Here is a 115,343-nt window from a genome sequence, read left to right on the forward strand (position 1 = left end):
AGGAATCGTTTCCAAAGTCAGAGGATGGTATCCTGTAAGTGGTTCATACAAACTAGTGAAGATCCTTGCAGTAGTTGTAAACTGGTCCAAATAATAATTCAAAGATTTCGGGAACTGATGGGAATAAACTCGAATCCTTCCCCCTTTTTTGGCCTTAGGATCAGCCACAGGATTTTTCATACGAAGGGCATTGGGAACAGAAGCCATATCCCCTTCCCAAGGAAGGTCATTTACCTTGGACATGGACTCTTTTGTTTCTTCTTCAGAACAATGGAGGAGGAAAGCCATTGTTAAAAGTCCTGTCAGACTAAACAAAACTATCTTGCGTAATGAGGAACTGTATTTGAACATTTGAACTTTGTTATGAAACATCACTTCCATCAAATCCGTTTGTACGAGATTGGCTCAAGGCTTTTTTGTACAAAAATGAAGGAACCTCTCGAATCTGCTTTCCCTTCCTTAAAGAATTCCCTTCCTTTTTTATGGGCTGATGAAATTTGGCTTATGGGAGTTTGGAAAAATAGCCCCAAATCTCAGTCCATTGCCCGTTCTATGCCACAACTCCAACCAGGATTCCAAACCGTAAAATACCCGCTCCTTGCTGAAGATGTCTATGGTTCACCATACGCTATTTATTCTTACACACCTGACCCTTTAGTGTCTTCCAAAGACAACCTAACAAATGTATACAAGCAAATCCATGAATGGAATAAAAAACTAATCTTAGACTTTGTTCCAAACCATATGGCCATTGATTCCCCACTCATTGATTCGAATCCCCATTTATTTCTTATCGCAAATGAATCGGTCTCAGAAAAAAATTCATTTTTACATCCGAATGGGTACCGTTATGTTCATGGCCGCGACCCTTATTTTGATGGATGGACAGATACAGTTCAATGGGATTTTTCAAATCCCGATGTGGAACAAAAGCACATTCAAATTTTAAAGGAAATCGCAAAAGTCTCTGATGGTGTTCGCTGTGATATGGCAATGTTACTTATTCCTGATGTATTTGAAAAAACCCATGAAAAAAAATCTGTATATGATTGGAAACGAGTCATTGATACTGTAAGACAAGACTATCCAAATTTCAAATTTTATGCGGAAGCCTATTGGGGAACCGAAGATAGGTTACTCGGATTAGGTTTTGATTCCACATATGATAAATCTATTTACGATGCTCTGAAAGAGAATCGATTCTACTTTGTCTCTCAAAGTTTAAAAGAAAATGCAATGAAAATCAAAATACGTTTTCTAGAAAATCATGATGAAGAAAGAGCAAAACACCAGTTTGGTGAAAATTCGCACGCTTACTTTAGTTTACTTTCTTTCTCCGAATGTATATTATTATTTCATGAAGGGCAAAATCTGGGTTTGAACAAAAAAATCCCCGTCCAAATGATTCAAACAGATCCAGAACAATCAAATCCAACGACAGAAGCTTTTTACAATCGTGCACTTGAAACCATTTCTAAAAGAAATTCGAGTAGCCTGTCCTACCAACCAAATTACAAAGAATTTAATGGTTCTCCTATTTTTATCAGGTCCATTGAAACAGGAAATCAGACAGAACTAATCTTATGGAATGAATCCAACAGGGAAGTCTCAGGTTGGATTCCCTTCCAAGAAGGAATCCAATTTCAAAAAAGCCTAACTGATCTAGTGGCAGGTGTCGAATACCCACAAACAAAATCAGAGGAAGGAATTTATTTCAAATTAAAACCCAACCAGGTGCAATGGTTTATTTTTTAACTCTTTCTGCAAAAACTACACCTTGGATCATTCGTAAATTTTCCAAAATTTCCTTGAGTTGATCCAAGTGATCTACTTCTAACATAAATTTGGCAGTAAGAGTTCCATTCGGATGCGAAGAAGCCCCTGCTTCTAAAATATTTGTTTCAGTACTAGAAATTGACTCTACCATAGATAAGTAGATACCTTGTACGTCTTTTGCACGCACTTCGATTTGAATTGGAATGGGTTCCCCAGGACCTTCCCAACGAACCGGGATTGTTTTCATCCACTCGAGTTGTTTACTTGCAGTTGTACAATCTTTTTTATGAACACTCACACCCCGACCTCTTGTAATAAAACCAATGATTTCATCTCCAGGGATGGGCGTACAACAAGATGCTACTCGAACTGGCACATCATTCCAACCCGCAACAGAAATTCCGAATTCTTTGGAATCTTCTTGGTGTGGGTTTGTTTTATGTGGCTTTTTAATCTTAACTTTTTTGATTTCTTTAATTGTGTTTTCATCAATAGCAGGTGTCTGCGCTTCCAAAACAGAACCAATGGTTTCTCTTTGTGAATCTTCTTGTAATTTTCGAAAATAAGCACGTAACTTCTGTCTGGCGCCAGAAGTTTTCACAATTCTTAACCAAATAGGAGATGGTTTCGAATTTTTTTCAGTGATGATTTCTACTTGATCCCCAGACTTTAATTCCGTACGAAGTGTAACCATCCTTCCATTGACCTTGCCGCCTCTTGCGTGTAATCCAACATCCGTATGAATGCGGAAAGCATAATCTAATACTGTAGCACCTTTTGGCATCTCAATAATTTCACCTTTAGGAGTAAAAACAAAGACTTCATCTTCATGGAGGTCATATTGAAGTTCCTCCATAAATTCTTTGGAATCAAGACTTGGGTCTTGCCAAGATTTCAAAATTTCCAACCATTTCATACGGAAGGCATTTTCTACACCATTCTGTAAGATAACGGATGTTCTCGAAAGATTGGTAGATTCTTTATATGCCCAGTGAGCTGCTACTCCATTTTCAGCAATGGCATTCATATCCTTGGTTCGAATTTGCACTTCCATTGGACGACCATCAGGACCAAATACTGTTGTGTGTAAAGATTGGTATAGGTTCGTTTTCGGAGTGGCGATATAATCTTTGAACCTCCCAGGAATAGGTGTCCATAAAGTATGTACAATTCCAAGAACACCATAACAATCTTTAATTTCATTGGTGATGATCCGAACGGCACGTAGATCAAAAATCTCAGAGAATGATTTTTCCTTAGTCACCATCTTTCGGTAGATCGAATAAAAGTGTTTTGCCCTACCTTCGATTCTTGCATCAATACTAATCTCAGCTAATCTTTGTTTGAGAATGATTTTTATCTTTTCAATATATTCATCACGTTCTGATTTTTTTGCAGAGACTCGTTTTTTAATTTCTTGGTATTCTTCTGGATGTAAAGATTGAAATGCTAAATCTTCTAATTCAAACTTTACTTTATAAACGCCCAAACGGCCAGCAATTGGAGCATAAAGAGACAGGACTTCTTTCGCGATTCTTTTTTGTTTTTCTTCTGGTTGGAACTTAAGAGTACGAACATTATGAGTTTTATCAGCAAGTTTGATGAGCATCACTCGCACATCTTTAATGGTTGCCAGTAACATCTTTCGTATATTTTCAGCTGCTTCTGTTTCTTTTGATTGGGATTTAATCTCCGAAATTTTAGTTACACCTTCCACAAGGGCAGCGATATCCTCACCAAACTCACGAGCCATATCCTCTTTTGTGTAACTTGTGTCTTCCACAACATCGTGCAAAAGGCCCGCTGCAATGGCCCTCTCATCTAAACCTAATTCATCTAAAACGGACGCAACGTTCATGGGATGAATGATATAAGGTTCCCCCGACAAACGTTTTTGTCCTTCGTGCATTTTATCGGCGATATGGTATGCTTTTTCAATTAATACAGCTTTCTCTGGCCCAAGCCTTTTCCCTACTGCGTCAAATAACTCCTGTTTATCTTTGATATCTTGGTATAATCCCATTATTTAATGTCCAAACTTATATCTAAAAATTTTACAGTATGAGTTAAATAACCCATACTCACACCAATATCTTCAAACTTAGATAGAAATTTTAATTTTCCAGGAGTTATCCCACCAGAACATTCAATGCGAATCTTAGGTGATTTCTCTTTAATGAGTGAAATAGCTTTTTCGGTATCGGAATCGGAAAAATTATCTAACAAAATGATATCAGGCTTTGAATCAATAGCTTCATTAAGTTGAGACAGGCCATCGATTTCCAGTTCTATTTTTTTCCCTGGATTAGCATTTCGAACAATTTGTACAGCCGATTGGATGGATCCGGCTTTTGCAACGTGATTGTCTTTTAACATTGCCATTTCGGATAAATTCAATCGGTGGTTTGCTCCCCCACCAGTATATACTGCATACTTAGCAAGTTTTCTGTAACCTGGTAAAGTTTTTCTTGTATCTAAAATTAGAAGATTGGGGAACTCACGTGCCACCTTACTTGCGTTTGTCGCAATTCCAGATAGGTATTGTATAAAATTTAATAGAATTCTTTCCATCTTAAGCACGTCCACAAGAGAGCCTTCTAAAGTGCCAATGACAGTTCCTTTAGAAAGATCCGCGCCATCGGAAAGTGTTTGGTTCCATTTTACATTTGAATTGGTTTTCCTAGTGAGACAAGGTATTACGGCAAGCCCGCACAATACTCCCTCTTCTTTTGCCAGTAACTCCGCCTTACATTTTTCATTAGATTTAAATAAGGAATCTGTGGTGATGTCACCCGCAGGCAAATCCTCTTCTAGGGCAAGGGTTACCAATGCCTCAAAGTCTTTTTCTGAAATTTCCGTAACTGGTTTTGTGTATCCTCGAGTCATATCATCCTACCATTTAGACAAAAAAAAAGCTGCCTTTACGACAGCTTTTTTTCCTTTCACCTAAACCTTGTTTATTGTTTAGGAGCTTTTCCAATTTTCCCTGTTTTAGGAGGGATATTCAATTTTTGTTTTGGATAAATTAAGTTTTTGTTACGAATCGACTTACGATTTGCTTCAAATATTCTTGGCCAAAGTTTAGCATCATTATAGATATCTTCCCTATCAGCAATTCTCCAAAGGCAATCAGCAGGATTTGATTTCTCTACAGTGTAACGTTTCCATCCGCCAGTCAGTTCTTCAATCTGTGACGAAGAAGCTTTCTCTGTTGTTTCATCGGTAGTTGTTGCAGTAGTGGTAGTATCTGTTTCCACTGTTTTACGATCTTTTTTCGTTACTGCAGTTTTCCCTTTTAAAGTTTCGATTTGGTCAATCGAGATTTCGGCCAAACGAATGGCTTCTTCGGACTGAGCAATTGAATCGTCGTATTTTTCTTGCTCTAAAAGATTTTCAGAAGCTTTAAGAGACTCGTTAGAAGCTCCTAAGTTCTCTTGTGTACTTGCATAAGATTCTTTTGCATTTGATTTAAGGTAAGTTTCTGCGTTTAACTCACTAAACCGAGCATTCGCATCTTCCACCACTTCACGTGCTTGTAAGTTACGATTTTTAGCGTGATCTTTCACGGCATCTGCCAATAGGGAGGCGGAAGCTAAACGAGCCGATTTAATTTTCTCATCAGCAGTTTTTAATCGACCAGCTTCAATGTCTTCACGTGCAGAAGCCACTTTTGCTTTTTCTTCATCAATAGCAGCAGGATTTCCGCCTTTGGAATAAGTATAAGCTTTTTCTAATAGAGCATCTACTTCGTCAGCAGACCCACGAATAGATCCAGACCTGTCGAGAGCCACTTTTTTTGCGTCTAAACTAATCTTTGTAGCTTCCACAAAACTATTATGAGCATCTTCATATTCCTGTAAGGCAACCGTGCGTTTTAATTCTTTTGCAGTTTCGTCTTTGTCTTCACGAAGGTAAGAAGCAAGACTTGCATCCGCTTGTGCTAATTTTGTTTCCCCAGCATCACGAGCAGAAACCGCTTTTTTAAACTCTTCAGGAGAGAATTCGGTAGCATAAGCTTCGTCTGCTGCATCAATGGCAGCCACTGCTTCTTCACGAGATTTAGCAGCAAGTTTTGGTAACGTTTTTTCTAAAGCATCATAAGCTTTTGATATGGCATAGTCCGCACTTTTTTTAGAATCAGATGCCTTCTCTTCTGCGGCAAATTCATTGGCAGATGCCAAACTTTTTTTGGCTTCAGAATATTCTTCTGGTGCAAATTCCTCTGCTGAAAGTCTTTCCGCTCTTTCTACTTGCGATTTTGCAAGGGCTAGTTCTTTTAGAGGCAATTCTTGAGCGCAATTAACGAATCCAATAGAAAACAATACCAATCCAGAGAGAAAGACCGCTGTCTTTTTCTTTCTTAACATAACAAACTCCTTAATGTTCTTCGGGGGGATTTTGTAAGAGAGAAGCGCAAAATACGCTTCCCCTGTTACTTAAAAGCTGTGACGGCTTCGTCTTCGCTGTCGAAAATTTCAAAAAATGAAGTCAACTTGGTGAGTTCAAATACCTTACGAACAGAACCTGCTACGTTGATAATTTTAAGCCCACCTTGGTATTTCTTCAAGTTGGACAAACTTGAAATTAAAGCTCCAATTCCGGAAGAGTCGATGTAGGATACCTTCTCGAGATTGATGACGATGCAATACTTTTGTTCTTCGATCAATTTAGCGATTACATCCTTGATCTCAGGCGCGTTATAAAGGTCGATTTCCCCGTTAATATCGAGGACTACGATTTTATCTTTTTCCCTTCTGGTAATTTCCATGTGTGTCTAGAGACTCCTCAATGAAGCTACAATCTATGTAGAAATGACGGTACAATTGCATTCAAAAAAAAGAGATACGTCAACCTAATAATTTTAGCTACCAAACAAATTTTTCCAATGGTCATAAAAACTCTGAAATTTGCCTATTTCTATGGACTTTCGCATCTTTTCCATGAAGCTTTGCATAAAATATAAGTTGTGATACGTTGAGAGCGAAAAGGCAGAGAGTTCCTTCACCTTATGTAAGTGCCGAATATAGCCAAGGCTATATGTTGTGCATACCTTACAACCGCACTCAGGATCAATAGGGCTCTCAGAGAATCGATGTGATTCATTTCTCAAATTGATTTTGCCTTGAGAGGTGAATACTTGGCCATTTCTCGCATTTCTTGTCGGCAGGACACAATCAAACATGTCGATCCCGTTCTTTACTCCTTCTAAAATATCGACAACGGTCCCTACACCCATTAGATAACGTGGGCGAGCCTTGTCGAAAAACGGTGCCATACATTCTAAAATTCGAATATATTCCGGTCTCGGTTCCCCTACACTGAGGCCCCCAATGGCAATTCCTGGAAAATTTATATTTTGTAATGTATCTAAACTTTTTTTTCTTAAAGATTCGTTCACACCGCCTTGGACAATCGGAAATACATTTTGTCCACCCGGGTTTTCCATCCAATAGTTGTATGATTCCTTAGCCCAGCGGTGAGTTCGATCCAAGGCCAATTCCAATCGTTTCAGGTCACTACCAAAAGGCGCACAATCATCAAGTACCATCATGATATCGGAGCCAATGGATCGTTGCATATCAATGACAGAAGAAGGTGTGAACCTGTGATGGCTTCCATCAATATGAGATTGAAACCGAACTCCGTCTTCTTCAAATTTAAAAAGACTGGCAAGACTAAAGACCTGGAATCCACCTGAATCGGTGAGTAATGCCCTTTTGTAAGACATGAAGTTTTTTAGGCCATGAAAATGATCTAAAACCTCTTTCCCAGGTTTTAAATACAAATGATAGGTGTTAGCAAGAATTAAATTGTAACCGAGTTCATCGATGTCAGAGGAAGAAAGCGACTTGATACTTCCCCTTGTTCCCACTGGCATAAAAATGGGAGTCTCTATTTGAACCCCGTTAAGTATAAGCGTTCCAGTTCTTGCGTAAGATCCAGGGTCTTTTGATTTTTCTGTAAAAATAGAAGACACTATTTTTTAATTTTATGTTCGCAAGTGGCAAAGTTCAAACAATTACCAAAAATATTCAAACTATGCCCAGTAATGGTAAATCCATTTTCTGAAGCTGCTTTGTTCTGTAGTTCCTCAATTCGTTCGTCGATAAACTCTACAATACGGCCACATTGCATACAGATAATGTGGTCATGATGTTCATGACCAATGATATGTTCGTAGTATTTGTAATCCTTACCAAAATCGTGTTCTTCGAGTAATCCGGCTTCTACCATAATGGCAAGAATTCGGTAAATTGTGGCCTTGGAAATTCTATCCTTATTGTCTTTTAGTTCGTCCAAAAGACCTTCAGCGGTAAAATGATTGTGGGATGAAAAAATCTTCTGCGCAACTAACAAACGTTGGTTGGTTATTTTTAGTCCTTTTTCTTTCAAATACTCTTCAAAGGCGAGCATTTCTTTTTTTGTGTCGTCGTTGGAAATCGGATCGTTTTGCAAGGTTTATCTCCTAATGATTCAACTTAATTCAAATTTCCAGAAAGAGAATAATACCAGGCTCTTTCTGATTCTTCAGCGATTCGAAGTGCCATCACCCTAAGCAGGCGATTCTGAGCTTCCAATTCTGATTCCCGAAATCCAATCTGAGTAGAAAAATGAACCCGTCCAGGAATTTCACTGCGTTCCATCGGGATTTTGTTGCCCGTCTCTGCCTCAATGATTTCCACCCGAGTGACTACAAACAGTTCCGAGGTAATTTGTCTGTCTGCAAGATCCATAAGATCTCCGACTTGTTGGTAGTGAACAATCTCTGCATACAACCGGTATTTCGCGAGAGTTTTTTCTCTGGTTGTGATAAACCTTCCTCGTCTGTCAATTTCTTCCATAATCATTTGGGTGAGGCGCGTATGCATTCCTGGTGAGTAGGTATTGTTTCTCACGTTTTGAATGTAGATCATCCTTTTGGAATCAGGGACGGGAACCCCATCGATTTTGGGAGGTCTTCCCGGCTCCTTGGATAGAAAGGCACAACCAGAAAAGGCGAAGATAAGTAAGGATAAAATGCCTTGTTTCATAGAGAAATGTTCCCTGTCATCCTAAGTCTCAAGTCTAGTTTGTCAAGGGAATCGACATGAGGGGAAATTCATTAGATTTCAGGAAAGACATGACAAAGGAAGTAGGAGGATTCTCATTCTACCATGAGGATTTTTCGTTTGCGTTGTCTCATTTTTTTATTTTGTTTTTCTCCTTTGGCAATTGGAAGCCAAACAAAAATTCCAGAGATTCCCCCAAGTGAAGTAGGTTTTCCTCTCCCTTATTACTCTCCTGTATCTGGAACTTTTGCCGAAATCCGAAATCACAATTTACACTTAGGTTCCGATTTTAAATCCTACGGTCTCAATGGTCATAGCATATTAGCTACGTTCGATGGTTATATTGAAGAAATCAGTTATTCTAAAACAGGTTATGGCCTTTCTCTAAATCTTTACAGTCCTAAATACAAACTCAAATCCAAATACGCCCACTTACATTCCTTTGGTGGTAATTTGTATGATTTAGAATTACTTCGCCGGGCCTTACTTCTAATGGGAGACCCGACAGGATTCCAACTCAAACTTCCACCGGGAATGTTTTCTGCAAAAAAAGGAACCGCCCTCGGCAAAACAGGTGAATCTGGATCGGGAATTTCCCACCTACATCTGGAATTTCGATCAGAAAAAGGAATTATTAATCCCCTTTACTTTCCTGAAATCCACCAAAAAGATACAACTCCCCCCACGATTTTATCTCTATATTTAGAAGGAGATCATTTAGAAAAACCCATCTTACTCAATGCAAAAGAAAAAACAAAAGGTATGTATGATTTATATACAGATACGGGAGAAATATTTGAGTCCATTCCCCTTACCGGAAAGGTTCGTTTTCGAATGAGTGGGTATGATTTCATTCGTTCCAGAAACAAAAACAATGTTTATGGAATGGATGTATCTGTAAATGGGTCACATATCTTTAGTCGAAGTTTTGATTTTTTGTCTTACGAAGATGGCTCCAAAAAACACCAGTTTTACGATATCAATAGATCATCGCTTGCCCCACCTGTTTATTTTTATCATATGTATGAACAGTCAAAAAACTTTAAGGAAGAAGGATATTCTTTAGATTTAGAGGGATACAAACCCAATGAAACATTACAACTTGAATTATCTCTACGAGATGCTACAGGGAACAAATCATCCGTATTTTTTAAAGTAATTCATAAAAAAAACGAAACGGAAACAAACCGTTTATCCCAAAACAAAAAAACGGGAAACAAATACAGTTCAAATGATGGGAAAATTAATTTGGATTTAACCAAAACAGAAGTATCTGGTGAAGGAACTTTAGTTATAACGGAGATTAACGAAAAAGAGATTCCCTTTAATATCCCAGTAGGTTTGCCACTTAAAGGAAAAATTTACCAAATCGATACAAAAAAAATGAGTTGGAAGGGAGAAGGACTCGGAGAATGGAATATTGGTTATATGCCTACAAACAAAGAATCACTTTATTTCTATGATTCATCCATAGGCAAATTCCAATCCATCACACAAAAGAAAAAAACAAACGGGTTTAGTTTTAAACTTACTAAACTTGGCTATATTATGGTTTTAAGTGACGAAACACCACCCACGATTTTTCCTATGACTTCGCTTGCACGTTATATTGAACTACCAGAAGTAAGAAATCATTGTTTTGAAGATCGGTATTATGTACTAGGGGATACCGGGAGCGGATTTAGAACCAGTGTAGAGCTTACAATGGATGGCCAACCTTACCCTTATGAATATGACCCTGATAGGCGTGCCATTCGAGTCACCATTCCCAAAAGTTTACAAAAAGAAAGGCCTTATCTTCTTTTGGAAGCTAAGGCCTTTGACTTCGCCGGAAATGTTTCCGAACCGTTTGTGGATTTAATCTCTACTCACGGTTGGGGAGAGGAACTTCAGGCCTCTTGTCCTGTCATGGAATAACGAGCGATATCTAATACTTCGTAAACCGTTTCGGTTGAACCGAATACGAGAGTTGCTTCGTTTCCAGTGTGTTTTCCAAGAAGTGATTTTGCAAGTGGAGACTGGTAAGAAATGATATTCTTTTCCGTGTCTGCATCCCAAGCTCCGAGAATTGAGTAAGTTACCACTTCTCCGGTTTGTTTGTTTTTCAAACGCACGGTAGTTCCGATTCCCACTTTGTCAGTTTTGACATCGCTTAAGTCAAGGATCCTTGCACTCTTAAGTTCTGCTTCCAAACGTTTGATGGCCGCTTGTAATTGAGCTTGTTTTTCCATCGCGGCTTTGTATTCTGCGTTTTCTCTTAAGTCCCCTTTTTCTTGGGCCTCACCGATATCACGAGAGTTTTCTGCCATCTCAACGTTTACAAGATGTTCAAATTCAAGTTTTTTCGCATTAAAAGCACGACGAGTCACAAGAACTACATCTGTTGGAAGATTTGCTAAAGGATCATCATCTGCATCTTCTTCTGAATCATACTCATCCCAAACAATGTTTGGTTTTAGTTCGTTGATAAGAGCATAAAGTTGGTCTTTTTCTAAATCAGTGACATAAGGAACTTCTTTAAATAGAGCAAATAGTTTACGAACATACTCGTCGTCTGCGTTTGTTAGGATGTCACGAAGAAGGCTATTGTCTTTACCAAACAAAATATCCATTGCTTGGTTTTTAAGTTTAGTTCCTTTGTCTTCGATTTTGGCAAGTGGCTTCAAAATTCGGAACACTCGCAAAACCAAATCTTCTTCACTTACCTTCAACCAATCAAACTTCCATGTATGGGAGAGAATGGATTTTGCCACCCAGAGGAAAACTTCAGGGTTTTCTTTGGATTTGTTACAAACAGTCTCAACAAACAAATTGAGTTCGGCAAACTTTTCATCTGAGACTAAGTTTTGGAAAACCGATCGGTTTACCTTGACTGGAACTTCAAAAAGAAGTCCAATCAGAATGTTGATTGCTTCTGGGTGATGAGCACGAATCAGATCTTTAAATCCCTTTTTGATATCAGTGTTTTCCAAGGCTTTGGAAATTTTCAATGCGTCTTCTTTCGAAAGAGACTGGATCAGAGAAGCAAGTTCTTGTTCGCGAATCTTATGCGAGAATTCTTCTGTTGGCCATGCTTTTCCAGCTTCCTCTAAGTAAAGATAAGCAGAAAGTTTACGAACGGAATCTCTTGCCGCTTCTTCTTCAATATAATGGGAAATGAAAAAATCAGCAGCTTCTGCGGCTTCCTCAGCATCACGAACCGCTTCCATAGCAATTTCTAATTTTTTATTAGCATCAGTGGTAGCTTGGAATTTTTGAGTCAAAGTTTCGGCATGAGTGATTGGTTTTTCATGATAAACCACTTCATCCTTTTTCTTTGGATTCATTCCGATATTCGCTTCTTTTTTAAGAACCGATTTTACCTTTGCCCACCATTTCGACCATTCATCAGCTTTTAAGAAAGTACCAATGAGTTCGTTCTTCATGTCTCCAATGATCATTCGGTTGTCATAGGACTTTAGAAGTTGTTTTAAAAATTCAGGTAAATTTTCAGCAAACATCGTATTGATACTTTGTTTGTCTTCGTAATGTTGCACCCAAATATGATCTTTCTTCAGGGGTTTTAGTGAAGTGATCGCCATTTGGATCGATAGTTTATGATCCTTTTTCTCTTCAAAATCAACAAAGATAGAATCACCGGTTTGGGAGATAGAAGTGATTTTACCAACACCCCAATTTCTATGCATTACATAGTTACCAGTATCAAAAACGATATTTCTTTCGAAGTTAGTGATACAAAGTTTTACCGGTTTACGGTTGTTACCAAGTTCACTCATTTTAAGGAAATCTTCTAGAAGTGAATGTGCTACGTATTTTTGTTTGTAAGCACGAATGAGTTCGTTTCTTGCTTTTTGAGAGGCTGGTTCGTGTTCTAAGATTTTCTTTAGGAAGTAGATCACATGGTCCCAATCTTCCATCGCCTTAAAAGGTTCAACGATTGGATATAGGAGACCAACTAATCTAGTTTTTTCTCTTTGTCCAAGAAGGATACGTTCCATTTTGTCGAAGAAAGCTACGTCTTCATAATTGTTTTGAACGATGGTAGGCCAAATTTCTTCCATCGGAACGTATTCTTTATTTTTGGCATACATCTCAACGGCAAGTTTGAGATAGGAGATCGCTTTTGGTTTGTCCTCTTCCATAATGGAAAAACCATATTTTTTTGCGATCTCTGGGTTTTTGCGATCTTGTTTTGCTAATTTTTCAAGAACGGTTTTTAGTTCTTTGTTTTTCTTGAGTTTATCAAGTGCCTCTGCTTTCACACGAAGTGCTAGTCTATGATCACCAAATCGCAAAATAGAATCAGTAATATATTCAATGATAGTCCATTTAGCGTGAGCTTTGAAAGAATCCAAAATATTCTTCACCAAATTGGCATCTCCCATAGAATCTTCCATGAAAGAAATAATCATTAACATGTATTTGGCGGAGATTGACTCAGGATGTTCTTTGAAATGATCTTCAATTTTTTGTTTAGCTTCCGCTAAACGATTTTCTGCCTTATATGCATCAATGACATCGTCAAAGATTTTGAATTTAGAAACGGGAACCGTTCCTGCGTCAGCACGCACATAAATTTCCTCATTAAAAAGAGGGGTAAGTTTGTCGTTGTCGGCGATTTTGTTTGATTTGTCTTCGGTAATAGTATCAGGCATGAAAAGAATCTCCCTCTTCGTATTTCCAATAAAGGGTGTTCAAAGTTCCTATAAAGTTGTTACGGTAAATTTAGCGATGAATCCGCGAAAAGAACAGTCCTAGAGTTCATTTTTTAGGTCCATTCGATTCTGTAAAGCCAAAAAACCCAGCCGAATGGCTGGGTTTTCCTGGTCCCAAAGGCAGTCCCTTGGAGTGAATAAGGAAACTACTTATTTTGGGAAGACCCGTTACTTCCACCACAATCGCGAATTTTCGCACCTGTGGAGATCGCACCAGACTTCTGAAGCATTTGCTCCATTTTGACCTTGGTTTTACAATCTTCTTCATCAAAGTCTAAGTTTGCCCCATCAAAGTGAACTTCGAATGTATCCGCAAGGACTCGGAGTTCATCAAAGAAAAGGTAAACCGTTTCAGGACCTGTATTGAGTCTTGAACGAATCTTAAACTGTTTAAAAATTAAGTTTCTGGTTGCTGGGAAGGCATTTGCCTCTTGTGGAATTCCTGGAGGGATAGTGATATGAAGCGGTCTCCAACCCACAAAGTCCAAAGATCCAAAAGGAAAAATATGGCTATTGCCATTATAATCTTCGATCCAACCTTCTAAGTCATATTCATTGCCACGACCGAGAACCCAAACAGAAATGGCTTTTACGTTTCCGGGAGCTTCAATCCCATAAACTTTTTCCAATTTCTTTTTGTTGTCCGCATCGATATAAGGTCTTGCACGAGTGATTTCATATTCTGGGGAACGTGGTGGACGAACTGTCACTACGTTATTTCCAGGAAAAGTAAACTGAAACTTCACCGCCAAAACTTTTGCATTTCCTGCATCTACGTTTTTCACGTCGCCTGGTTTACCAGGAACTAGTTTCACTTCTCTCATCACAAGAGGAGACTTCACCGGGTCATTGAGAACTGGAGAATATTTGTTGTTCTCATCATATTTCATGTCGCCCGTGCCATCTTTATTCACACCATCTTTGTCAGTGAATACTTCCCAACCGTAAGGCGCAGAAGAAACGGGAGAGTCCCATGATTCGATAGTGATGGCTTTGAGTTCCATTGCTGCAATATCGTTTCCGATTGGAGTTGCGACCCCATTTGAAACCTTATATTGTGCTTGGGCAAAACCAATTAGCGCGACGGACGATAGAGCAAGTAATGTTAGGATTTTTGATTTTTTGTTTTCCATTGTTCCCTTCTCCCGCTTACCAATTGTCCTTAATTTCAGATCCAGGGTATTTTGCTTCAGATCTGTCGGTTCTCACTTGGAGGTCATCTACATAAAAGTAAAAGTCCCCTGCTACTTCGTGAACATCAGATGTCACAAAAAGAGAAACGAAGTGAAGGTTTTTATCTAAAAGTGCAAATCTTGTACTTTGTGGGATAAAACCTGGAATGGTCGCAGTCAGTTTTCTCCATCCGAAGAAATCCAGACGACCCAAACGGATATTATGTGTTACGTCTTTATAATCTCTAAATTTTGCGAATAAAGTATGTCTATACTTTCTTCCAAGAACCCAAACGGAAATTTGTCTTACTTTCCCTTTGATGATGTATTCATGAGGAGGATATAATTCCACACGATCCAAACCTTTAGCAGCAAAATGTGTTTTGACTCCTAAAATATGGTTTTTTTCGACTTTATCACCACCATCTTCTGGAACGGTTTTTTCATCGAATACATCTTTGATGAGCCCGCGTTGAACGAGTTTCAAAGTTCTTGTTTCTCCGAGTGGAGTGGTAGCTTTGACTCTCCAATCCTCAGCCTCTTCAAAATCATCTAAAACGATTTTTCGAAGAGGGCTATCCTCATCATTTGCAGTGTTAGCTGTATTTTGTCCGCCAGTATCTGCCTGTGCGTACAACATTCCTATTGAAAGGAAGAGGCCTAACAACAGTTTGGTCATTCCTAATTTCCCCATGAAACTCACTCCTAAAAGGCTCCTAACTCCGGGTCTTTCGTATTCTCATTATCGGATATCCGGCTTTTAAATTGATTCAAGATTTCGATCATTCGATCGATTCCTTCTGCCGGAAGAAAGATCGAGGATTTTTTGCTATTCGACCACTCCGATACTTTCAGGTAGAATCCAGCCTGGTTTTTCTTCAAATCCACCAAGAAGGTCTTATTTTGTGTTACGATCTTCTCGGTTAGGATTTCGGGGTCCACCATGCATTCCTTCTCCCTGCCTACGTAAATAGTATCGGAATCCAAAACCCATTCCTTAGCTGTATTAAGTAGAAACTGAGGAATGGAAAAGGTTTTTTCGATAGTAGTCGATAAAAAATCTCGATTTATCCCGGTTTTTCCAATCTCTTAGCTTTGGCAGGTCTCTTATGCGAAACGTTTCCTAAGTTCCCGGGCGTATGCCAGGTCATGGGTTAACTTTCGGAGTCTGCGAATATAATAATGGGTCACTTCCTTATAGAATTTGAGCTCCATTTCTTTGTTTTTGGAAAACATATCTTGCAGATCAGCGTAGCGAAGTTCATAAAGTTCGGAATTTTCTTTGGCTTCTACTTTTGCAGATCGTTTTTCATCATCAAAAAAAGGCAATTCCCCAAAGTGGTCCCCTTCTCCGAGAGTGATGAGGTTTACGTCGTCCCCGTGGCTTGTGGCAGTGGAAATTTGCAAAGTTCCGTACTTCACAATGTACATGGACTCTGCCTCTTCTCCCATATCGTACAAAACATTTCTAGGAGGTAGGTGGACTTCCCGGATTTTTTCGGCAATGTGTAACAGTTCGTCTTGGTTTAACTTTTGGAAGAGATATATTTTTTTGAGACTCTCTACTTTAGTATTCATTCATACTCCTAGGATTTCTCTGAAAATGGGGGAATTTAGCGAATTTGCAAGAGAAAATTAAGTAGATAGACCCACGATTTTTTCTGGACAAACGGAACGGAATAGTACTAATATTTTCAATTCTCCTCGTCTACTAGGGAGAAACGCTAGGGACAAAATGGTTCCTAGTTCCATAAAAAGGGAAATTTATGACACCTAAAAAAAAGGTATTACTGGTCGAAGACCACGCAGTCACACGCGTCGGCGTAAAACATGTTGTGAACTCTTCGGCTGATTTTGAAGTCGTAGGTGAGGCAGAACATTCATCTCAAATTGCCCCTCTCTTAAACGATACTAGGCCCGACTTTGTTCTCCTAGATTTACGAATCCCAGGCGAGAACGTGCTCAATATGGTGAAAGATTGGAAAAAGGAACATCCTCATTTGAAAGTGGTTACACTCACCATGCTCGATGAACAACCGATTGTTCATTCAGCCATAGAAGCAGGTGTCGATGGTTATCTTTTAAAAAGTGATGATTTGAGTAGTCTCACCAAAAACCTAAATGAAATTGCTTCCGGAAAAACAGTTTATTCCAAAAACTTAAAACTCAGTTTCAACCGCAAACCCCAAGACGGTAAAGTGGCAAACAAAAAGGAAAAACAAATTTTGACCCTTCTTGGCCACGGGAAAACCTACCAAGAAATTGGAACAGAAATTGGTCTTTCCAAACGAACTGTAGAGTACCATGTCGGTCGACTGAAAGATAGGTTCAACGCCAAAACGGTAGCAGAACTCATCGGTCGAGCCAAAGAACAAATGTTAATCTAGGTTTATAGATCTAATAATTTTTTTACAAGTTCTACCAACTTCTCATCAGGAGATGTTTTTGTTAAAAAAGCATCTCCGCCGATTTCAATGACAGTTGTTTCTAACTTATAACCAGTATTAGGATCAGTATGCGAACTGGAAACTAGTAGAGAACGAATTTCTTCCATTTCTGAGTTCGAATACAAATCACGTAAAAAATCGAGTCCAGTTTTTTCCGGCATGGAATAATCTACAATGATTAGATCAGGTTTCAATCGCCCAACAGAAAGAAGAGCATGGTCTGGATATTCCTCTTCCCAAAGGATACAAGGCAGGTCCTTTAAAACCTTTCGTATTTGTTTTCTATACCCAGGGTTGTCATCTAGAACAAGGACTATCTTTTCAAAGTTAGGTAGTAATAACTCAAACGAAGATCCTTTCTCTTCTTCAGACTTAACGATGAGTTCAGCGCCATGCCGTTCTGCCACTTCTTTACAAAAAGCAAGACCAACGCCTGCACCCATCTCATCAGCTGTTCCCTTCCTTACAAAAAGAAATCCCTCATCCAGAATATGGTCGGCCCAATACGGAGGCATACCAATCCCTGTATCGATCACTTTGAAACTCCAATACCGATTGGATTCTGTTAAGGATATCTCTACAGTGCCTGATTCTTTTGTAAATTTCACCGCATTGGTGAGCAAATTCCAGATCAAATGTTCAATTAAGTTTGGATCCCCAATTCCAATAGAAGACTCTTCCATATGAGTGATGATGGAGATATTTTTAGGTTTTGCCATCTCTTGGACCCTCTCAATCAATTGGTCCGTTATTTGGCGAAAATCGAAGAGTTGGTAATCGGGAAAAACAGATGCGTTCTGGAACCTTGAGTATTTAATTAACTCCTCAACCATACTAAGAATGTTTTTTAGTCCAGTGGAAGCCTCTCCTAATACTTGTTTGGCCCTTTCTGGCGAAAGAGAAGGAGGAGATTCTGTAAGTAAATTAAAAACAGAAGAAATTCCGAATAGTGGAGAACGAATGTCATGAGAAACGATGGAGATAAACTTATCTTTAAGTTCTCCTGTCTTCTCCGCTTTTTCTTTTTCTTTCCTTAGTTCTATGGTTTTCCATTCCACTTCTTTTCGCAAATTCAGTGTTAAATATTCGGCAGTTTCCCAAGTATGAGCGTTTTGTTTGGAAATCACAATAGCAAGGCACATACAAAAAATGGCAAAACCGAGTTCTGTGAGCATGGGTAAGTCCCATCTTGTAAAAAATACGATGGAATCGTAAATGGTAGCAGAAAGAATCACGACTGTCCCAAAAAGAATAATACTTCCAATGTATCTTGTTTCTCTTTGCAAACAGGAGCGGATAGCGGCAATCATTGCTATGACAAGAATGAAAGCCATATAAGTTTGGCTAAAGATCAGAAGCTTTGTGTAAATAGCATAAGGTGTAGTAGCAATGATGATAAACTCAATAAAAATGGGCACCAAAAGGTATCTTCGATATTTTTCCGGAAAAAAGTTCTTTTGGTTTTGGAAAAAAAATAAAAGACTAAAGACCTGAATACCACAAAAAGCAACGTATTCCAATCGAATCTGTAACATCTCTAGCCAATCAGAGGCAACAAACCAATCCCTTGACACTCGATCAAAAAGTAAAATGCGAATGAGCCATGAAATACAGAGTAAGGAAAACCAAAGTGGGGACTTGTCTTTTCTTCGATGGATAAAAAGAAACAAATGAGAAATGGCTAAAACAAAAAATGCGGCAAAGAAAAATGCCTTTTTTCTTTCTTTGAATCTTAAGTATAATAATGTTTTGCCCACTTCACCGAGTATGGGAGAATAATATGGACCACCGCGAGAATAGAGATAGTTAGAGATTTGTAGATATATGACAGTGGAAGGTGTGGCACGAAACGATCTTGCCGTTTCTAAATAATAACCTATGGATCCTTCTTTGGTTTTAGAAACCTTCCCCGCTGAGCCAAGTAAAACGAGTCCCCTTTCCGCATTATGATAATAGGCCTTGTAGGCCGAGGAAGTTTCTCTAAGATAAAACATTAAGTTGATTGGTTCGTTTACTTTCAGTTTTAAACGATAAGTGACAAACCCGTGTGCCGGTAAATTTTGATTCACCCAATAGGCTGGAACCACAAGCCTTAGCGGTTCTTTCTTTTCGAGAGCGAGGAACTCTTCTTCTGTTTCTGGCAGTTCCCCTGGGAAGGCATCCCATTCACCTGCTAATGGGAATGGATCCAAGGTTTTGGGTTCTTCCAAAGATAGATCCAAAACACCCGCAACGATGGTCTTTGCCGGAGCCAAAGTGGGAATGGTGCGGTTACAATGGATGAAAATAAAAAGAAATAAATGGAAAATCAAAAGTTTTTGGAGGGAAAAAAAGGAAAAACGTACCACATCCAAATCTTAAAAAGAATTTCGAAAAACTCAAATCATATTAGTACGTGTACGAGAAATTTATTCTTTCTGTCCTGATTTTTTGGATAGGTCACCCCATCAAGATATTGTCATAGAAAACATTGACGAGGGATTCAAAACTGAAAGGAATAGAGGATTCGAGGGAAGTAATGGCTAAAAAATCAGATGTATTTGTTTCAAAAATTAAAGAAGGGTATCCAACAAAAGGATCACTTTACTTAGGTGCAGGAGTCTTCGATGGAGAAACATTTAAGGAAGCAAGTGTTTCTATCCCGCTGTCAACTCTCAACAGACATGGACTCATCGCTGGTGCGACGGGAACTGGTAAAACAAAAACCCTACAACTTTTGACCGAAGCATTATCAGAGGCGGGAGTTCCTGTAGTCCTTATGGACATCAAAGGAGACCTCTCTGGCCTGGCAGAATCCGGTGAAGAGAATGATAAAATCAAAGAAAGAACGAAGGCCCTTGGAATTGATTGGAAACCTTCCTCCTATCCAGTAGAATTTTTGTCCTTATCCAAAGAACCTGGGGTCCGCCTCCGTGCGACCATTGCCGAATTTGGACCAGTCCTCATCGCTCGCATTTTAGAATTGAATGATACGCAAAGCAGTGTGGTTTCCCTTGTTTTCAAATACTGTGATGATTTAGGCCTTCCGATCCTCGATACAAAAGATTTCAAAAAAGCTCTCCAATACATCAACGATGCAGGAAAAGAAGAATTGGAAAAAGAATATGGAACTGTTTCTTCTCAAAGTATCTCCATCATTTTACGAAAACTAATCGAACTCGAAGGCCAAGGGGGAGAAGATTTTTTTGGAGAACCATCCTTTGATGTGAACGATCTTATGCTTTCTGAATCTAAAAAAGGAAATGTATCTATCATTCGCCTAACAGATATTCAAACCAAACCTCGCCTTTTTTCTACCTTTATGTTATCACTCCTAACAGAAATATATGCGACCTTTCCTGAGGAAGGAGATTTAGATAAACCAAAGCTAGTTTTATTCATTGATGAAGCGCATTTAGTGTTTGATGAAGCATCAAGTGACTTACTCAAACAATTAGAAACAATGGTGCGACTCATTCGTTCGAAAGGTGTTGGGATTATTTTTTGTACCCAATCTCCCACAGACCTCCCTAAAGAAATTTTAGGTCAACTTGGTTTAAAAATCCAACATGCACTCCGAGCGTTTACAGCAAACGACCGCAAGGCGATTAAAACCGCTTCGGAAAACTACCCGGAAACAGAATTTTATGACACGAAGGAAGTGATCACTACACTCGGAATTGGTGAGGCTTTCATCACAGCTCTTAGTCCCAAAGGAACCCCCACTCCCCTAGTCCATACTTTGCTTGCTCCACCGGCTTCGCGAATGGGAACTTTGCAACCAAACGAATTAGAAGCAAAAATTAAAAAATCGCATTTAGTAAAAAAATACGAAACCACTCTCGATCGGGAAAGTGCCCACGAAATGCTTTCCAAAAAAATGGAAACCATTGCGGATGAAACCGAAGCCGCCGAAGAAGAGTCAGGCGAGAAAAAAACCAAATCCAAACGTGCCAAAGAAAAAGAAGATCCAAGTTTTGTAGAGACCCTTTCCAAAAATCCACTCGCAAGGGAAGTGGGCCGCACCGTTGCCAAAGAGGTCACAAGAGGGCTTCTAGGAATGCTCGGGGTCACACCCAAACGAGGCTCCAAACGCAAGAAAACCGGTCTTTTCGGCTTCTAAATCCAAATTAGCACTCTTTGACTGAAAGTGCTTGACGGTTCTTTCGACCAATCATTTTATGGTTCTTGGGTTTAGCACTCTTTTTGAATTGGTGCTAAACTCGGAATCATCAACAGATTGCATACAAGGAGTTACTCATGGCATCAATCAAACCTTTAGGCGACCGAGTGGTCGTAGAGCCAAAGAATGAGTCGGAAGAAAAAATCGGATCCATCATCGTACCAGACACTGCGAAAGAAAAACCACAAGAAGGGAAAGTCATCGCTGTAGGACAAGGTCGTTATGAAGACGGAAAACTCGTTCCTTTAGAAGTAAAGGTAGGAGATACAGTTCTCTACGGAAAATATTCTGGAACAGAGATCAAACAAGGCGGACGTGATTTACTCATCATCCGTGAAAGCGACATCCTCGGTGTTGTTACAAATTAATAATAGAAGGAAATAATCAATCATGGCTAAAACAATTGAATTTGATGAAACAGCTCGTAGAAAACTTCTTAGCGGAGTGAACAAACTTGCTAACGCAGTAAAAGTAACTCTTGGACCAAAAGGTCGTAACGTTGTTATCGATAAAAAATTTGGTGCACCTACGATCACTAAAGACGGTGTGACTGTTGCAAAAGAAATCGAACTAGAAGACGCAATCGAAAACATGGGCGCACAGATGGTGAAGGAAGTTTCTACAAAAACTAACGACATCGCAGGGGACGGAACAACAACTGCAACCATCCTCGCACAAGCAATCATCAATGAAGGTTTGAAAAACGTTACTGCGGGTGCAAACCCAATGGCACTCAAACACGGAATTGATAAAGCAGTTCTTTCTGCTGTAGAAGAAATCAAAAAACACGCTATCAAAATCAATAGCAAAGCAGAATACGCAAACGTTGCAACTATCTCTGCAAACAATGATCCAGAAATCGGTAACCTAATTGCTCAAGCCTTTGACAAAGTAGGTAAAGAAGGTGTGATCACTGTTGATGAAGCAAAATCAATTGAAACCACTCTTGATATCGTAGAAGGGATGCAATTTGATCGTGGATACGTATCACCTTATATGGTGACTGATCCAGAAGCAATGATCGCAACTTTTAACGATCCGTTCATCTTAATTTATGACAAAAAAATTGCGTCTATGAAAGACCTTCTTCCTGTGCTCGAAAAAATTGCACAAGCAGGAAGACCTCTTGTTATCATCGCAGAAGAAGTGGAAGGGGAAGCTCTTGCAACAATCGTTGTAAACACTCTTCGTAAAACAATTCAGTGTGTGGCTGTAAAAGCTCCTGGTTTTGGTGATAGAAGAAAAGCAATGCTTGAAGACATCGCTATCTTAACTGGTGGACAAGTGATTTCTGAAGACCTCGGAATGAAATTGGAAAACGCTGATGTGAAGATGCTTGGTCGTGCAAAAAAAGTGGTAGTGGACAAAGAAAACACAACCATCATTGAAGGTGCTGGTGCTTCTAAAGACATCCAAGGCCGCGTGAACCAAATTAAAAAACAAATCGAAGACACAACTTCTGATTACGATCGTGAAAAACTCCAAGAACGCCTTGCAAAACTTGCAGGTGGTGTGGCAGTGATTCACGTGGGTGCTGCTACTGAAGTAGAAATGAAAGAGAAAAAAGCTCGTGTGGAAGATGCTCTTTCTGCAACTCGCGCTGCTGTGGAAGAAGGAATTGTTCCTGGTGGTGGACTCACACTACTTCGTGCACAAGATGCTGTAAAAGCTCTTAAACTCAGTGGTGACGAACAAACTGGTGCCAACATCATCTTACGCGCATTAGAAGAGCCAATTCGCATGATCACTTCCAATGCAGGTCTTGAAGGATCTGTGATCGTAGAACAAGCACGTGCTCGCAAAGGAAACGAAGGATTCAATGCACTCACTATGGTTTGGGAAGACCTAATCAAAGCTGGTGTAGTTGACCCTGCGAAAGTGGTACGTTCTGCCCTTCAAAATGCTGCTTCCATTGGAGCCATGATCCTCACCACTGAAGTGACCATTACAGACAAACCGGAGCCAAAAGACGCTGCCGGTGCTGGAATGGGCGGCATGGGAGGAATGGGTGGTATGGGAGGAATGGGCGGCATGATGTAAATCATCCGCACATTTTTCTTCGATAGATTGGTTTGTCCAAACGATCGAATGCCCCCAAAGGCCTTGGAGTATAAACCCAAGGCCTTTTTTATTCCTTCACGTGTAAATAAATAATTGTGATGTCATCATGAGGAGCTTGAGAAAGTCCCGTAAAATAATGAAAGTCTGCTAGAATATTTGCCATAGAATCGAGGGATTGTTTGGCGATCGTTTCTAAAAAGGATTTAGCAAGTCGTTTTTCACCATACTCCAACCGGTCTGCATTTTCTTCCTCGGTTAACCCATCCGTATAAAATAAAAATTGGTCTCCCTTTTGAAATGTATATTCTTCTTCAACGTATGTAAGACCAGGTAATATACCAAGAGGCTTTCCTTTGGGTTTGATCTCCACAAGTTCTTTTGCCTCTGCTTTCCAATGAAAAAAAGACGGGTGACCGGCACTTGAAACTATAAATTTATGAGATTCGAAATCGATAAAAAAGTAGGTCGCCGTTGTGAATCGTCCGAAAGATTTTTTCACCAAATACTCGTTCATTGCAGAAAGTAAAAAAGAAGGATTTGCCCAATGCCTGTATGCTTGAAAAAAAGCAAATTTGGATAATGAAGCAATAATGGAAGCACCAAGTCCATGCCCCACCACATCAGCAATTAAAACTCCAAATCTCTTACTTCCTAATGCTTGAAAGTCGTAAAAGTCACCTCCTACTTCATGAGAAGGTTGGTAATGAACAGAAATTTCCATTTGTTCCCAGTTGGGAACGGAAGGAGGTAGAATGGCACTTTGAATTCTTGCGGCGGTAACTATTTCTTTTTGTAAAGTCCCGTATTTTACTTCGGAATTACGAAATAAATTTTCTCCATAAAGTGTGAGGCATACTACAAAAATAAAAAAACCCCAGTGCGATTCTCTTGGAACAGAATGCAAAAACCCAAGGGATGACAAAATATCGTGTGCATTTAGGACAAATAATGCGGATGTACCAATCACAAGTAAAATGGCTTTCGGTTTTCTTGCAACTACTTGCCCCCAGGCCACAATGATCTGTATGACAAGGGTTGGCAAACACAACCAAACAAAAGTTAAAATTGCCAAAGACATGGAAATAGTTTCTATAAATGCCAAACCAAGAATCACAACAGAAAACAGAACATGAAACTGCCACAACATCCTTATGAAATTCCATCTTCCTCCGCCAACCAATTGTTCAAAAAAATACAAACAACTAATCGGAATTAAAAACAAAGTAAGGATAAAAATGATAAAACTAGGAAAGATCGAATCATAATAAAATAATCCGAAAAATCCAGACTGTGATAAAAAGTGTATTCCCGATATAGAAGAAAACCAAGTAAAAGCAAGTAGCTGTTTTTTCTTTCGTCTTTCAAAAAGATAAAAAGAAAATAAACCGAGGACCAAAAAGAAAAATCCTAGAGAGGCAAAAGACTGACTTCTATTGGCGATGGCTTTGTGGTGTTCGGTTGGATCCCCGAGAAGAGGTGGTTCAGAAAAACCAATAGGCAGAATTCCTTCTGAAAAAAATACGATATACACATAGTTACCTAAACATTCTTTAGGGAGGAAAATGATTGGCACAAAACTTCGATTATAATTAATTTTTAATTTTTGATTTGAATGACCAGTATCATTCACGGAGTAAAAAAACTGCGATTGTAACTTCTGTTCTCCACAGTAAACATCAAAAAAATTAATAAGCCCATGTAACAATAAGGATGGCTCCTTATATCCCATAGATTCACGAAAACGGATTCGAGCTGATAAATATTTGGGACCAGTTTTTTCTAAACTCACATAAGGTATAGAATACGGCTCGTATTCTAAAGAAAGGTCTTCTATCCCTGGACTAAAATGAACTAACTCTTCTTCCGTGAGGAAGCGGTATTCCCATCCGAGGGCCCATTTAACAGATTGATAAGGAAGAAGTGAATCAAAACAAGATACAAAACAGAAAGGAAAAAAAAGAACAATGAAAATAGTTGTTACATAGGTCCGTTCCATTCCTTTTTATCTATCTCCAACTTCTTCTTCAAAGATTTACGATACTTATCTTGTTTTTTCTTTCGCAGTTTCTTTAAGTTGGAGTTGGTTTTAGAAGGATCCATTTCTTTTTCCAATTCCAAACATAATAAATCTCTCGCTTTATAACGATTGAGACCTTGAGTACGATAAATAGAACATTTGATTTGTTTTCCCGAAGGTTTATGAACCAAATGCACTGCAGTAGAAACCTTATTTACGTTTTGGCCGCCTTTGCCGCTAGCTTTTACAAATTGTTCATAAAGATCTGCTTCAGTAATTCCTAGTACTTCCATCCGTCTCTGTAGCGATAAATTCTTTTCAACAGAAACGGGAAAGGTTAAGGGCATTTGAGGATAGAGGTTAGATAGAATTGGTCAAGAAATTTTTTTCCTAAGAATCAATGAGCAGATGATTCAATTTCCAAAATGCGTCTACGCAAATCGGAAGCTGTTTCATAATTTTCAATTTGAATTGCATTAAACTTTTGAATGTATAGTCCAATGAGTTCATCACCCACTTTTCCTGGAACAGAAAGAGCTTTTTTAAAATTATCAATATCAAGGGTAGGATGGTTGTTATGGAAGTAATCTACAATACGTTCCATCTTAAGCCTAGTAGCTTCCCTAGCAATTCCAGAAGTATTCCTAAATTCTAGAGAAAGGCTTGCCAATGTTTCCAATGGTTCACTCACCTGTTCTAGATGTTCGGTTAGGCTTGTTGTTTGTGTTTTTTTCTCTTTGGCCTTACAAAACTCAACGTACCGCATTACCATTGAATTGAATTGCTCCATTCTCTCTTGTATGTACTGGTTTGCTGATTCTTTATTCTCAGGCATTTGAAAATCAGGGAGTTGTACTACATCGTAAAGATGAATATTGTCAGAGAGAATCTTCATGAGCTCTTCTTTGGAAGGAAGTGCCACGGGTGGAAAGGTAACCACTGGGTAGTTGTCCCCAATTTTTAAGAAACTAACCACCACGTTGGATGCTATGATTTTACCACCGGGCGCAATCGGGTTTTCTCCGAATACATGGCAGTATGCGATTAAATTACCTGTAGGATTTGGTTTGGAACCGCGTTCAAAATTCATAGTATATCCTTTAGACTAAGAAATATGGAAGAAGAAACAAGTGATTTTTAATCTTCCCACTGAGCAATTTGGTCTTCCAAATTTTTTGCAATGCGAAAATACGCCTCTTTTAAGGGAGATTCTTTTGCGTCAAGTAAGGCCGGTTTGCCAGATTCACCGGAACTCATAACATCCAAAGTCAAGGGAACCGATCCGAGTTCCGGCACGCCCACCTGCTTAGAGAGTTTTTCCCCTCCGCCCTTTGAGAAAACATCTGTTACATGGCCGCATTTAGGACAAGCAAATCCAGACATATTTTCTACAATTCCAAGAATTGGTACCTTTACTTGTTTAAACATGGCTGCTGCTCGTCCTGCATCAAGAACTGCCACTTCTTGCGGAGTTGTCACAATCACCGCACCATCCAAATCAATGAGTTGGGCCAGTGAAAGTTGGACATCTCCTGTTCCTGGAGGTAAATCAATAAAAAGATAATCTAATTCCCCCCAGACAACATCATATAAGAACTGTTCAATGGCTTTTCCGAGCATGGGTCCACGCCAAACGACGGGTTGGTCTTCTGTTACAAGAAAAGAAAAAGATATGAGTTTGATTCCATGTTTTTCGATGGGATAAATTTTATCTTCTTCGGATTTTAATGCAACGCGGCCGTTGATTCCAAACATTTTTCCAAGAGATGGTCCGTAAATATCCGCATCAAGAATTCCCACCTTCTTTCCGTTACGTGCAAGGGTAGAAGCAAGGTTGGCAGTGACAGTTGATTTTCCTACTCCACCTTTTCCTGATCCAACAGCGATCACCTTTTTAACACCGATGATACGATTTCCATCTTCCATCTTTAGGTTTTGGTCTACTTCAAATTTGATTTTGACCTTACCTGCACCTTCGATTTTAGAAATGAGCTGTCTTGTTTGTGCTTCGAGTCCGATTTGTAATCGTCTATCTGCATTGGGAGTTTTGATTAAAATTTCGATTCCATCATCTGTAGGAGTTACAGATGCAACCATCCCCAAACTTACGATGTCTTTTTTTAACTCAGGATGTTTCACCTGCATGAGTTGTCGTTGGATCGTTGTTAAGTCGATTTTTGAATTTGCCATAGTTTGTCCTTTTAGATAACCCCTTCCGACTCTTCGTAAAAAATCGGACTAGTCTCAATGAATTTGTCTTCGGAATAAATAAAACGACGGTAATGTGTAGATTTTTGTATCTCAATCAGGTGAAACCCACATTCATGGTTTCCGTCAGAGAGTCTCGTACTGGAAGCAGAATTCACAATTGGAAATCTAGTCTCAGGTCCCGGAAGTTTGACCCAATTGGTATGTGTGTGACCATGTAAATACAACTCAGGTGGATTGGTTTTTAACTTCTCGACCACCTCAGCTCTGTTAGTCATACGGTGCGTTTTGGATTCAATTTCGCTCGAAGGATTCCAAAGTGGATGATGGCATACTAAGATATAAGGTTCTGTAACAAGGCGAAGAGTTTTATCAATCACTTCTGGAGACACGTAACCATTGGCCGTGATCCGAGGGATGGCATAATTCGAATCCCAACCAACAAAAAGTTTCCCGCCAATTTTTTTGGATCGAATGTATGATTTTGGATCAAGAGGGTTCCCAAGCCACTCACTAAATGTTTTTTCAAATAAGGGGTTTGGTCCAAGTGCTCGTTTGTGGTAACGATCGTGGTTTCCTGGAATGATAAATGTTTTTTCCGTAAGCAAAGGACGTAAAATTTCTTTTGCATTTTCAAACTCACCTGGATGAGAAACATTTGTCAAATCACCAGAGATGATGAGTGCATCATATTCTAATTTACTAATAGCATCCACCATAGCAGAAATCAATACAAGTGGATGTTTTGATTTTCGTCTCAACCGATAGCTGAGGTATCCGACAATGGCTTTTCCACGAAGAGAAAACAAAGGAAGTTTCTTCGGGAAATGTAAGTCAGAAATATGCAGGATTTTCATTCGTTAATATCCATGATTCCGAGGATATCTCCTTTTTTCACTACCGATCCTTCTTTTATGATGATTTTTTTTAGGATTCCTGAATAGGGTGATTCCACGGGGAAAGCGGCTTTGTCGGTGACAAGTTCGACCATTTCGTCTCCTTGGGAAACAGAATCACCAACATTTCGGAGCCAACGAACCAATTCGATCTTTTCTGTATCGCCCAAATCTGGAGTTTTTAAAAGGAATTCTTTCATGGACACAATCCTTTGTCACGGAAATGAAAACTGGTTTACAAAACCCTGTTTTCCCGTTTTTTTAACATAAAAGTTTAGCGAACCTCAATGGGAAACGAGAAAATCAAATATAAAGGCACCGAAATCATCGAAAACTTGGACGAGTTGATTCAAAAGGACTATTTCCATTTTGAACTAAAAGGGCTCACCAAGTCTACAAGGGATATCGTCAATGAAGTAGTTCAAGGAATATTAAACCGAGTTGGCGCAAATCCACTCACTTCATTTCATTTGTTTAGCGGTCTAATGGAGGCCCTCTTAAATGCTGTAAAAGCAAACACACGTTTTGTGATTTTTCAAGATGAACTTTTGAATAAACTCACAGCACAGGGGCAAACTCCAGAAGAAGAAGCAGAAGAATTACTCGACATTATTTTAGAAACAGAACCACTTCGAGATGCAATGCAACGTTACATTGTTCCTGATAAAATCAAAAAAGTGGTTCAAAAAATTCTAACTTTATCAGACAAAAAAAGATCAAAAAAACACAACCTCTCCATCGACGAAAAAGAATTCTTAAACATAGTTAGAGAAAAAGTAAAAAAGTATGATCTAAAAATTTCAATGAAAATTGAAATCAGACCAACCTCTGTCTACATTCGAATCAGAAATGATTCCCCCATTATGGGGATGGATTTAAATCGAATTCGCAAAAGTAGAGAAAGACATGCGGAGCTTGCCAAACAGGGAAACTCTGCAGAATTTTTCAGGCCTGACTTTTTGGATGAAAAAGAAAGTGCTGGGTTTGGGATTGCGATGATTGATGAAGGTTTTTATAACTTAGGACTTGATCCATTAGAATGTTTCGATATCCAAACTAGTAAAAAAACAACGACGGTTTACCTCAACTATCCGTTAGAGGCTCTCCAAAAGATGGAGTTTTGATACAAGTTTCAGAAGTTACTTGGGAATCTTTTGAGAATGAATACCGTGATATTGGCGGATTTCTCTGGGAAGATTCCAACTCAGAACCAGGTTATACCCTTTGCGATTGGTATTTTGATTTACAAGAGGAAGTAGAAATCCTCTACGCAAAGACAGAACCAGTCGCAGAAACAATAGAAAACAACTTATCCAAGTTAGACGATCTTAGAGAAAAAGGTTTTTATCCATGTGGTGCCTTTTTTTTCGAACTTGGATACTTTTTTATCGAAGGTTTGGATCTAAACCATTCTCCTCTTCCAGAAGGGACACCTCTCCTCCAGTATTCCATTTATAAAAGGAAAAAAAGGATTAAGTATCCCAATCCGTCATCTCTCCACTTTGGGAAAATGGAATTAAAAAATAGTTCTGTCTTATGGAATAAAGAAACTTATCTGGAACGTTTTGAAAAAACAAAGCAGGCTCTTTTACTTGGCGAAAGTTACGAATTAAACTTATGTTTTCCCGTTTCGCTTTCAATCGAAGGGGATATGTTTTTATACTACCAATCCCTAAAAACAAAACAAAAAACAAAATACTCTGTCTATTATCCTTTTTCAGAAACAAGAACTCTATCTCTATCACCAGAATTATTTTTTGAAGTCCAAGGAGAAAAAATCCAAACAGAACCCATGAAAGGAACAATCCTTCGCGGTTTCACATCCAAACAAGATAAAGATTACAAAATAAAACTCCAATCCTCTGACAAAGAAAGAGCAGAAAATGTAATGATCACTGATTTGTATCGAAACGATTTAGGTAGGATCGCCAAACAAGGAACAGTTCAAGTGACAGATCTTTTTTTAGTGAAAGGTCTAGAAACAGTTTGGCAGATGGTTTCCAAGGTAGAAGCCAAATTAAGAAATGCTTTTGCCTGGTATCCCATCCTAATGGCGCTTTTTCCTTCTGGTTCTGTGATTGGAGCTCCGAAAAAAAGATCCTTTGAAATTTTACGAGAATTGGAAAATACAAATAGAGGATTGTATACAGGATCATTATTCGTCTCAGAAATGTTAGATGGTGTCCCTTGGATTCGATCCAATGTTTCCATAAGGACCTTATATCTAAAAAAAGATGAGAATTTATGGAAAGGAAACTATGGAGTGGGAAGTGGAATTACCGTTCTTTCCGATGCCGAGGCAGAATATTTGGAATGCCTATCAAAATTAAAATTCATCACAAACCCAATTCCTTCCAGTTTTGAGATATTGGAAACAATACGATTCAGAAAGGGGCATTATTTTTTAAAAGAACTTCACTTAGAAAGGATGGAACAAACGGCAAATCGTCTTGGTTTTCCCTTTTCTAAACAAAAAGCAGAAGCCACTTTAAAAACTCTCACCGATGGTTCCCATGACACGACCTTACGTCTTCGTTTGTTACTCGGAGAAAGGGGAGAATTTCGTGGAGAGAAATTTAATTTTTCGAAACCAAAGAAACGCCCCACCATTCGATTGGGACTTGCTAGTCGCCCCGTCGATTCAAAGGATTTATTTTTATACCACAAAACAACAAACAGATCCTTTTATAATGAGATACTAGAAGAATGTAAAACCAAATCTATTGACGATTGTATTTTGTTTGATCAGGAAAACCGAATTCTAGAAACGAACATTAGAAATTTATTTCTTAGAAAAGGGAAGTTTTGGTATACCCCCTCACTCGAAACAGGAGGTCTTCCCGGTGTGTTTCGAGAAGCACTCATCCGAAAGGGATGGGTAAAAGAAACCCTACTTTTCCAATCAGATTTGTTAGAAGCGGATGAAATCCTGGTGGGGAATTCCCTTCGTGGCTTTGAAAGAGTGGATCTGGTTTTTTAACAAGTAAAAGTTAAAGACAATTTAAAGAGGCAAATTGTGAACTTGCCCCTCATTTGACTTATAGAATAAACCGACTTAAGTCCTTATCTTCGATGATTCCTTTTAGTTTAGAAGACACATAACTTTCGTTAATAACTACTTGTTTTTGTCCTTCTGGTAAATCAGGTGCATCAAAACTCGTATCTTCCAAAAGTTTTTCCATGATAGTATTGAGCCTTCTAGCACCAATGTTCTCATTTTTTTCATTCATTTGAAACGCTAGTTTTGCAATTTCCGCAATACCATCAGTTGTATATTCAATGTTCACGCCTTCCGTGGCAAGAAGAGCTTCATATTGTTTGGTGAGAGAAGATTTGGGAGTGGTAAGGATTTTGATAAAATCGGACTCGGTGAGAGTTTCCAGTTCCACTCGAATCGGAAATCTACCCTGAAGTTCAGGAATAAGGTCGGAAGGTTTTGTCATATGAAAGGCACCTGCCGCAATAAAAAGAATATGATCTGTTTTGATGGGACCAATCTTTGTATTCACAGTGGATCCTTCAACGATTGGCAGTAAGTCTCTTTGTACTCCTTCACGGGATACATCGGCCCCTTGCCTTCCTTCGCGGCCTGCAATTTTATCAATTTCATCTAAAAAAATAATGCCCATCTCTTCGACTCGACGCACAGCTTCTGATTGGATTTTATCGGCATCGATTAGTTTTTCTGCTTCCGATTCGGTAAGTAGTTTCCCAGCATCAATAACCTTTACCTTTCGTTTGCCAGTTTTTTTCGGCATCAAATCGCCGAGTAAACTTTGCAGCTGATTGTCCATGTCTTCCATATTACCGGCACCAAACACTTGCAACATGGGAATTCCAGTTGTTTGAGTGGGTTTAGGAATATCTATTTCAATTTCTTGTTCGTTTAAGATTCCTTTACGAAGTTTTTCCCTAAACTTTTCTCTGGATTCTTTATAACTAGTTTGTCTTTCTTTTTCTTCTGGATTTAGATCTTCTTCTTTTTTATGGAAGATGGGAGGTAAAATGGCATCGAGAATTATTTCTTCTGCCTTTTCGATTGCTTTATCTTTTACGCGTTCACGAAATTCGGCTTTTACCAAATTTAATGCACCCATAGCCAAATCACGGATCATCGATTCAACATCACGACCAACATAACCCACTTCAGTATACTTTGTGGCCTCTACTTTTAAAAAAGGAGCACCACATAACTTAGACAGGCGACGAGCAATTTCGGTTTTTCCTACGCCTGTTGGTCCTATCATAATGATATTTTTTGGATAAATTTCTTCTCTAAGTGACTCGTCGAGTTTACGACGTCTGGAACGATTTCTAAGGGCCACAGCAACAGCTCGCTTTGCTTTTGTTTGCCCAATGATATGTTCATCTAACTTTTCTACAATTTGACGAGGAGTTAATTCCTCAGCAGGGTTTGGAGATCCCGCAACTTCAGCAAGAATGGTAGGGTATGTCATTTTATAATTCCTCAATCACCAAATTATGGTTTGTGTAAATACAAATATCAGCAGTGATTTGCATTGCTTTTGTAATGATGTCTTTTGGGTCCATATCCGTGTTTTGCACAAGAGCACGAGCTGCCGATAAAGCAAAATTCCCACCAGAACCAATGGCAAGCACTCCATCATCAGGTGAGATCACATCCCCCGTTCCTGAAATTAAAAAGGATTCGTTGGCATCACAGACGATGAGAAGTGCTTCCAGCCTTCGAAGCATTCGGTCCATCCTCCACTCACGAGCAAGCTCCACAGCGGCACGAGAGACAGATCCACCATGTTCGATTAATTTTTTTTCAAAGAGTTCAAAAAGAGTAAAAGCATCGGCAGCACTTCCAGCAAACCCCGCAATCACCTTACCGTTGTAAAGTCTTCTGACTTTTTTGGCGGTATGTTTCATCACGGTATTTCCCATAGATACCTGACCGTCTCCCCCTACAGCAATTTTGCCATTTTTACGAACAGAAAGGATGGTCGTTGCGTGAATTGTTTCCATAAGGATAAAATTCCAAAATGGTGAAGGTTGTCGAGAAAAATGGAGGTTACTTTCTTTTGATAAGAACCATTTGGTTCCCTACTTCAAAAGATTGGTCGAGAAAATAATAGTCAGTAAGTTCTTTAATCATAAAAAGTCCAATCCCATGTTCACGGTAGTCGCTGAGATCAAAACTACGAAGTTCTCCCGGTTCCACTTTTTTTCCATAATCTCTCAATCGAATTTCTACGCGGTCTTTATCAAATTGGAATTCGATAAAAATGGGTTTTCCCGTGTTTCCAGAATAGGCATGTCGGATGATATTCACTATGGCTTCTCCAATCACTAGTTTCAGATCGAGAGAATCAAACAAAGAAAATCCATGTTCTAAACAAAGATTAAAAAAATAATTACGGGTGTGTGATACAAAACGAGGGTTGGAAGGAATTTGGATACGGACTACTTTTGCGTAGTCCGTGGGTTTCTTTTGGTTCGACATTATCCTCTCGGATGGAATTTCTTATGAACTTCCTTCAGAGTTTTATTTGCCATGTGAGTGTAAATTTGGGTAGTCGAAATATCGATATGACCCAAAAGTTCCTGAACCGATTTGAGATCTGCATGGTTCTCAAGTAGGTGAGTAGCAAAAGAGTGGCGAAGGGTATGTGGAGTTACTTTTTTCTTTATTTTTGTGCGTTTGATATAATGGTTTAAAAGGCGCCAAACCGACTTACGGTTGATATACGATCCTTTTTTAGAAACAAATACAAATTCACAAGTTCTTTTCTTCAAAATTTCTGTCCGACTTTCCGTCAGATATTTTTTCAATATTTCTAAAGACTTTTCACCGAACGGAACGAGACGTTGGCGTCCCCCTTTTCCTTCTACTGTAATCGTCATGTTTTCCATGTCGATGTCAGTCATTTTTAAATTACAAGCTTCTGAAATACGAAGACCAGAAGAATATAAAAGTTCAAAGATACATTTGTCACGAAGTTCGTATAAATTGTCCTCTTTGATATTACGAAAAAGTTCATCAATTTCAGTTTGAGTTAAATAATCTGGGATGGTTCTTGCAACTTCAGGAGTTTCAATTTTTTCGGTTGGGTTGGAATCTAACCTTTTTTCGTCTCGAAGATACTTATAAAACTGTCTGATTGCCACTACTTCGCGAGCCAGTGTTTTTGCAGAGATTTTGCGTTCTCTTTCTTCTTCGAGAAAACGCATGATGTCGTTTGCTTTTACTTCTAAGAAGTTGATATGTTCCTTTTCCAAGAAGATCGCAAACTTATTGAGATCGTATCCGTAGGAATATATCGAATTATCGCTCAGTCCTTTTTCTACGGACAAGTATTCTTGAAATGTTTGTAAAAGCTGATTTTGAGAAACTGGCAATTTGGAACCCATCTTTACTCTCTTATGTTACTTAAAGAGTCGGACAAAAAGCTTAAAGAGACTTATTATTTTTTTTGCCACAAATGGCTATGTCAGGAAAAAAGGAGATGTGGTTCATAGAAACTCCCTTATTTTTTTACTCACGTTTGCCAGTCTGTTAGTCGTTAATTGCGGCCGAAAGGAAAGATCCCTATTTGAAGAAGGTAAAAAATGGGAAATGGTAGGAGAAAAAACAAAAGCCCTCTATTACTACGAACTTTCGCTCCGTGAAAACCCTGATTACGATCCTGTTCTGAAACGAATGGGACTACTTCTCGCAGAAAGTAACCAGTCCATCGCCACTGCCATTTTTTATTTGGAAAAGTATCACAAACAAAAAAAAGATGATACTGAAGTGCAGAGGGAACTCTTTCGGCTTTATCTTACCACAGGATACGAAAAAGAAGCATTGGAAATTTTGGAAGAAATTCGGTTCCAGGGAAAAAAAGAAACTTTGGAATTTTTCGAAACCACGTACCTTTGTCTTACCAGAGGATTTAAACAAAAGGAATACCTTCTGGCCCTAGAAAAAAGCCCTCTCGCAGGGGATCCTTATTATGCCCCTTGGGTCCGGGCTTGCGAAACAAAATAAACAGGAACCCGCAGAGATCCTGTCTAAACAATAAAGAACAAGATACAGAATAGGAGAAATTATGAACCATAAAGTTGTCATCATCGGATCCGGTCCCGCAGGACATACCGCAGCCATTTACGCCGCAAGAGCCAATCTAAACCCGGTGATGTATGAAGGATTTATGGCAGGAGGAGTCGCGGCCGGAGGACAGCTCACCACAACAACAGAAGTAGAAAACTTTCCCGGTTTCCCAGAAGGAATCGATGGAACCAAACTCACTCAACTTTTCCGGGAACAATCCTCTAAATACGGAACCACCATCCATACCCAAACCATCACCAAAGTGGATTTTTCCAAACGTCCTTTTACCATTTGGTCAGATGATGAAGAAATCAAAGCAGAAGCGGTCATCATTGCAACCGGTGCCACAGCAAAACGGATGCATGTTCCCGGTGAAGAAACTTTTTGGCAAAGAGGGATTTCTGCCTGTGCAGTTTGTGATGGTGCCCTCCCCATTTACCGTAACAAAGCACTTGCCGTTGTGGGTGGAGGTGACTCCGCAGTGGAAGAAGCAAACCACCTCACCAAGTTTGCATCCAAAGTGTATTTAGTGGTCAGACGTGACCAACTCCGTGCCTCCCAAATCATGCAAAAAAGAGCAATGGAACATCCAAAAATCGAAATCCTTTGGAACCAAACTGTAGTAGAGGCCAAAGGTGGAGCGGGCGGACTTACCTCCATTGTTCTCGAAAGTACAAAAGACAAATCCCAAAAAGATTTAGAGGTGGGTGGTCTTTTTTATGCGATTGGACATGTTCCTAACACTCAAGTTTTCCAAGGACAATTGGATTTAGATGAAACAGGGTATATCATCACAAAACCAGGAACCACACAAACCAATGTGGCTGGAGTATTTGCGGCAGGCGATGTTCAGGACAAAGTGTACCGCCAAGCAATCACAGCAGCAGGTAGCGGTTGTATGGCGGCTCTTGAAGCCGAACGTTGGTTAGAAGGTCACTAAGGAGTGACCTGTTTACCATTAATATCCAAATAGGATTTTGATTCCAAATTAAAAAATATCACCGAATCTCCTTTCGGTGATATGTATTGTTTTTTCCCGTCTTCCCACTCGATAAGCGTATAACCTGAACCTCTAAAAAGAATTTGGTTACCAGGGAAAACATTTGCTTCAAAGGAATCTCCATACCAGCGGTAATTTCCTTTTTTCCAGAGATAAAAGTAACTAGAACCAGGACCAAGAAAATCTCCTTCCAATTTTCCTGAATAAGTTTCCACAGAGGCAGGAAAAATTTTTCTTAAGTTGGGTAGATCTGTGTAAGTTTTGATATCCATTGCCGACTCAGGTAAGGAAAAACCTTTATCTAAAAAGTTTTTATATTCATTCGGGAATTTCGAGTTCATGGTAGTATAACCAGCTAACTGAAGTTTTTTTCCATTCCGAAGGATAGAATCCTTATTTTTTTCAAATGAAGACAAACTATCTTTCAGGATTTGGTCGGGAGACACTCCAGTTGCATTTTGTAAAGCAAGGATCGGCGATATCCCTACACAAGTATCTTTTTGATAAGAAATGATGGCTTCTTTTCCATAGGTTTCATGGATATGTTTGATAAGAAGTGGTCCAATGGAATAAGGAAGTAAATCTTTATATTTAGCATCTAACAAGGCTTTGAAGGATTTAGGAACCTTGTTTTCTCGAATTAACTTTTCTGCGTCATTATAAATATGGAATTGTTTTCTTTCATAAAATTTCGCCTCCAAATAATTGGCTAGTCCCTCTTCAAACCAAGGATCCAAAATATCAGTTTGTGGAAACTTACCGGTCTCTGTTTGGATTTTTAGACAAGAGACTTGTTCTATGTTGTGAACTGCTTCGTGGTAAAAAGTCCCAAAATGAACGCGTCTCAGTGCATCGGAATCAAACTCCAATACCCCCGTAGGTTGCGGCATTTTTTCACCACAACACAAAGTGATAGAATCCCTTCCTCCAAACCCTCCCTCTTCGGAACCACCAGGAATTTCTGCACCAATATAACTCTTAATCTCCTCATATTGGTCGAATAACAAAACAGGAATTTTCCCTCGGTTTTCCAATTGAAACTCAGATTTTAAATAGGATAAAAAAGGTTTCATCTTGAAATTATCACCAAACACACGTAAATACTCAGACCATTTTTCAGATCCGTAAAATACGTAGTTCCCTAATTCTAACCTTGGTTTTCCATATTTAGATTCGCTTACGAGAAGATAGTTTTCAAATGCAATAGGTTTTTGTCGAATGTAGTCATATTCTTTTCGATGTGCCATCCAGTATTTGGTGATTTTAGTTAAATCAGGATAATTCCAAATGAGAGTCGGTAAACATCCGTTACATGATGCAGGGGCAGATATAAAACCCGTACCGGATGGAAAATCTAATTTAAAAGTGCCGTTCGCCCATTCTGTGTATACACTTCCATCCGCACGTTTCCATTGGTAATGGTTTTTGGCCCATTGGTATACTTCTCCCCCATCTGGGCCTTGGTAGTATCCGGGAGCCGGTTCTAAAAATCCTAAATGTAAATCTTCTAGTTTGGGTTCTTGGAGTCTTTCTACACCAAGATAAGAACTGGGAGCGGTTTCTCCAAAATCGAAATACAATACATCGGAGCCTGGTCCCCTTTTCAGAGAGACTTTGGATCTTTCGACTTCAGAGTAAATAACGGAAGTTAGGAGGACAAGTGTGAAGGTTATAATCTTACGAATCATGGGGCGGTGTAGCACTCACTTTAACGCCCCAATATTCTCTGAAAATTAGAACCCTGTCAAGTGGATTCTAAACTGCATTTTGGTTGCGATATGCGATCGCAATTTGCCCAGTGCGCGAAATTTCGCGGATCCCAAATGGTTTGATAACTGAGATGATATTGCTAACCTGTCTTGAGTTTCCTGAAAACTCAATTAAAAGCGAGTCTTCTGTCATTTCCAAAATTTTAACATCAAATCCATTACAAATCGTAAGAGCTTCACTTCTATTGGTTTCGTTAATTGAAAAAGAAATAAGAACCAGTTCTCTTTGTACAGAACTCGCATATGCCATGTCCTGCACTCGCAAAACATCGGGTAATTTGAGAAGCTGGTTTTTCACCTGCCCTACTATAAAATCATCACCATTCAAAACAATGGTCATGGACGAAACATCCACATTGTCTGTCACACCGACAGCAATCGAATCAATATTGTATCCGCGACGTGTAAAGAGACCAGAGACATGACTCATGACACCGGGATGGTTATTTACTAAAATACTTAGAGTGTGCTTCATTTTTTCAATTTCCCCAAGTCTTTAAATTCGATTAGGTCTTGTTGCGACTTTCCTGCAGGGATCATTGGAAAAACTTTTTCTTCTGCAGGGATCATAACTTCTATCAGAGCAGAACCCTTATCTTTTAAGAAAAATTCTACACCTTTATCAATCTCTGATTTGTGTTCGATTCTCATGGCTGGAATCCCATATGCATCAGCTAGTTTGACAAAATTAGGATTGTAGGTCCATTGTGACTCACTAAATCTCTCTTCATAAAATAGTTCCTGCCATTGACGAACCATTCCAAGAAAATTATTGTTAAAAAGCAAAATTTTCACACCTAACTGAGATTGCGCGATTGTTGCCAGTTCCTGAATACACATTTGAAAGGAACCATCTCCCGTTACACAGATAACTGTTTTGTCTGGGTTACCGAATTTAGCTCCAATTGCCGCAGGGAGTCCATAACCCATAGTGCCAAGTCCACCTGAAGTTAGCCAAGTATTTGGTTTATCAAATAAATAATATTGTGCCGCCCACATTTGGTGTTGGCCCACATCTGTTGAAACAATGGCTTCGCCTTTTGTTTTGGCATATACTTTTTGTAAGAAGTCTTGTGGTTTGATACTATCGCCACTATTGTCAAAATCGAGAGGATGATTTTTCTTTAGGTTTTGAATGTTTTCAATCCAAGAAGTGCGGTCTCCACCTTTTACAAATGGCAGGATTTCTCGAATGGCATCCTTGAGATCTCCATGTAGGTTATGATCTACATTGACACGTTTGTTAAACTCTGCCGCATCAATGTCTATATGGGCGCGAACGGCATTCGGCGCAAAGTCTTGGTATTTAGCAACTCGGTCATCAAATCTTGCACCTAAATTTAGTATATAATCACATTCTAACACTGCTTTGTTGGCATAAGCAGTTCCATGCATTCCAAGCATTCCTACAGATAAAGGATGAGTTCCAGGAAAAGCACCTAATCCCATAAGAGTGGTAGTGACTGGTGCATTTGCCTTTTCTGCCAATGCTTTGATTTCTGCAGAAGCAAAGGAATTGATTGCACCACCTCCAACATAGAGTAACGGGCGTTTGGCTTGATTTAATGCTTCTGCAAATTCTTGAGGATCACCTTTGATTTTTGGTCTTTCGTAATGATGGGGAGCAATTTTTAAAGACGAAGCTTTTCTGATAGTCGTTTTTCCCAATTGAACATCTTTTGGAAAATCCAAAAGCACTGGACCAGGTCTTCCTCCCATCGCAATTTTAATCGCCTCTTCAAAATGACGAGCAAGATCATCAGCCTTTTTAATAAGAGCATTGTATTTCGTAATTGGTATGGTAATTCCAAAAATATCAGCCTCTTGGAAGGCATCGGTTCCAATAGCATCCGTGGATACTTGGCCAGTGATGGCAAGGATGGGAATAGAATCCAATTTGGCGTCAGTAAGGCCTGTGATTAAATTGGTAGCACCTGGACCGGAAGTGGCAATACAAACACCTAACTTACCTGTGGACCTAGCATAACCCTCTGCCATATGAATGGCACCTTGTTCGTGACGAACCAGGATATGTTTGATCTTTTTACTATGATAGAGTTCGTCGTAGAAAGGGAGGATGGCGCCACCAGGATATCCAAAGACGATCTCCACACCCGCTTCTTCCAGTAATTCGACCATCAGTCGGCCGCCAGTAATTGCTTCGGTTGTAGATGACATACGTTCCCCCCTCATTGTCATTTCTTCAAAAAAGAGCCTGTTGTCAATGTTCTCACGTTTTTGAGTCGATTTTTACTGTCTAAAAAAGAATGCTGAAAATTGGACAGGGATATGGAAAATACAGATATCGAAAAGCCACAAGAAGATGAAAAGTTCACTAAAATAAAATCTCTCGCAAAAGAGGCTTATCGTTTTCTGGATCAGGGTCGTTTTAAGGAAGCGAAGGAACGATTAGACATATTACTGGATGAAGATCCAGCAAATACATATGGCCTTGTTGGTCTCGGTGATTATTACGCCAAAACAAAACAACCAGAACAAGCCATTCAATATTACCGCAAATGTTTGGTTGGAGATACAACCAATAAGTTCTCACTCATGGGACTAATGAATGCTTACAGAGACTTAAATAGTCTAAAACGTATTATTGAAGTCGCAGAAGAATTTCACCATATAACAATCACAGATGCAAGTATCCTTTCAAGAGTAGCTGACGCACATAGAAAACTAAAAAACTTCAAAGAATCAGAAGTGTATTATATGGAAGCACTTCAGATCAATCCAAACGATCAGTATGTGATTGTGGGACTTGGCCATTTATACTTTGCCTGCCAAAGGTATGTGGATGCCATCCATTGGTGGGAAAAATTACTTTCGAGCCAACCAAACAATATCAAGATATTAACAGAGATCGGAAATAGTTATCGCAAAATTAAAGACTTCGATAAAGCCATTCTTTATTACGACCGTGCCAAAGAACTCGACCCAAAAAACTTCTTTGCCCTCTATGGTCTTGCCGAATCCTATCGCGGTAAAAAAGATTTTAAAACGGCCATCACTTACTGGGAAAAAATTCTTGAATCCGATCCCGATAACAAACTCATCATTAACCGTTATGCCGATTCTCTTAGAGGACTTGGAAACTACGACAAAGCTTTAGAATGTTTTAATAAAATTCTTGCCAGTGGTGATGACTACTTTGCTCTTCTTGGAAAAGCGGCGGCTTTGCGTTTGATTGGGGATTTAGAGAAAGCCGAAGAAATATATTTAGGACTTCTGAGTAAATCTCCAAGTGACCCAAGGCCTGCTCTAGAACTTTCCGATCTTTGGGACATTATGGGAAAAAAATCACAAGCGGTCAAACTACTGGAAGATCTGGCCAAAAAAAATCCATCTAACGAAGCCATCCGAGAAAGGATAGAATATTTAAAGGATTAAACTTCAGTTTCTTCGGTTATTTTTACTTTAAGAAAGTAAAGAATAACAAAAACTGCGACAACTCCAGTGACAATAAAAGTAACTGGAGCTCCAAAAAGAAACCATAACCAGCCCGCCACCAAACTGGCAAAAAACGCAGAAATACTTTGCATGCCAGCATATAGACCGATGGCTGTTGCAGTTTCGTTACTCGGTGTAACATTACTAATCCATGCCTTGGAAATCCCTTCTGTTGCAGCCGCATAAACACCGTATAAAAAGAAAGCGAGTAAAATTAAAACTGGATTTTGGACAAGGCCCATAAGAAAGTAGACACCGGCATAAATTCCAAGACCACATAGTAACATTTTTTTTAGTCCAATTTTATCGGCAAAAACTCCGAGTGGGTAAGAAAAGACTGCATAAACCAAATTATAAAAAATATAAATCCCAATCACTTGGTAGTCATTTAAACCTGCTTCTTTCGATCTTAATATCAAAAAAACATCTGAACTATTCCAAAAGGCAAATACAAGTAACCCAACAACTAACTTTTTATAGTTGGGGCTTGCAGTTTTCCAATAATTAATTAATGATATAAACTTATTACTTTTTTGATTATTTAAACTTGTTTGTTTGGATTGAGCTAATTTTTCCTTCAAAAAGAAGGTAAACCCAATCGCTATGATTCCAGGCAAAAAAGCCAAATAGAATAAAAATATATAATCTTTGGGATAAAAATACAGGTATACTAAAGCGAAGCTTGGACCAAGGACTGCACCCAATGTATCCATAGAACGATGAAATCCAAATACTCTTGCCTTGGTTTTATTGGTAGCTTCAGAGGATAAAATCGCATCCCGTGCTCCTGTTCGGACTCCTTTTCCAATTCGATCCAATATGCGGGAGAATAAAACAACAAATGGAACTTGGCCAATACTTAATAAGGGTTTTGCAATAGCACTTAAAGCGTAGCCTAGTCGCACAAAAGGAACTCGTTTCCCGGTATCATCCGATAGTTGGCCAAAGTATCCCTTTCCATAACCCGCGACTACTTCCGTGATTCCTTCTAATATACCAATAAAGAGAATGGAGTATCCAATCGATTTGAGATAAATTGGTAAAATGGGATAGAGCATTTCGCTTGCGATGTCTGTAAAAAGACTCACAAGCGATAATACCCCAACTGTTTTTGATATATATTTCAAAAACGAATGGAACCACCCTCCTTACGGAGCGATGGTTTTGAGTAGGCTTAAGTCTTCTTTTTTAAATACCTTAATGGTAGTTTTATCACCTTCTTTTGGTTTGCCGGTCACATAAATTTTATCCCCGAAAAAGGTGAGTTCGGAGTTTTCTTCCACAGGTTCTTCTGTTCTTTTTTCAAACGTTAAGTCCGATTTAAAACGAGAAACATGGTATTTGTCTTTTACCTTTTCGATCACGTAAATTTTGTCTTCGCGATTGATCATCGGAGTTCGCCAGAAAATATCTGCAGACTCGCTTGTTTTTTTCACACCGAGTTTGTCTGGGTCCAGTAACACAAGTTTGTGTTTTCTATTTTCGACCTTTTCTCCGTCATAACCGAGAACTAAGACTCCTTGGTTGGCGATTTCTTTAAATTCCTTAGAACAAATATTGTTGTATGGACTTTTAAAAAGAGCATCATCTTTTGCAGGATCAATGGCCCAAAGTTCATTCGAATAGTGACCATCTGTATCATATTTGATAAACTTCATAAAAAGGATTTTGTTGTTCACAACATTGTCACTTTGTTCTTCTTTTTTCTTCAGTTCTTCTTTGGTTTGTGCAAGTTCTGATTTTAGTTCTTCAACCTTAGCTTCTACCTTTTGAACGGTATCGTCTTTTTTTGCTGAGTCGCCTGAAGTGGTTCCTGTGCGTGCTTCTTCTTTTTTAGCGATTTGTTCTTCTTTTTTACTGAGTTCCTCTTTTTTAGCTTCTACCGCTTCCGACTTTTTCTCAGTGTCTTTTTTCTCTTGTTCGATTTGTTTGACCTCTTCGGTTTTCTTTTCAATTTCTGCTTTGTTTTTAACCGGGTCTTTTTTTAACTCATTGAGGCTTGCAATCGTTTCCTGTTCTTTCTTCTTTAGTGCCTCTTTTTTGTCTTGGAGGTCTTTTTGTTCGTTTGCTACTTCTTGTTTTTTATCTTGCAAAACCTTTTTTTCTTCTTTGATTTTATCGGTTTGCAACTTGTCCATTTTTTTGGCTTCGTCTTCCATTTTCTGTTTGGTAGCGGGATCTTTTTCTTTATCCTTCACCATTTTGTTGACGTCTTTTTCTAACTCATCTGTGGTTAAATCCTTCCCACTATCTTTTAAGATATTTCCTTCAATAGGAATGATGATTTGAGTTTTTCCTGGCCAATTTTTATAAACTGTATCGATCCCTAATTTGTCAGGAGAAGTAGCGGCGATGACTCCTTCTGTATATTTTTTACTAAAAAACTTTGAGTCTTTTCGGTGCGTTGCGTTGTAATAAAGAATGTATTGAGCCAGAGTTTCGGAATTTCCGGCTTTATATTGGAAAGATTTTTCTACATAAGAAGCAATGATCCGTGCAATGGAATTGACATGGTCAAAACTTTGTGATTCAGAAAGAATTAGGATATCAGCTCCCAATTTTCCATCAGCACCAGGTAGAACTCTTTGGATTTTAACTCCATCTACTGTGGCAGAATTTTCTTTGGCCAAGGTTTCAGCCAGTTTACGACCAATTTCAGTATTTTCCTGGATGATCTCATCGGAAGCCTTACGTAAGGAACGGTTGATGAATTCGATTTTTTTGGAACCCTTAATTTCGGACTCACCGAGAGGGGCTTTGGATTGTGCTGTCAGAGAAAGACTGACAAAAGTTAGGCAGATGATGATGGAACGAGAAATTCTCATTGTTTCCTCACGAAAATTGGGGTAAAGATGCCCACAAGAATAACAACCTTTGTGATTCTGCAAAGCAAGTTTTAGAATAAAAATCTATTTACCGGGGGGTGGATCTTCAAAATTCTGTGGGAGAATGCCTACATTTACGCACAGAGTCTTCAATTTTAATGCCGGCCCTGCCATGTTGCCCACAGAAGTCATGGAGGAAGCAAAGGATGAGTTCCTAAATTACAAGGGTACTGGAATGTCTGTAATGGAAATGAGCCACAGGGGAAATGTTTTCCAAAATATTTTGGATGAATCTCTCCGTGACCTTAGGGAATTACTGGATCTACCCTCCCGTTATGCTGCGGTTTATTTTCCGGGTGGTGCCACTTTACAATTTTCGGCCATTCCTTTTAATTATTTAAAGACGGGAGAGTCTGCTGATTTTGCTGTTACAGGTGTTTGGGCCAAAAAAGCCTATGAAGAAGCAAAGAAATTTTATCCAAACGTAAAATCCATATTTAATGGGGCTGATTCAAAATATATGGAACTTCCCACGATCACAGATGAGATGGTGAATGAGGGAGCCAAATATGTTTATATCACTTCTAACAATACCATTTATGGAACGCGTTATAAAATTTTCCCTAAATTAAAAAAGGCTCCCCTTTTTGCTGATATGACAAGTGAGCTCTTAAGTCGAAAACTTCCCATAGAAGATTTTTCTGTCATTTTTGCAGGAGCACAAAAAAACATTGGGCCTTCTGGACTCACACTTGTCATTTATGACAAAGAAAAATTGCCAACACTCGATCATCCCGTTCCGAACCTAATGAACTTTGCTCTTATGGAAAAAAATGGATCTTTGTACAACACACCTCCCACTTATTCCATATACATTGCCGGCCTCGTGTTTAAATACCTAAAAAGAAAAGGTGGCCTTGCAGTGATGGAAGCTGCAAATGAAAGGAAAGCAAAAAAATTGTATGAGACAATCGATGCCTCAAACTTATTTTATGCACCGGTTCCAGAAGAGTTTCGTTCTGCTATGAATGTTGTTTTTCGTGGCCATAACGATAGTTTGGATTCTAAATTTTTAGCCCTTGCCGAAGAACAAGGCTTTGCTGGACTCAAAGGATACCGTGACGTAGGTGGGTTTCGCGCGAGTATTTACAATGCAATGCCCGAAGAAGGTGTGGATGCGCTGATTTCCTTTATCAAAGAATTTGAAAGGACTCATGGGTAATTTTTTTAGAACTTACCAACTCCTTTTCTTTATTTTTGTTGGATCGTTATCTGCTCATTCCCTATGGATTCCAGAAGGAAATTTAGGATGGGAAGCAGCTAAAGATTGTTATATACCTTTAAAAAAAGAAATTCCTCCTGGTGCGATTAGTCCAAGTCTCATCAATTTGGACCGTACTCGGATGGAAGAATATGCGAGAGAATCTGCCGAACTCCGTCTGGCTTCCCTAAACTGCTTTCGTGACCAGGTTTCCAAAAACCTTCCTGAGGAGGAACCTCTTACCTCTGATTTAGGTGAGTATTTCAAAGCCTCTTTACTCTCCGGTAAGGAAAAGGAAGAAATGTATTTTTCCTATGAGTGGCGAATCCTACTTTCTGATAGTCGCCCTTACCCACTGACTCCTGGTGAAGTCAATTTCGCCAAACAATGGTTTGAAGCGCATACAGAAGTTAAAGAGGAAATCACAAACCTATCTATCGAATACCTTTCTGAAAAAAATCCACAAACAAAATACAATAGGTATTTAGATCTTTTTACTGGATATTACGGAACCTTACTCCGCGAAAGAGATAAGTTTTTACTCTCTCTTTCGCTAGAATCCTTGAAGTCTTATACAGATGCCCTGAAACAACGAAAGGAAAAACCTGAATGAAAGAAAAAATTGGAATTGCTTCTGACCACGGAGGATTTGCTCTCAAAGAATTCCTCAGGAAAAGTCTCGAGGAAACGTATGAAATTGTCGATTACGGTACTAAGAGCGAAGAGTCCGTTGACTACCCCACCATCATTGGAGAAGCCTGCCGAAAGGTTCTTTCTGGTGAAGTTCCAAGACTCATCGCCCTTTGCGGAACAGGCATTGGAGCCTCCATTGCTGCCAACCGTTTCAAAGGCATTCGAGCGGCCCTTTGCCATGATGAGTTTACGGCGGAGATGTCCAAACGCCATAACAATGCCAATGTTTTGGTTTTAGGGGGAAGGGTTCTCGGAACAGATTTAGCACAGAGAATCGTAAAAAAATGGATAGAAACAGAATTCGAAGGTGGAAGGCACCAAAAACGATTGGGACTGATCGAAGAGCAATCGTAGTTATATTCTTAATTTTGGGTCTACCTATCTTTGGATGGGAAGTCCCCAAAAAAGAGAATTTAGACCTAGGCCTGTGGAAAAAAATCGGTGTGGTTCAAAATTCAGAACCAGGCAAAAAAAACTTCCTTAAACCAAAAGAGAATACACCCAAACATGGCGAACTTTTCTTCGATTTTGAAGGAGAGGTATCCGAACCACAGATCTCAGAAACCGGCATTCCATATCAATCAAAGTCCATATCTGTCGTATCTTCTTCTTATTTAGTTGATGACCAAACCTATTTTTTTGGCCGAAAATCTGCATATTTTTCCGGTCGGAGAAACCAGATCCACCTTTCTGTTTCAGGCAATTCTCTTTTTGGAACCCATCCTGATGCATTTACCATTACCATACCCATTCGTTTGGGAGAACAAGGTGCAGGCTCTGTCATTTTAGATCGAACAGTCTTTGTGAAGGGTAAAAAATATGGCATCTCACTGGAGTTAAATGAAAGTAAGCCAACCCTCTATGTGAATAACCTTCTCCAAAAATCAGATGGTAGGACTACCAGTTTCATTTTAGAATCACCAGTAAAACTCAAAAGAAAAACTTGGGAAGTGATATCCATTTATTTTGATACATTAGATCATAAATACACAATGTACCAAAATGGAATCGAAACGGCTGAATATGAAAATAAACAACCGGATACTGTAGGATTTGGATTTCCTGAAAATGATTCCACTCCTCTTGTTCTCGGGAAATCATTTTATGGAAACCTGGATGGATTTCATATCCATAAAGGCGAGCCAGAAATTGAATATACTAAGTTTGAAAAAGTACGTTATGATGATGAAACCAAAATTGGTTTTATGGAAGGAAGTACAGCTATATCTCCAGTTTTAGAAACTAAATATAGTAACTCTAACTTAACTCGCGTTCACTGGAGTATCGAACAACCAAAAGATACAATGCTCGAATTGTATTTTAGAGGTTCCAATCAAAAGTTTGTGGATTCCAACGTCAAACTTCCTTGGACAAGGATACAATCTTTAGATCGCGATCTTCCTAAAAATAAATTCAAATACTACCAATGGAAATTATGGTTCAGGCCTGATCCAATGGGAAAATCCGTTCCTAATGTCATATCCTTATCGTTTGAGTATATGGAACAAACTCCTCCCGATGTGCCGACCAGGTTTCGATTGGAATCTAATCCTATGCCAGGGAAACCACTTTGTTTTTTATGGAACTCCAACCACGAAAAGGAAGTGCAAAATGGCGGCGGTTATATGATCCATTATGGTCTCACTCCCCAACGAATGTTAGGTTCTGTCTTTGTTAAAAAAGATAAAAACGGTAACTTAGCAAAAATTGACGGTAACGATGATGAAAGAGGATTCCAGAACAAAAGATTCTGTCTTACTGAAGACACTTTAATAAATAATATTTATATTCCAGAAGGAGAACTTACTTCCGAAGATTTCAGACCTCTTGCAGATCAAGTGGATGTATCTAGAAAAGAAAAAAGAGGACTACTTTTCCAACCTGGTTTAACTTATTACTTTAGAATCTCAGCTTACAATCGTTACTTAAACGAATGGGATTCAAAAGACCAAAGAAGTCCACTTTCTGCTCCCATTTCATTTAGTTTCCCAAAAGAAATTTCTAACTAAAAGCAAAGGAAGAGAGGTGATCTCTCTTTCTAAATCCACTAAAACAGTATCCATCCCTTCTTTTATAGCTATTGCCATTTCTATATCACATGTCTCTGACATAAAAATTTGTGTTCTCAAACCTTCTGTATCCAAATCAAAAATAGAATCAGTAAGATCTTCGAGGTATCGAAGGATTTGTTTTTTTTTCTCAACTTCTATATCTCCCAATAGTTGAAATAATAAAAAAACAGAAAGTGACGATGTGTAAAATCTGTCGTGATTATCTAAAGATTCCAACAATAGTTTTTGAATTATAGTTTTCCTAGAAGAGCTTAATAAGGCAAAAATAACGGAAGAGGTTAAATAAATCTTCAATCGAGTAACTCCGATAAAGCTACTACAGCTTGTCTTTTCAAAAGTTCCGACTTTTGAATGATTTCATTTTTTAAAGCCATACGAACCAACTCTCCTTGCGAGACTCCTCTTCTTTTGGCCTCGTTTTTTAAAAGAATTTGCTCTTCTTCCGATAGTAGAATCTGGAATCGTTTATCTATTTTTGCCATTAATCTTCTTCTTCTAGTTCTTTTTCTGCCTTTTCAAATTTGCGCCAATACAAACTGGCATCCTGCCATTGCCCTAATGATTCGTAAAGAGAGGCAATATTATAATAAGATTCTGTCAGTCGATAGTCTAACTTTACAGCCTTTTGGAATAACTTAATCGACTTCTCTTTGTTATCTGAAAACCATTCGCTGAAAGCCCAAAGATAATACCATCGTCCTAGGTTTGGATCCCTGGGTCGTACTTTTTCTAAATGTAATACATTCTCTTGAAAAAGTTTCGAAGACAGATTGTAGTTTTTTTGAATTACTTTTGCTTTATTGATTCGGTCTTCTGCAGGTTCATCTGGCCTTGGAACGGATAAATCGTTTCGATAAAGCAAAGCTTTTGCGTATAATAAATTAAAATATAATTCATTTTTGCTGAGATCAAGGTAACGTTCCAAATAAGGTATGGAGGAAGTTTCTTCATCTACTTTGTGCAAGTTGTAAATTTGTTTTTTTAGGGCAGAGGTTTCTTCTTTTTTTTTGCTACCACCGGCCCATATACTATGGATGGAAAAGAGAAAAATACAGATTATTTTAAAAGTATAAGTAGAAGTTCTGTCCATCATCAGGGAATTTCATCGATTTGATTTCATGGCGAAAAGGTAATTCCTCTAGTTTCTGAATTACAGAAAGGTATATATCCTTTGCTGTTACAATTAACATAGAATTTGGTGATGTTTCAATTAATCGATCTTTGCTTTCTAAATAAGTTTGAATGGAATCGATAAAATGTCTTTTAGAACGTTCCCAGTCAGGAGTTGGATTGTATTCGGGCCACTGGATGCGAAGTACGGAAGTAGTTCGTTTCCCACCGAAGGTGGCTTGCATAAAGGAACGAATCATCCAAGATAAACTATCTTTTAAAAACTCAGGTTTTCTCTCCTCCTTTTCCACAAGAACATGTAGGGCGGGAATTACCTGGCGAAGTTTCTCCTGGATCATACGTTTTTGAGAATCTAAAAACTTTGCCCTTTCTTCCTTATTTAAAAGCACTAAAAAGATACCGGGAAAACCTAAAGATTCCATATGAAATGCGATGATGGCTTCTGTCTGTAATAGTATCTCCCAGGAAAACTTCTTAGCAATAAATCGGTCAAGTCTGACAGTATCGTCTACATCGAACATTGCAAAACCAGATTCATCAAAAGGTAAGTAAGGGTCATGATGTAAAAAAATTAAATTAGAACGAGTGTTATAGTCTAATCCGGAAGAAATTTGATTATGGAAAGAACCTAAAGAATCATTCAAAAATAAATAAGAAAACCTGGGAGAACCAAGTCTTGAAATAAAGTTTTTTGTATAACCAACAATCCCATCATAAGAAATTTCATTTTCGCGATAAATTTTATCGAGTAAACTATACTCCACACGTTTTTCTTCAGGAACTAATGTCAGAAAATTTTCAAAGATAGGTTTCGATATGGATTGTTCCTGTGTTTCTTCTCTTTTGGTCACTGAATGAACCAACTTCTCCAACTCAGGATTAAAAATAGTTTCTCGTTTTTTTTGTACTGCATCTAAGATGGCGACTCGTCTCCAAGTAGCAGGAGGTAAAATTTTAAAACTCGTTTTTTTCACAGGATTTGTATTCTTTATAACGGACTCCATTTTTGTTTCAATTCCTTCTTGATTAGGAGTCGATTTTTTTATCTCTACTTCTTTCTCAAATGACTCTTCACTCACCAAAGGGGATTCCCCTAACTTAACATGGTGATCCCATTTCCTTTTGATAGAAGCCCATAATACAAAGAAAATCCAAGGTCCGATGAACAAATATCCAAAACTAAATAAATAAGGAGGAAAGGAAGAATAACGATACACGGACAAACCTGATAAAAAACCTGGTTTTCCATGTTCTTTGGCAATATAATAAGAATGAAATTTATGATGTAAAAAACCTACAGACTGCTTTTTCGATTCTAAGTGAACAAACCTAGAAGTATCTTCTAATTTCCAGGTTCTTGGGTTAAACAAAACTTGCTCCTTACTTTTGTTATCTGAAAGTTTTGCAGAAACTAAGGGGAAATAGAACTCGTCTCTGTCTTTTTCCTTTTTTGCTTGTAGAAGATTAGAATCAAGAACCGCAATTAAAATAGATATCGAAGCATCTTCAAGATTCCTTTTGGGAATTAAATATACCAAATCAATTTCTGATTCCACCAATATCGTAATCGGATGTTTTTGTATCCTTTGAAATAATCCAAAAATTTCGATTCCAAATCGATTTTGTATGGTTTTATTTTCTTTAGATCCCTCTTTCCAAAGGTAAATTTCAGAAACAATTCTTTCTGTTTCGCCTTGTCCCCCACCTTCACCAAGACCTTCGCGAAGCAAATTTTTTTCAAGAACCGAAAGGGTTTCTTCAAATTGAATCAATCGATGTTTTGTCCAAGGTTTGTAATACCTGTAGTCAGGAAAAAGTTCAAAACTTTTCTGATAGAACAAAAGTAAAATAAGATAAACAATTACAGGCAAAAGAATTCTTCTTTTGAATTGAAAACCATGTGTATGAATGACAATCCAAATAAAACGTATATAAAAAAGACCAGTAAAGGTAAAAAGAAAAAGTATAAAACATCCGAATCGAATCTCATCTGCTTCCGAGTCAGATTGGCGAAGTAAATAAACAGAAAAATTTTCGGTTTTTTCTAAAAGAAGTTTTGCATCTTCACCATCTAACTGCCAGCTAATGGTTTGTCCTTCCTTTCCAGAAAACAAACCTAACAATTGATTAACCTCTCTATCCCCTGACAAAATTGATTCATCATTGGTATAAAGAATCTTTTGTGACTTGGGATCAAAGGCCCAGTATAAATAACCGTATTCTAAGTTAGCATTTTGAATTTGTTTTGGTAAAGAAGGACCCGGTGGAAATACCACAAAGAATTTACCAGATAAATCTCTATATACAAAATCTCCGTTTGCTAAGGTTCGAAGTTTTCCTTCTAATAAACCTGATGGATCTTGTCTGAGTTCTTGTTGAAAAATTTCGTTTGTTTCAATTGTACTATGAATCAATCGAAGAGAATCATCATACAATCGCACATAACTTAGACCTAACGTTTGTTTGATTCTTTTGGTCACCAAAGAGGCCCGATAAGGTAAGGCCGATTCACGAAAAAAGAACTCAAGGGTATTTAAATACTCTTTTGTCCGGTCTTCATCATAACGTTTTAAGGCAGAAACTAAATTGGATTTCAACTGGTAAGGCCGAATCCATTCAAAATATCCAAACAAAACGGAGGTGACAAGCAGGGAAACGACTAAGTATCCAAAAAGAATAGACAAGTTTCCGAAATTCCGTTTCATCATTCTAATTATCGGGTTGTCATTGGCAAAAACCAATCAGTCCAAGGAAAGGAATGATTTTTTATGTATTTTTGGACGGTGTGGGAATCGCAAATTACGACCCCAAATCCAATCCATTCAGTAGATTTGCCAAAGGTTTTTTAGCTCCCGTGGGAGGAATTCCGAAGTCCGATGCAGACTTGCCGGTTTTGCCATCAAAATTGCACTATATCAAAACGGATGCCCACATGGGGGTTCCGGGCCTTCCACAATCTGCCACAGGCCAAACAGCACTTTGGACGGGAATTCCTGGCCCGAAGGTGTTAGAACGCCATGTTAGCGGATTTCCAACGGTTACCCTTCGTAAAATCATAGCAAAATATTCTCTCATAAAAGTTCTAAACGAAAACGGATTCTTAAGTGATTTTTTAAATTGTTTTTCACCGCCCTACCTTAAACACGTCGAAGAAAAACCAAAACTCGTATCCGCCTCCACCTTAGTCCAGTTAGCTAGTGGGCGCCCCTTAAAGAACTTTGATGATCTAGCGAATGGTAGAGGTCTCTATATGGATTTAACACATGAAATCATGGGCACTCTTGGGATTGATATGTTAAAACCTGGAGATCCACTTCTCGAAAAACGAGACCCCTATCAATTAGGAAAAGAATCTTTCATTAGGTTTGGAAATTACAAGTTGGCTTTGTATGAGTATTTTCTCACCGACAAAGTAGGACATGCAATGGATTGGGAAAAGGCAGAACATGTTATCAAAAACTTAGAAGTTTTTTTTCGAGGTTTATTGGAAAGTTTAGATCCCGAAAACGATTTACTGATTGTTTCCAGTGACCACGGTAACATGGAAGACTTAAGTCAAAAAAACCATACGGAAAACCCGGCGGCCACCATCCTCTATGGTAAGGATGCTGACCGCTTCGCTGAAAATATACATTCGCTTGCAGACATTGTTCCTGAAATTTATAAAACTTTCGGAATGGAGGAAGCTCTCCAGAATACAAAATCGAATGAATTTCTAATGAAAGCCGACTAAAACTCCAAATCATTCCCTGAATCTGGTTTTGTGGAAACCGAACCTGGTTTGGATGAATAGGAATCAGACGATACATCTGAACCATCTAGATCATTGTGGTCGGTAAACTGATCGAGTGATTCTTTTTTCCATGCAATCGCCTTGTCGGTAATCTGGTTTTTAGGGTATTTATCTACAATCGTTTGAAAGATACCTGCTGCTTTTTCAAATTTGCCTTGTCTGAAATAAATAGTGCCTTTTTTGTATAACGCTGCTTGATCGAGAGAATAATCACTATTATTCAAAACCTTATTGATATAAGTTAGTGATTCGGTTTGTTTTCCCATCGCATCAAAAGACAAAGCGATGTAATACAAAGCTTCCTCTTCTTTTTTAGGAGTAGGATTTACACTGAGCACTTTTTGGAATAACTCAACAGCCTTAGTGTATTGTTTTTTTGTATAATTTTCTTTTGCATCTTTTAAGACAGAGTCTTTGTATTCACCTACTACTTTTTCATCAGCACCTGCTAACTGATCAGCTGTTTCAATATATTCATCGAATACATCAAACGAAGCCCAATCTTTTCCTAGTTTACGCAGTGATCTTCCCCAGCCAATTCTTGATTCTGTATTGTTTGGATCTTCTTGTAAGGCAAGAGTATAATTTTTACGGGCAGTTTCAAAATTTCCGGTTCGGTAATAGTAATCAGCAAGAGAAAGAAATGATTTAGATCTGAGTTTATTTTCAGAACTTGTTTGCAGAACAGATTCTAAATGCACTTTTCCTTCAGATTCATTTCCAATCTTTAGAAGTAAGTTCCCAAGTGAATAACTCAATCGCTCTTTATCTTCTGGTTTAAGATTTGGATTCTTTTTTAAATCCTTATAAATATCAAGGGCAGGATAAAAATCAGAGTTTTTCTCTAAGGCTCTTGCTTGGTTGTATTTGATCTGGAATTCATACTTTTCCGTACCTCGTTTACCAGCTAACTCAGAAAAAATCGCTATTGCCTTTTCCTTACTTTGCGGGTTCGATTGTTTTAGATACTCTTCCCCTTCTGCAATTCTTTCCAAAATCGCTTGCGACTGGTCTTCCTTTGCAGAAATATTTGTTTGGTAGTAGGCAGTGGAAAGCCCTGCAACAATAAACAAAAAACCAGCTAAAGTTACTATAATTCGATTCATAAATTCCCTCTACCCGCTTGACCCAGGGTTTGATTCGTCCAAAATTCTACTCGAGATGGTGAATAAGATTTAGTTTCCCTTTTCAAAAAACATTTTAAGGCTTTTTTTGTATCACCAGTTTTTAACGCACTCACTCCTAGAAAAAACATTGCCTTTCCTCTCAAGTAAGTGTTAGATTCATTTTTTAAATATTCTTCTAACCGATAAACTGCTACTTCATATTTTTTACGAAGAACCGTTTCTTTGATAATTTGATTCAAATCCGTTTGACCTAAATCATAATTAACAGTTGCCGAAGTTTCTTCCTTAAAATCATTTGCCTGCTCTGCATTTTCTCTAGGAGGCAAACTCTCTGTTGGTGTTACAGCATGTTCATTTTTATAGACTTCTGTTTTTTCTGGCTCTTTTTTAGGACGAGACTCCGCCACTACATTCGGTTCTTCCTTGGGAGCAATGTCCTTTGAAAAATCATACTTAAAGTAAGAAACATTTTCTTTTAAATTATAATCTTCTGGAATTCCGTTGGATTTTGCGGTTACACCAAAATAAAGTTCATCTATTTCTTTTAACTCTTTGATGAAAAAATTTGTTTTTGGATGAACTACCGTGGCAACTTTTACCACAGAACCTTGTCCAAAGGAAGCAGACCCTTGGTTTAGTGGTTTTACAGAAGCATACAAACTATATATAGTAGATTCGTCGGCCGCTTCAGGGCTAATCCAACTGATCACGGCACCTTTCCCTACACGCTCATAACCGAGTCCACGAACGTGCATTACTCCACCTAAATCAGCATGTGTATCATTTGATGCAACTTCCTGTTTTGGTTTTACGGGTGTCTCTTCCACAATGACTTCTGCATTGTTTTTCTGAGTCTGTTTTACATAAAACACACGTAAGGTAGATTTTTTATCTTCTAAGGGAAGTGTTTCTTCGCCTCCAACTTGTTTTACAGAAACTCCATAATACAATGTTTGTGATTTATCCAAATCTTGGTCTAAAAAAGTATTTACGGGATGTGTGAGTTCTGCCAATTTTTCTGCCTTTTGCATCAGAGGTAAACTTGTCAGTGGGGTATTTGACCTGTAAACTGTGTATAAAGTTCTTCCCGCAGTAGCACCGTTTGGTGGTGTCCAATTCAACCGAATGTATTTTTTTTCAATATTTGCAGTAATTCCAGAAACCCCACCTACCATTGAATGAATTCCAGCATCTGCAGGAAAGGCCGGAAAATCTGGATTTTGACCAACAACTGGTGTGCCATTTTCTTCTGCTATATGTATAGGTGTTACGGAGTAGTTTTGGTTGGCAAAAAGTTTCACCTCTCTTCGCCTAACATCAGACACCATAACAATCGCATAATAATAAGTTCCCGGTTTTAAATTATAATCAAAATAAACACGAGTAGGATTTGAAGTAGAGGTTTTATACCTCCCAAGAGAATCTGCAATGTACAATTTGTCTGGACTATCGATCAAAACTGAAGACCTTGCCACAATGATTTCGCCTTCCTGTTTAGGTGGATCCCAATCTAAACGAATCGATTTTTTATCTGGCAGGAGGCTAACATGAATTGCCTTCGCTATGGTAGGATAACGACTTTCCTCAAATCCAGAGTCCGCAGAAACCGGAACAAGTGAAAAGAACAGCGCAACCATCCAGAGCTGAATCGAGAACTTCATACTTAGATTTTCGGTGTTATCAGTCTCCTAATTGAATTTTTCGTTTGTACTTTCCCAGCTTTTCTGTAAGAATTGTCATTATGTCCGAAACGGAATACTACCGTTCCCAAAATTACCAAGAATACTTACTCTCTAGCCACAGGAGAGAGGTCTGCCCACCAGAGGATGTATACGCATTTTTCAATTGGAAGGGATTAAACAACCTTGTGGACTTTGGAAGTGGGCTCGGATTTTACTTCACTGAATTTCGAAAGTGGTTTCCCCATGTTTGGATTTGGGCCGCAGAATGCCAACAAGAGATCATCGATATGATTTTACGTCGCAAACTAATGGAAGGAATTGAACAACTTACCCCTTTTCATTTGGACCAATCCGACCACCCACTACTTCCAGAATGGGTTCCTGTTCCAGAAATCATTTTTGCCTCCCTATCCCTTTCTACATTCCCTAACCCAGGTTTGGCGATGGATGGACTCATTCGTTCTATGAAAGCCGGTGGGAGACTTTTTATTGTAGATTGGTCAAAAACGGAATCTGGCTTCGGACCAAAAATCAATGAAAAGATATCGATGGATAAAATGAAATTTTTGGCAGAAGAATACAAATTAGAAGTCACAAAATCAGGAAGAATTTCAGAACATTTTTACGGAATGGAAGTGAAAGCTAGTTCCAATTTTATATATGGATATTACGATCTCAAAGAAGAGGAAGATGAAGACACAGCCGTTTTCAAACAATAGCCAAATAAACTAGAACCAAAACTATTTTTTCTTCGCTAACTTATTTATGTGGAGTGAAGAACAAAAATCCATCATAAAATCGGAACATCTCATTAAACAAGTGATTGCTGGTGCCGGTTCTGGAAAAACGGCAACGATGGTTGGACTTTTGGAAGAAAGAGAAAAACAAAACTCCATTCTACCAGAAAACACTCTTGTCGTTACCTTTACAAAAAAAGCAACTCACGAATTCAAAGAAAGGTGCCAAAAAAAAGGTCTTTCTTCTAGGTATCATATCTCTACCTTTCACGCGTTTTGTTACTATGCTCTCAAACATTTTGACAATTCTAAAAATTGGTCAAAATTTAAATTACTCAGCCAATCTAAAAAATGGAAAATAACAAAAGAACTCTTAAATTCAATTCAATTTGAAATTGGAGGTGTTCCTTTTCCGATTTTATTTAAGAATGATGCTAAACATTTTAAAGAAATCTCTCTCGAAAAGTATCATACTTTTAGTAGGTCTTTTCAATGGTGGAAGGATAAAAATAATTATTTTGAATTCGATGACTTAATCTTTGATTTCCTAAAATTTTTAGATTCAGAATCTTCAAACACTGTAAAAAATAGATGGAAGGCCCTCATCATAGATGAGTTCCAAGATACAGATGAAGTTCAACTGCAAATCATAAAAAAAATGAATTTTAAATCCATTACAGTAGTCGGCGATGATTGGCAGGCTATCTACGGATTTCGCGGGGCAACCCCCAAACCTTTTTTAGAATTTCCCAATCACTTTCCAAACGTAGTCCAATTTTTTTTATCCACTAACTATCGTTCCAATAAATCCATCATCGAATCTTCCTTACTTCCTTTAAAAAAGAATAAGGAAAAAATTACAAAACAGGTAAAAACCTTTCGTACTGAAAAAGGGATTTTTCAAGTTGAACGAATTAAAGATACCCAAGAAGACCCAATGAAAATTTGGAATGAATGGTACAAGAAAGATTCCTCATCTATAATCCTCACTCGAAGTAATTTTAGAAAACACGAATGGATCGAAAACGGAGTACCTGCTTTGCAAGTCATGACCATCCATAGTGCCAAAGGATTAGAATTCAGAACGGTCCTGTTAGATCTGGTGTTAGGGTGGAGTGAGGACATAGAAGATATAGATGAAGCGGAAGAAAGAAGGATTCTCTATGTCGGCCTTTCCCGAGCCAAAGACAATTTGGTACTTTTAATTCCTGATCTGACCAAACCGAAACGATTAGCAGACAGGATGAGCGAGGATTTTTCCATCCGGAACCGATTTCGAAATCGTACTTTACGGTGGGCTCGGCTCTGGTGAAGTGGTTTTACCTTGGGGGATTAGCTCAGTTGGTTAGAGCGCTACCTTGACATGGTAGAGGTCACTGGTTCGAACCCAGTATCTCCCAAGTATCAGTCATTTTCGCATTTTCATTTTTTCGTCTCAATTAACCTCAGTTTCGACTTGCATCCTATCCATTCCTCCTTAAACTTCGAAGCGATGAAACCTAAGTTCCTAGCAGAAGAATTCCTTTTAGCATTGTATTTTTTGGTATTTAGTATTGTTTCCGGATTTGTTCTGTATTGGGGACAAAGTTCGGCCGGGATCAAACTAGCTTCTCTCACCTTATTATTTCATGTCAGTTTTGCGGCCTTAAGTTTGTTACTACGTTGGCATACTCCATTTCGTATTTGGAAATTTTTAGTCCCTTTATCCATTTTTATGATATTTCCTGATTGGTTTCTTTCCAGCGCCTTACAAATCCTAGTTTTCCCAGAAGATGGTTTTTTGAAAATTGGAACTGTTTCTGGTTATATGGCAGGACTTTGGGCCATCCCACTTTTTATCTGCGTATATACGGGAATCAAACTGGAAGAGATGTCCGTTTCTATTGTTGGAACCTGCCTTTGGGTTGGTATCGTAGCCTTAGCTATTTTTGGAACTTCGGAAGCTACCATGTGGATTTTAGGATCTTGGTATCCGCAAAATGTTAAAATGTGGGGAAAGGTCGCCTATTATGTATTAGTTCCAGAGATGATATTAGGAATTACAACTTATCTCGCTTACCAAGGATTTTCTTATTCCGCTTATATCTTTCAAATTGCAATGGGTTTTTTAGTGATGCTTCTTTATATGGGAAACCTTTCTTTCTTTTATCTTCTCATTGAAAAAATACTATAAGTTTATTCTCTTTTTAAAGCTAACACCCCTCCTAATTGTTCTAATTGGGGAGGGTATTTTTAGATTTCTCTCTAAAACAGATCCAGATGAAATTCGGTATAAACAAATCCATTGTTTATACGACTTCTCCGAAATTCGTCTATGTCCAAATCGAAACGAAAGTTTTATCCGCAAAGATGGAAAAATTTGGGACATCCAAACCAATGATTTTGGAGAAAGAATCCTTTCGAACAACATAGAATCCACCAATTTATGGTTAATCGGAGATTCTATGGCGATGGGGTATGGTTTACCAACAAACGAAACACCTTCTTTTTATTTAAAATCCAAATATAAGATAGATGTTCGATTACTTGCCGTCGATGCGATCGGAACGAATGGAATTTTAAGAATCCTTAAAGATTCTCTGAAATTCCAAAAATCAGAAAAACATCCAGAAAAGATTTATTGGATCTGGAATCCTTCTGACTTCATTGATGATGAAAGAGAAAAAGTGGGAATCAAACGCTATCTTTATCCCATCCATTACCTTCTCGTAAGAAATTCCTATTTCTATCGGTTCCTACTCCCCACACCACCGGCAAATAAGTACACTTCGTACGGGAATCCCATCCTCTATCCAAAAAGTCATATCACTTATTCTAACTTGAGAAAATTTTTTAGCGACCCCTTGGTTCCGAAAGAAAAGCTAACAATTCTTTTCAGTTGGGGAATGGCAGGAGATGGACACCCCGACACCAAAGACCTGAATTACGAAATGGCAAAAGAGTTCTTTAAAGAACAGGATGTGAAAACGATTGATCTCCGAACCAAAACTTTGGAATTGTATAGAAAGAAAAAACCGGTTTATATCCCAAGTGATGGTCATCCAGGGCCCGCCCTAGCAGAACTTTTTGCCGATGCCATAGCCAAGCACTTCCTAAATTTACCTTAGAAATGCTTGATTCCCAGCCTGAATTCTAAAGTTTAGAGGGATATGATTCAAAACTGGAAACGATGGGGAGCCATTGTCCTATTTTTCCCGTTGGCGTTACTTTCATTGGAGTTGATTTTAAGGGCTTCCAATCCGCCTGCTTTACGTTATTACCGCGATGTAAAACTTCTACATGCCTACCATCCCGAATATGGAGTCACTTTAGAACCAAACGAAAGTCTCTTCGTACGTCATTATGCCGATTTATGGCAAGGCCAATTCACCACGAATTCACTTGGTCTTCGAGGACGAGAAGAGCCCATTTCTGGAAAACCAAAACTTATTTGTTTAGGGGATAGTTTGGTTATGGGATTTGGTGTCTCAGATGAAGATACTTTTTGTTCTAAACTTGGAAGTTACGAAGAAAATGGAATCTCTTTCCAAAGTCTCAATTTAGGTGTAGATGCTTATGGATCACTTGGTTCTTACAAACGCCTAAAAGATATGTCTACAAAGATTGACAATATCAAAACAGTATTGTTTTTTATTTCACCGAACGATTTTACAATGCCTGAGGAATTACGTGCACAAGGTATCCTTCCTGATGATGAAAACGATGCCATACATGAAAATGATCCTATATGGAAAAAGAACTTTCGGCTTCAATTTGAACTCACTAGAATTTCTTATCTTTTGCAAGCTCTAAAACTTGCTTATGAACAAACAAAAGTTAAGTTGGCACAAACTAAATACTTAGTGAAAACTGATACACTATTACTTTCGACATCTCCTTTCGTTTATTTGCGAGAGACATTTATACTACCCATCAAACAACAGAAATGCGCGGAAAATAAGGACTTTGTTTGCCCGGCACCTCTTCAAAATTTAAATGTTATATGTTCCGATACTCCGGTAGATCCCAATTCTCTTGAACCTCTTCCCGAAACTACAACAAGGGCCTATGACTTAATGATAGCACTATCTAAAGAAAAAGGATATAAGTTTGTTCCTGTTATCCTTCCGATGCAAATCGAAGAAGTGTATTGTCGACAAATGGGAAAGTACAATACACTTGGTGGTTATGCCATCCGCGCTAAAAAGTATTTAGACTCCAAAGGAATCCAAACTCTTGATATCCTTCCCTATACGGACAAAATGTGCGGGCGTGAGTTTACCTTACGTGGACAAACAAAAAAAGCAGGAATTCAAGATTATTATATCCCTGGTGATGGCCATCTTACCAAACTAGGCAATCTTTGGGCTGCAGAATCTATTAAAGAAGCACTAAAGGAAATCAAATAATATGCTTTTTAATTCAGTTCACTATTTGATCTTTGCTCCCGTTGTTATCCTTGTATATTTTTTGATTCCAAAACGATTCCAAGGTCTTTGGTTATTTATTGTTAGCTTGTATTTTTATGCAATCTTTCGTATCCCTTTCCTAATCTTACTCGTTTTTTCCTTCGTTATTACTAAACTTGCTGTCGATTACATGGAATTTGCCTCCTCTAAAGGGAAAAAACTCTTTTGGTTGAACGTTGCTGTTTGGAGTAACTTAAGTTTACTTTTTGTATTTAAATATCTGGATTTTTCCATCACAGTTTGGAACCAAACTTTTTCTCTGACTCCTTGTGATCCAGAATTTGTACAAAAATCAGGAATCCTACTTCCTATGGGAATCAGCTTTTTCACCTTACAAGCTGTATCTTATGCCGTTGATGTTTACAAAGGTGTTGTTGAAAGAGCAAAATCCATTTTTCACTTCGGACTCTTTCTTGCATTTTTTCCACAACTTGTCGCAGGTCCCATTTTACGTGCAAGCGACGTTCTCCACCAGTTTTTAGATTCAAAAGACTTTTCCAGAGAAAACTTAAAACAAGGTCTCAAACAACTTTTCTGGGGAATCTTTAAAAAGACCTTCATTGCAGATCCTATTTCCTATGTGATTGATCCTATATATGGTAGCCCAACAGAATACAATTGGATTGCGATGTGGATTGCTGCCTCTCTTTTTGCAGTTCAAATCTATTGTGATTTTTCCGGATATTCTGACATCGCCATAGGAACCGCAAGGATACTAGGCTTTCATATTCCAAAAAACTTTGATCGGCCCTTTTTATCGGGCACACTCAGTGAACTATGGAGACGTTGGCATATATCCTTTAGCTCCTGGTTACGTGACTATGTTTACATCACTCTTGGTGGGAATAGACGTGGTGAGATTATGGCCTATGTTAATTTATTCATCACAACCTTTGTTTCTGGAATTTGGCATGGGGCCGATTGGACCTTTGTATTTTGGGGAACACTCCATTCCACGATGATGGTTGTGGAAAAATTCGTTTTCAAATTTGAATCCATGCGTAACGCCTGGAACCGAGTCCCTCGTTCCATCCAACCAATTTATCCCGTTGGCATTTTTGTTTTATCTTGTTTTTTCTTTCGAGCAAAAGCTACTCCCGAAGTTTCCACTGGAATGGGTATCGCCAATATTATGTTAGAACGTGCGTTTACTGGTGCTTCAGGAATGTTTCCTCAAATGAGTATAAGTCTTGTGATCCTAGTTGGATTTTTGTTTTTAGTAGATATATTACAAGATAGAGATGAAGACAGATTTAAATTTATAACAGATAATTTGTATTTTTTGATTCCATCTTGTATCTTACTTTATATAGTTTCTTTCATTATTTATAGTGTGACTGTATCAAGCCCTTTCCTCTACTTCCAGTTTTAAACAAAAAAGCCGGCATATTTGCCGGCTTCGTATTATAAACTTAGGATCAATTGCTTCACTTTATATTTGTGTTACACTAAGTTGGATTCCCATTTTTAAAATCAAATGAAATTTATATTCCATTTTTACTTGAGAATTAGAATTCTACTTTTGGTGCATTCTCAATTGCTTTTTGGTCTTCCACTGTGAAAGTTGCTTTTGCGTCATAACCAAAGGCTTTCGCAGTTAGGACCGCAGGGAACTGACGAATGTAAACATTGTATTCTTTAGTAGCTTTGATAAAACGGTTTCTTGCTACAGTAATTCTATTTTCTGTTCCTTCCAACTGTGCCATCAAATCAGAAAAATGTTGGTCAGATTTTAATTGAGGATAGTTTTCTTGGATCATAAGAAGTCTAGACAATGCAGATCCCAATTGACCTTGTGCTTGGTCAAATTGTTTTAAACTTTCGGGATTGTTAACCAGTTCAGGAGTAGCTTGGATAGATCCAATTTTTGCTCTTGCATCGGCAATTCCTTTCATGATGTCTTTTTCTTGGTTGGCAAACCCTTTGACCGCTGAAACCAAATTGGGTACTAAGTCAGATCTTCGTTTGTATTGGTTGAGAACTTCTGCCCAAGAAGCAGTCACTTCTTCATCCAACTCTTGGATACGATTATAACCGCAGTTGGTAAGCAGTGTTGCCATAAGGGAAACTAGAAAAATGGTTCGAAACATTCTTGTCATGGTGATTGTATACCTACGCTTTAGTCGGTCGGCAACACCAATTTGTTAAAAAAATTAGTATCGAAACGGTTTTATGACCTTTGCCCAAAGACTTTCTGTATCCTGCAAATAGTTTTCTAGATCAGAATCAGAGAGTTTGCCGCTTAAATAGTCCAAAAGCGTAGAATCACCTGCGAGAAGCTCAATGGCGGGGCGATCAGAACGAAATTCATACACTCCTTTTAAATACGCAAAATCGTAGGGGAATAACTCACTTACTTGTTTCAAAAAGTATAATATAAAATAAAGAGAATGGAACAACTTTGGTTTTAAAACCATGAGTTGGTAACCTTCACAAATGGATGCGGTATACTTATGAAATGTAGGTAAAAATCGCAAATTACGTAAAATAAAATTTCCTGGTTGGTGGAAAGCCATCCTTCTGTCCAATTCCTCTTTTGCCTTTCCCATCAAATAGGGAGCACCAAATGTTTCAAAAGGTTTAGTTGTCCCTCTTCCCTCCGATAAATTGGTTCCTTCCAAAAGGCACATACCAGGATAGACCAAACAAGTATTTTGCGTCGGAATATTTGGAGAAGGAGGAACCCATTCCAAGTTAGATACTGATTTTGGATGGATGACACCAACTGGCACAACAATCACATCAACCTTTAAGTGAAAGGTTTCATTATAATAGGATAATAACCCGCCCGGGGTTAGACCGTGCCTATGGAGAACAGAAGTGACACCTACAAAGGATTCAAATTCTTTTTGGAGAGGACTACCCTCTATTTTTTTGCCAATGGGATTTGGAGAATCGATTACTAAAAAAAGAGGAGCTTTCCCAGTTTCTTGTTTTAAACGAGAAACTTCACACAAAATATAATACGCAGTTGTTAAAAAAGTATAATACCTCGAACCAACATCTTTGATATCAATGATGATCACATCTACATTTGTTAAACTTTCTCTTGGTGGTATAAGGCTTGACTCTTCCTTTCCATAGAGATTGACGATTTGCATATCTCCAAAAAGATACTTTAGCTCATCCCCGCTCACCTGATCTTGTAACTCGGCAAACAGTCCATGTTCTGGCAAAAATATTGTCTTTAAATCGAAAATCTCAGAATAAGTTTGGTAATGATATTTCCCGCGAAATCCGAATGCACTTTGGTTCGTGAGAATGGCAGCCTTGCAGCCACTCAATTTATTTAGATTTTTTAAAAACTTCATTTTGATTTTCGAATTTCTTCTTTATTTGACAATGCCAACTCCCAAAGGCTACGCATTTTGTTTTCGTCAAATGGTTGATCTGATTTCAATAAATTACGGAATTCTGTTAGTTGTAAAATAAAATCATCGATCGCCTCACTTAAAAATTCTTTATTTTCTTTAAAAATAGAAATCCACATTTCAGGATTTGATCCGGCAATCCTTGACATATCCCGAAACCCACCACCAGTAATCGGCTTTGAAATCGCTGTTACTTCTTTCATGGTTCTAAAGTTGGCACCTGCTACGTTCACAAGGATAGTAGATACCACATGAGGTAGATGCGAAAGGTAAGCCAATGTTTCATCGTGTGATTTTGAATCCATCTCGATAGTCCAGGACCCAATTTTTTCCCAAAAATTTCGCACCCATTCAAAACTAGAATCTGATGCGGAGTTTGGTTTAGTTAGGATACAAAGTTTGTCCACATATAGATTTTCAATCGCGGCATCAGGGCCCGCTTGTTCAGACCCACACATTGGGTGGGTAGAAATATAATGATGGGTTTCCTTTCCGTAATAAGATTCGACTGCTGTAACAGTCGTTTCTTTGGTAGATCCTAAGTCGATAAAGATGGTATTTCCCGATTTAGGAAGAATTGGAATGATTTTCAAAATAGACTCAACAGGTGTACTAAAAACCACCAAATCATAGTTAGACCAATTAGGTGTAAGAAATTCTTTCTGCAAAAAAACAAAATTCGCCAGTTGTTTGTTCAAAATCGTGGATTTACTTTTTTCAGAACGAACGACCGCTGTTATTTCTGCTTCAGGAAATTTTCTACGAATCGAGAGGGCAAGAGATCCACCCATAAGGCCCATTCCATAAATCAAAACTTTAGATAGATTCATGTAGGAAAAGATCCAGCAGTTGGATAGGAACCTAATAGTTTAAACAAAGTACATTGTGATTTTACTTTTTCTAAAAGCTCAGCAATTTTTGGATCTTCTTTATGTCCAATAAAATCTACGAAAAAATGATACTCCCACAAATTTCTCTTTAAAGGTCTTGATTCTATCTTTGTTAGGTTGACCGAGGCATCATTAAAAGTTTTTAAAACAGCAAATAAAGATCCGGTTTGGTTCGGAATTGAAAACACAATGGAAGTTTTATCTTCTTTTGTTCTAGGTGATTCTGTTTTACCGATCACAAGAAACCGAGTGGTGTTTCCCGAATAATCTTCAATCCCTTCCTCAATCACATTTAATTGGTAAATTTCACCCGCAATTTTAGATGCAATCGCAAGGCCGTCTTTTCTTTCAGAAACTAACTTTGCAGCCATAGCCGTAGAAGAAGTATCTACGACTTCTACTCCTGGAAGGTTGGCGGAAATCCAATTACGACATTGTTCGTTTCCAATCCGAATCCCGTAGATTTTTTTTACAAGAGAAAGGTCTGTTTCAAAACCGAGAAGTGAAAAAGAAATTCTTTGGTATAACTCAGAATAAACGGAAAGATCCGTTTCCAAAAACATATCCAAAGTGGAACTCACTTGGCCTTCTGTGGAGTTTTCAACAGGTACCACTCCATAATCCAACTTCCCCTCTTCCACCATGCGGAATACATCAGGAATCGATGTTTGAGGAATTGCTTCAATAGATGTTCCAAATTTGGAACGCATGGCTGCGTGAGAAAAACTTCCTTCGGGCCCTAAGAATCCAATCTTTAACGGATGTTCTAAGGCGATGGTTCCTGACATCATTTCACGATAAATGGCTCGAATCACAGAAGCAGGAAGTGGCCCACCGGATAGTTTCGTTACTTTTTCATATACGTCTTTTTCGCGATCAGGACGGTAGATTGGGCCACCCGATTCTTTTTTGACACGACCAATTTCTTGTGCGAAACCAGCCCGCTTTTGTATGAGTGATATAATTTCGGTGTCTAATGAATCGATACCAGCACGGAGTTTTTTTAATTCTTCTTCTGCGCTGCTCATTTAAGACCCTTCTTGTAATTCTTCCGGTAGTGTGCTTGTATCAAAATCAGGATTCATTTCTGTTTCATCAGTCACAATGATAGACTCAGGTGTGAATTCATCAAATTTAAGTTCCTTCACTTCTACAGGTGTAGGAAGGTCCGTTAGTTTACTGAGACCAAAGTGTAACAAAAATTCGTTAGTTGTTCCATACAAAGTAGGTCTTCCCGGAACTTCCTTTTGCCCAACGGCTTTCACCAATTTCTTGGACATAAGACTTGCTACCATAGCACGAGAAGAAACACCTCGAATTTCATCCAATTCTGTCAATGTAATAGGTTGTTTGTAAGCAATGATAGCAAGTGTATCCAATGTCCCGCGAGAGAGGGTTTCTCTTTTTTTATCTTTAAAGATATGCGCTAATATTTCGCTGTATTTCTGATTGGTGATAAACTGATAACCACCGGCGATTTCTCTTAGTAAAAATCCACCTTCTTTTTCTTGGTAGTCTAAGATCAGTTCGTCGAGGAGCTCCCGGGCTTCTGTTTTTTCGATCCCGCAAGACTTGGCAAGTGCAGACAATTTGATTGGATCTGAAGATAAAAAAAGAAGCGCCTCAAGAAGGCCCTTAGTATAAGTTCTTTCTTCCAAATGAATCTAAACCTTGACTATTTTGATTTCACCGAAAACTGCATGTTGGATGACTTTGCAAACTCGGATTTTAACAACTTCTAATACGGCAAGGAAGGCAGCGACGATTTCTTTTTTTTCTGGTTTTTCTGTTTCGAACAAATCCATAAAGTGGATTTCCTCGGTTTTTTCTAAAAGACCCTGTAAATAGGCCATTTTGTCCTCTACAGAGTATTGGCTTACTCCTTCGTAGATTGGCACGAGGTCTTCCATTTCATTGGAACTCTCTTGTTCCAAAATCGAATTGAAAGCGGAGATCAAATCCACAAGGCTTACATCCAACCAAACTTCCGTTTCATCCAAAACCTGGTTGGTCTCCCGGGTAAACATACCTGCGGTAAGTCTGTCTAGTTCTGCCAAACGTTGTCCGGCCATTTGAAACTTTTTATGTTCGAGTAATTTATCGACGAGTTCTTTAGGAAGGGGAGGATCATAATCTTCTTCCTCAAAACCAGGATCTGGTAATAAGGCTTTGGATTTTAAATACACCAAATGAGATGCCATCACGGCAAACTCAGAAGTAAGTTCAATCGATAAGGACTGACTGGTTCTCAAAAATTGAATGAAATCAGATGTGATACGCGAAAGGGAGACTTCAAAAATATCCACCTTATAACTATCAATCAGAGACCATAAAACCGTTAAAGGTCCTTCTGTCAGTCCTCCGTCCTGGTTTTGCCACCGGACGATAAACTCCGGGGTTTGGGACACGATTTATAAACCTAGTGCTTTTGCTGCAGCTTGTTGCAATCTTTCTGGAGGGAAAGGTTTCACAACAAAATCCTTTACACCCATCTTGATTGCTTTTGCCAGTAGGTCTTCCTGACCTAGAGCTGTTACCATTATGATTTTTGCAGAAGCATCAAATTTAATGATTTCCTTCGTTGCTTCGATTCCATCTTTTTCACGCATGGTGATGTCCATAGTTACTAAATCTGGTTTTAGATTTTTGTATTGTTCTACCGCAATGTTACCGTTCTCAGCTTCACCAACGATCTCGTGACCCGCGCCAACTAACGCATCTTTTACGAGCGTTCTCATGAATTTTGCATCATCTACAACCAAAATTCTTGCCATGTTAATTCCCTCTCGACTTTAATAATTCAATCATTTTTGGTACTAAATCTTCCACCGGCAGGACAAAATCTATCCCACCTAGTTCTACAGCAACGCGGTTCATTCCGTACACTACGGATGTTGCTTCATTCTGCGCCAAAGTAATACCACCTTTGGCGTGAATGTTGGTTATGGCCTGTGATCCGTCTTTTCCCATACCTGTCATGATCATGGATAAAAGATGGTCCCCCCCGTAAGCCTCAACCAAACTATCAAACAATACTTCAATGGATGGTCTATGCCCATTGACCTGACCTGTATGGTTCAGCTCAATGTAATGATCCTTTCCTTTCGCAATTACTTTCATTTGGTAATCGCCTGGAGCTATATAGGCAGTTCCTGGTTGCACCAAATCACCATCTTCCGCCTCTTTCACATGTATCTTAGACAAGGAATTCAATCTGTCCGCAAATGCCTTAGTAAACCCAGCCGGCATATGTTGCACCACAAAGATCGGTTTCGTAAAGTCTTCCGGAATACTTGCAAATACTGTCTGCAAAGCTTTCGGTCCTCCTGTGGAGGTCCCAATTCCGATAGCCTCTACTTTGATTGGTTTTTGAAAACTTTTATTTAATTGGCGTTCGGTCCTCTCAGGCCTTAGTAGAACTTCGATGCTCGGCTGTCTTGAATCGGAAAACCCTTTGATTTTTGCGGACAATACCGCAGCAATGTCTTCTGGAGAAAACTGATTACCACTGGATGGTTTAGGAATGAAATCAACTGCACCAAGTTCCAAAGCTTTGAAAGTTGCTTCAGCCCCATGTTGTGTTAAAACCGAAAGCATGATCACATGACTAGGTAGTTTTAATTTTTTAATTTCAGCCAAAGCCGTAAGCCCATCCATGATTGGCATTTCAATATCTAAGACTATAAAATCTGGTTTTAACTTATCTGCTAGGTCAATACAATCCATCCCGGTTTTCCCGGTAGCAATGACCTGCACTTCATCCTTTTTGGTTAGGGCATCACTTAAGATATTCCTGACAAGGAGTGAATCATCAATAATGACAACTGTTGGTTTTTTATTCATGATTTATGAATTAAATCTACTAGTTCATCAAAATCAGGCAAGAATACTAAAACACCGATTAAATTACTACCTTGGTGATTAAATTCCGTGTGCATGGACAAAAACTTTGTTCGTTCAGGTTTTACAATGTCTATCACATCCATAAAACTTCCCGTAATCATTTCTGGAACTGAAGGAAGAATTTCCTTTTTCAATTTATTGGAAAGGGAGTTCATCACACTAGAACAAACAATATTAGATATTTCCGATAGTACAGACACCATATCTTCTGATAATTTGTGGTGATTTCCTTCTGCATACTTAGCATCTTCAGATCCCAGAAGTTCTTTCGCAATTTCAGATCCATTTTCTTCCGAGAACATCATAAGAAGGTTTCCATTGAGGTCTCCAGTCATACGAATCTTCATGCCAAAAAACTGATCCATCGAGTATCTGAATTCTTTTGCCAATCCTTCTCTATCAGTGAGTTTGATCTCAGGAATAAAAAGTTCCACCTCTTTACCAACTAACTGAGACAAAACGACGCCAGCATTCATCATACCAGTATTCACGATATTCTCTAGTTTTTTGATATCTTTCGAAGACATGATCTCATTGATTGCATCCGAATTTAAGGCTGCTACTTGATTTAGTCTTTCTTCCTTTTGTTCTACAAAACCTTTTATTATTTCTGCGGCTTGTTCCCTTTCTGTTAACTTAACATTTTCGATCTTTGCGATATCAGCCAAACGATGGATTTCGTCAGTTTTATGATCAATCACAAGTGTAGCTGTTGCCGATTTGGATGATTCACCGGAATCTCCATTCACTGCAGATTCCGTTTTGACCACTTCTGTAGTGATTTTTAGATTAGTAACTGGTTCTTCCGCAAACACTTCTTCTTTTGGAACAATGATATGTTTTTCTACTTTATGTTTGTCTTTTTTGATTCTTGATTTATCTTTAGCACGTAATTCAATCAACTTCGCATTATAACGGTTTGTTGGATGGTTAGACTTAAACATAAACTCAGAATCTGACATTTCCAATGAACGGATGGTGGAAGCTCTCTTCATCATTTCACCAGCTACCAACTGATCAGACCAGTCCACTTTATCAGCTGCAATTTCCACAAGACCAGGAATGTCTAAAACAAGTATGATAGTTCCATCTCCCATAATGGTAGCACCTGTAAGACCTTGGATGTCTTTGAAGTTTTTACCTAGGGATTTAATTACCGTTTCATGTTTTCCAATCAAATCATCGACCATAAATCCAAGTTTTCTTGTTTTATAGTTCACGATGACCACAGGCACTTCCACCATCTCTTGTTTGTCGGCAAGCCCAAGGATTCGGTTCAACCGATATATCGGTAATACCTCACCTCGTAAGTTGATGATCTCGTGTCCTTCGAGAGTTGTGATTTGATCCAAGTTGACTTTAATCGTTTCAGAAACTTCCGAAAGTGGGAAAGCATACACTTCTTCTTCCATAATCACAAGGATGGATGGAATGATGGCAAGTGCTTGTGGGAATGATAAGGTAAAGGATGAACCTTTTCCTTCTTCGGAATGGATGAGAATTTTGCCTTTAAACTCCTCAATGAGTTTATTGACTACGTTCATTCCTACACCACGACCAGATATATCGGAAATTTTATCCGCTGTAGAAAAACCCGGTGCAAAGATAAATTGAAAGATATCGGATTCTGCTAAATTCTGAGCATCCGATTCGTTCACAAGCCCACGTTCGATCGCTTTTTTCAAAATTTTATCTTTGTTTAATCCTTTTCCATCGTCTCGAATTTCTACGAGGATATTGGACCCACCTTGGTAAGCATTGAGTTCCACAGTTCCTTCTTCTGGTTTCCCCGCTGCTCTTCTTTCGGCTGGAGATTCAATTCCATGATCTACGGAATTACGAATGAGATGGATGAGTGGCTCCCCGATGGCATCGATTACTTTTTTATCGAGTTCTGTATTTTCGCCGCGAAGGACTAGGTTTACTTGTTTTCCGGTTTCTAAAGAAAGATCTCGAATGAGCCTTGTGAATCTGTTGAACACAGATCCAATCGGAACCATACGGATGTTCATAATTCCAGTTTGTAAGTCCTTGGAAATTCGATTGATTTGGTCAATTTTACCTTTTAGTTCATTGAATAATGAATCTTCACCAAACTGTGCCACCAAATCATCATAGATTTTTTGAAACCCAGAATTGGTAATGACAAGTTCCCCCACGTTATTCATGAGTTGGTCTAGTTTGTCAGAAGATACCTTGATGGTTCTCATCACTACTTTAGAATCGGTGACAGCCTTATCAAAGTTAGTAGAACTTTTTGCCACATGTTTATCTTCTGAATCAAGATTACTTGTGGATTGGTTTACAGGAGTAGACAGAGGAGAATTATCAGTTCTTTTTTCAAGAGCTTCCATTTCTGTTTCAGGAAGTTTTAATTCCTCAACAGAAAGAGTATCAACCATATCGATGTTACACTGAACATGTAGTTCCTGTTTGCTTAGTTTTGTGACGGTAACAAAGGATAATGCAAAACTTCCCTGCCCATTGTCTAAAGCATCCTCGGAAGGATTACATTGAATGATTGCACCCGATTGTTTTACTGATTGCAAAATCAAAAGAAGGCGTAGATTTTGCATTGGTGTTTCGTCTTTTAACTTTAAAGAGACTGAAAAAGCGGTTTGGTCACTATCTTCTTTCAAAGTCTGACGGATTTCAGATATTTCTTCTTCATTTAAAGCAACTGGAGAAATAGAACCTTCTTTAGACTTCTCTGGTTCGCTCGGTTTAGCAGAGCTTGTAGCTGGACTAACCTTAGTTGGTGAGGCTTCATAATCTTGGAGTTTTTTAATCATGTCGGTAAAAGGAGTTTCCACCTTTACTCCATTGGCAACCCCTTCGATTACTTGCTTAATTAGATCAAAACATTCAAAAAGTAGATTAACAAGTTTAACATTGATTTCTAAACTACCTTCTCTAATTTTTTGCAGAAGGTTTTCCATCGTATGAGCTAAATCAGATAAATTATAAAGTCCAACAAAAGCAGAGGAACTTTTTAAAGAGTGCGCCGCACGAAAGATGTCATTGATGATTTCTGGGTTTTCATGGTCCTTTTCGAGTTTTACCAAATTGGAATTTAGTTCCTCAATTTGGTCCTCGGATTCTTCCAGGAAAACTTCTGTGTATTCGCCTAAAATTCCAGCCAATGTCGTATCCCTTTCTCTTTACTTTACGGATGAAACAAAATCAACAATTTGTTCCAAATCCAAATTCAAAATTAAATGGTCTTCGTATCTAGATACTGATTCAACCATCTTACTATAGTTTAACGACAAGTCATCTGTTGTATAACTAATAAAATCTTTTTGTATCTTTACAACTTGTTTGACTTCATCAACAAGAACACCAATTCGCTTTTCATCTAACATAATAACGATGATCCGCGAAACTGGAAAAATTTCAGAATCTGTTCCATGAAATCTTTTTTTCAAATCCACAATAGGAATGATTTCCCCGCGAAGGTTGATGACACCTAAAATATAATCATCTACGTTCGGAATCCTTGTAATGAGGACTGGTTTTAAAATTTCGTGAACTAGAAGCAAACGAATGCCAAAGAATTCTTTTTCAATGGTAAATGTAAGGAACTGTTCCAAGTCTCCCAAATCGGACTCTTGTTCCATTTTGGTTTTTTCCGCCAGGGATGTGAGTAATGTTTCTTGGTCCATATGCTACCTGGAATCGTGTCAGAATCCTACGTGGATTCAATCTAAAAACGAATGAATCTGGATTTCCGTAATCATTTTTCCTATTTTTAAATCGTGAGTTTCTGCAAGGAATGGGACGGGAAAAAGTTTAGAAAAACTTAGGCCGACCGTTTTCTTTTGCACAGATTCTGAACTTAAAATGCGATCGTAATACCCACCACCTCGTCCTAACCTGTATCCTTTTTGATTGAATCCAAGGGCAGGGACAAGAATCAATTCGGCTTCGTCTACGGAGATCTCCTCATCTCCTATGGGTTCAAAAAGACCCAGGCTGTTCTTCTCAAAAGAATAGGGACGAAGGAAACGAAGTTTTTTTCCCTCTTCCATCCGAGGGAAGTACCATTTTGCAGAATGTCTGGACTCAATAAATCCAGTTGGTCTGGGAAGAGGGCAAGATTCAATCAATGGAAGTACATCCACTTCATACAATAGGTCGGGTGAATAGGTGATGATCTTTGATTTGCCTTGTAATAGAGGAAATAACCTTCTTAAAATCGCAGCTTCATGGTCTTCTCTTTCGGGAAGGTTAGGTAGGTTCTTTTTTAGAATTTCTCTAGCATCTGCTTTTGCAATTAGATTCAAAAATGATCCCCAATGATCCCCTCTTCTAAGAGAGAAATGATTTTTTTGGTTCTTTCTTCTAATTCAGGATTATTACTCAATTTGGTTGTGGCGTCTTTCATTTGGAAAAGTTCGTCTGCCAAATTCAGGGCACACAATACTGCCAACTTCGTTTTCGATGCTCTAGGCAGTGTTTTTGATAAATCCAAAAGACGTTGTTCCACATAATCAGCCACCTCAGAGATGTAACCTGAGGAAGCTTCACCAACGATGGTATACGTTTCACCAAAGATTTGTTTGGTTATTTTTTGTGAATTTGGGGCAGACTCTGCCATAAAAATTATTTAGGATCGTCTTCGATAATTAAAAAATCATCATCGTCATCAGCATCAAAAACACTGATCGCTTCGTCATCGTCGTCAATGATAATATCATCATCTACATCGATATCAACAGTCGGAACCTCTTCTTCCGACTCTACAACGAGTTCCTCTTTTTCAAAAGAAGCAGAAGCAGGCGGTTTTTCCAGAGCATCCTCTGTATGGAACTCAGATTCTTCCTCATCCAAAAGAATGATCTCATCATCTTCTTCTGCTACTAAACTGGGAGTGAGCGCTACTGCAGCAGCCGTTTCTGGTGTGCTAGAATCTGCACTTGGTTGTGATTTCGGCGCTGAACTTCCCGTTGTAGGAAGCCCATCCAAACGACCCAGAAGTTGGTGGACCTTGGATTCCAAAAGTCCTTCCCTTTCACGGAGTTGGTTTAACTCATCATTTGCGTCTTGGAGCTGTGTCCGAAGTGCTTTTAGTTCGCGTTCCTTCTCCTCCATTGCGAGCTTCATTTGGTCGTTTTCCGCGCGGAGGGATTCGTTTTCCGTCTCCAGGCGTGCATTTTCCGTTCTCAGGTCTTGGATTAACTCCAAAGCCTTAACGACTTTACTTTCTAGCTCTTCAATGGTTTCGATTTTTAACATGATAACAATCCGATGGAATAGAATAGCCGAGCCATTCTATTCCAATCAAGCACTAATTTACTTAGCGACTTTGGTTTTTTCTACGATGGCGTTGAATACTTCTTTGTGGTTGTAAGCAAGGTCAGCCAAAGTTTTACGATCTAAGTTGATTCCGTTTGTTTTGAGTGCATGAATGAATTTTGAATAAGACATTCCATTTTCTCTGACTGCGGCATTAATTCTCGTAATCCAAAGTTTACGGAATTCAGACTTTTTCTTTCTTCGGTCACGGTATGCCCATTGACCTGCTTTCATCACAGCTGATTTTGCTGTTCTGAAAAGTTTAGAACGTCCGCCCCTAAAACCTTTTGCTTTAGCGAGAACTTTTTTTCTACGATTCTTATGGATGGTTCCGTTGACTGCGCGTGGCATCGTTTAACCTCCGTAAGGTAGAAGTTTTTCTACACGGTTATAATCAGTTTCGTGGATGAGGTGCATTCCACGGCTTTGGTGTTTCATCTTAGGAGATTTTTTCTCTAAGATATGTCTTCGGAACGCACAACCGCGTTTAATTTTACCAGATTTGGTAAACTTAAAACGTTTAGCTGCTGCCCTGTTTGTTTTTAGTTTATACATAGTTGTTTTTTATCCTTTAGCTTTCTCACTAATTGGGTTCATCACGACCACTATCGTCTTTCCGTCGTGTACCGGCATTTTTTCGGGAGAGGCATGCTCTTTTAGGTCCTCGACAAACCGGTTAACAATATTCATTCCAATTTCAGAGTGAACCATCTCTCTGCCTCGGAATCGAAGAGTCACTTTTACTTTATCACCCTTTTGCAAGAATTCTAAAGCATGACGCTTCTTAATCTCGAAGTCATGGTTATCAATCCGCGGGCGGATTTTTATTTCTTTCACCGTGACAACGTGTTGTTTCTTTTTCGCTTCTTTCGTTTTTTTAAGAAGTTCGAATTTGTATTTTCCAAAATCGATCAACTTACAGACGTGAACATCTTGGTCTCCCGAGACTTCCACCAAATCAAGGTTAGCTTCCTTTGCTCTCCTGAGAGCTTCTTCCAGAGTAACGATGTCAGACCCTTCGTCAGAGACGAGTCGGATCGATGCTACATTGGTAATTTGTTCGTTAATTCTGATGTGGGCGAATTTATCTTGGTTTGGGTTCCCTCTAGGGTTGGGCCGTTTCTGCATTCAGTCTCCGAAATTTCTTTCAATTTCCAATTTCGGATGAAAAACGAGGCATGCAAGTACATTTCTTTGGGAAAAGCTAGGGAATCGATTAAAGCGACCCTGACGGGCCTTCCCAGACGACAAGTTCCAAATACAAAGAATCCGAATCCAGAATTTCTGACAAAATCGGAACGAGAGAGACCAAATCCCCATGATTTCCCACGCCCATACAAGAACCACCGTGGCAAAGTCGACCTTCTGGATTGTACAAGGCATATTGCACCAAATTATCAAAAGTTTTCCCAGGTCGTACTGGCGATTGGGACTGGACAAGGGCTAAATAATCTAGTCCCTCACTTTTTCTTCGTTCCAAACGCAAACGGAGTCGGTTTTCTTGGGTAAGGGGTTCTGTGGCAAAAAGAAGTTCCCCAGATCCAGGGTTCCATTTTTGGAAACTATAGGATCCGACCACTCCCCCTTCCCTTTTCCATTCATACTTAGTTTCGGGTTTGGGTGTCTTTTGAGATAGGGTTTGAGTTTCTTCAGGTCTTGGATTTTCCCATCCGTATGAAGTGATCCTAACAGAGGCTCTAGCAATTTCGGTGATGGGGAAAGGGAAACGACTCCAAAGTCCTGGCACATCGTAACTTTCCCAAGGTTGGACAATGTGTTCGCTTGTTTGGCAAGAAAGAAGACGATTTCTGGAATCATAAAATGCCGCCACCACATAGAGAACCACAGGAGTTTCTCCCAAGTTTTGTCCTCCGGTGATGACAATGCTCGGACAGTCGAATTTCAGATCACGGCCAAGTCCATCCACAAATTGCATAGGGCTCACCTTCCAACCCACAGTAAGTCCTTCCGCAAAGGGAAGAAGCTGCATGGGGATGGCATCGAACGCATCACGGACATCATACGGTGGATGGATGGGCAGATCCAAATCGTATGTAACCGGACTGGTTTGTTTAGTGATGATTAGATTTTGTGGCACTGGAGGGAGTGTAAATCCCCCCGAAAGTCAGTCAAGAAATTTCTTTATCTAAAGATCACCTTTCAATAAAGATAAAAATCCATCTCTTGAAACTGTTTCTGTTTTCTCTTCTCCCATACGTCGGAAGGAAATAGAACCAGCTTCTTTTTCTTTATCCCCTAAAATCAAAGTGTAACTGCTTCTTTTTAGGATGGAATCCCTAATTTTACTTCCAATCTTTTCATTACGAAGGTCTATCTCGACTCGGAAACCCTGCATTACTAAATCTTGATATACTTCTTTTGCATAATCATTGTGAACTTCTGCCACGGTTAAGACACGAATTTGTGTTGGATTCAGCCAAAGTGGAAATTTCCCTTCGAAGTGTTCGATGAGAATTCCTATGAATCTTTCGAGCGATCCATAGATGGCTCGGTGGATCATCACAGGTGCGTGTTTTTTTCCATCAGACGCAGTGAAATCTAATTCAAAACGATTCGGCATAGAGAAGTCAATTTGAACGGTTCCACATTGCCATAACCTACCAAGGGAATCTTTAATATTGAATTCAATTTTAGGGCCGTAGAAAGCACCATCTCCTTCTTTGATTCCGTATTCGATTCCTTTTTTCTTTAGAGCGTCGTGTAATGCTTGTGTGGCGAGATTCCAATCCTCGTCGCTACCTTGGGACTTTTCAGGTCTTGTCGCAATAAAAGTTTTGAATTCGGTAAATCCAAATTTTTTATACACATCAAAAGTAAAATCAATGATGTCTTCTACTTCAGATTCTACTTTATCGAGTGGTGCATAAATATGTGCATCATCCTGAGTAAAAGCACGCACACGGAAAAGTCCATGAAGCACACCAGACATTTCATGACGATGCACATTCCCAAGTTCCATAAACCGAAGAGGGAGTTCTCTGTACGAATGCATGTGGTATTTGTAAATCAAACAACATCCAGGGCAGTTCATTGGTTTTACTGCAAATTCACTTTCGTCGATGTCAGTGAAATACATGTTCTCTTTAAAATTGTCCCAGTGTCCTGATTTTTTCCAAAGAGAGGAATTTAAGATAGCCGGAGTTTTAATTTCTTGATAACCACGTCTAAAACATTCTTCCCGAATGTAAGAAGCAAGAGTGTTCCAAAGAACAGTTCCTTTTGGATGCCAAAAAGGAAAACCAGGAGCTTCATCTTGGAAACTAAAAAGATCTAGTTCTTTCCCCAATTTTCGATGATCCCTTTTTTTGGCCTCTTCGATAAGAAAGATGTACTCGTCTAACTGCTTTTTGGTGGGAAACGACACACCATAAATACGAGTAAGCTGTTTGTTTTTGGAATCTCCTTTCCAATAGGCACCGGAAATCGCAGTGAGTTTGAAAGCTTTGAGTTGACCGGTTCTAGGAACATGGGGTCCGCGACAAAGATCATACCACTCCCCTTGTCCATATAACGAAACCGATGCGGAATCGAAACCTTGGATGAGTTCTACTTTATAAGGTTCGTTTTCTTTCCTAAATTTTTCTATAGCTTCTTCTTTGGAAAGTTCCCAACGTTTGACTGTCAGGTCTTCTTTCACAATCTTTGCCATCTCTGCTTCAATTTTAGGAAGGTCTTCTGGGGTTAAAATGATAGAACCAAAATCAATATCATAAAAGAAAAAACCGGGACCATTTTCAATGACTGGTCCTACTGTTAGGCGAGCCTCAGGCCATAACCTTTGGACTGCCATACCAAGTAAATGTGCGGAAGAATGATGGAAAACTTCTTTTCCTTCTTTGTCATCAAAGGTGAGAAACTTTACCGTGGTGTTTGCCTCTGGAACAAAAGAGAGGTCAACAGTGCGACCATCGGACAAAACAACGGCTAAAGCTTTCTCTTTCAAGAAAGGCAGTTGGGCTTGGATGAAATCAGAGAAGGATTTACCTGATTCTAGTTCCTTGGAACTTCCATCTGGTAGTGTGATTGTAATTGCTGCCATAATTCTTTACCCAGGTTTTCGCACACACATTCTCCCGAAAAGTAAAGTTTTACCAGAGTCTACCAGATTCCAATGATTCTGTTATTTTCTTAAAACTATCTTCTATGGATTCTTTGCGGCCAAAACCACCCGCCTCTTCTAATACTATAAATCCATGTAGGAGGGAACGTAAAATCCGTATCCTATGGACTGCTGATTCGTCCAAACTCTGAAACCCAAAGACCTCCATACAAAGAAACAAAATCCGATCCCCTAATGGTTTCAATTCTAGATCGGATTCTGCGGATTCAATGGTCAAGGGATACATATGGGGGTGCGACTTCGCAAAACTTCGGTACACATTCAAAAAATCGAAAATCCGTTCCTTACCTTGCGTTGGATTCAAGTTTATCGAAGAAAGCCTGTCACCTAATATCTGCAAAGATCTTCTTTTCATCTCCCGACGCACATCCTCTAAATCCCGGATATGGTTATAGAGTGAAGGTGTGCGAATTCCTAAATTTTCCGCAAGTACAGATAAACGAAACTCGGCAAAACCCAGTTCCATAATCAAATCCCAGGCCAAATCCAAAACAAATTCCCTTGTGATTTGTGTTTGGCCTTTTTTAGGTCTACCTGGTTTGTGTTTTACTTTTTTTGCCATAACAATTGTACATCGTTAGAAAACCGAGAAGGATCTTCCACAAAAGGATAGTGGCCTGCATCTTCATATAATTTTATCGATCCATTCAAAGTATTGGCAATCCAGTCTGCTTCCTCTTGTGGTGAATCAAAATCAGGATCCTTGGTTCCCATGACCACAATGACATTTCCTGAAGCGAGTGGCAAAACCATTTCGCATTCTTTTTTGGAAGCAAACATCATTGATCTAACGGCCGCCATACGACCATCTTCTTTTAAATTCATTTTTAATTTTTCGGATCGTTCTTTTATATCTTTTGGGGGATGAACAGGAAACAATGATTCATAAAAAGAAGCCCAAGCACTCGGTCCCCAAGGTCCACGAAAGGCCAAATGGATAAGGGTCTTCATTCCCAAAGACAATGGCTCTTTATCGCGAACGAATGGACCAGAAAGTAGAAGTCCATGAACTCTATTTTTTTCTTTCGAACGAATGTAAACTGCCGAGGCAGCAGTCATGGAATTTGCAATGATATATACATTTTGTAAATCCTTCTCTCTGATAAATGCCAAAACATCTTCTGCTGTTTCCTTCGGGCCATAGGAAGAAAAACTAACATCAGATTCGCCGAGCCCTCGCAAATCAAAACTATATACAGAATTTTCTTTTGCAAGTAGTAGGCTTAGTTCGAAATAACTTTCTTTTCTATCACCAAGACCTGGCAGTAAAATTAAATTCCGCTTTCCATTTCCCATTTTGAAAAAAGCAATCCTACCTTCTTCTCTCTGAAAGAAAGAAGTAGAAACTGGAGATCCCAGTAATTGGCCATCCATCCAAAATAAACAGGGAAATAAGAACGGAAAAAATAAAGTTAAATTGTGGTAGATACTTTTCATAAAACTAATGATATTAGTTTATTTAACTAATGCAATTAGTTTTTTATCTGAATTTTAAGAAATTTTGGATAATTTTCCTAAACTGGTTATTTTTCCGGCTTGCACTAACTGAAAAAATGATCCAATTCTAATTTGGATACAAATTGACGGTGATTCATGCATACAGTTACCTTTGAAGATAAAGAAAACTTTCCCTTAGAAACGGACAAACCAGGGGCAACAATCCTTGAAACGGCACTAAAACACGAATATCCGCTCTACCATCTTTGCGGAGGGAATGCCAAATGCACCACTTGCCGCGTTTTTATCACCAAAGGCTTGGACCACCTTAGCCCTCGAAATGAAAGAGAACAAACATTGGCAGAAAGGAAAGGATGGCCTTCTGAGATTCGGCTGGCATGTCAGACCGAAGCATTCGGGAATGTATCTCTACGAAGAATTATCAAAGATAATAAAGATTTAAAAACTGTCACTAGTGAATCCAAATCCTCAAAAACAGGAGAAGAATGTTATGCGGTAATACTTTTTTTAGATATCAAAGGATTTACTGCCTTTACGGAAGCAAGTTTGCCTTACGACGTAGTATTTGTATTAAATCGTTTTTTTCACGAAATGAGTGAACCCATCCTGAATAATGGAGGGGAAATTGATAAATTCATTGGGGATGGAATCTTAGCTTTTTTCCAAATACGGAACAAAAGCGAAGCCATAAAAAATGAAGATCATTTAAAAAAAGTAAAACAGGAAACAATTGGTTCGGCCATCCGCGCTTGCCTTCGTATGTTCGATCAGTTAAAAAAATTCAACTTGGAGATGAAAGATAGGTTTAATTTTACCTTTGACATTCGCATCGGCCTCCATGCAGGAAATGTAATTTACGGTGACATTGGGCATTCCGAATACAAAAGTCAAACCGTACTCGGAGATACTGTGAACGTAGCAAGTCGCTTGGAAGCTTTGAATAAAAAAACAAATACCAATTTTTTAGTTTCCGATGAAATTTATAACTTAATTGGACCTTCTTTGTCTGTGAATAAAAAAATCATCACCAAACTTCGCGGGAAATCAGAAAAAATGACAGCCTATTCAGTTCTTGGTTTCAAAGTTTCAGATTCCATTCTGATCATACAAAAATCACTCGATCATGTTTTAGAGAACAATCCCCATTGGGCACAAGGATTTTTAGACAAACTAATCAATTTTATAAAAGAGAACCTAAATAAAAATACAATTGAGACAGAAGCATTATTAAATCCTCATGAATTTTCATCTTTAATCGAATCGATGATTGAAAAGTTAGGAAATCCAGAGTCTCTAAAAAAAGAGGTCTCTAAAATTAAATCAATTTATGAATCCATTGGCATTTCAAAAAAAGATTTTCCTAAATTAGTACCAATCCTCATATCCTCTATCAAAGAAAATCTCGCTTCAGAATGGAATACAACCTTAGAGTCAATATGGAATCAAGTAATCATGGATCTTACGATAGAAACAATAGAAGCATAAAAACCTCCTTGCATTTAGTTTAAAACTCTGTTTTTCTAATCATTAAGCAATGCCATTATCAACAAAAACAAAAACATCCCAAAACTGGATGCGTTTAACAAATACTATACGACAACTAATTCAATCTAAACAAGGACCAACCGCCATTCGTTACGGAATTACCTTAGTAATCCTTGTAATATTATTTAATGTGTTCAATGTCATTAATAGTTATGTAGGCCGCGATTTCATATCATCGATTGAACAAAAAAATACCAATGCATTTTATACAAACGCCATACTCTACGGAATTGTTTTCGTAATCTCTTCTGCTATAGGTTCCTTGAATCGGTATACAGAAGAGCGATTAGGGATTTTATGGCGTGAACAACTCACCTGGAAGTTTACAGATAATTATTTAGCAGAGAGAACTTTCCAACAGATCATCGGGACACCAGGTATTGAAAACCCTGACCAAAGGATTACCGATGATGTTAAAACCTTTACCACAACAACAATTTCATTCACCTTACTTTTTATAGGTGGTATTTTTTCAGCAATTTCTTTTTCCGGGGTTCTTTGGAGTATAAATCCAATTTTGTTTCTGGTCGCAGTCGCTTACGCACTTTCAGGAACTGTTTCGACGATCTTTCTCGGTAAATCGCTCATCCGACTTAATTATGACCAATTGGATATGGAAGCAAGTTACAGAGCTGATCTTTTGCATATTCGCCAACACGCAGAATCTATTGCCGTGACACATAGAGAAGCAAGAATGTCCGTTCGATTAAAATCAAGACTAAGAAAGTTAGTAAATAATTTCAGAAAGCTCATTTCAGTTAACTTGCGCCTTAGCTTTTTTACTAATAACTATAACTACTTTATTCAGATCATTCCCATGCTTATCATTGCTCCGAGTTACATGAGAGGAGAAATTGAATTTGGAGTGATCACTCAAGCTGCCCTCGCTTTTACTACTCTACTGAATGCATTTTCACTTATTGTGACTCAGTTCCAATCAATCTCGGCATTTTCAGCTGTTGTCAAACGATTACATTCTCTGGAAACAGCCATGTTTGATGCAGAGAATGAAGCAAAACAAAATAGAGAATCAAATTTTAGTTCTGATGAAATTTGTTTTGAAAACTTTACGTTATATTCGAATGACAGATCAAAACTTCTCGTGGATCATTTACAATTAACCATTCATAGAAAGGAACGTTGGCTCATCACTTCTTTCGATGATGCAGTTAAACTCAGTTTATTTCGATCGATCGCAGGGATAAGTAATCATTCCGAAGGAAATATAAAAAAACCGAGCTGGGAAGAGATTCTATTTCTACCAGAGAAACCCTACCTCCCTCCAGGAAGACTCCGAAATGTGATTGTACCTGCTTACTTAAACTTAGAAGTATCCGATTCAGAAATCCTAAAGGAACTAAAGAATATGGGTCTCGAATCTTTAGTTCGCAGATTTGGGGGCATAAGATCTTTAAAAGAATGGGATGAAGAACTTTCATTAGCTGAAAAATATAAAATAGCTTTAGTTAGAGTTCTTTTTGTAAAACCGAAGTTTCTAATTCTCGACCGACCAGGATCCATTCTGGGTAAATATGAAATTTCAAAACTTTTAAAATTATTTCATAGACTAGGTGTTACTACTGTCGTCATTGCCAAAGACGAAGAAACTGTTTTAGAATATGATTACCATTTAAATATTTCTCATTTCGGTGAATGGACTCTTTCACCCTTTCATCCAACAAACACTCAAACATGATTCAAAGTATACAAAATAGTTCCGAATTACGATTCAATTTTTTAACCAACGGGAATATACATTCCATTCGCTTCAAAAACCTACTAGTCAATCTATATCTGGGCAATGAGATGGAGCCTTGTGTAAGTAATCTTTATTTGAGAATTTATACAGAATATGAAGTTATAGTTGTCCCCTTACTTGGACCAAAAGCCAATTCCCAATATAAAATCTCTAATACGATTTTTCTTTCACAGGGAATGTATAAAGATATAAACTATCTAGTGCGTTGGGAACTCCATCCTGACAAATCCGCTTGGCGATACAAAGTAGATATCACAAACAATAACACATACCCGATAAGTTATGATTTGGTTTATGTACAAGACATAGGTATTTGTGATTATGCAGCCTCACGTTTAAACGAATATTTTGTATGCCATTACATCCACCATGAACCTACTTTTTCAGATAAATTTGGCTATAGCGTACTATCGAGACAAAACGAATTGGTATCTGGAAAAAATCCAGCTACTTACCTATTTAGCTCGGAACCCATTCGTAATTTTGCCACCGATGGTCTTGACTTATTCCCAGATGGTATTTCGAATCAACTCAAAAGCAAACGGAGACAAGGCGAACATTCCATCATTGGACTAGAAAGCGAAACTTTTACTTTAGAGACAAACGAATCAAAAAGTGCTAATTTTTACGGTTATTTATTTCCTCATCTGGATAAAGTTCAATCTTTAAAGAACAAAGATGAATTTATTATAAACCAAATCGCTGAATGGAATGATGATCAAAATCCAGATTCCTCTTCGATAATACCAACGGAAAACATTTTTTCTATCGCAAAAAAGCTTCAGGGCGAATCCTTAAATGTGGAGGAATTAAATTCATATTTCCCAAATCCTTGGCGCGAAGTGGAAAGATTGGAAACGGGATCTATTTTGTCTTTTTTCACTAATGAATCAACTCACGTTGTATTAAAAGAAAAGGAATCTCTTTGTCTACGACCTCATGGTCAAATTTTAAGAACGGGCATTCCAACAATTCCTGATGAATCTTCACTAACCGTTACTTGTTATATGAAAGGAATTTTTTTGTCCCAACTTACCGAAGGGCATACAAGCATTAACCAATACCTATCACGTAACCATAGTTATCTTGGATTATTCAATTCTTATGGATTTCGAATTTTTTTAGAAGAAAATTCTCAATTTTTCCTATTGGAGTCTCCTTCAGTTTTAATCATGGAACTTAACCAGTTGGAATGGATTTACAAATGGAAAAATGACGAAATTAGAGTCAAAGTTGAAGCAACTTACGACCATAAAATCAAATTTCAATTAAGAACCACTGGTAATTTGGGTAAAAAATTCCTATTATCTTTTCATGTCGCACTTGATGGTGATAACGGTTCCTTGGAATTGCCACCAAAAGTTTTTAAAAACAAAAATGAAATTCATATAGAACCAAATCCAGAATCCTTTCTTTATCAGAGATTAGATGGAAAAGGTTTCAAAATCTTCTCTGAAGAAATCAATTCCTGGGAAATTTCTGATGACCGTTTCTTATACGTTGATGGTAATTCAAAAAACCAGTCATATCTTACTGCAAAAGTATCTGTAAAAGAAAGCCTTCAGTTTACGATTCAAGGAAACTTAATCGGATCTCAAAAGGGAAATTTAAAGTTAGAAAAACAAAAACAGACTTTTTATCCAATCGTTAATGATGAACAAATGGATAACGTTGCATTACTATCTATAAAACAAATCAAAGAAATTCTACCTTGGTTCGAACAAAATGCACGGATTCACTATTTAAACCCAAGAGGACTAGAACAATATTCGGGAGGGGGTTGGGGCACAAGGGATGTGTGCCAAGGAGCTTTCGAATTTTTACTGGCTAAGGGTGATACTGAATCTTGCCGTAGTTTACTCCTGCATGTATTCCAAGAACAAAATGAAGATGGAGATTGGCCACAGTGGTTTATGCTTTATCCCCGAGATAGGGAGATTAGAGCCGGAGACTCTCACGGAGATATTGTATATTGGCCAATACTTGCCCTAACTTCTTACTTAGAACGAACCAAAGATATTCATTTTTTGAAAGAAACGACAATAGCTCCTCATAGAAAGAACCCTAGAACTATCCTTGAAGCAGTAAAACAAGCAGTAAATTTAATTAATAGTCGCTTGGTGTATGGCACAAAACTTCCCCTATACGGTAATGGTGATTGGAATGATTCGCTACAACCAGTAAGAGAAGAATTCCGCACTAAGGCTGTTAGCACATGGACAGCGGAATTACAATGTCTCACCTACAAAGCTCTGATCCAAATTTTTTATCTCATAGACGACAGCAAAAATCAAAAACTCTACCAAACCGAATTAGAGACCATAAATCAAAATATCAAAGAACATTGTATGGAGGAAGGTGTCCTCGCAGGTTTAAGATATTTCGGTGATGGCAACACAAGAGAATTTTACTTACATCCTAAAGATATAAAAACGGGTATTCGTTATAGTGTCCTTCCTATGATTTATGGAATTTTGTCAGAAACTTTAGACGTGAAGGAAGCGGAAACTCACCTTTCTCTCATCAAACAATGGCTTATGGGTCCAGATGGTGTCCGACTTTTTGATGCCCCAATATCATACAAGGATGGGGAAAACAAAGATTTCAAACGTGCCGAAACCGCTAGTTACTTCGGCAGAGAGATTGGACTCATGTATACACATGCACATTTACGTTACTGTGAAGCATTGGCCCATTTAGGTAAGTCGGAAGAATTTTTGTATCAACTGAATTTGGTAAATCCGATTGAAATCAAAAACAGAATTCCTTCTGCGAACAGAAGACAATCTAACTGTTATTATTCGAGTTCTGATGGATTGTTTTTGGATCGTTATGAAGCAGGTAGAGATTACAAAAAACTATTATCTGGGAACATTCCTTTAGAAGGTGGTTGGCGAGTGTATTCTAGTGGACCTGGAATTTATATCAAACTGGTCTATGAGTGCCTGCTTGGACTCAAAGTTTTTCCTGATGTGATCGAATTAGACCCAATTTTGCCCAAGGGTTTGAGTGGATTACAATGGAATCTAACTTTGAAGGATAAAAACCTTTGTATTGCCTACATAGTTGAATCCGAAAATGCCATTATCGAATCAGTTGAGTTGAACAAGCAACCTATTCCACTCGTTCGAATGGAAAACCGTTATCGAAAAGGTGGTGTTCGATTCAATATTTCCGACATAGAATTGTATCTAAAAGAAACAGATAATCAATTCACTGTTACTTTGCGATAAAATGAAAAAACGTGTAGGGAAAATTCCCCACACGTTTTCCGATTTTTCCTTTAATAAAAGGAAGCTTTAAATGGCGTTTTTTCCTTTTTCGCCAGTTCTGATTCGAATGACTTCTTCGAGAGGTGAGATGAATATCTTCCCATCTCCGATTTTTCCATCACCACTTTTTGCTGCTTTTAGAATGGCATCAACCGTAGGTTTTACGAACTCATCATTAACCGCGATTTCCAAACGAACTTTTCTTAATAAGTTAACAGTGTATTCGTGACCACGAAAAACTTCTGTTTTCCCTTTTTGTTGTCCATAACCTTGAACGTCAGATACTGTTAGACGGTAAATTTCGTTTTTAGTTAATTCTGCTTTTACTTCTTCCAACTTATGTGGTTGGATGATTGCAATGATCATTTTCATAATGTTATACTCCTATTCCCTTAACCACGAGCTCGGATATTGAAATCAGGGTAAGCTTCTGCTCCATGTTCCCCAAGATCCAAACCACTGAGTTCTTCTTCTTCACTCACTCGGATTCCGCCAGCAAGTTTCAACACATACCATAACACGAAAGAGACAACAAATGTGAATCCACCGATTGCTAAGATTCCGTAAAGTTGTGTTAGAATGGAAGGAACCTCAACTCCAGCCGGAGCACCTTCATAACCGAAAATTGCTACTGCTAACGTTCCCCAAATACCACAAACTAAGTGAACAGAAGTTGCACCTACAGGGTCATCAATTTTGATTTTGTCAAAGAAAAGAACAGACAATACTACTAGAATTCCAGATACCGCACCAATAATGGCAGCAGAAGTTGGGCTAACAATCGCACATGGTGCTGTGATACCCACAAGACCCGCTAGTGTTCCATTAAGAATCATACCAAGATCTGGTTTTTTCAATATAATCCAAGCAGTCACAGTGGATGCAAGTGCACCGAGTGCTGCAGAAATGTTTGTTGTCACAATCACGTGTGCCATTACACTTCCATCGCCTACACCCATAGTAGAACCAGGGTTAAATCCAAACCAACCGAGCCAAAGGATCAGTGTCCCAAGTGCAGCAGATGTCATATTGTGACCAAGGATTGGTTTGATTCTTCCATCTGGCAAAAATTTACCTTTTCTAGCACCAAGAACGATGGCACCAGCAAGAGCTGCCCAACCACCTACGGAGTGTACTACGGTAGATCCAGCAAAGTCATGAAAACCAAGTGCTGAAATCCATCCACCACCCCATACCCAGTGACCTGTGAATGGATACATTACTGCTACAAGAATAAAAGAGAAGATAAGAAAGGAATGAAATTTAATTCGTTCTGCTACCGCTCCAGAAACAATGGTTGCCGCCGTTGCTGCAAAAACCAACTGAAAGAAAAATTTTGCAAGAAGTGGAACTCCTGTCCAATTCATAGAGGAATACACACCTTGGTATGCATCTCCAATGGCAGGAGAGTTATCGGCTCCACCTAGGAAAAAAAGACCTTCTGTTGCCATAAAAGGAGACCCATCACCAAACATTAATCCCCAACCGATTGCCCAATAAGAGAAAGTTGCAGCAGCAAAAACTATAAAGTTCTTTGCTAGAATGTTCACGGTGTTCTTAGACTGTGCAAAACCCGATTCAACGAGGGCAAAACCGGCATTCATAAAGAATACCAACATACCAGCGACTAGCACCCATAAGGTGTCTAATCCTACTGTCAAAGTTTGGATTGCGTTTGCGGTTTCTTGCGCCGGGTTCGCGACGGTTGCAGCTTCATCTGCAAAAAGGAACATCGGAACAACCAGGAGCAGGAAGGCGATTGATTTGAAATACTGTTTCATATTACCATGTTTCCTTTCCATGTTATTTGCTTAGTTACAGTGCAAGATTGGTACCCAATTTGTGCCAGATAGGATTTGAAGGAAAAAAAAATGGTTATATGCTTAAAAACCCTCCATTTTGTGTAAATTTCTTAATATTGGAGCTTTAAACTGGAGAAAGGGAACTGGTGATAACACATCAATATGCCAAACATGATATCACAATGCATGATTTATAAGCATATCTAGGATTCGATCTTTGCTCTCCCAGATAAAAAACAAAGCCTACTGAGATCAAAATAGCCTCTAATAGAAGTGAATCAAGACCGAATCCGAAGCTGTAACCAAAATTCTTTTTCCCATGATGGCAAATACATCCTGTATTGGATGCAGGCTTACCGTAGGTTTGATTCGAACCATGCCTTTGCTTATGCAACCTCTCTTGCCAAAAAGTATAGCAAAGAGTTAATTGTTTATGAAGGATTACGTTCCGATTACCCTTGGAATTCGAAAAGGATACACAAATTTATTTTGGAAGGAATGTATGACAACCAAACAAGGGCAGACGAACTAGGTATTAATTACTGGCCATTTGTTGAAACCAAAACAAATCCTGCAAAAGGAATCCTAAAAGCAATTTCCAAAGATGCCGCAGCAATTGTCACAGATGACTTTCCTTGTTTTATCATTCCCGAACAAACAACAAAACTTGCAAGTAAGGTGAATTGCCCACTTTATGCGGTGGATAGTAATTCCCTTCTTCCGTTCTCTCGTTTTGAAAAAGAAGCTAGTGCTGCAAGAATTCTACGGATTTGGATTCATAAAGAGTTTTTAAAAGGAATTCCAGATTTCACAAAACAAAAATGGGAAAAAAAAGATTTGGAAGGACTCCATCAAAACACAAAGCCACCAAAGAATTTCGGATTACCTAAAGATTTAGATACTTTTTTAAATACCTTTGCATTTAAGGAAAAAGTTTTACCAGCCAAAGGTGTGAAAGGTGGTCGCAACGATGCACTAAAGATTTTAAAAACTTTCCTATCGAAAAAATTAAACAACTATGAAACAGGCAGGTCCCAACCTAATTCGCAAGAACTAACTGCCACAAGTGGACTTTCTCCCTACCTCCATTTCGGACATATTGGCATTGAAGAAATTTTTACTTCTGTTTTGGAGGCCTCTAACAAAGGGAAATGGAACCCGGAACGAATGAGCTATGGTAAACCTGGAGACCGGGAACATTTTTATTCCGAATCTAGTTCGGCAAATCACTTCTTAGATGAACTCATTACCTGGAGAGATATTGGTTTTCTATTCTTTTGGAAAGATAAACCAAGTCGTATCCATTTAGGAAACCTTCCAGATTGGGTTAAAAACAATTTTAATAAACACAAATTGGATACTAGAGAGTATCTTTATACTTTAGAGCAGTTTGAATCTGCAAAAACGCACGACGAACTTTGGAATGCAGCCCAAACTGAGCTCGTAAAAACAGGAAGAATGCACAACTATATGCGTATGTTATGGGGTAAAAAAGTCATCGAATGGAGCAAGTCCTACGAAGAGGCTTTTTTAATCTTAGAACATTTGAATAACAAATATGCATACGATGGAAGAAATCCCAATTCCTATACAGGAATCCTTTGGTGTTTTGGACTCTTTGATAGGCCTTGGTTTCCCGAACGGAATGTATTTGGAAATGTTCGATTTATGTCCTCCGATTCGACAAAAAAGAAGTTTAAAATGAACTCCTATTTACAGTATATTGGTGAACTGAGTGGTAACTCCGACTCACTTTTTCCATGACAGAAGAGTACCAACCATCATTAATAGAAGAAACAAAAACAAGTTTTGATTCGATATACTTCTACTTTGTTATTCTCTTCAATGATTCTATTCATGAATTTTCTTATGTTGAAGATTGTTTGATGAAAATTTGTTTCAAAACAAAAAAGGAAGCTAAAAAAATTGCAATGGATGCTCATACAAACGGAAAAGCGGTTTGTTTTCAAGGTAGTATGGAAGAGTGCGAAACCGTTGCAGAAAATATGACAAATGCCAATTTAACAGTGATTCTAGGTGTATGAAACCAATACAAGAACAGATCCTCTCTGATCTAAAAAAAGAAGGAAACAAAGAAAAGGCAGATTTTTTTCCGAAGTTCTTTAAAACGGGACCAGGAGAATATGGAGAAGGAGATATATTTTTAGGAGTCACTGTTCCTGTCCAAAGAAAGATAGCAAAAAAATATTATAAAGAAATAGATATCCCATCACTAACATCTCTTATCACTTCCCCTTTTCATGAGGTAAGATTAACAACTCTATTTATTTTAGTATTTAAATTTGAGTCAAAAGATATTACTGAAAAAAAACAAAAAGAGATTCTAGATTTCTATCTAAAACATACAAACTCAATCAATAATTGGGATTTAGTCGATTCAAGTGCCGATAAAATTCTTGGTGCCTTCTTATTTCAAAGACCAAGAGATGTGCTCGATAAATTTCACAAATCAAAGGATCTCTGGAAAAATCGAATATCAATCTTAAGTACGTTTTACTTTATTAGGAAAAATGACTTTAACGATACATTGCGCTACTGTGAATCTTATTTATACCACAAACATGATCTGATCCATAAGGCTACCGGATGGATGTTACGTGAGATTGGGAACAGGGATAAAAAGATTCTAATTAACTTTTTGCAATCTCACGCAGCAAAGATGCCAAGAACAATGCTGCGTTATGCGATAGAAAAACTACCAGAATCTGAAAGAAAATTCTGGTTATCGGTTAAGTAAATTTTGGATTATGCTCTTGGTTTTACTTTAGTTACAAAATAAACTTTTACAGGCTCAGCTTTCCCTTTGAGGGTGAGCTCTTTTGTGTCTTCAAATTCGATATATTGAGTACCACCTGCAGCAAGAAAGGCAGCTTCTGAAACTGCAACCTTTCCTGGGATTCCGTGGCTTTCTAATCTTGCGGCAGTGTTCACGGCATCGCCAATTACAGTATAGTCCATACGTTTGACAGACCCAATATTACCGACAATGGCTTCCCCAAAATTGACTCCAATCCTTAATCGGAAAGTGCCAGGAGGAACACCTAGGTCTCGATTGATCTCTTCCATTTTTTTCTGCATATCAACTGCACAAGCGATGGCATGATATGCATCTAGTTCCGTTTGTTTCGGGGCACCCCAAAAAGCCATAATCGCATCACCGATAAACTTATCCAAGGTGGCAGAATAATGAAAAATTAAATCTGATAAAGATTCAAAAATTGTATTTAAATTTTGTAAAACGACAGCTGGAGGGTTTTTCTCAGCAAATGTTGTAAATCCAACAATATCGGAAAATAAAGTAGCAATGTGTTTTTCTTCACCACCTAACTTTATATTGTCGGCAACAATGGTTTCCATTACGGCAGGGGAAAAATAACGTGAAAGTCGATCTTTTTCTTCTCTTTGTTTTTCTACGAGCCTTCTCGAATCGATCATATTCTTTACAATAGATAATGCCACCGAAATGGAAAAAGCTGCAAATGCATAATCCTTAAGGAATGTATGACTTGGATACCACTCCCATTGCATTTCCACAAATACATCATTCAGAATCAGCAAAACAAAGGCAAAAAAACCGAGAGAGACTGTACCCATCGAAGGAACTTTCCTCCCAAGAAAAATGACATAAAATAAAGCGACACCAAGTAGGATCGTTACAAAACTCCAGTAGAAGAAAAATTTAGAGAGAAATAATAAGTTCGGAGAAAACAGAACCACAAACATGGACAATAGGCCAGCACCATCAATATAGCGGTTAGTGATTTGAATCCAACCTTTTCGAACATGAGCAAACCTAACGATAAAGTTAAAAAGTAAATGGATAAGTCCAATCCAAGTAAAGTATTCTATTTTTTTAATCCAGAAACCATCTCCAATGATAGAATAAATGATTTGGCTTTGAAACAAAGTATTAATAGCCATAAACATAGAACCCAACGAAAAATAAATGGTCGCATCGTCCTCATTTCGAAACAAAAATTGCCAATATAAATAAAAACTTCCGAGTAACAATGTAAGAACGATCACAAATATCTTTTTAAAATCGTTCCAATACTCTGCACGTTCGGAATATTTTACAGAGGAGATATAAAATTTATCATGAGAAAGTCCCGGACTCAAAGGATACTTGGCGTACACTCGAACTGCGAGAACATTGGGTTCATCGGTTTTTAGTTGGTCTATCGGAATCTGATAAAACCTAATTTTATCGCTATAAAGTGATTTGTCTTCTAACTCAAAACCTTCTTCTGTATCTAAATGGAGACCTGTTCCTCCAATGAATTTTCCATTCCAGTATACTGCATCAGCTTGACTGATTTGCCCCAACCGGACGGTTAAATTTCTGGATTTGAACTTAGAGCGAATGTCATCTTCCGTAATTTTAATTTCGGTTCTATACCACCCATAACCGTGATAAGTTTCTTGGTATTGTCTGAAGTCAGGGAAATAAAACTCTCCGTCTCCATCTCGCACTTTGTCCCAAGCAGTTTGAATTTGAAATCCAGAAATCCAACCATTTCTCACAGATTCTTCTAAAACAGGTTGGGCATGGAGAAAACGTAAAGCTTTGGTTTGTCCGTTTTCCTCATCTAAATAAAGATCATCTTCCTGTTCATCCGAAACCAAGGGCGAATCGCCCGGTTTAAAACTCCATTTATGGACGGATTGCCCAAAAGATGTTTCTGATCTGAGATCTAAAATTTGGTTGGTGAGAAGGACTTGCGCAGAAATGTTTGAGAGAAATCCCGTAAAAAACAGGAAACTCGACAGGATATAAAAGAGTCTTTTCGAAAAAACCATGTCGGAAATCCTATAAAAATCAAAAGGAACTGGCAAGTAGAAAACATTGGACAAAGTCGTTGTTGAAAGTTTAGATTCGGATTTTTCTGGAATTGTCACAGCACCTAACGGAAAAAAGGTGAATGTTTTTTTCGCTTATCCTGGAGATGAACTCCTTGTAGAATATGTCAAACGTCGACCAAGACAAAGATCGTTACGTATTCAAGAAACCATTCGTAACCATGATTGGAAATTGGTAAAATGCAACGTATTTGGTGAATGTGGTGGATGCACCGGACAACATATAAATTATAAAGAACAATTAGAGATCAAATTTTCACCCATCATAAATACATTCCAAAAAGACTTAGGAATCTCCATTCAACCACTTCCATCAGAAAAGATTTATGAATACAGATCCCGTATGGATTTTTCTGTATTCCCTGGTCCGACCATAGGACAAAGACAACGTGGTAATTTTAGAAAGGTCGTACCGATCTCAACTTGTTCTATCCAATCTAATTGGGCAAACCAAGCATTAAAAGACGTACAAAATGTACTAAACCAAATGCCTGAAGTAATATGGGACAGAAAATCAGAAGAAGGTGGTCTCAAATACCTTACCATTCGTAAGGCACAGAATACTGAGGATGGAATTTTAATTTTTACATTTACGGATGGATATGAATCACATCCTTTGATGGATCAGTTCCGAAATTTATGTTTGGAATCCTTAACACAAGAATCGTTACTTTTCTGTTATAATAGGCCAAAATCGGAAGTCTCTGCTTTTGGGAGACCCGAAATTTTAAGAGGGAAATCCACATTCGAAGAACTGGTTCTAGGAAAAACTTTCCAGGTTCCTTTTGATTCTTTTTTCCAACCAAACCCAAACGGTTTTTTACCTATCCTTTCCTTTATCAAAGAAAGGTTATCTAAAACGAGTGAAAATCTAATCGATTTGTTTTGTGGTAATGGCTTCTTTTCTTTGTTATACGGCGATTCATTTTCAAATGTGGATGGCTACGAACTTACAGAATCCTCGATAGAGATAGCATCGAAAACTTTTCAAGAAAACCATCCAAACAAATCTTTTTCCTTTCAAATTGCCAATTTATTTATGTCGACAAAACTTCTTAAGGCAAAGGAAAATTCGACTCTCATTTTAGATCCACCAAGGGCTGGGGCAGGAAAATTAGTAAACCAATGGATCAGAGACTTTGGACCTGAGTATGTTTTCTATGTCTCTTGTAATCCTTATTCACAAAAAGAAGATGTATCTATTTTTATTTCTCAGTATGATTTTGTAGATGGGATTCTCATCGATCCCTATCCGCATACTCCCCATACCGAATCAGTTCTTTTCTTTCGAAGAAAGTCCCTATAAATCCCTTCACCAATTTCGTTTTTTTTCCGAAAATGGAAGGGAGGGTACTATGAAGATTCAAAAATCGATTTTATTCATTAGTCTTGTCATTTTAGGACAAATCGGTTGTGCGAGTGTGATGGTGACCAACTGGGCTCCCGAAGAATCCAATTTCAAATCAAAACCGGTTCGGGTATTTCTTGGATACGCCACTGAAGAAGAAACTTTTAAGTCTTCGGGAGAAATCATCGTTCGAGATGCCAATGACCTCACGATCAAAAGAGCCTACGATTTTCTTTCCTTAAATCCTACAGCTCTTAAGGCTCCAATCTCCATTCATAGCAATTCACAATTTTTGGAGTATAAGGGAGTCAGTTACAGAGGATCGGTTCTTCTGAAACCCATCGAAGGAAAAGTTTATATCATCAATTTAGTACCAATTGAAGAATATCTTTTGTCAGTTGTTCCTTCAGAAGTTAGTGCCTCTTGGCCCAAAGAAGCGCTAAAAGCGCAAGCTATTTGTGCAAGAACCTATGTGGTGAGAGAAATGTTAAACCGCAAAAAACAAGAGTTTGATGTTGATACATCAACAAACACACAAGTTTATAAAGGTAAAAACAAAGAACATAGAAATACGACAGAGGCAGTATTTGAAACAGAAGGTCTTATCCTGATTCATAAAGGACAACCCATCCAAAGTTTTTTCCATTCGAATGCCGGTGGATATACCGAAGATCCCATAAATGTTTGGGGTAGCCCAGTAGAATATCTAAAACCAGTTCCATCCGAATATGATAAAGATGGAGAGCAGTATTCTTGGGAAGAAAAATGGAAACCTGATTTCGTAAATACAAACTTACAATACTTAGGTGTAGGAGAGATCCAAGATATTATAGTTTCTAGTAGATTTCCTTCCTCAAGGGTAAACGAAATGGAGATCATTGGAACATCTGGATCCAAAAAAATCAAAGCTACTGAGTTTCGAAAAAAACTAGGTGCAACCAAATTAAAATCCACAAGATTTGGAATTCGTAAGGAAGAATCGGGAGACTATTTTATAAAGGGCCTTGGTTCTGGACACGGCGTGGGAATGTCTCAATGGGGCAGTTTTGCAATGGCAAAAAGTCAATTCAACCATAGGGAAATCTTACAACATTATTTCAAAGGAATTGAATTTGCCCGAATCGTTGCCAGATAGTTGGGAGTTTTAGGTTTCCTTAGTCTCATCGTTTTAGATTCTGACTTAAGGTCCCTATCCGAATGGCAACTGTAGAAGAATACCTTTCCCAAATCAAAGACCTGACGATTGTTCCGCCAGTCTTACTTTCCGTACTTTCCCTAGATGATGACAATGAACTCTCTTTTGGCGAGTTAGAAAAGAAAGTCCAATCAGATCAAGTGCTTGTGGCAAGACTTCTCAAACTGGCCAACTCCCCTTTTTTTTCCCGGGGAAATCCGGTGGCCAATATGAAACAAGTCATCACTCGTTTAGGATTTAAAACGGTCCGCAGTATGGTGGCCATGTCAATGACCGACTCCCTTTTTAGCCAAGGGAATTATAAAAAATTCCGGGATGAAGTATGGGATCATTCGGTTGCGAAAGGAATCTTCGCACAAATTCTCTGTGAAGAAAAGAAATTTAAAAAAGAAGCGGAACTGGCAATCACTTGTGGACTTATGCAGGATCTGGGACGAATTGTACTCAATACCATTGATAGAAAAAAATATGTGGAAGTTCTTACCGAATTTCAAACCTCAGACTCTAGTTTGATTTCCCTCGAGAAAAAAACCTTCGGTGTAGATTCTTATGAAATGGGAAGCGCTGCCGCTAAACTTTGGAAAATGCCTAATATTATTATTAGCTCTATTGAAGATCTTTCTAAACCAGTTTCCGAACAGACTCCGCTCGGACAAATCATTGGATTTGCAGGAGTCATTGCAAAGTTTACGGGACATGGAAAACAAGAACCAGGTGCATTAGAAAAATTTGAAGAGTATAAAACAACACTAGGCCTTGAAATAGAGGACCAAAAAACATTTTTAACTGCAAAAGAAGAAAAACTAAAAACAAACGAATTATACCAGTTCTGTAGCACTCTTTAAAAAGAATACCACACAAAAAAATAACAATGATTAGATGGGCTTGACACTGAGAATTCGGTGTAAACCTTCTTTTCCTTTGATTTTGACAGGTTCCAATTCCTCATATTTGTATTTGTTGGCATATTCCTCTGGGAGAAAATTATAGAGTCCTTCTGATACATAAACTTCCATCGGTTTAGCAATTGATTCTAGTCGACTTGCCATATTGACTGTATCACCAACAGCAGTGTAAGAAAGTTTCTGAAACGATCCAACATTCCCTACAATTGCTTTTCCTGAAGCGAGGCCGATTCCAATTTGAGGAGTAAAACCGTAAATTTGTTTCCACTTCGGCTGCCAAAGTTCAAAGACTTGCACCATTTCTACGGCACAATCCAAAGCATTCTGTCTATGGTCTTCTTGAAAAACAGGAGCACCAAACAAACACATAATGGAATCACCAATGTATTTATCGATCATTCCCCCATAACCCAAAATCACTTCTGTCATTGCCGTGAAATATTCATTTAAGAATGAAATCACTTGTTCTGGTTTCATTTTTTCAGAAAGTGTTGTATAACCACGAATATCCGAAAATAAAACTGAAACTTCTTGTTCTTTCCCTTTCTGATCAAGGGAGAGTGTGTTATTCATCAAACTTTCGACAATGATTGGATCAACATACATCCCGAAAACATTTTGCATTTTCTTTTTTTCGGTTTCTAAATTTAATTTTTCTTCGTATTCTTTTTCTAATTCCTTTTTAAATTTTTTCACCATTGAATTCAAATCTTGAATTTCTGATTGGTTCATACCATAAAGATCTTGGAATCGTTTCAAACTATCATCCATTTGAATGGAGACTACTTTTTTACGATAAACTTCTCGGAACAAATTTCTGAATCTATGTTCCAATACATTTTTCTTTAACCTTCGTTTACCGAAGTATTCATTTATCCCTAATTGAAAAGCATGAATAGGTAATTGTTTTCCTTCGGCCTTGGTAAATACAACCACAGGAAGTTCTGATGGACCAGCTAAGTCCATAATCATTTCTAAAACAGATTCTGGAGAATCTTCTAATTCGGGGAATTGGATTTCCGTTATTAACAGATCGTATTGAGCTTTTTTAATTTCTTCGGCTCCGTTTTCAAAAACGGAGCGCCAGGTTAGTTCTATGTAGTCTCCAAACCACTCACTGAGCAATTGGGAGATAGTATCATACGATTTCTTTTGCGGTTCTAAGACCAGGACACGAACGATTTCTTCTTTTTCTAAATCCACTCACCTTATTTTTCATTCTCCAAAATTTTGAGAAGCGCCTCTTGAAAACGGAAAGAAAATCTTCCCATTAAAAGACGAAAACCTTGTAGAATGACATCAGGTCTTGGGGGATCTCCTGAAATATAGAGGTCGGGTTCTTTCGGAACAGGACCCATAGGAAACAAACCACCGCTCACTGCCTCAGTCCCGCAAGCGATGAGAGCTTTTGGTTCTGCCATTACGTCCCAAGCAGTCTGCAAAGGAGCCGACATATTTTTCCCCACAGGACCGGAAAACACGATGGCATCTGCATGTTTGGGACTGGCCACACAACGGACCCCTTCCCTTTCCGAGTCAAAAACAGAATTAAAAGAAGCATTCAGTTCCGATTCCACTGTATTGTTCCCAGATGCTGCAACCTCACGATAGAGAAAACCTCGCTTTTTGGTTAAGGAATGAAACAACTCTTGGTTTGGTGTTAGGTTGTGAGGAAAATCTTTTTTTTGCATACGTCCAGAAATATAAGTTACTTTTAATTCCTCACGATGCAAAGCGAATGTATAAATAAAACCTGAATCACGAAGTTTACCATCCGAACATTCAGTACATAGCCCACATTGTAAACATTTACCATAATCAAATTGGATTTCAGAATCTGAAATAATTCGAATGGCACCGGTAGGGCAAACTTCCGCAGATAGATTTAAAGAATGAGCACCTTCTAACATTTTGGCTGTTGGAACAGGAATCCCGCGGCTCGTGGGATGAACAGGAGAAGCCTTGTCAAAATTTAAAACATTCTTAGGGAAAAAAAAACTTTTTAATTCATATAGAAAATTCATAAATCAAAACCAACATAACTAAGATTAAACGACTTATTGTTCAAAGGAAAATCTCCAACTTGCTCACCACGAACTGCTAACTCTAAAGCATGCCAATTCAAAACAGAAGGATCTCGAATATAAGAATTTTTTATAAGACCTTCATGATCAAAATCTAAAGATACTAAAAGTGGGCCTCTCCAAGCTTCTACAGCAGCAGTATAAATTCCTGGTTTAGGTTTCCATTTACTTTCTATTTGAGTTCCGTAGCTTATTTCTTTATCCGACCATAAAGAATCCCAATTGATTTCTTCCAAATGAGATTCCATCCATTTTAGCGACTGTTCAATCTCAGCATAACGAATGTACATGCGAGCCCAAACATCTCCATTATAGTGATGGTGTTCTTCTTGTAGTGGTAAAAGATTCCAACTAGGATAATCGGGATGGTTTATTCTCAAATCTTCACTCACTCCGGCCATACGTGCGACCATCCCGAGAAATCCATTTTTCTCGACATCTAGTTCTGAGATAAATCCACAACCCTGCATTCTTTCTTTTAAAGTTGAAACAGATAGAGCTCTTAAAATCTGCGGTCGAACCCTCTTAAAATAAACTTTTTTTAAATTGAAAAAAGCATCTTTTGCCTGTTTTGCGGAAATCCGTTTATTCACTCGAACACGACCAGGTCGGACAGCACCTTTCCCAAAACGATTCCCTGTCCATGTTTCCATAAGACCCAATGCAGCTCCCCGATCCGTAACACAAACTCCATAAAGTGGGTAATAACCGATATCTTCTGAAATTCCACCTAAATCTCCGATGTGAACGGCAATACGTTCCAATTCGATTAAAAAAGATCGAAACAAAGACGTATTCTTTGAAACCTCAATTCCGTACATTTCTTCATAGATTTTACTAAAGGCTACCGCATAACCAACGCTCGTATCACCAGATATAGTTTCGGAGAAAGGTATAACTGCAGATACAGATTTTCCTTTAATTTTTTCACGAATCTCCCTGGATTGAAATCCCAAGCGAATGGTTAGATGACGGATATCCTCTCCCTCTACAATAAAACGGAAATGACCCGGTTCGATGATTCCTGCATGAATGGGACCCACCGCATGAGAATAAGTTCCGGCGTGAAAAGGAACATGTAACCCATGATACGACAAATCCCTGACTATCCCCGTTTTTTGATGTAAAGAAAGGTTTTTACCTCGGTTATCAGATAAATAATCTTCTTCTTTTAATTCAGAATAATCTTCCACACCCATGTCCTGTCCAAAGGCATGACGTACAAGCCATACAGGATACTTAGGATCTAAAAGAAAATCGATATTACTTTTTTTAGATACAACTTCTTCCCGAATCATTTTTTGATCACGGATCACGTATTGGTGATAAACACCATCAAAATTAGTAATGCCTGTTATCTTTTCCATATATAATCTGCCAACAAATAGGTTAAACCGTACGACCCAACTAGTACAGTGAATAAAAAACTAAACCAAAAGAATACCAATCTTGTTTGTAATATTCTATATACCCCTGAATCAAAATTCCGATTCGGCAAACGAACTAAAGGCAATACTTTATTCAATGATATGAAGAAAAATATGGCTCCTATAATAGGGAACAAAAACAAGAAGAATAACTTTTGTTTGATTGCTATTTCAATTACCTTTAAATCTAAAACAAAAACTGGTGACAAAGGAAATACAAAGGCTACTAGTAGCGCCAAGAGATACATATACAATGCTTTATGACTAAGCGAAGAGTTTTCTAAAATTTGCGAAATATTCCTTTTCCCTGCATCCATCCGCAAAATCCCCATAGAAAGAAATACTAAAAGTTTCACAAGAACTGTAGTTGTTAGTAAAAAGTAAAATATATCATCCGATACATCTAACCATAAAAACAAAGTCAACATACCAGTATGGAAAAGAGCGACCTTAGCCGAGATCCTTCGAATATCTTCTTTCGAAAAAAGAACCAATGTAGAATAAAGAATGGTTAGAACCCCAATAAACAAAATTCCATTGGCTGCATTAATCATATGTGGATTGATTTCACGTTCTAACTGAATGAGAGGGCGGATGGCCAATACCACACTGACCGGCACAAAGGAAGCAATCAAAGAAGAAATTTGACTTGGACTCTCCGCGTAGGTATCCCCTACCCAAAAATGATTCGGTACAAGGCCAAGTTTACCACTATATCCATAAACCGTTAGTAGAATCCCAGTCTCAATCAAAAGTCCGCTCTGGCCGACTAACCCCTGTTTCAAAGTATTAAAGTCTAAATTCTCCAAAGGAGTAGAGACAAACAGTAGGATTACAATTCCTAAAAATGCAAGACCTAAAGCATAGGAATTGATAAGCAAAAATTTCCAGCCGACATGAAAGGAACGCTCCGTTCCACTAGAGGAAATGAGCAAAGCTCCAAAGAGGGTAGAAGCTTCTATCAAGATCCATTTGAGAACAATATTATCAGTAAACCAAGAGTAAAATAAAGATCCAAAAAAACATATCTTCAGAATACTCCATAACCAAATCCTTGTTTGCCCCTTCGTTGGAGCAAAAACAGAGACTAAAAATATTACGATAAATGCGATGACTCCCGAAAGATAAAAAAGTTCTGCCATCATAGTTTTCTCTCCTTAGTATGCATATGAGGAGAGAGCTGCAAAATTCCACCCGATACAATGACTAAAATCGCATCTAAAAAAGATCCAAATTCAAGTCCAACAGGAAGGCCTTTGTCTAAAACCATAGTTAAAACAAAAATTCCATTTTCGAAAACACAAAACCCGGCAATGAGAGCAAGCCAATTTCGTCTAACAACAAAACAAAGAATACCCACGTAAACGAGTAAAATCACGTAAATCAGACCTATTTTATGTACTGGAATGGAAAGAACAGAAACACCTTCGGTAATTTTTACGGCCAAAACCAAACCAAGTACCATAAACAACAAAGTTGCTAAGTAACCAAATCGCGGCGTTGTGCTCTCATTCATTTTTGATTTATTAGCAGTCCAATTCAAAACCCAGGGTGTGAGTATACCTTTAAACAATACTACCATAACAATCAGTGAAATGGCATGTTTTAAGTCGCCATCATGTGTTTGCAAAACAGGGAAAACCAAAAGGAACCCTTGCACACTTAAAAAAAAGATAATTCGACTCAACCGGTTTTCGACTAAGACGACGATCCCAGTAAGTAACAATAATAAATAAATAAAATCGTAAATCATAACAACCTTTAAGACAATTTAACCAATGTGCCTAAAATTAATATCGCGATGAACGTTAATCCCATAAACTCAGGGATCCAACTCCACTTCCTTCGAACACTATTCGACTCCCAGAAGCCAAGAATGATTGCAAGTAGTATCACCATCGGAGCAATCATAAGCTCTCTTGCAAAACTATCCAAAACCTCATTCCGAAATAATTTAGAATGTTCAAGTGCTAACTTTACAAGAAAAACAAGCAAAGTAGAAAGTTTTATGGAACTTGCCAATTCAAATAGTCCCAATTGTTTCCCAGAAGCTTCCAAAATCATCGCCTCATGAACCATAGTTAACTCTAAATGCGTTCTTGGATCATCAAACGGTGGTTTGGCGAGTTCTGCAAGGATTGCAATAAATGCTAAGGAAAGGAAAAGTAAACCAATTAGAGCACCTTGCGGACTAACAGAAATTTCAATATGTGACTGGGCCGCAAGGATCATTAAAATAAATGTGGGTTCAGCCATTACCGAAAGTAAAATCTCTCTTCCCGAAGCCATCCCACCAAAAGAAGAAGCTCCCTCCATCGCAAAACTAACATAAGAAAACCGGTAAAGAGCAAGAAAAAACGGAATGAGTATAAAAGGAGCCCATTCAAACAAAACTACACTCCAAATCATAACTGATGAAAACAACGCGACCCTTGGCGCCAAGTGTGTAAAATCAGAAATGTTTGTGTGAGAAATTGGTTTTTTCCTAAGCGATTTATCCACTTCCCAAAAAAACTGAAGTAATTTTGGACCTCGCCTACCTTGGGCATAGGCCCTAACTTTCCGTATAATACCCGTTAGAAGAAATGGCATTACAATAAAAAGAATTACCAAGTAAATATAATAAATAACCGTATTCATTTATAAACCCCCAAAATCACCTAAGATAAGCAGTGAAAAAATGAAGATTAGAAAAATAGATGAAATGGCAAGGTATTGACTTACATCTTCATCTTTAGGATGAGTTGTTTTAGACATTATCCCTATTCCCAAACGAAAAAATGAAGTAATTCCTTTGATTAAAAAAGAATCCACTTTTGATTCTCCTGTCTTACTTAAAAAATACCTGCCGAGTGAATTCCGTAACGGTTCCGAAAAAACCGATGTCGGTATTGAGAGTTCGTGGCCGCTGTAACCTCCACCGCAATCCCAATTTTTTTTCTTTGGTTGTCCGTATCGTTTTAGTTGATAACGATCATACAATCGGAAAATAATCACCGTTCCAATCGTTACATAAGATACCAAAGATAAGGTCCAAAACCAATCTAACAATTGCGGATCGACAAATGGACTTAACATTGGCAATCGAACGAAGTAAGGAATCAATAAAGGAAAAATAAAAATTACTAATGCTAAACTAAACAAAGATATGGTTACCCATCTTCTTTTTTGCACTCCAAATGGTTGAATAGTGATGTCTTTGCCTGGAGTAGACAAAAATAAACTCATAAACAATTTGATATGTGTAAATCCACCAAGGACTATCCCAAAGAAGATAAATATCATCGAAGGCAAAAGAAAAACCGAGCGACCAATCGGCATATCCAAAATCCGTGCATTCAAATAAAAGTATGTTGCTTCAGATACAAATCCAAGAGTGCCCGGAAGTACAGCATAACTAAAAGTACCTGCACCTAACAACAAAGGAGAGATTCCAAGGAGTCTTCCGATTCCTTTTAACTCATCACTGGAACTTGAATTTTTTAGCCTTGCCACCATACCGATAGAAAACAACTGGAACGTCTTTGAAAAAGAATGATGGAATAAACCAAGAAAAAACAATATTCGGAAAGAATTACTTAAAGTCATAAGTTCCGAATCAACTGAAAACTGAAACATTCCAGCGATGATCAAACATAACCAAAGAAAGTTAATCGATTCAACTGAACTGTATGCCAAAGATATTTTTGGATCTTTATGAAAGAAACTAGTAATTCCACCGAAGAATATTCCCAATGCTGCAAGTGGGAACAAAATCTGATAAATGATTGGATCCAATTGATTCGGTAGAACATACCGGTAAAAAAGTAAAAGAGGGAATACTTCCAAAACTCCTGCAAAAGCACCTAGAGCATGTGATGGACCTCCCTCGTTTACTTTAGGAATCCACAAATGAAATCCGGAGAATCCGGATTTAATCAATAAACCAACAAGAAGTAAAATAATACCGATATTGTCGCCATCAGGTAACATCACCCAGGCGGACAAAAAGAGTGCTGATATTCCAGATGCTAAAAGTAATGAACCCAAACTTTCGATTTGTTTTTTGCCAAACTCAGTACCAGAATAAATCAAAATAGTAGAAAAGGACGTTACTTCCAATGCAATAGGCAGTAAGAGTGATTTTCCTGACAAATAACAAAGACCTAACGCTGACCAAAAGATTATATAGCCGACCGTGACTTTATTTTTTTCTTTAGGCTCATAAGACTGAACCAACATAAAGGAAGAAAATCCAATATATGCTTGAATGACTAAACCAACCAAAATAGGAAAGTCCACAGACAAAACATCGTAATTAGAAAACAAAAATATAGCAAGCGGCGACAAGGCCGATATACCAACTAGGATCGATCTGAAGATTGAAATTCTTTCATCTTCTAACATAACTACCTCAAAAATTAAATTTTAAAGAAATAAGTCTGTTATGTAAGTTGGGGAGAGCCCCGGCGATCAGGGAATTTGATCGAAATGATTTGGTAAGCGAAAGAAGGAATATTTCGAAAAGAATAAGATTGGGAAATTAAAATGAGAACAGGGAATATGGGAACAGAAAGAACACTTTCTTCTTCTCCCGGAAGTTCTTCCAAATTTTTCTCACAGGTAAAGATCTCACCAGACTCGGTAAACTCCGCAAGCGAAGTCCAGGACTGTGACTTACCGATCACAAGGACTGACAGAAGTAGAATAAAAAATATACGTGCTATCAATCAGTTTTACCGATATCTTGATATTCTCGACTGTCTTATAAATGGGAAGTTATTTTTAGTGAGCAGTGAAAAAAAAGAATCGAACACAAACTCTGTCATAAAAATCCAAAATGTTAACAAAACTTTTTACCAAGGCGATTTTGCATTTCCTGTATTGAATGACATTTCATTTGAAATCGCAGAAAAAAAACTAGTTACCCTTATGGGGCCTTCCGGCAGCGGTAAGTCAACGTTACTAAATATCCTATCCGCAATTGAATTAGCAGATTCAGGTGAAGTCAATGTGTTCGGAAACCAGCTCTCTTGTGCCAATGAAAAGGAACTTACCATTTATAGACGAAAAACAATCGGAATCGTATTTCAGTTTTTCCATTTATTCCCTTACCTTTCGGCAGTGGAAAATGTTGCTTTACCTTTATACCTTTTAGGAACCCCAAAAAACATTGCAGTGTCCAAAGCCCAAAACGCTCTTTCTCTTGTGGGACTCAAACACAGGTTAGAATTTACTCCTAAAGAAATGTCAGGCGGCGAAAAACAAAGAGTATCCATTGCTCGTGCGATGGTGCATCAACCCAAACTCATTCTAGCAGATGAACCAACGGGAAACTTAGATTCAAGGTCTTCCGAAATCATTATGAAATTATTCTATCAATGTGTTCATGAATTAGGCATATCTGTGTTTCTTGTGACCCACAACGAACAAATCGGCGATTCTGGAGATATTAATCTGCGAATGTTAGATGGCAAAATTCTAAAAAAATGAAATTTCTTTATTACTTATTCATCTATCGATACTTTAAAGATAATTTTTCCCGAACATTTCTATCGATTGCTGCAATTAGCTTAGGCATTGCTTTATTTGTGAGCACACAAATCAATGCATGGCGGGCCGAGCAGAGTGTACTCGACCAAATGCTCGGATATTCCTCCGAAAAATTTATCGGGAGGTATGTCGCAAACAACCAAAACCAAGGAGCAGATGATCACTTTCTAAAAGAGATAGACCAGCAAAACTTAGAAAACGTAAAGTTAGAACCGGAATTCCAAAAAAGAGGTACAATCCACTTAAACGAGGAACAAATTCTTAGTTTTCCCGTTATAGGAAAAGATATTCTTCTAACGTTTCCAGCCTCCCTCAGGAAAGAGGAAAACAAAAAAATACCCAAATATTTTTTTAGCCAGTCTCTATTCGAAAAATTCCAGTTACAACAAAAGACACCAAAGTTTTTCATTTGTGAAAAGGAAGTTTCTATCACAAGGGAAGATTTTGATCTTATTCCCATAGATGGCATTTTCCTTGTTATGGATATAACAAAGCTTCAATCTATTTGTAATCAAAAAAATCAAATTACCTCGATATGGTTAATCCAAGAAGAAAACGAAATAGAACCAAAAACTATAAACAAAATAAATTCCTCAGATTGGACCTATGAACCTAAAGAACAAATTTTGGAACGTGCAGGAATCGCTTTAGGATCCTTAAAAATTAACCTAACTATCGTTTCATTAGTTTCGGTTTTGATATCTTTTTTTATGGTTTCCAATATGTTTACTGGGCTTTATTTAGCAAGAAAACATGAATTTGGAATTTTATTATCGATTGGTTCCGACAAAATAAATAACTTTATACTATTTTTATCGCAATCGATTGTCATTGGAGTCTTAGGGGGAATTTTAGGAATATCGTTAGGAGTATTCATTGCCAATACCAACTTATTCACTACAGTAAACACTATCACAGATTCCGAACAAATTCGTTCTTATCGCAACATACCATTCTTTATCATCGCTTCAGGTTTTTTGATTTCCATCGTTGGATCTGTACTCGCTTCGATTTTTAATTCTTACAAAACATATAAAATTCTTCCGATCGACCTAATACGAGAAAGAGATGTTTCGAAAACCGACTTCTTTTTTGGTTTCACAAACAAAAAAACCTTATTTCTTTCCATCCTCTTTATCCTATTGGGAGTAACTCTCGGTCTTCTTAGTTTTGCTAAACAGATTTTACCAGGCATGATCGGGGTTGGATTTGTGATTCTTGGATTTGTAGCATTAAACTTTTTGGCCATTCCTTATTTTGTTCAAATATTAGATGATTATTTTTCAAAATTTCATTTTCCTCAAACAATTAAAATAGGATTGAAAGAAATTCAAATGGAACCCTGGAAACATGGACTCACTTGTTCCACCATTATGTTATCTACCTCTCTTGTTTTTACCCTTACTAGTTTGACAAGTAGTTATGAAAGATCACTCATTCATTGGGTGGATGAAGAAAACAAATCAGACTACTCTCTTATCAACGAAAAAAAATTAAACTCCGGAGAACCAGGAGTTCCTATCGTCCTCTTTGAAACACTAAAGACAGTTCCAGAATTTTCTACGGTAGAGCCCTTCTACATTGATTCAAAATTTATCGTAAACGGGAAATACTACACTTTACATGTATTAAATTTCAAATCGGGTTATGACAAAAACCAATTAATCGTTTCAAAAAACTTATGTTTTTTGGATCGAATTTGCAAAGGGAGTTCCATTACGATCAGCACCGAACTAAACTCGAAACTTTCCATTTACATCCAAGATGAAAAAGATCATTTTTTCTCCGAAAGAGGAACCATAATGATGGATTATTCATTTTTTCAGAAAAACTTCTTTATCAAATATCTTAATTCGATACGAATCACTAAAAACAAAAAAATCACGGAAAAACAAACATTAAACATACTACAAGATATAGCAAAAACGAATGGATTAAAATTGATTAACCAAACTGAATTAAAGAAACTTTATTTAGAGGGAATGAACCAAGTTTTTTCTATTTTAGACACTTTAAAGATTTCGGCCCTCTTTATTTCTTTACTTGCACTAACAACATCACTTATTTATTTTATAAAAGAAAAATCACAAATGTTAGCTGGATTAAAGGCAATCGGTATGGACTCATACCAAATGTTCCAACTAATCTACAGCCAAACACTATTCCTAATTTCATTTGGAATCCTTTCAGGAATTGTCAGTAGTATCATTTTATCCCCCATTGTTATTTTTGGAATCAATCGAAATGCATTTGGATGGATCCTCGACTTCCAATACCCAACTGCACTTGTAGTAAAACTCCCGATACTGATTCCCGTAATCACATTTTTCATTTGCCTACTGCCATTTTATTTCCTGAAGAAGATGAGAATTTCAAAAGAACTGCAATACGAATAATTCTTTACCGAAAAGGTGCTATTGGTAATTTTTATTCATGGCCGGAAGTATCAAAGTTTGTTTGGAACTTGCAGAAATGATTCGGAAAGAAAACCTCGAATCACGAGAAAAAATTCCGACTTCAGATTCACATTTGCGGATTTGGTCTTCACAGTTATCAAGAACCGAAGAAGATCTCAGGAAATTACTTACCGCGCTAAGAGACAGTCATTATATTTTTATTGTATCCATAGTCGCTCCTGATCCAAATTTATTTGTTTACGGCGAAGATGCTTACGTATTCGCAGAACCGTTCATTTTGAACGAATTAAAAAGACATTCCGAAGAAACTTTGGAAAAATTATACGAAGCAAGTAATTACAAAAGGAAATCTGCCTTTCAAATCACGCGAGAACTCTTTCCAAAAATTAAAGAGTTTAACAATACTCCTCTCGGTCGCTCGATTAATTTGTCAGTAATGCTCGAAGAATTCCAAAGGATGTTGACTGCGCAAAGTTACGAGTATACCGACCAATGGCGTAGAACTAAACTGCAAGAAATTTTCAAAGATGAAGTAATTGCTTCCGAGGAATTAGCCAATGCAGCGATTAAAGACTACGACCCAACCAAACGAGCCGTAGACCAACTAAAAGAACAAACACCAAAAGAAAAGGTTGATCAAAACTGGGTTAAAGCAAAAGAAAATTTTTCCACCGAATTCTTGTTACGCGTTCATTTTAGAAAATATGAATTTGATGTTGTAAAAAAACTAATCCAATCAGGTAAATTAAAAGACGAAAAGGACATTAAGTATGTTCGTGATACCTTACAACTAATGGAAAATCGTATGGACCAAGACAATCTATTAAAAAGATATGCAACAGAAATGGTTGAATTACGAAGATATGCCCAAGCAAAACTAAATTTACTTAGGCAAAGTGTAGGGTCAAAACAGGAAAGTTAAAATTAATTTTTTAACCAACCAGACTTATCTAATTGAATATAAACCTGAAAGAAAAATACCACCAAACTAATAAAAATCATCCTTCGTTTTAACGAAAACTGACTAATGGTATAATTTTGTTTTTCAGGTAAATAAAGAAGGTAAATGATCAAATTTACGTTAAAAAATAAACCCAAAAACTCATTAGAAAGAATCGGAAATTTTTCTCTAACCGTGGGAAGATAGGTCGCTATCAAAACCAAAATACTTGGCAAAAAGTATAATGGAGTTTTGATCGTCCATAACCTGTCTTCGGTTAAATCACTGATTCTTTTTATTCCTGATTCCTTTTCAAGTATTGATACTAATTCTTCCTGCTTTTCAATGTTTACAAGTGGATAGATTTTTTCTTTTGTTTCTAAAACAATACGATCATATCCACGAAATTTATCGATTGTTATCTGCTCTAAATCTTTCATCCGAATAGAAGCACAATTTCCGTTCGAATCAAACTGTTTTAAAGACCCACCTTCGATTTCAATTCGCCCAGATGATAAAATTTCTATCTGTTTTAAGTAATTTTTTCGGAGAAACCAAAAGAACAATACTAACAAAGGAACAAAAATGGTAAAAAACTGTACCCTACCTTCTTTTGGCACCTGCAGACTGTTATATGCAACAAAAACTACAAATAAGGATACAACTGCCCAAGTTCTTTTTAATAGTTTATTTCTAAATAAACTGACATCATACAAAAATGTTTTTTGGTTACTCATTCAGAAAAACTCACTTTTGCGAAATATAGATTCCATCTGGACACCGGCTTTTTCCAAATTCTCTGCACCACCTTCTTCGCGGTTTAAGATACAAATCCCTTGGGTTACGGAAATCCCGACCTCTCTTAAAGCTTGGACTGCTTTCAGAGTCGATCCACCTGTAGTAATTACATCATCTACGACCAAACAGGATTTTATTTCCTTCCAGAAACCTTCTATTTGTTGGCCAGTTCCATGCCCTTTGGCTTCCTTTCTGACAACAAGTGGATAAATGAGTTTCCCCTTTTTTTGGTAAGCAAGTGCTATGGAATAAGCCAATGGATCAGCACCTAACGTAAGTCCGCCGACAGCTTGGAAGTCGGCACCCATTTTAGGAATGATTTCTTCCACAAAACATTCCGCAAGAGCAGCAAGGCGCTCGGGATGGAGGGTGATCTCCTTACAGTTAAAATAATGATGGGATTCAAGGCCACTTGCTAAACGAAAGGGAGCTTCTGAATACCGATAGACGTAAGATTTCATCCAGGCAAAGAGTTGGTCTCTATAAGTTGGGGACATAGTCTAATTATTCTTCTATTTCAGCCCAGAAAAGTATATTTTTATTTGTTATGGATTAATTAGGTCCGTTGGGGATATTCCCCCTGGATCTCTAAATTTGGTTTTAAGATCCAAGGAGAAATCAATCAAAGAAAGGAATTAATTGGTGCGATTTTTATCTGATAGAGTTCCAAGGAAGGTAACAATTTTTTTTGTTTCATCCTCAGAAAGATTCATACCTAATTGGTGGTAAGCCATCTTCTTCACTGCTTCCTCTAAAGTTTTAACTTGGCCATCGTGGAAATAGGGTCCAGTCAAAGCAATGTTTCTTAAACTTGGAACTTTGAAGAAATATTTATCCTCTGCTTTTTTAGTGACATTGTACAAACCAAGATCGTTAGTTTTGTATTCATTCACTTGGCCCATTTTACGGAAAGAATTTCCTCCGAGAAGGTTTCCAGAATGGCAAGATGTACATCCTGCTGCCATAAATGATTTAAACCCCTCTTGTTCTGCTTGTGAAATTGCTTTGTAATCTCCGTTGATAAAATCATCAAATCGTGAAAAAGTAACCAAAGTTCTTTCAAAGGCAGCGATTGCTCCCGCTAAGTTTTCATAAGTCACTGGAGTTTTTTCATTAGGATAAGCTTTTGCAAATAAGGATGGGTATTCTTCATCTTCATTGAGGCGTTTTAAAACTTCTTTTTCCGATGGCATCGCCATTTCCACTGGATTCAAAATAGGACCTTTTGCTTGTGCTTTCAAGTCCGCAGCACGTCCGTCCCAGAATTGAACAAAATGAAATCCCGCATTGAGAACTGTAGGAGAATTTCTGTCTCCGTTTTTACCGAAAGCACCTGGAGACGTAGGAAGATTGTCCACACCGGCACCTTTCCCTTCCACATTGTGGCAAGAGTTACAAGATTGTGTTTCGTTCACAGATAGCTTTTTTTCGAAGTAGAGTTTTTTTCCCAAGGAAACTAACTCTGCTGTGTCATTTTCAGAACCAGGCATTTTTTCTGGCAATGCGCCAATGATTTGTTTGGCTTTCAATTGCAAATCTTTGGTCTCTGGCGTTGGCCCGCAATAAGCGAGAGTGACGAGTAAAATGGAAACGAATAGAGGTGTAAATTTTTGTCTCAGCATATAATTGGAATAGTCCTAAAATTGATCCGGAATCGGCAAGTTAGAAATAATATAAATTCAGTCTAAACTTAGAATCATTTCAATTGTATCCAAATGATACAGTTTGATGAAAACCCAATCATATCCAGATTTTCCCTAGGCCCAAAAAACAACAATTTAGGGCAAATGGATGTCTTCCCGATTTTAAGTCAGTGGCAAACGACAAAAAACCAACACCTACACCCAGTTGGCACGATTTATGCTTAATAGTGTTCTAGACCTTTAGGAGTTGTATATGTTGAATACAAGAAGAACCGATCGCATTGAATCTTTAGATTGGGATGATTTGGTCTTAAAACTATTTTCTATCAATGACCAACCAGAATTCCTGATAGCAAAGATTGGAAATATTTCAGAACTCGGAGTGAGTGGCAGTTTAAGACAAGAGATACCACTAAACGACCGCGACCTTGTGGCGGGAGTCATCGAAAGTGATTTAACTCGGTCACGAATTTCTTTTAAAGGTAAAATTGCTTGGAAAAAGGAAACCGACCAAGGCATACTCTTTGGAATCAAATTTTTGGAAGAATTGATCCTTCCAAATTTTATCATTGCACGGTCTATGGCAGAATCGGTCGCTTAAAAGAAAAAAAATAAGAATTAGGGTTAGAATCTGATGAGAATCTCTCGATTTGCTTCTTTCCTGATCCGATAATCATTGGGAAGCTATGTCCCAAGTTAAACATTTGATATCTTGGCAAGATTGGAGTGATGGAGAAATCCGTGAACTTCTTGAGTTTGCAGTTTATGTAAAGAAAAATCGCGTTTATTTTTCCGGACATATGGCTGGCCGATCTCTTGCCATGTTGTTCCAAAAAACTTCAACAAGAACCAGAGTTTCCTTCGAAGCGGGAATGACAGAACTTGGTGGACATGCAATATTTTTGGATTGGATGGCTTCCAATTTCCTACTTTCTGATATTGATTTTGAAGGAAAATATCTTTCGAGTAACGTTGCCATCATTATGGCTAGGCTCAAAAAACATGAGGACCTACTCGTTTTAAAATCAGGATCAACCGTTCCTGTGATCAATGGCTGTTGTAATTTATTTCATCCGTGCCAATCATTAGCGGATATACTAACAATCGTTATGGATTCTCCACAGGATTGGCAAAAGAAAACTCTTTGTTATATTGGTGTACACAACAACGTAGCCAATTCTTTAATTGAAATCACGGCAGCTCTTGGAATCCATTTAACACTGGTAACCCCTATAGCTTCGGAAGATTCCATCGTAAAACAATCGATTGAAAGAGCCAAAAACAAAGGTACCATCTCTTGGGAAACGGATGTAAAAAAAGCTGTTTCCAATGCAGATTATGTTTATACGGACACTTGGGTGGATATGGAATATTTTAATGATCCCAAATTCCAAAAAGAAAAAGAAGAAAGAATCCAACTCATGATGCCTTACCAAGTAAATGCAGAACTTCTAAAAAATACAAAAGCAAAAGTGATGCACGATATGCCAATTCATGCAGGATATGAGATTACGAGGGAAATGGTAGAAAGTGATCGTTCCATTATTTTTACACAGGCCGAGAACCGGTTGGACGCACAAAAAGCAGTCATTCTCAAATTATTAGAAAATCATAACTAATGACCTCCCTAACTTAAGGGAAAAAAAGGTGAGTCTACGTATACTTTTTTTGTCGTCTATTCTTTGACTGAATCTTTTCGATTGACCATCCAACCGCTAAACCCATCCAAAAAATATAGAAAATCTACTTTGTCTTCGTGTTCAAAATCGAAGTTTTGTAAAGCTTCGTCATAACAACGAAACCAAACGGCTCTTTCTTTTTCAGAAATTGGAAACACAAAATGTCGCATCCGCATCCTGGCAGGTCCCCATTTTTCTAGATAATAACTTGGGCCACCTAACACTTGTATCAAAAAGTCAGCCTGTTTTTCTTTGGCGTGATCCCAGTCCCCTTGGAACATCCATTGTATTTCCGAGGTAGCCACCAGATCATAAAACTCAGAAACGAGTTTCCGGATGTTTTCTTCTCCCCACTTTTCAAAAAGAAATTTTACGTTCGGACTGGGGGGTGGAGGACCGCCGGCAGGTGTGTAAATATCGTTTGGATCCAAATTGATAGTCAGTTTCGCGAAAGGGACAGGAAGGGGAAGTCGAATTTTCGACCGGAGCCGAAGGCGTAGCCCGGACTGGCCCGGCCCCGAGGTAGCGAAGGGGTTCGCCCAAGGGACCTCTCTGATTTCGCGAATATTTCCTCGACGATAGGCAAAATTCACAAAACTTGGTAAAAAAATCCGAAAAAGGTATATTAAATGGCACTGACTCACCCGCAATCAGCTCTCTTTGCAGGAGAAAAACCTTTCCCTATCATCCCTGCTTGTGAACACTTCGCTGGATCTGAAAAACTCATCACTAAAGCTCTCGAGTTACAAAATAAACTCGGTGGACTTTTTGATATCACGATGGACTGCGAAGACGGTGCCCAAACTGGAAAGGAAAAAGAACATGCTGAGATGATTGTTCGCATCCAAAACTCTGAACTCAACAAACATAAAATGAGTGGAGTTCGTATCCATGATTATACCAACGAACATTGGCGAGGTGATATTGATATCATCGTTCCAGGGGCAGGAAATGTAATTGCTTACATCACAATTCCAAAACCAACTAAAGCAAGCCAAGTCAAAGAACAAATCACCTACATTCAAGAAGCTTGTAAAAAAGCTGGAATCAAAAGAGAAATTCCTATTCACGTTTTAATTGAAACTCACGGCGCGCTCAATGACGTATTCGAAATTGCGGCATTACCTTGGTTGCAAGTTTTGGATTTTGGTCTTATGGATTTTATCTCAGGCCACCACGGTGCAATCCCTGCATCTTGTATGAAATCTCCTGGTCAATTTGACCATGAACTACTTAGAAGAGCAAAATCCAATATGGTTGCTGCTGCTTTAATGAATGGAGTGATTCCTGCCCATAACGTAACTTTGGATCTTAAGAACATCTACCAAACTTATGCGGATGCAAAACGTGCCCATGATGAATTTGGTTTTTTACGTATGTGGTCTATTTATCCTGCGCAAATCCAATCCATCTTGGATGCAATGGCTCCTAACTTTGCAGAAACACAAACTGCTTGTGATATTCTCATCAAAGCTCAAGATGCAGAGTGGGGACCGAT

The 115,343-nt window shown here is 38.2% G+C and carries 107 protein-coding genes and 1 tRNA gene (2 of these 108 cut by a window edge); 38 read left to right on the forward strand and 70 right to left on the reverse strand.

Annotation, left to right across the window (positions count from 1 at the left end; genetic code table 11):
* Positions 1 to 372: the 5' portion of an extracellular solute-binding protein gene (locus ND811_RS13265; RefSeq protein ID WP_265352618.1), read on the reverse strand. It extends 1,476 nt beyond the left edge of the window; the window shows 372 of its 1,848 coding nt (coding positions 1–372); its start codon is at positions 370 to 372; the stop codon falls past the left edge of the window.
* 54 nt (positions 373 to 426) lie between these two features.
* Here ND811_RS13265 and ND811_RS13270 point away from each other — a divergent pair, with 54 nt between their 5' ends.
* On the forward strand, positions 427 to 1,755 hold the full coding sequence (locus tag ND811_RS13270) for an alpha-amylase family protein (protein WP_265352617.1): 1,329 nt from the start codon (positions 427 to 429) through the stop codon (positions 1,753 to 1,755).
* Here the strand turns inward: ND811_RS13270 and ND811_RS13275 are convergent.
* The 7 genes from ND811_RS13275 to ND811_RS13305 all read right to left on the reverse strand — a co-directional run bounded on the left by ND811_RS13275 (position 1,745) and on the right by ND811_RS13305 (position 8,807).
* Positions 1,745 to 3,799, reverse strand: a complete 2,055-nt coding sequence (locus ND811_RS13275) for a RelA/SpoT family protein (RefSeq protein WP_265352616.1) — start codon at positions 3,797 to 3,799, stop codon at positions 1,745 to 1,747. The genes ND811_RS13270 and ND811_RS13275 overlap by 11 nt on opposite strands.
* Positions 3,799 to 4,662, reverse strand: a complete 864-nt coding sequence (nadC, locus tag ND811_RS13280; RefSeq protein ID WP_265352615.1) for a carboxylating nicotinate-nucleotide diphosphorylase — start codon at positions 4,660 to 4,662, stop codon at positions 3,799 to 3,801. Before nadC ends, ND811_RS13275 begins: the two co-directional genes overlap by 1 nt.
* 71 nt (positions 4,663 to 4,733) lie before the next feature.
* The gene (locus ND811_RS13285) at positions 4,734 to 6,143 is read right to left on the reverse strand and encodes a lipoprotein LipL71 (RefSeq protein WP_265352614.1); all 1,410 of its coding nucleotides are present in this window, start codon (positions 6,141 to 6,143) and stop codon (positions 4,734 to 4,736) included.
* Between the two features lie 65 nt (positions 6,144 to 6,208).
* A complete protein-coding gene (locus ND811_RS13290) occupies positions 6,209 to 6,544 on the reverse strand; it encodes an STAS domain-containing protein (RefSeq protein ID WP_002975418.1) in 336 nt (111 codons plus the stop codon).
* 93 nt (positions 6,545 to 6,637) lie between these two features.
* The gene (tgt, locus tag ND811_RS13295; protein WP_265352613.1) at positions 6,638 to 7,753 is read right to left on the reverse strand and encodes a tRNA guanosine(34) transglycosylase Tgt; all 1,116 of its coding nucleotides are present in this window, start codon (positions 7,751 to 7,753) and stop codon (positions 6,638 to 6,640) included.
* Positions 7,753 to 8,190 (reverse strand): Fur family transcriptional regulator, encoded by a 438-nt coding sequence (locus tag ND811_RS13300; RefSeq protein ID WP_051012788.1) that lies wholly within the window; start codon positions 8,188 to 8,190, stop codon positions 7,753 to 7,755. Before ND811_RS13300 ends, tgt begins: the two co-directional genes overlap by 1 nt.
* A 65-nt stretch (positions 8,191 to 8,255) precedes the next feature.
* Positions 8,256 to 8,807: an LPS assembly lipoprotein LptE gene (locus ND811_RS13305; protein ID WP_265352612.1), complete on the reverse strand. Its 552-nt coding sequence runs from the start codon at positions 8,805 to 8,807 to the stop codon at positions 8,256 to 8,258.
* Between the two features lie 123 nt (positions 8,808 to 8,930).
* Between ND811_RS13305 and ND811_RS13310 the strand changes: the two genes are divergently transcribed.
* The gene (locus ND811_RS13310; RefSeq protein WP_265361183.1) at positions 8,931 to 10,742 is read left to right on the forward strand and encodes a M23 family peptidase; all 1,812 of its coding nucleotides are present in this window, start codon (positions 8,931 to 8,933) and stop codon (positions 10,740 to 10,742) included.
* Here the strand turns inward: ND811_RS13310 and greA are convergent.
* From greA to ND811_RS13335, 5 genes are all read right to left on the reverse strand, one after another.
* Positions 10,715 to 13,480 carry a transcription elongation factor GreA gene (gene greA / locus ND811_RS13315; RefSeq protein WP_265352610.1) on the reverse strand — a complete coding sequence of 922 codons (2,766 nt, stop codon included), beginning with the start codon at positions 13,478 to 13,480 and terminating at the stop codon, positions 10,715 to 10,717. The genes ND811_RS13310 and greA overlap by 28 nt on opposite strands.
* A 206-nt stretch (positions 13,481 to 13,686) precedes the next feature.
* Positions 13,687 to 14,673 carry a flagellar filament outer layer protein FlaA1 gene (flaA1, locus tag ND811_RS13320; RefSeq protein ID WP_265352609.1) on the reverse strand — a complete coding sequence of 329 codons (987 nt, stop codon included), beginning with the start codon at positions 14,671 to 14,673 and terminating at the stop codon, positions 13,687 to 13,689.
* 16 nt (positions 14,674 to 14,689) lie between these two features.
* Positions 14,690 to 15,406 (reverse strand): flagellar filament outer layer protein FlaA2, encoded by a 717-nt coding sequence (flaA2, locus tag ND811_RS13325; protein WP_015680398.1) that lies wholly within the window; start codon positions 15,404 to 15,406, stop codon positions 14,690 to 14,692.
* 11 nt (positions 15,407 to 15,417) lie between these two features.
* A complete protein-coding gene (locus ND811_RS13330) occupies positions 15,418 to 15,654 on the reverse strand; it encodes a DNA-binding protein (protein ID WP_002975368.1) in 237 nt (78 codons plus the stop codon).
* 165 nt (positions 15,655 to 15,819) lie between these two features.
* Complete coding sequence (locus ND811_RS13335) at positions 15,820 to 16,290, reverse strand: cyclic nucleotide-binding domain-containing protein (RefSeq protein WP_265352608.1); 471 nt, start codon at positions 16,288 to 16,290, stop codon at positions 15,820 to 15,822.
* A 188-nt stretch (positions 16,291 to 16,478) separates the two neighbouring features.
* Here ND811_RS13335 and ND811_RS13340 point away from each other — a divergent pair, with 188 nt between their 5' ends.
* Entirely contained in the window at positions 16,479 to 17,099 is a 621-nt protein-coding gene (locus ND811_RS13340) for a response regulator transcription factor (protein ID WP_265352607.1), read from the forward strand.
* Positions 17,100 to 17,101: 2 nt separating this feature from the next.
* Here the strand turns inward: ND811_RS13340 and ND811_RS13345 are convergent, their stop codons facing one another.
* The gene (locus ND811_RS13345; protein WP_265352606.1) at positions 17,102 to 19,507 is read right to left on the reverse strand and encodes a hybrid sensor histidine kinase/response regulator; all 2,406 of its coding nucleotides are present in this window, start codon (positions 19,505 to 19,507) and stop codon (positions 17,102 to 17,104) included.
* Between the two features lie 170 nt (positions 19,508 to 19,677).
* Between ND811_RS13345 and ND811_RS13350 the strand changes: the two genes are divergently transcribed.
* The 3 genes from ND811_RS13350 (at position 19,678) to groL (ending at position 23,361) form a co-directional block, all read left to right on the forward strand.
* On the forward strand, positions 19,678 to 21,261 hold the full coding sequence (locus ND811_RS13350) for a helicase HerA-like domain-containing protein (protein WP_265352605.1): 1,584 nt from the start codon (positions 19,678 to 19,680) through the stop codon (positions 21,259 to 21,261).
* A 137-nt stretch (positions 21,262 to 21,398) separates the two neighbouring features.
* On the forward strand, positions 21,399 to 21,689 hold the full coding sequence (groES, locus tag ND811_RS13355) for a co-chaperone GroES (protein WP_004784852.1): 291 nt from the start codon (positions 21,399 to 21,401) through the stop codon (positions 21,687 to 21,689).
* 22 nt (positions 21,690 to 21,711) lie between these two features.
* Complete coding sequence (groL, locus tag ND811_RS13360; RefSeq protein ID WP_135635952.1) at positions 21,712 to 23,361, forward strand: chaperonin GroEL; 1,650 nt, start codon at positions 21,712 to 21,714, stop codon at positions 23,359 to 23,361.
* A gap of 88 nt (positions 23,362 to 23,449) precedes the next feature.
* Here groL and ND811_RS13365 read toward each other — a convergent pair whose 3' ends face one another.
* The 6 genes from ND811_RS13365 to ND811_RS13390 form a co-directional block, all read right to left on the reverse strand.
* A complete protein-coding gene (locus ND811_RS13365; protein ID WP_265352604.1) occupies positions 23,450 to 25,378 on the reverse strand; it encodes a PP2C family protein-serine/threonine phosphatase in 1,929 nt (642 codons plus the stop codon).
* Positions 25,360 to 25,692: a peptide chain release factor family protein gene (locus tag ND811_RS13370; RefSeq protein ID WP_409035817.1), complete on the reverse strand. Its 333-nt coding sequence runs from the start codon at positions 25,690 to 25,692 to the stop codon at positions 25,360 to 25,362. The genes ND811_RS13365 and ND811_RS13370 overlap by 19 nt, the downstream gene beginning before the upstream one ends.
* Positions 25,693 to 25,796: 104 nt before the next feature.
* Positions 25,797 to 26,489, reverse strand: a complete 693-nt coding sequence (locus tag ND811_RS13375) for a hypothetical protein (protein ID WP_265352602.1) — start codon at positions 26,487 to 26,489, stop codon at positions 25,797 to 25,799.
* Positions 26,490 to 26,536: 47 nt separating this feature from the next.
* Positions 26,537 to 27,589: an Mrp/NBP35 family ATP-binding protein gene (locus ND811_RS13380; RefSeq protein ID WP_265352601.1), complete on the reverse strand. Its 1,053-nt coding sequence runs from the start codon at positions 27,587 to 27,589 to the stop codon at positions 26,537 to 26,539.
* Positions 27,590 to 27,600: 11 nt separating this feature from the next.
* Positions 27,601 to 28,464 (reverse strand): metallophosphoesterase family protein, encoded by an 864-nt coding sequence (locus ND811_RS13385; protein WP_265352600.1) that lies wholly within the window; start codon positions 28,462 to 28,464, stop codon positions 27,601 to 27,603.
* A complete protein-coding gene (locus ND811_RS13390) occupies positions 28,461 to 28,703 on the reverse strand; it encodes a lipoyl domain-containing protein (protein WP_265352599.1) in 243 nt (80 codons plus the stop codon). The genes ND811_RS13385 and ND811_RS13390 overlap by 4 nt, the downstream gene beginning before the upstream one ends.
* 87 nt (positions 28,704 to 28,790) lie before the next feature.
* Between ND811_RS13390 and ND811_RS13395 the strand changes: the two genes are divergently transcribed.
* Positions 28,791 to 29,627, forward strand: a complete 837-nt coding sequence (locus ND811_RS13395) for a hypothetical protein (RefSeq protein ID WP_265352598.1) — start codon at positions 28,791 to 28,793, stop codon at positions 29,625 to 29,627.
* Positions 29,624 to 31,483 carry a chorismate-binding protein gene (locus ND811_RS13400; protein WP_265352597.1) on the forward strand — a complete coding sequence of 620 codons (1,860 nt, stop codon included), beginning with the start codon at positions 29,624 to 29,626 and terminating at the stop codon, positions 31,481 to 31,483. Before ND811_RS13395 ends, ND811_RS13400 begins: the two co-directional genes overlap by 4 nt.
* Before the next feature lie 58 nt (positions 31,484 to 31,541).
* On the opposite strand, the gene hslU is transcribed toward ND811_RS13400, so the two are convergent.
* From hslU to xerD, 4 genes are read right to left on the reverse strand one after another with little or no spacing between them, the layout of a single operon-like run.
* Entirely contained in the window at positions 31,542 to 32,960 is a 1,419-nt protein-coding gene (gene hslU, locus ND811_RS13405) for an ATP-dependent protease ATPase subunit HslU (RefSeq protein WP_265352596.1), read from the reverse strand.
* Position 32,961: 1 nt separating this feature from the next.
* On the reverse strand, positions 32,962 to 33,495 hold the full coding sequence (gene hslV, locus ND811_RS13410) for an ATP-dependent protease subunit HslV (RefSeq protein ID WP_004784850.1): 534 nt from the start codon (positions 33,493 to 33,495) through the stop codon (positions 32,962 to 32,964).
* A gap of 46 nt (positions 33,496 to 33,541) precedes the next feature.
* Complete coding sequence (locus tag ND811_RS13415; RefSeq protein ID WP_265352595.1) at positions 33,542 to 33,973, reverse strand: ATP-binding protein; 432 nt, start codon at positions 33,971 to 33,973, stop codon at positions 33,542 to 33,544.
* A complete protein-coding gene (xerD, locus tag ND811_RS13420; RefSeq protein ID WP_004787041.1) occupies positions 33,973 to 34,881 on the reverse strand; it encodes a site-specific tyrosine recombinase XerD in 909 nt (302 codons plus the stop codon). Before xerD ends, ND811_RS13415 begins: the two co-directional genes overlap by 1 nt.
* A 97-nt stretch (positions 34,882 to 34,978) precedes the next feature.
* On the opposite strand from xerD, the gene ND811_RS13425 reads away from it, so the two are divergent.
* Positions 34,979 to 35,500, forward strand: a complete 522-nt coding sequence (locus ND811_RS13425; protein WP_265352594.1) for a tetratricopeptide repeat protein — start codon at positions 34,979 to 34,981, stop codon at positions 35,498 to 35,500.
* Positions 35,501 to 35,561: 61 nt separating this feature from the next.
* Positions 35,562 to 36,503 carry a thioredoxin-disulfide reductase gene (gene trxB, locus ND811_RS13430; RefSeq protein ID WP_265352593.1) on the forward strand — a complete coding sequence of 314 codons (942 nt, stop codon included), beginning with the start codon at positions 35,562 to 35,564 and terminating at the stop codon, positions 36,501 to 36,503.
* On the opposite strand, the gene ND811_RS13435 is transcribed toward trxB, so the two are convergent.
* From ND811_RS13435 to ilvB, 3 genes are all read right to left on the reverse strand, one after another.
* Positions 36,500 to 38,251: a peptidase MA family protein gene (locus ND811_RS13435; protein ID WP_265352592.1), complete on the reverse strand. Its 1,752-nt coding sequence runs from the start codon at positions 38,249 to 38,251 to the stop codon at positions 36,500 to 36,502. The genes trxB and ND811_RS13435 overlap by 4 nt on opposite strands.
* A 67-nt stretch (positions 38,252 to 38,318) precedes the next feature.
* A complete protein-coding gene (gene ilvN, locus ND811_RS13440) occupies positions 38,319 to 38,807 on the reverse strand; it encodes an acetolactate synthase small subunit (RefSeq protein ID WP_265352591.1) in 489 nt (162 codons plus the stop codon).
* The gene (gene ilvB, locus ND811_RS13445; RefSeq protein WP_265352590.1) at positions 38,804 to 40,510 is read right to left on the reverse strand and encodes a biosynthetic-type acetolactate synthase large subunit; all 1,707 of its coding nucleotides are present in this window, start codon (positions 40,508 to 40,510) and stop codon (positions 38,804 to 38,806) included. Before ilvB ends, ilvN begins: the two co-directional genes overlap by 4 nt.
* 111 nt (positions 40,511 to 40,621) lie before the next feature.
* Between ilvB and ND811_RS13450 the strand changes: the two genes are divergently transcribed.
* Positions 40,622 to 41,728, forward strand: coding sequence for a tetratricopeptide repeat protein (locus ND811_RS13450; protein WP_265352589.1), 1,107 nt, complete (start codon positions 40,622 to 40,624; stop codon positions 41,726 to 41,728).
* Here ND811_RS13450 and ND811_RS13455 read toward each other — a convergent pair.
* Together ND811_RS13455 and ND811_RS13460 are read right to left on the reverse strand one after the other, a co-directional pair.
* On the reverse strand, positions 41,725 to 42,915 hold the full coding sequence (locus ND811_RS13455) for an MFS transporter (protein WP_265352588.1): 1,191 nt from the start codon (positions 42,913 to 42,915) through the stop codon (positions 41,725 to 41,727). The two genes, ND811_RS13450 and ND811_RS13455, sit on opposite strands and share 4 nt — an antisense overlap.
* Before the next feature lie 21 nt (positions 42,916 to 42,936).
* On the reverse strand, positions 42,937 to 44,613 hold the full coding sequence (locus ND811_RS13460) for a P83/100 family protein (RefSeq protein ID WP_265352587.1): 1,677 nt from the start codon (positions 44,611 to 44,613) through the stop codon (positions 42,937 to 42,939).
* Positions 44,614 to 44,737: 124 nt separating this feature from the next.
* On the opposite strand from ND811_RS13460, the gene serC reads away from it, so the two are divergent.
* The 4 genes from serC to ND811_RS13480 all read left to right on the forward strand — a co-directional run bounded on the left by serC (position 44,738) and on the right by ND811_RS13480 (position 48,576).
* Entirely contained in the window at positions 44,738 to 45,835 is a 1,098-nt protein-coding gene (gene serC, locus ND811_RS13465) for a 3-phosphoserine/phosphohydroxythreonine transaminase (protein ID WP_265352586.1), read from the forward strand.
* Positions 45,828 to 46,487, forward strand: coding sequence for a hypothetical protein (locus ND811_RS13470; protein ID WP_265352585.1), 660 nt, complete (start codon positions 45,828 to 45,830; stop codon positions 46,485 to 46,487). The genes serC and ND811_RS13470 overlap by 8 nt, the downstream gene beginning before the upstream one ends.
* On the forward strand, positions 46,484 to 46,921 hold the full coding sequence (gene rpiB, locus ND811_RS13475) for a ribose 5-phosphate isomerase B (protein ID WP_265352584.1): 438 nt from the start codon (positions 46,484 to 46,486) through the stop codon (positions 46,919 to 46,921). Before ND811_RS13470 ends, rpiB begins: the two co-directional genes overlap by 4 nt.
* 89 nt (positions 46,922 to 47,010) lie before the next feature.
* Entirely contained in the window at positions 47,011 to 48,576 is a 1,566-nt protein-coding gene (locus tag ND811_RS13480; protein WP_265352667.1) for a LamG-like jellyroll fold domain-containing protein, read from the forward strand.
* Here the strand turns inward: ND811_RS13480 and ND811_RS13485 are convergent.
* The 4 genes from ND811_RS13485 to ND811_RS13500 are packed head-to-tail and all read right to left on the reverse strand — an operon-like array spanning position 48,544 to position 52,478.
* Positions 48,544 to 48,933, reverse strand: a complete 390-nt coding sequence (locus tag ND811_RS13485; RefSeq protein WP_265365529.1) for a hypothetical protein — start codon at positions 48,931 to 48,933, stop codon at positions 48,544 to 48,546. The genes ND811_RS13480 and ND811_RS13485 overlap by 33 nt on opposite strands.
* Positions 48,930 to 49,121, reverse strand: coding sequence for a CopG family transcriptional regulator (locus tag ND811_RS13490; RefSeq protein WP_265352582.1), 192 nt, complete (start codon positions 49,119 to 49,121; stop codon positions 48,930 to 48,932). The genes ND811_RS13485 and ND811_RS13490 overlap by 4 nt, the downstream gene beginning before the upstream one ends.
* A complete protein-coding gene (locus ND811_RS13495) occupies positions 49,121 to 49,729 on the reverse strand; it encodes a tetratricopeptide repeat protein (RefSeq protein WP_265368945.1) in 609 nt (202 codons plus the stop codon). Before ND811_RS13495 ends, ND811_RS13490 begins: the two co-directional genes overlap by 1 nt.
* On the reverse strand, positions 49,701 to 52,478 hold the full coding sequence (locus tag ND811_RS13500; RefSeq protein ID WP_265352580.1) for a hypothetical protein: 2,778 nt from the start codon (positions 52,476 to 52,478) through the stop codon (positions 49,701 to 49,703). Before ND811_RS13500 ends, ND811_RS13495 begins: the two co-directional genes overlap by 29 nt.
* Before the next feature lie 50 nt (positions 52,479 to 52,528).
* Here ND811_RS13500 and ND811_RS13505 point away from each other — a divergent pair, with 50 nt between their 5' ends.
* On the forward strand, positions 52,529 to 53,503 hold the full coding sequence (locus ND811_RS13505; RefSeq protein WP_265352579.1) for an alkaline phosphatase family protein: 975 nt from the start codon (positions 52,529 to 52,531) through the stop codon (positions 53,501 to 53,503).
* Here the strand turns inward: ND811_RS13505 and ND811_RS13510 are convergent.
* Together ND811_RS13510 and ND811_RS13515 are read right to left on the reverse strand one after the other, a co-directional pair.
* Positions 53,500 to 54,669, reverse strand: coding sequence for a tetratricopeptide repeat protein (locus tag ND811_RS13510; protein ID WP_265352578.1), 1,170 nt, complete (start codon positions 54,667 to 54,669; stop codon positions 53,500 to 53,502). The two genes, ND811_RS13505 and ND811_RS13510, sit on opposite strands and share 4 nt — an antisense overlap.
* Positions 54,666 to 56,351, reverse strand: coding sequence for a tetratricopeptide repeat protein (locus ND811_RS13515; RefSeq protein WP_265352577.1), 1,686 nt, complete (start codon positions 56,349 to 56,351; stop codon positions 54,666 to 54,668). The genes ND811_RS13510 and ND811_RS13515 overlap by 4 nt, the downstream gene beginning before the upstream one ends.
* Positions 56,352 to 56,431: 80 nt before the next feature.
* Between ND811_RS13515 and ND811_RS13520 the strand changes: the two genes are divergently transcribed.
* From ND811_RS13520 to ND811_RS13550, 7 genes are all read left to right on the forward strand, one after another.
* Positions 56,432 to 57,091 carry a class I SAM-dependent methyltransferase gene (locus tag ND811_RS13520; RefSeq protein WP_265352576.1) on the forward strand — a complete coding sequence of 220 codons (660 nt, stop codon included), beginning with the start codon at positions 56,432 to 56,434 and terminating at the stop codon, positions 57,089 to 57,091.
* Between the two features lie 46 nt (positions 57,092 to 57,137).
* Entirely contained in the window at positions 57,138 to 58,421 is a 1,284-nt protein-coding gene (locus ND811_RS13525; RefSeq protein ID WP_265352575.1) for a UvrD-helicase domain-containing protein, read from the forward strand.
* A 14-nt stretch (positions 58,422 to 58,435) separates the two neighbouring features.
* A tRNA-Val gene (locus ND811_RS13530) sits at positions 58,436 to 58,509 on the forward strand.
* Between the two features lie 92 nt (positions 58,510 to 58,601).
* Positions 58,602 to 59,282, forward strand: coding sequence for a DUF6989 domain-containing protein (locus tag ND811_RS13535; protein WP_265352574.1), 681 nt, complete (start codon positions 58,602 to 58,604; stop codon positions 59,280 to 59,282).
* Complete coding sequence (locus tag ND811_RS13540; protein WP_265352573.1) at positions 59,266 to 60,216, forward strand: LA_2486 family SGNH/GDSL-type esterase; 951 nt, start codon at positions 59,266 to 59,268, stop codon at positions 60,214 to 60,216. The genes ND811_RS13535 and ND811_RS13540 overlap by 17 nt, the downstream gene beginning before the upstream one ends.
* A gap of 42 nt (positions 60,217 to 60,258) precedes the next feature.
* Positions 60,259 to 61,497 (forward strand): LA_2490 family SGNH/GDSL-type esterase, encoded by a 1,239-nt coding sequence (locus ND811_RS13545; protein ID WP_265352572.1) that lies wholly within the window; start codon positions 60,259 to 60,261, stop codon positions 61,495 to 61,497.
* 1 nt (position 61,498) lies between these two features.
* Complete coding sequence (locus ND811_RS13550; protein WP_265352571.1) at positions 61,499 to 62,929, forward strand: MBOAT family O-acyltransferase; 1,431 nt, start codon at positions 61,499 to 61,501, stop codon at positions 62,927 to 62,929.
* 136 nt (positions 62,930 to 63,065) lie between these two features.
* Here the strand turns inward: ND811_RS13550 and ND811_RS13555 are convergent, their stop codons facing one another.
* The 20 genes from ND811_RS13555 to ND811_RS13650 all read right to left on the reverse strand — a co-directional run bounded on the left by ND811_RS13555 (position 63,066) and on the right by ND811_RS13650 (position 80,597).
* Complete coding sequence (locus ND811_RS13555; RefSeq protein ID WP_265352570.1) at positions 63,066 to 63,656, reverse strand: LemA family protein; 591 nt, start codon at positions 63,654 to 63,656, stop codon at positions 63,066 to 63,068.
* Between the two features lie 54 nt (positions 63,657 to 63,710).
* Positions 63,711 to 64,868: a DUF1343 domain-containing protein gene (locus tag ND811_RS13560; protein ID WP_265352569.1), complete on the reverse strand. Its 1,158-nt coding sequence runs from the start codon at positions 64,866 to 64,868 to the stop codon at positions 63,711 to 63,713.
* Positions 64,865 to 65,758 (reverse strand): prephenate dehydrogenase, encoded by an 894-nt coding sequence (locus ND811_RS13565; RefSeq protein ID WP_265352568.1) that lies wholly within the window; start codon positions 65,756 to 65,758, stop codon positions 64,865 to 64,867. The genes ND811_RS13560 and ND811_RS13565 overlap by 4 nt, the downstream gene beginning before the upstream one ends.
* Positions 65,755 to 66,846, reverse strand: coding sequence for a prephenate dehydratase (gene pheA, locus ND811_RS13570; protein ID WP_265352567.1), 1,092 nt, complete (start codon positions 66,844 to 66,846; stop codon positions 65,755 to 65,757). The genes ND811_RS13565 and pheA overlap by 4 nt, the downstream gene beginning before the upstream one ends.
* Positions 66,847 to 67,476: an SMC-Scp complex subunit ScpB gene (scpB, locus tag ND811_RS13575; RefSeq protein WP_265352566.1), complete on the reverse strand. Its 630-nt coding sequence runs from the start codon at positions 67,474 to 67,476 to the stop codon at positions 66,847 to 66,849.
* Positions 67,477 to 67,482: 6 nt separating this feature from the next.
* Positions 67,483 to 68,226 (reverse strand): segregation and condensation protein A, encoded by a 744-nt coding sequence (locus ND811_RS13580; RefSeq protein ID WP_265352565.1) that lies wholly within the window; start codon positions 68,224 to 68,226, stop codon positions 67,483 to 67,485.
* A gap of 3 nt (positions 68,227 to 68,229) precedes the next feature.
* Positions 68,230 to 68,592, reverse strand: a complete 363-nt coding sequence (locus ND811_RS13585) for a response regulator (protein WP_002975323.1) — start codon at positions 68,590 to 68,592, stop codon at positions 68,230 to 68,232.
* A gap of 1 nt (position 68,593) precedes the next feature.
* On the reverse strand, positions 68,594 to 69,661 hold the full coding sequence (locus ND811_RS13590; protein ID WP_265352564.1) for a protein-glutamate methylesterase/protein-glutamine glutaminase: 1,068 nt from the start codon (positions 69,659 to 69,661) through the stop codon (positions 68,594 to 68,596).
* Positions 69,658 to 72,864, reverse strand: a complete 3,207-nt coding sequence (locus tag ND811_RS13595; protein WP_265352563.1) for a chemotaxis protein CheW — start codon at positions 72,862 to 72,864, stop codon at positions 69,658 to 69,660. Before ND811_RS13595 ends, ND811_RS13590 begins: the two co-directional genes overlap by 4 nt.
* Positions 72,865 to 72,882: 18 nt before the next feature.
* A complete protein-coding gene (locus tag ND811_RS13600) occupies positions 72,883 to 73,386 on the reverse strand; it encodes a chemotaxis protein CheW (RefSeq protein WP_407658906.1) in 504 nt (167 codons plus the stop codon).
* A 36-nt stretch (positions 73,387 to 73,422) separates the two neighbouring features.
* Positions 73,423 to 74,007 (reverse strand): 5-formyltetrahydrofolate cyclo-ligase, encoded by a 585-nt coding sequence (locus ND811_RS13605; protein WP_265352562.1) that lies wholly within the window; start codon positions 74,005 to 74,007, stop codon positions 73,423 to 73,425.
* Positions 74,004 to 74,321 carry a cell division protein ZapA gene (locus tag ND811_RS13610; RefSeq protein WP_265352561.1) on the reverse strand — a complete coding sequence of 106 codons (318 nt, stop codon included), beginning with the start codon at positions 74,319 to 74,321 and terminating at the stop codon, positions 74,004 to 74,006. Before ND811_RS13610 ends, ND811_RS13605 begins: the two co-directional genes overlap by 4 nt.
* 5 nt (positions 74,322 to 74,326) lie before the next feature.
* On the reverse strand, positions 74,327 to 74,959 hold the full coding sequence (locus ND811_RS13615; RefSeq protein ID WP_265352560.1) for a hypothetical protein: 633 nt from the start codon (positions 74,957 to 74,959) through the stop codon (positions 74,327 to 74,329).
* A gap of 57 nt (positions 74,960 to 75,016) precedes the next feature.
* Entirely contained in the window at positions 75,017 to 75,370 is a 354-nt protein-coding gene (rplT, locus tag ND811_RS13620) for a 50S ribosomal protein L20 (protein ID WP_265352559.1), read from the reverse strand.
* 3 nt (positions 75,371 to 75,373) lie between these two features.
* Positions 75,374 to 75,574 carry a 50S ribosomal protein L35 gene (rpmI, locus tag ND811_RS13625; protein ID WP_002988170.1) on the reverse strand — a complete coding sequence of 67 codons (201 nt, stop codon included), beginning with the start codon at positions 75,572 to 75,574 and terminating at the stop codon, positions 75,374 to 75,376.
* A 9-nt stretch (positions 75,575 to 75,583) separates the two neighbouring features.
* Positions 75,584 to 76,147, reverse strand: a complete 564-nt coding sequence (gene infC, locus ND811_RS13630; RefSeq protein WP_004786692.1) for a translation initiation factor IF-3 — start codon at positions 76,145 to 76,147, stop codon at positions 75,584 to 75,586.
* Between the two features lie 88 nt (positions 76,148 to 76,235).
* Complete coding sequence (locus tag ND811_RS13635) at positions 76,236 to 77,117, reverse strand: hypothetical protein (protein WP_265352558.1); 882 nt, start codon at positions 77,115 to 77,117, stop codon at positions 76,236 to 76,238.
* Between the two features lie 48 nt (positions 77,118 to 77,165).
* Entirely contained in the window at positions 77,166 to 79,079 is a 1,914-nt protein-coding gene (gene thrS, locus ND811_RS13640; RefSeq protein ID WP_265352557.1) for a threonine--tRNA ligase, read from the reverse strand.
* 49 nt (positions 79,080 to 79,128) lie between these two features.
* Complete coding sequence (locus tag ND811_RS13645) at positions 79,129 to 79,722, reverse strand: TetR/AcrR family transcriptional regulator (protein WP_265352556.1); 594 nt, start codon at positions 79,720 to 79,722, stop codon at positions 79,129 to 79,131.
* Positions 79,707 to 80,597: an alpha/beta fold hydrolase gene (locus tag ND811_RS13650; protein ID WP_265352555.1), complete on the reverse strand. Its 891-nt coding sequence runs from the start codon at positions 80,595 to 80,597 to the stop codon at positions 79,707 to 79,709. Before ND811_RS13650 ends, ND811_RS13645 begins: the two co-directional genes overlap by 16 nt.
* 156 nt (positions 80,598 to 80,753) lie before the next feature.
* On the opposite strand from ND811_RS13650, the gene ND811_RS13655 reads away from it, so the two are divergent.
* The 3 genes from ND811_RS13655 to ND811_RS13665 are packed head-to-tail and all read left to right on the forward strand — an operon-like array spanning position 80,754 to position 87,155.
* Complete coding sequence (locus ND811_RS13655) at positions 80,754 to 82,103, forward strand: adenylate/guanylate cyclase domain-containing protein (protein ID WP_265352554.1); 1,350 nt, start codon at positions 80,754 to 80,756, stop codon at positions 82,101 to 82,103.
* A 49-nt stretch (positions 82,104 to 82,152) separates the two neighbouring features.
* On the forward strand, positions 82,153 to 83,859 hold the full coding sequence (locus ND811_RS13660) for an ABC transporter ATP-binding protein/permease (protein WP_265352553.1): 1,707 nt from the start codon (positions 82,153 to 82,155) through the stop codon (positions 83,857 to 83,859).
* The gene (locus tag ND811_RS13665; protein ID WP_265352552.1) at positions 83,856 to 87,155 is read left to right on the forward strand and encodes a GH36-type glycosyl hydrolase domain-containing protein; all 3,300 of its coding nucleotides are present in this window, start codon (positions 83,856 to 83,858) and stop codon (positions 87,153 to 87,155) included. The genes ND811_RS13660 and ND811_RS13665 overlap by 4 nt, the downstream gene beginning before the upstream one ends.
* A 66-nt stretch (positions 87,156 to 87,221) precedes the next feature.
* On the opposite strand, the gene ND811_RS13670 is transcribed toward ND811_RS13665, so the two are convergent.
* Positions 87,222 to 87,566, reverse strand: coding sequence for a P-II family nitrogen regulator (locus ND811_RS13670; protein ID WP_265352551.1), 345 nt, complete (start codon positions 87,564 to 87,566; stop codon positions 87,222 to 87,224).
* Between the two features lie 20 nt (positions 87,567 to 87,586).
* Entirely contained in the window at positions 87,587 to 88,975 is a 1,389-nt protein-coding gene (locus ND811_RS13675) for an ammonium transporter (RefSeq protein WP_265352550.1), read from the reverse strand.
* A 294-nt stretch (positions 88,976 to 89,269) separates the two neighbouring features.
* On the opposite strand from ND811_RS13675, the gene ND811_RS13680 reads away from it, so the two are divergent.
* From ND811_RS13680 to ND811_RS13690, 3 genes are read left to right on the forward strand one after another with little or no spacing between them, the layout of a single operon-like run.
* Positions 89,270 to 90,760: a cryptochrome/DNA photolyase family protein gene (locus ND811_RS13680; protein WP_265352549.1), complete on the forward strand. Its 1,491-nt coding sequence runs from the start codon at positions 89,270 to 89,272 to the stop codon at positions 90,758 to 90,760.
* Entirely contained in the window at positions 90,757 to 91,041 is a 285-nt protein-coding gene (locus tag ND811_RS13685) for an ATP-dependent Clp protease adaptor ClpS (protein WP_265352548.1), read from the forward strand. The genes ND811_RS13680 and ND811_RS13685 overlap by 4 nt, the downstream gene beginning before the upstream one ends.
* Positions 91,038 to 91,754: a DNA alkylation repair protein gene (locus ND811_RS13690; protein WP_265352547.1), complete on the forward strand. Its 717-nt coding sequence runs from the start codon at positions 91,038 to 91,040 to the stop codon at positions 91,752 to 91,754. The genes ND811_RS13685 and ND811_RS13690 overlap by 4 nt, the downstream gene beginning before the upstream one ends.
* A gap of 8 nt (positions 91,755 to 91,762) precedes the next feature.
* Here the strand turns inward: ND811_RS13690 and ND811_RS13695 are convergent, their stop codons facing one another.
* A complete protein-coding gene (locus ND811_RS13695; protein ID WP_265352546.1) occupies positions 91,763 to 93,817 on the reverse strand; it encodes an adenylate/guanylate cyclase domain-containing protein in 2,055 nt (684 codons plus the stop codon).
* Positions 93,818 to 93,863: 46 nt separating this feature from the next.
* Here ND811_RS13695 and ND811_RS13700 point away from each other — a divergent pair, with 46 nt between their 5' ends.
* From ND811_RS13700 to ND811_RS13710, 3 genes are all read left to right on the forward strand, one after another.
* A complete protein-coding gene (locus tag ND811_RS13700) occupies positions 93,864 to 95,183 on the forward strand; it encodes a class I SAM-dependent RNA methyltransferase (RefSeq protein ID WP_265352545.1) in 1,320 nt (439 codons plus the stop codon).
* A 49-nt stretch (positions 95,184 to 95,232) separates the two neighbouring features.
* On the forward strand, positions 95,233 to 96,360 hold the full coding sequence (locus tag ND811_RS13705) for a SpoIID/LytB domain-containing protein (protein WP_265352544.1): 1,128 nt from the start codon (positions 95,233 to 95,235) through the stop codon (positions 96,358 to 96,360).
* A 62-nt stretch (positions 96,361 to 96,422) separates the two neighbouring features.
* Entirely contained in the window at positions 96,423 to 97,265 is an 843-nt protein-coding gene (locus ND811_RS13710) for an HDOD domain-containing protein (protein WP_265352543.1), read from the forward strand.
* Between the two features lie 30 nt (positions 97,266 to 97,295).
* Here the strand turns inward: ND811_RS13710 and ND811_RS13715 are convergent, their stop codons facing one another.
* From ND811_RS13715 to ND811_RS13750, 8 genes are read right to left on the reverse strand one after another with little or no spacing between them, the layout of a single operon-like run.
* Complete coding sequence (locus tag ND811_RS13715) at positions 97,296 to 98,528, reverse strand: adenylate/guanylate cyclase domain-containing protein (protein WP_265352542.1); 1,233 nt, start codon at positions 98,526 to 98,528, stop codon at positions 97,296 to 97,298.
* Between the two features lie 5 nt (positions 98,529 to 98,533).
* Entirely contained in the window at positions 98,534 to 99,349 is an 816-nt protein-coding gene (locus ND811_RS13720) for an NADH-quinone oxidoreductase subunit B family protein (RefSeq protein ID WP_265352541.1), read from the reverse strand.
* Positions 99,346 to 100,776 (reverse strand): hydrogenase large subunit, encoded by a 1,431-nt coding sequence (locus tag ND811_RS13725; protein WP_265352540.1) that lies wholly within the window; start codon positions 100,774 to 100,776, stop codon positions 99,346 to 99,348. The genes ND811_RS13720 and ND811_RS13725 overlap by 4 nt, the downstream gene beginning before the upstream one ends.
* Entirely contained in the window at positions 100,764 to 101,981 is a 1,218-nt protein-coding gene (locus ND811_RS13730) for a proton-conducting transporter transmembrane domain-containing protein (RefSeq protein ID WP_265352539.1), read from the reverse strand. Before ND811_RS13730 ends, ND811_RS13725 begins: the two co-directional genes overlap by 13 nt.
* Positions 101,978 to 102,589 carry a formate hydrogenase gene (locus ND811_RS13735; RefSeq protein ID WP_265352538.1) on the reverse strand — a complete coding sequence of 204 codons (612 nt, stop codon included), beginning with the start codon at positions 102,587 to 102,589 and terminating at the stop codon, positions 101,978 to 101,980. The genes ND811_RS13730 and ND811_RS13735 overlap by 4 nt, the downstream gene beginning before the upstream one ends.
* 8 nt (positions 102,590 to 102,597) lie before the next feature.
* Complete coding sequence (locus ND811_RS13740) at positions 102,598 to 103,476, reverse strand: respiratory chain complex I subunit 1 family protein (protein ID WP_265352537.1); 879 nt, start codon at positions 103,474 to 103,476, stop codon at positions 102,598 to 102,600.
* A complete protein-coding gene (locus ND811_RS13745; RefSeq protein WP_265352536.1) occupies positions 103,477 to 105,222 on the reverse strand; it encodes a proton-conducting transporter transmembrane domain-containing protein in 1,746 nt (581 codons plus the stop codon).
* A 38-nt stretch (positions 105,223 to 105,260) separates the two neighbouring features.
* Positions 105,261 to 105,545, reverse strand: a complete 285-nt coding sequence (locus tag ND811_RS13750) for a hypothetical protein (protein WP_265352535.1) — start codon at positions 105,543 to 105,545, stop codon at positions 105,261 to 105,263.
* Positions 105,546 to 105,603: 58 nt separating this feature from the next.
* On the opposite strand from ND811_RS13750, the gene ND811_RS13755 reads away from it, so the two are divergent.
* The 3 genes from ND811_RS13755 to ND811_RS13765 are packed head-to-tail and all read left to right on the forward strand — an operon-like array spanning position 105,604 to position 109,707.
* Positions 105,604 to 106,308: an ABC transporter ATP-binding protein gene (locus tag ND811_RS13755; protein WP_265352534.1), complete on the forward strand. Its 705-nt coding sequence runs from the start codon at positions 105,604 to 105,606 to the stop codon at positions 106,306 to 106,308.
* Positions 106,305 to 108,764: an ABC transporter permease gene (locus ND811_RS13760; RefSeq protein ID WP_265352533.1), complete on the forward strand. Its 2,460-nt coding sequence runs from the start codon at positions 106,305 to 106,307 to the stop codon at positions 108,762 to 108,764. Before ND811_RS13755 ends, ND811_RS13760 begins: the two co-directional genes overlap by 4 nt.
* 37 nt (positions 108,765 to 108,801) lie before the next feature.
* Positions 108,802 to 109,707: a hypothetical protein gene (locus ND811_RS13765; protein ID WP_265352532.1), complete on the forward strand. Its 906-nt coding sequence runs from the start codon at positions 108,802 to 108,804 to the stop codon at positions 109,705 to 109,707.
* Between the two features lie 2 nt (positions 109,708 to 109,709).
* On the opposite strand, the gene ND811_RS13770 is transcribed toward ND811_RS13765, so the two are convergent.
* The 3 genes from ND811_RS13770 to ND811_RS13780 form a co-directional block, all read right to left on the reverse strand.
* On the reverse strand, positions 109,710 to 110,462 hold the full coding sequence (locus tag ND811_RS13770) for a hypothetical protein (RefSeq protein WP_265352531.1): 753 nt from the start codon (positions 110,460 to 110,462) through the stop codon (positions 109,710 to 109,712).
* Positions 110,463 to 111,020 carry an orotate phosphoribosyltransferase gene (gene pyrE, locus ND811_RS13775; protein ID WP_265352530.1) on the reverse strand — a complete coding sequence of 186 codons (558 nt, stop codon included), beginning with the start codon at positions 111,018 to 111,020 and terminating at the stop codon, positions 110,463 to 110,465.
* Between the two features lie 138 nt (positions 111,021 to 111,158).
* Entirely contained in the window at positions 111,159 to 112,145 is a 987-nt protein-coding gene (locus tag ND811_RS13780) for a cytochrome-c peroxidase (RefSeq protein ID WP_407658905.1), read from the reverse strand.
* Between the two features lie 274 nt (positions 112,146 to 112,419).
* Between ND811_RS13780 and ND811_RS13785 the strand changes: the two genes are divergently transcribed.
* Together ND811_RS13785 and ND811_RS13790 are read left to right on the forward strand one after the other, a co-directional pair.
* On the forward strand, positions 112,420 to 112,767 hold the full coding sequence (locus ND811_RS13785; protein WP_265352529.1) for an LEPBI_I2431 family sigma-54 regulated protein: 348 nt from the start codon (positions 112,420 to 112,422) through the stop codon (positions 112,765 to 112,767).
* A gap of 85 nt (positions 112,768 to 112,852) precedes the next feature.
* The gene (locus tag ND811_RS13790) at positions 112,853 to 113,785 is read left to right on the forward strand and encodes an ornithine carbamoyltransferase (RefSeq protein ID WP_265352528.1); all 933 of its coding nucleotides are present in this window, start codon (positions 112,853 to 112,855) and stop codon (positions 113,783 to 113,785) included.
* 56 nt (positions 113,786 to 113,841) lie between these two features.
* Here the strand turns inward: ND811_RS13790 and ND811_RS13795 are convergent, their stop codons facing one another.
* On the reverse strand, positions 113,842 to 114,276 hold the full coding sequence (locus ND811_RS13795; RefSeq protein ID WP_265352527.1) for a globin domain-containing protein: 435 nt from the start codon (positions 114,274 to 114,276) through the stop codon (positions 113,842 to 113,844).
* A 198-nt stretch (positions 114,277 to 114,474) separates the two neighbouring features.
* Here ND811_RS13795 and ND811_RS13800 point away from each other — a divergent pair, with 198 nt between their 5' ends.
* On the forward strand, positions 114,475 to 115,343 hold the 5' portion of the coding sequence (locus ND811_RS13800; RefSeq protein WP_265352526.1) for an HpcH/HpaI aldolase/citrate lyase family protein. The gene runs 124 nt beyond the window's last position; only the first 869 of its 993 coding nucleotides appear in the window; its start codon is at positions 114,475 to 114,477; the stop codon falls past the right edge of the window.

The sequence above is a fragment of the Leptospira soteropolitanensis genome (assembly GCF_026151655.1).
Taxonomy (GTDB): Bacteria; Spirochaetota; Leptospiria; order Leptospirales; family Leptospiraceae; genus Leptospira_A; species Leptospira_A soteropolitanensis.

Coding starts and splice junctions, on each gene's coding strand:
- ND811_RS13435 (WP_265352592.1), bottom strand. CDS start 38,251: ATGATTCGTAAGATTATAACCTTCACACTTGTCCTCCTAACTTCCGTT.
- ND811_RS13415 (WP_265352595.1), bottom strand. CDS start 33,973: ATGTCGAACCAAAAGAAACCCACGGACTACGCAAAAGTAGTCCGTATC.
- ND811_RS13645 (WP_265352556.1), bottom strand. CDS start 79,722: ATGGCAAAAAAAGTAAAACACAAACCAGGTAGACCTAAAAAAGGCCAA.
- ND811_RS13365 (WP_265352604.1), bottom strand. CDS start 25,378: ATGGAACGGACCTATGTAACAACTATTTTCATTGTTCTTTTTTTTCCT.
- ND811_RS13745 (WP_265352536.1), bottom strand. CDS start 105,222: ATGTTAGAAGATGAAAGAATTTCAATCTTCAGATCGATCCTAGTTGGT.
- ND811_RS13725 (WP_265352540.1), bottom strand. CDS start 100,776: ATGGAAAAGATAACAGGCATTACTAATTTTGATGGTGTTTATCACCAA.
- ND811_RS13300 (WP_051012788.1), bottom strand. CDS start 8,190: ATGCTCGCCTTTGAAGAGTATTTGAAAGAAAAAGGACTAAAAATAACC.
- ND811_RS13395 (WP_265352598.1), top strand. CDS start 28,791: ATGGGAAACGAGAAAATCAAATATAAAGGCACCGAAATCATCGAAAAC.
- groES (WP_004784852.1), top strand. CDS start 21,399: ATGGCATCAATCAAACCTTTAGGCGACCGAGTGGTCGTAGAGCCAAAG.
- ND811_RS13585 (WP_002975323.1), bottom strand. CDS start 68,592: ATGGCAAGAATTTTGGTTGTAGATGATGCAAAATTCATGAGAACGCTC.
- ND811_RS13380 (WP_265352601.1), bottom strand. CDS start 27,589: ATGGCAAATTCAAAAATCGACTTAACAACGATCCAACGACAACTCATG.
- ND811_RS13765 (WP_265352532.1), top strand. CDS start 108,802: ATGGCCGGAAGTATCAAAGTTTGTTTGGAACTTGCAGAAATGATTCGG.
- rplT (WP_265352559.1), bottom strand. CDS start 75,370: ATGCCACGCGCAGTCAACGGAACCATCCATAAGAATCGTAGAAAAAAA.
- ND811_RS13650 (WP_265352555.1), bottom strand. CDS start 80,597: ATGAAAAGTATCTACCACAATTTAACTTTATTTTTTCCGTTCTTATTT.
- ND811_RS13740 (WP_265352537.1), bottom strand. CDS start 103,476: ATGAATACGGTTATTTATTATATTTACTTGGTAATTCTTTTTATTGTA.
- hslU (WP_265352596.1), bottom strand. CDS start 32,960: ATGACATACCCTACCATTCTTGCTGAAGTTGCGGGATCTCCAAACCCT.
- ND811_RS13460 (WP_265352587.1), bottom strand. CDS start 44,613: ATGAGAATTTCTCGTTCCATCATCATCTGCCTAACTTTTGTCAGTCTT.
- ND811_RS13770 (WP_265352531.1), bottom strand. CDS start 110,462: ATGAGTAACCAAAAAACATTTTTGTATGATGTCAGTTTATTTAGAAAT.
- ND811_RS13610 (WP_265352561.1), bottom strand. CDS start 74,321: ATGGCAGAGTCTGCCCCAAATTCACAAAAAATAACCAAACAAATCTTT.
- ND811_RS13370 (WP_409035817.1), bottom strand. CDS start 25,692: ATGGAAGTACTAGGAATTACTGAAGCAGATCTTTATGAACAATTTGTA.
- ND811_RS13690 (WP_265352547.1), top strand. CDS start 91,038: ATGAAACCAATACAAGAACAGATCCTCTCTGATCTAAAAAAAGAAGGA.
- ND811_RS13505 (WP_265352579.1), top strand. CDS start 52,529: ATGATTTTTTATGTATTTTTGGACGGTGTGGGAATCGCAAATTACGAC.
- ND811_RS13675 (WP_265352550.1), bottom strand. CDS start 88,975: ATGAAACAGTATTTCAAATCAATCGCCTTCCTGCTCCTGGTTGTTCCG.
- ND811_RS13665 (WP_265352552.1), top strand. CDS start 83,856: ATGATTCAAAGTATACAAAATAGTTCCGAATTACGATTCAATTTTTTA.
- ND811_RS13450 (WP_265352589.1), top strand. CDS start 40,622: ATGGAAAATACAGATATCGAAAAGCCACAAGAAGATGAAAAGTTCACT.
- ND811_RS13390 (WP_265352599.1), bottom strand. CDS start 28,703: ATGAAAGAATTCCTTTTAAAAACTCCAGATTTGGGCGATACAGAAAAG.
- trxB (WP_265352593.1), top strand. CDS start 35,562: ATGAACCATAAAGTTGTCATCATCGGATCCGGTCCCGCAGGACATACC.
- groL (WP_135635952.1), top strand. CDS start 21,712: ATGGCTAAAACAATTGAATTTGATGAAACAGCTCGTAGAAAACTTCTT.
- ND811_RS13310 (WP_265361183.1), top strand. CDS start 8,931: ATGAGGATTTTTCGTTTGCGTTGTCTCATTTTTTTATTTTGTTTTTCT.
- ND811_RS13720 (WP_265352541.1), bottom strand. CDS start 99,349: ATGAATTTTCTATATGAATTAAAAAGTTTTTTTTTCCCTAAGAATGTT.
- ND811_RS13385 (WP_265352600.1), bottom strand. CDS start 28,464: ATGAAAATCCTGCATATTTCTGACTTACATTTCCCGAAGAAACTTCCT.
- ND811_RS13535 (WP_265352574.1), top strand. CDS start 58,602: ATGAAACCTAAGTTCCTAGCAGAAGAATTCCTTTTAGCATTGTATTTT.
- ND811_RS13695 (WP_265352546.1), bottom strand. CDS start 93,817: ATGGTTTTTTCGAAAAGACTCTTTTATATCCTGTCGAGTTTCCTGTTT.
- ND811_RS13785 (WP_265352529.1), top strand. CDS start 112,420: ATGTTGAATACAAGAAGAACCGATCGCATTGAATCTTTAGATTGGGAT.
- ND811_RS13275 (WP_265352616.1), bottom strand. CDS start 3,799: ATGGGATTATACCAAGATATCAAAGATAAACAGGAGTTATTTGACGCA.
- ND811_RS13520 (WP_265352576.1), top strand. CDS start 56,432: ATGTCCGAAACGGAATACTACCGTTCCCAAAATTACCAAGAATACTTA.
- rpiB (WP_265352584.1), top strand. CDS start 46,484: ATGAAAGAAAAAATTGGAATTGCTTCTGACCACGGAGGATTTGCTCTC.
- ND811_RS13710 (WP_265352543.1), top strand. CDS start 96,423: ATGGCAACTGTAGAAGAATACCTTTCCCAAATCAAAGACCTGACGATT.
- ND811_RS13600 (WP_407658906.1), bottom strand. CDS start 73,386: ATGGACCAAGAAACATTACTCACATCCCTGGCGGAAAAAACCAAAATG.
- ND811_RS13495 (WP_265368945.1), bottom strand. CDS start 49,729: ATGGACAGAACTTCTACTTATACTTTTAAAATAATCTGTATTTTTCTC.
- ND811_RS13470 (WP_265352585.1), top strand. CDS start 45,828: ATGGGTAATTTTTTTAGAACTTACCAACTCCTTTTCTTTATTTTTGTT.
- ND811_RS13515 (WP_265352577.1), bottom strand. CDS start 56,351: ATGAAGTTCTCGATTCAGCTCTGGATGGTTGCGCTGTTCTTTTCACTT.
- ND811_RS13340 (WP_265352607.1), top strand. CDS start 16,479: ATGACACCTAAAAAAAAGGTATTACTGGTCGAAGACCACGCAGTCACA.
- thrS (WP_265352557.1), bottom strand. CDS start 79,079: ATGGCAGCAATTACAATCACACTACCAGATGGAAGTTCCAAGGAACTA.
- ND811_RS13490 (WP_265352582.1), bottom strand. CDS start 49,121: ATGGCAAAAATAGATAAACGATTCCAGATTCTACTATCGGAAGAAGAG.
- ND811_RS13685 (WP_265352548.1), top strand. CDS start 90,757: ATGACAGAAGAGTACCAACCATCATTAATAGAAGAAACAAAAACAAGT.
- ND811_RS13560 (WP_265352569.1), bottom strand. CDS start 64,868: ATGAAGTTTTTAAAAAATCTAAATAAATTGAGTGGCTGCAAGGCTGCC.
- rpmI (WP_002988170.1), bottom strand. CDS start 75,574: ATGTATAAACTAAAAACAAACAGGGCAGCAGCTAAACGTTTTAAGTTT.
- flaA1 (WP_265352609.1), bottom strand. CDS start 14,673: ATGGAAAACAAAAAATCAAAAATCCTAACATTACTTGCTCTATCGTCC.
- hslV (WP_004784850.1), bottom strand. CDS start 33,495: ATGGAAACAATTCACGCAACGACCATCCTTTCTGTTCGTAAAAATGGC.
- ND811_RS13615 (WP_265352560.1), bottom strand. CDS start 74,959: ATGTTAAAAATCGAAACCATTGAAGAGCTAGAAAGTAAAGTCGTTAAG.
- ND811_RS13705 (WP_265352544.1), top strand. CDS start 95,233: ATGAAGATTCAAAAATCGATTTTATTCATTAGTCTTGTCATTTTAGGA.
- pheA (WP_265352567.1), bottom strand. CDS start 66,846: ATGAGCAGCGCAGAAGAAGAATTAAAAAAACTCCGTGCTGGTATCGAT.
- infC (WP_004786692.1), bottom strand. CDS start 76,147: ATGCAGAAACGGCCCAACCCTAGAGGGAACCCAAACCAAGATAAATTC.
- ND811_RS13285 (WP_265352614.1), bottom strand. CDS start 6,143: ATGTTAAGAAAGAAAAAGACAGCGGTCTTTCTCTCTGGATTGGTATTG.
- xerD (WP_004787041.1), bottom strand. CDS start 34,881: ATGGGTTCCAAATTGCCAGTTTCTCAAAATCAGCTTTTACAAACATTT.
- ND811_RS13760 (WP_265352533.1), top strand. CDS start 106,305: ATGAAATTTCTTTATTACTTATTCATCTATCGATACTTTAAAGATAAT.
- ND811_RS13335 (WP_265352608.1), bottom strand. CDS start 16,290: ATGAATACTAAAGTAGAGAGTCTCAAAAAAATATATCTCTTCCAAAAG.
- ND811_RS13270 (WP_265352617.1), top strand. CDS start 427: ATGAAGGAACCTCTCGAATCTGCTTTCCCTTCCTTAAAGAATTCCCTT.
- ND811_RS13550 (WP_265352571.1), top strand. CDS start 61,499: ATGCTTTTTAATTCAGTTCACTATTTGATCTTTGCTCCCGTTGTTATC.
- ND811_RS13290 (WP_002975418.1), bottom strand. CDS start 6,544: ATGGAAATTACCAGAAGGGAAAAAGATAAAATCGTAGTCCTCGATATT.
- ND811_RS13660 (WP_265352553.1), top strand. CDS start 82,153: ATGCCATTATCAACAAAAACAAAAACATCCCAAAACTGGATGCGTTTA.
- ND811_RS13375 (WP_265352602.1), bottom strand. CDS start 26,489: ATGAATTTTGAACGCGGTTCCAAACCAAATCCTACAGGTAATTTAATC.
- ND811_RS13350 (WP_265352605.1), top strand. CDS start 19,678: ATGGCTAAAAAATCAGATGTATTTGTTTCAAAAATTAAAGAAGGGTAT.
- ND811_RS13730 (WP_265352539.1), bottom strand. CDS start 101,981: ATGATGGCAGAACTTTTTTATCTTTCGGGAGTCATCGCATTTATCGTA.
- nadC (WP_265352615.1), bottom strand. CDS start 4,662: ATGACTCGAGGATACACAAAACCAGTTACGGAAATTTCAGAAAAAGAC.
- ilvN (WP_265352591.1), bottom strand. CDS start 38,807: ATGAAGCACACTCTAAGTATTTTAGTAAATAACCATCCCGGTGTCATG.
- ND811_RS13590 (WP_265352564.1), bottom strand. CDS start 69,661: ATGAATAAAAAACCAACAGTTGTCATTATTGATGATTCACTCCTTGTC.
- ilvB (WP_265352590.1), bottom strand. CDS start 40,510: ATGTCATCTACAACCGAAGCAATTACTGGCGGCCGACTGATGGTCGAA.
- ND811_RS13555 (WP_265352570.1), bottom strand. CDS start 63,656: ATGACAAGAATGTTTCGAACCATTTTTCTAGTTTCCCTTATGGCAACA.
- pyrE (WP_265352530.1), bottom strand. CDS start 111,020: ATGTCCCCAACTTATAGAGACCAACTCTTTGCCTGGATGAAATCTTAC.
- ND811_RS13525 (WP_265352575.1), top strand. CDS start 57,138: ATGTGGAGTGAAGAACAAAAATCCATCATAAAATCGGAACATCTCATT.
- ND811_RS13735 (WP_265352538.1), bottom strand. CDS start 102,589: ATGATTTACGATTTTATTTATTTATTATTGTTACTTACTGGGATCGTC.
- ND811_RS13565 (WP_265352568.1), bottom strand. CDS start 65,758: ATGAATCTATCTAAAGTTTTGATTTATGGAATGGGCCTTATGGGTGGA.
- ND811_RS13780 (WP_407658905.1), bottom strand. CDS start 112,145: ATGCTGAGACAAAAATTTACACCTCTATTCGTTTCCATTTTACTCGTC.
- ND811_RS13670 (WP_265352551.1), bottom strand. CDS start 87,566: ATGAAAATGATCATTGCAATCATCCAACCACATAAGTTGGAAGAAGTA.
- serC (WP_265352586.1), top strand. CDS start 44,738: ATGCCTACATTTACGCACAGAGTCTTCAATTTTAATGCCGGCCCTGCC.
- greA (WP_265352610.1), bottom strand. CDS start 13,480: ATGCCTGATACTATTACCGAAGACAAATCAAACAAAATCGCCGACAAC.
- ND811_RS13790 (WP_265352528.1), top strand. CDS start 112,853: ATGTCCCAAGTTAAACATTTGATATCTTGGCAAGATTGGAGTGATGGA.
- ND811_RS13500 (WP_265352580.1), bottom strand. CDS start 52,478: ATGATGAAACGGAATTTCGGAAACTTGTCTATTCTTTTTGGATACTTA.
- ND811_RS13510 (WP_265352578.1), bottom strand. CDS start 54,669: ATGAATCGAATTATAGTAACTTTAGCTGGTTTTTTGTTTATTGTTGCA.
- flaA2 (WP_015680398.1), bottom strand. CDS start 15,406: ATGGGGAAATTAGGAATGACCAAACTGTTGTTAGGCCTCTTCCTTTCA.
- ND811_RS13545 (WP_265352572.1), top strand. CDS start 60,259: ATGATTCAAAACTGGAAACGATGGGGAGCCATTGTCCTATTTTTCCCG.
- ND811_RS13305 (WP_265352612.1), bottom strand. CDS start 8,807: ATGAAACAAGGCATTTTATCCTTACTTATCTTCGCCTTTTCTGGTTGT.
- ND811_RS13655 (WP_265352554.1), top strand. CDS start 80,754: ATGCATACAGTTACCTTTGAAGATAAAGAAAACTTTCCCTTAGAAACG.